Below are 112910 nucleotides of genomic sequence, written 5' to 3'. Positions count from 1 at the left end.
CCAGCGCCGAGGCCCTTGGTCACAGCCGTGCCCAATTGCAGGATGGTCCGCGCGCCGATGCTTTTCAGCGCCTGGGCATCAGTGTTGGCGCAGATGAATTCAACGCCTTCAATGTTGCTCTTGACCATGTGGTTGACAGCGTTGCCGCCGCCACCGCCGACACCGATCACTTTGATGACCGGGCTTGCGGGGATGTTGTCTACGAGTTCGAACATGTTCCCTCTCCTTTCAGTTCTCTAGTTTTTTCGCCTACTGCTTACTGCGGTGTTGCGGTAAATCTTTAAAAATTGCCTTTTACCCAAGCCTGCAAGCGCTCGAACAACGGCGCCTTGGCTTCATCGTCACTGCGATAGCTGTCACGGATGCTCGGGCCCGACAGGGAAATGCCGTCGGTCTGCTTTTGCAGGCCGTACAACAGCAAGCCCACGCCAGTGGAATAAATCGGGTTGCGCACCACGTCGCCCAGGCCCTTCACGCCATGGGGCACGCCCAGGCGCACCGGCATGTGGAAGATTTCCTCGGCCAGTTCGACCGCGCCTTCCATCTTCGAGGTACCGCCGGTCAGCACGATGCCGGCCGGGATCAGATCTTCGTAGCCGCTGCGGCGCAGTTCAGCCTGGATCAGGGTGAACAGCTCGTCGTAGCGTGGCTCGACCACTTCGGCCAGGGCCTGGCGCGACAGTTCGCGCGGTGGACGGTCGCCCACGCTTGGCACCTTGATGGTCTCGCCGGCACCAGCCAGTTTGGCCAGGGCGCAGGCGTAGCGGATCTTGATTTCTTCGGCGTACTGGGTCGGTGTACGCAGCGCCATGGCGATGTCGTTGGTCACCTGATCACCGGCAATCGGGATCACCGCGGTGTGACGGATCGCACCCTCGGTGAAGATCGCGATGTCGGTGGTGCCGCCGCCGATGTCCACCAGGCACACGCCCAGTTCTTTTTCGTCGTCGGTCAGCACGGAGTAGGCCGAAGCCAGTTGCTCCAGAATGATGTCGTCGATTTCCAGGCCACAACGGCGCACGCATTTTTCAATGTTCTGTGCGGCGTTGACGGCGCAGGTCACTACGTGGACCTTGGCTTCCAGGCGCACGCCCGACATGCCCAGGGGCTCACGCACGCCTTCCTGGTTGTCGATCACGTAGTCCTGCGGCAGCGTGTGCAGCACGCGCTGGTCAGCCGGGATCGCCACGGCCTGGGCAGCGTCGAGCACGCGTTCAAGGTCGGCAGAGCTGACTTCACGGTCGCGGATCGCTACGATGCCGTGGGAGTTCAGGCTGCGGATGTGATTTCCAGCCACGCCGACAAACGCCGAGTGGATCCGGCAACCGGCCATCAGCTGCGCTTCTTCGATGGCGCGCTGGATCGATTGCACGGTGGACTCGATGTTCACCACCACGCCCTTCTTCAGGCCCCGGGACGGATGCGTGCCAATACCGACGATCTCGATCACGCCGTCTTCCCCGACCTCGCCCACCAGCGCCACCACCTTGGAGGTGCCGATATCGAGACCGACGATCATTTTGCCGCTTTGCACGTTTGCCATGGGTCCTGCCTCTTCTTAATTCTTCGCGACAGCGGGTTGCGCTGCCGTGGGCGCAGCCGGTTCACGCCAGCCGACGGCAAGGCCGTTGGCGTAACGCAGGTCGACGCTCGCAATGTTCGTAATCTGTTCTTTCAAGGTCTTGTCATAGATGGCAATAAAGCGGCGCATCTTTTCCACCAAGCGGTCGCGTCCCAGCAACAACTGGATGCCCGGGCCGGAACTGCCGGCGCCGGTCGTCAAAAACCAGCTGCCCCGTTCACGCAGTTCCAGGCGTGCAATGGAGAAGCCCAGTGGCCGCAGCATCTGGCTCAAGGCCTGGTACTGCTGCATCACTTGTTGTTGCGCCCGCTGCGGCCCGAACAGCTGCGGCAGGTGCTCATAGTTCGCCAGCTCACGCGGGGTGAACGCCTGGCCCTGGTTGTTCAACAGCGCTTCGTCACCCCAACGGGCCACGGGCAGTTGTTCTTCCAGGCGGATCGTTACCTGGTCCGGCCACACGCGGCGGACTTCGGCGTGGGCGATCCACGGCATCTGCTCCAGCTCCCCACGCATCCCCGCCAGGTCGATGGTGAAGAAGCTCGCCGCCAGGTACGGGCCGATGCGCTGCTGCACCGCTTGCTGGCTGATGTAGCTCAAGTCGCCCTGCACGCTGATCTTGGTGATCGGGCGGTCGGCATACGGCAACAGACGCTGCGCGCCTTCGTAGGTTCCTAAGCCCAGCACCACCAGCAACACCGGCCAGTACAGCGCCTTGAGGAAACCAAAATTGGCTTTCGGCAGGCGCGCCGACATCGGCTCTTTGGCCACCATCCGGCTGGCACCCCGTGGCACCGGCTTGCGGCTCGGTGCTTGTGGGGGCTGATGACGAAGCGATGCGCCTTTCATGTCTTAGCCTCGGGGCTCAACGCTGGCGGCCAGGATCGCCAGCACCAACTGCTGGAAATCCAGGCCCGCTGCGCGAGCGGCCATTGGCACCAGGCTGTGGTCGGTCATGCCGGGTGCGGTGTTGACTTCAAGGAACCAGAAATTCCCTTGGTCATCCTGCATCACGTCTGCCCGCGCCCAACCGGCGATACCCAACGCCTCACAGGCTTTCGCCGTGAGGTCCATCAATTCCTGTTCCTTGGCTGCGTCGAGGCCACACGGGATCCGGTACTGGGTATCGGAGGCCACATACTTGGCGTCGTAGTCGTAAAAAGTGTGGGGCGTGCCCAATGCGATAGGCGGCAATACCTGACCACGCAGGGTGGCGATGGTGTACTCGGGACCCTGGATCCACTGTTCCACCAACACTTGCGAATCGTAGGTACTTGCCGCTTTCCATGCGTCGATCAATTCGGCGGCCGAGTTCACTTTGGCCATGCCGATACTGGAGCCTTCATGGGCAGGTTTGACGATCAAAGGCAGGCCCAGTTCCTTGGCTGCAGAAATACAATCGTCTTCGCTGCACAGAACGCTGTGACGCGGGGTGGGAATCCCCAGGCTGTGCCACACCTGCTTGGTGCGCAACTTGTCCATGGCCAGCGCGGACGCGAGAATGCCACTGCCGGTGTAAGGGATGCCGGCACACTCCAGCAGGCCCTGCATGCTGCCGTCTTCACCGCCACGACCGTGGAGGATGATGAAGGCGCGGTCGATCTTCTCGGCCTGCAAGCGGGCGAAGAAGTCGTCGCCCACGTCGATGCCGAACGCGTTCACGCCAGCGCTTTGCAGGGCTTCGAGCACGGCGTTGCCGGACTTGAGCGACACTTCGCGCTCAGCGCTTTTGCCGCCGAACAATACCGCGACGCGACCGAAGTCGGCCGGGGCGATTGTGGAAAACAGGGCGTCGTAATTCGTGGTCATTTCGACTTCCCCTGTGCAACGGCAAACAGCGGGCTCGCCAGCAGTTTCGGGGCAAGGCCACCAATGTCACCGGCGCCTTGGCAGAGCAAAATGTCGCCAGCACGCAGCAACGGCTTGACGATTGGCGCCAGGTCCACACCACGCTCGATGTAGATCGGGTCCAACTGGCCACGCTGGCGGATGCTGTTGCACAGCTTGCGGCTGTCCGCGCCCGGGATCGGTTCTTCACCGGCCGGGTACACCTCCATCAGCAACAGTACGTTGGCATCGGCCAATACATTGACGAAATCGTCGTAGAGGTCGCGGGTACGGCTGTAACGGTGCGGCTGGTACACCATCACCAGGCGGCGCTCGGGCCAGCCACCGCGTACGGCCTTGATCACGGCTGCGACTTCGGTCGGGTGGTGGCCGTAGTCGTCCACCAGCATTACGTCGCCACCCTCTACCGGCAGTTGGCCGTAGACCTGGAAGCGACGGCCCACGCCGGCAAAACCCGACAGGCCGGCGACGATGGCGTCATCGCTGACGCCCTCGTCACTGGCGATGCAGATGGTCGCCAAGGAGTTCAATACGTTGTGGTTGCCGGGCATGTTCACCGACACGTCCAACGGCTCGCGATCCGGACGCAACACGGTGAAGAAGGTTTGCATGCCTTCCTGGCGCACATTGATCGCACGCACGTCGGCGTCTTCGCTGAAGCCGTAGGTCACGGTCGGACGCTTGACCTGCGGCAGGATCTCACGCACCACCGGATCATCCAGGCACACCACCGCCAAACCGTAGAACGGCAGGTTGTGCAGGAACTCGACGAAGGTTTTCTTCAACTTGTTGAAGTCACCGTCGTAGGTCGCCATGTGGTCGGCGTCGATATTGGTGACCACGGCCACCAGCGGTTGCAGGTGCAAGAAGCTTGCATCGCTTTCATCAGCTTCGGCGATCAGGTAACGGCTGGTGCCCAGTTGTGCATTGGTACCGGCTGCATTCAGGCGGCCACCGATCACGAAGGTCGGGTCCAGGCCACCGGCGGCGAACACCGAGGCGATCAGGCTGGTGGTGGTGGTTTTGCCATGGGTACCGGCGACGGCAATGCCGTGGCGGTAGCGCATCAGCTCGGCCAGCATCTCGGCACGTGGCACCACAGGAATACGGCGCTCAAGGGCAGTGGCCACTTCCGGGTTGGAGGTGTTCACGGCGCTGGATACCACCAGCACATCGGCGTCGGCGGCGTTCTCGGCACGGTGGCCGATAAAGATCTGCGCGCCGAAGCTTTTCAGGCGCTCGGTGACCGGCGACTCTTTCAAGTCCGAGCCGGACACCTGGTAGCCCAGGTTCAGCAACACTTCGGCAATGCCGCACATGCCCACGCCGCCGATACCGACGAAGTGGATGCGACGGATGCGGCGCATCTCGGGTTGTGGCATGGCTTTCTGATTCTCAACCATGGGCCACCTCCAGGCAGATATCGACCACGGTGCGGGTTGCGTCAGGTTTGGCCAGGCGGCTTGCGGTGCTGGCCATGCTGTTGAGTCGTTCCGGTTGCATCAAAACCTCGGTCAGGCGTGAGGCCAAATCGGCGGCGCCAGTCGTTCTTTGCGGCAGCAGGAAGGCAGCGCCCTCCCCGGCCAAATATTCGGCGTTGCGGGTCTGGTGATCGTCGATCGCATGGGGCAAAGGCACCAGCAAGGACGGCAGACCGGCGGCGGCCAGTTCACTGACGGTCAGCGCACCGGAGCGGCAGACCACCAGGTCGGCCCAGCCATAGGCTTGGGCCATGTCTTTGATGAAAGGCTGTACGTTCGCCTCTACACCGGCTTCGCGATAACGCGCAGCAGTGACTTCACCATGGTTCTTGCCAGCCTGATGAAAGACCTCTGGACGCAATTCCAAAGGGAGTTGCGCCAGTGCTTCCGGCAGCAGTTTGTTCAAAGGCTCGGAGCCCAGGCTTCCGCCCATGATCAGCAGGCGCGCCTTGCGCCCCACCAACGCGTCACGGGCGATGTCCATAAACAGCTCGGTGCGTACCGGGTTACCGGTAGTGCGCAGCTTGTCCGATGCACCGAAGGTTTTCGGGAAGGCCTCGCACACCCGCGTAGCCAACGGCACCAACAGGCGGTTGGCCGTACCGGCGACGGCGTTCTGCTCGTGCACGATCACCGGCACACCGGCGAGTTTGGCGGCAACGCCTCCTGGGCCGGTCACGTAACCCCCGAAGCCGAGTACGCACACCGGCTGCACTTCGCGGATCACCTTGCGCGCCTGCCACACCGCCTTGAGCAACACGAACGGCGCCTTGAGCAGGGACAACTTGCTCTTGCCACGCAGGCCGGTGACGTTAATCAGGTGCAGCGGCAAGCCGGCATTCGGCACCAATTCGTTTTCGATACCGCGCGGTGTACCCAGCCAGTGCACGGTGTAGCCACGGTTCTGGAATTCCCGCGCACAGGCCAGGGCCGGGAACACATGGCCCCCGGTGCCGCCCGCCATGATCAGCACGTTAGCGCCCATGGGTCGGCTCCTCGGCAAAGTCGCTTTCGCTGAATTCCATCTCTTCGCTGCCCAAGTGGGTTCGACTCTCCCACTCGATGCGCAGCAACAAGCCCAGGCAAGCGCAGCAAATCACCAACGAACTGCCGCCGTAGCTGAGGAACGGCAAGGTCAGGCCCTTGGTCGGCAGCAGGCCGACGTTCACGCCAATATTGATCAGGAACTGGCCGATCCACAGGAACGACAAGCCGTACGCCACATACGCGGCGAAATACTGTTTGGCCTTCTCGGCCCACAAACCGATGTACATGCCGCGCACACACACGAACACGAACAGTGCGACGGTGCACAGCGAGCCCACTACGCCGAGTTCTTCGGCGAGTACCGAGAACACGAAGTCGGTGTGGGCTTCCGGCAGGTAGAATTGCTTCTGCACGCTGTTGCCCAGGCCCACGCCCAGCCACTCGCCGCGACCAAAGGCGATCAGCGCCTGGGTCAACTGGTAGCCGGAACCGAACTGGTCGGACCACGGGTCGGTAAAGGTAATCAGACGGGCCATCCGGTAGGGTTGCGCCTGCACCAGGACGGTCACGGCCGCGACGGCCAGTACCACCATCAAGGTGAAGCGGAACAGGCCAACACCGCCAAGGAACAGCATTGCCGCCGCTGCCCCCATCATCACGACGGTGGCACCGAAGTCGGGCTCCATCAGCAACAGGCCGGCCATGGGCAGCAGCACGATGAACGGCTTGAAGAAGCCCATCCAGCTTTCGCGCACTTCTTTCTGGCGACGCACCAGGTAGCCGGCCAGGTAGATCACCACGAACACCTTGGCGATTTCCGACGGCTGCACGTTGAACGCACCGAAGCCGATCCAGCGCATCGAACCGTTCACCTCGCGGCCGATGCCGGGCAGGATCACCATGATCAGCAAGCCAAACGCGCCGATCAGCATCAGCCAACCCAGGCGCTGCCAGGTGGCGATGGGAATCATCATGGTGACGATGCAGGCGCCGAGGCCGAGCAGCAGGTACACCAGGTGACGGATCATCATGTACAGGGTGTTACCCGACTGCACGGCGGCCACTTCGGACGATGCCGAGGTAATCATCACCAGGCCCAGGCCCAGCAGTGCGAGGCAACCGGCGAGCATCGGGAAATCAAGGTCGATACCGCGCCCGGTGATGATCGGCGACGGGTACGGCTTGATGATGTTTCTCAGACCGAGGCTCATACCAAAGCCTCCACGGCGCGGGCGAACAACTGGCCGCGCTCTTCATAGTTCTTGAACATGTCGAAGCTGGCACACGCCGGCGACAGCAGCACCGCATCGCCCGGTTGGGCCAGGGCCTTGCACTGGGCAATGGCGTCATCCAGGGACGTGGCGCGCACTTGCGGCACCGCGTCGCCGAGGGCGGCAGCGATCAGGTCGGAATCGCGGCCCATCAGCACTACGGCGCGGCAATGTGCAGCGGCCGGGCCCTTGAGGTCCTTGAAGTCGGCGCCCTTGCCGTCGCCACCGGCAATCAGCACCAGCTTGCCGTCGATATCGGCACCCAGGCCTTCGATGGCAGCCAGGGCCGCACCGACATTGGTGGCTTTGGAGTCGTTGTAATAGTTGACGCCATTGAGCTCGCGTACCCATTGGCAGCGATGCTCAAGGCCGCCGAAGCTGCGCAGGGCCGACAACATGGCGTCGAACGGAAGGCCCACCGCATGCCCCAGCGCCAACGCCGCAAGGGCATTGGATTGGTTATGGGCGCCACGGATTTTCAGCTCGCGCACCGGCATCAGGTTCTGGAATTCGAAGGCCAGGTATTTCTCGCCGTTCTCTTCACGGATGCCGAAGGCCTTGAAGTCGGGTTTGCCCAGGCCGAATGTCCAGCAAGGCATGCCCTCGCCCATCAGCGGACGGCTCAGGGCGTCCTGGCGGTTGACCACAAATTGCTTGGCGCCACGGAAGATCCGGTGCTTGGCCAGGTGATACGCCGGCAGGCCGCTGTAGCGGTCCATATGGTCTTCACTCACGTTCAACACGGTCGCCACTTCGGCGCCGAGGTCGTGGGTGGTTTCCAGCTGGAAGCTCGACAGCTCCATCACGTACAGCTCGACGTCGTCACTGAGCAGGTCCAGCGCCGGCACACCGAGGTTGCCGCCCACCGCCACGCGCTTGCCGGCCGCAGCCGCCATCTCGCCGACCAGGGTGGTCACGGTGCTTTTCGCATTGGAACCGCTGATGGCCACGATCGGTGCCTTTGCGTTACGCGCGAACAGGTCGATGTCACCGGACAGCTTCACGCCGCGGGCCGCAGCGGCTTGCAGGGCGGGTGTCGCCAGGGCCAGGCCGGGGCTCACGTAGAGCTCGTCGGCACGGCACAGAAACTCGACATCCAGCTCGCCACAACGCACTTCCACGTGCGGGTAGTCACGGCGCAGCGTGACCAGCTCCGGTGGATTTTCCCGCGTATCGGCCACGGCAAACGACGTGCCCCGGTTCGCCAGGAAGCGAACCAGGGACATGCCGCTCTTGCCGAGGCCGACAACGATGCGGAAGTGGTCTGAAGCGATCAGGGACACTCGTTTCTACCTCAGTTTCAGGGTGGCAAGGCCGACCAACACGAGAATCACGGTGATGATCCAGAAACGGACGATCACGCGCGGCTCGGGCCAGCCCTTGAGTTCAAAGTGGTGGTGGATCGGCGCCATGCGGAACACGCGGCGCCCGGTCAATTTGAAGGACGCCACCTGGATGACCACCGACAGGGTTTCCATCACGAACACACCGCCCATGATGAACAGGACGATTTCCTGGCGCACGATCACCGCGATGGTGCCCAGGGCCGCGCCCAACGCCAGTGCGCCGACGTCGCCCATGAAGACCTGTGCGGGGTAGGTGTTGAACCACAGGAAGCCCAGGCCGGCACCGATCAGCGCGCCGCAGAACACGATCAGCTCGCCCGCGCCCGGTACATAGGGGATCAACAGGTATTCAGCGAATTTCACGTTACCCGACAGGTAGCAGAAGATGCCAAGCGCGCCGCCCACCATCACCGTCGGCATGATCGCCAGGCCGTCGAGGCCATCGGTGAGGTTCACCGCGTTGCTGGAACCGACGATCACGAAATAGGTCAGCACCACGAAGCCAACGCCCAGTGGAATGCTGGCGTCCTTGAGCATCGGGATGATCAGGGTGGTTTCCACCGCACTTGGCGCGGTCATGAACAGGAAGATCGCTGCGCCCAGGCCGAACACCGACTGCCAGAAATACTTCCAGCGGCTTGGCAGCCCCTTGGAGTTTTTCTCGATCACTTTGCGGTAGTCATCGACCCAGCCAATGGCGCCGAACAACAGGGTCACCAGCAACACCGTCCACACGTAGCGGTTGTGCAGGTCAGCCCAGAGCAAGGTGCTGATGCCGATGGACGACAGGATCAGCGCACCGCCCATGGTCGGGGTGCCGGACTTGGACAGGTGCGACTGCGGGCCGTCATTACGAACCGATTGACCAATTTGCAGGTTCTGCAGGGTGCGGATCATCCACGGCCCCAGGAACAGCGACAGAGACAGCGCGGTCAGCACACCCAGAATCCCGCGCAGGGTCAGGTACTGGAAGACCGCGAAGCCTTTGTGGAACTGTTGCAGATACTCAGCCAGCAGCAGCAGCATTAATGTTTCTCCGTACTTGAGCCACACAAGGCCGCGACGACGTTTTCCATCACCGCGCTGCGCGATCCCTTGATCAAAATAGTGGTTTGTTTGTCTTGTTCAGCCGTAGCCAGCGCCTGGATCAGCTCGGCCTGGGTCGCGAAGTGCCGCGCACCGGGGCCAAAGGCGGCCACGGCGTGGGCCATGTTCGTCCCCACGGCGTACAGCGCATCGACTTTGCCAGCGGCATAGGCACCGACTTCGCGGTGGCCTTGTTCAGCCCAATCGCCCAGCTCGCCAATGTCGCCGAGCACCAGGACCTTGCGCCCGGCAAAGCCCTTCAGCAGGTCGACAGCGGCGTTGATGGAGGACGGGTTGGCGTTGTAGGTGTCATCGATCACGCGCATGCCGTTGGTGGCCAACTGCGCCACGGTGCGGCCCTTGACCGGCTGCACCGCGCCCAGGCCGGTGACGATCCCGAACAGCGACACACCCAGGGCGTGGGCGGCAGCAGCGGCGGCCAAGGCGTTGGCGACGTTGTGGTTGCCCAGCAGATTCAACTGCACCTGCTCGCTGCCTTGTGGCGTGTGCAAGGTGAAGGACGGGCAGCCACGGGCGTCGACGCTGATGTTGGAAGCATGGAAGTCAGCCGCTGCGTTGAGCACGGCAAACGTCAGGACCTTGCGACCGGCGGCGCGTACACGCCAGGTCTCGAAGGCCTTGTCGTCCAGATTCAATACCGCAGTGCCCGCGGCATCGAGGCCTTCAAGGATTTCGCCCTTGGCTTCGACGATTTTTTCCGGGCCGCCGAACTCACCGACGTGAGCGGTGCCGGCGTTGTTGATGATCGCCACGTGGGGCTTGGTCAGCGCCACGGTGTAGGCGATTTCACCGATGCGCGACGCGCCCAGCTCAATCACTGCCGCCGTGTGTTCCGGGGCCAGTTCGAGCAGGGTCAGCGGAGCGCCGAAATCATTGTTCAGGTTGCCACGGGTGGCGAGCACCGGCCCGCGTGTGCGCAGGACACCGGCGAGCAGTTCCTTGACCGTGGTCTTGCCGCTGGAGCCGGTGATGGCCGCAACGGGTTTGTTGAAGGCGGCACGGTTCAGCGCGCCCAACTGGCCGAGGGCCAGACGGGTATCGGCGACCAGCAATTGCGGCAAGGTGGAATCCGCCACTTCGCGCTGCACCAAGGCCCCCACCGCGCCTTTGGCGGCGACGTCATTCAGGTAGTCGTGACCATCGAAACGCGGGCCGGCCAAGGCGACAAACAGCTGTCCCGGCTTGATGTTACGACTGTCGATGCTGACACCGTTGAAGCTGCAATCGCCCGACAGCATACGGGCCGACAGGGCCTGGGTCAGTTCGCTGAATTTCATCGCTTCAAGCATGGGCAACCTCCCAGGCGGTCAAGGCGTGATCGGCCTCGACCAGATCGGAGAAGGCATGGCGTTCGCCGTTGATTTCCTGGTAGTCCTCGTGACCTTTACCGGCCAGCACCACCACGTCGTCAGCGCTGGCGCCGGCGATCAATTGGGCGATGGCGGCGCCGCGGCCGGCAACGAAGGTGACCTTGGACGCGTCTTTGAAACCGACGCGGATGTCATCGAAAATCTGGCTCGGATCTTCGCTGCGTGGGTTGTCGTCAGTGACAAGCACGCCATCGGCCAGACGTTCGACGATCTCGGCCATCAATGGACGTTTGCCGCGATCACGATCGCCACCGCAGCCGAACAGGCACAGCAACTTGCCCTTGGCGTGAGGACGCAGGGCTACCAGGACTTTTTCCAGGGCATCCGGAGTGTGGGCGTAATCAACCACCACCAGCGGCTGCGAACCGCCACCCAAACGCTGCATGCGACCGGCCGGGCCTTCCAGCTTGGGCAGCACCCGTAGGATTTCATCCAGGGCGTAGTCCAGGCCGAGCAAAGCACCGACGGCGGCGAGGACGTTGCTCAGGTTGAAACGACCGAGCAAGGTGCTGCGCAAATGATGCTCGCCCTGGGGCGTGACCAAAGTGGCGCGCACGCCTTCGTCATTGAATTGGGCTTCACGGCAATACAGGTACGCGCTGGAATCTTCCAGGCTGTAGCTGATCAGCCGAGACTCGCGGTCCTCTGCTGCCAGTTGGCGACCGAACGCGTCGTCCAGGTTCACCACCCGGCACTTCAATTCATTCCAGGCAAACAGCTTGGCCTTGGCGGCGGCGTACGCCTCCATGGTGCCGTGGTAATCGAGGTGATCACGGGACAGGTTGGTCATCACCGCCACGTCAAATGCCAGCGCGGTCACGCGGCCCTGGTCCAGGCCGTGGGACGAGACCTCCATGGCAACGGCCTTGGCGCCGGCCTTTTTCAAGTCGGCCAGGGTCGCTTGTACGGCAATCGGGTTCGGCGTGGTATGCAGGCCGCTTTGCAGCGCACCATAAAAACCGGTGCCGAGGGTGCCGACGATGCCACAGTGCTGGCCGAGCAGGTCAAGCGCCTGGGCCACAAGCTGGGTCACGCTGGTCTTGCCGTTGGTGCCGGTGACGCCCACCAGGTTGAGGTGACGGCTCGGCTCGCCATAGAAGCGCCCGGCGATGTCCGACAGCTGTTTGGCCAGGCCCTTGACCGGAATCAACGGCACGTCGGTGATCGGCAGCACAGTGGCGCCTTCCACTTCATAGGCCACGGCCGCCGCACCGCGCTGCAAGGCATCGGCGATGTGCTCGCGACCATCGAACTTGCCGCCCGGCACCGCCAGGAACAGGTCCCCGGCGCGCACATTGCGGCTGTCCAGGCTCAACTCGCGGATCAGCAGATCACGACCGGCGTGGGCAAAAATCTTGTTCAGGCTAAGAGACATCAGCCGCGCCCTCCATTGGCTTTTACAGCAGCGGCCGGTGGTCCGGCGTTCGCTTGTTGGGTCGGCGGCAGGTTGTCCGGGGTGATGTTCATCAGGCGCAGGGTGCCGGACATCACTTTGCTGAACACCGGCGCCGATACCAGGCCACCGAAGTAGCCGGCTTTACTCGGTTCGTCGATCACTACGACGATGGCGTAGCGTGGATCGCTCATCGGGCCGAAGCCGGCGAACAGCGAACGGTAGGAGTTCTCGGCGTAGCCCTTGGTGCCCACCGAGGTTTTACGCGCAGTACCGGACTTGCCGCCCACGTGGTACGCCGGCACCTGGGCACGGAATACGCCGCGCGGTGCTTCGATCACTTGTTGCAGCATGCCCTGCATGGTCTTGGCGACGTTTTCCGGGATAACCTGGGTGGCTTTCGGCGCTTCGTCGACGTGGATCAGGCTCAGTGGAACCATGCGACCATTGTTGGCCAATACCGAGAAGGCGTGGGCCAGCTGGATCGCGGTCACCGACAGGCCGTAGCCGTAGGAGAGCGTTGCTGTCTCGGCTTTCTTCCAGTCGCGATAGTTCGGCAGGTTGCCTACGCGCTCGCCCGGGAAGTCGAGGCCGGTGGGTTGACCCAGGCCGATCTTCTGCGCCAGGTGGTAGATGGTTTCGCCGCCAATATCGAAGGCGACCTTACTCATGCCCACGTTACTGGAGTTGATCAGGATACCTGTCAGATCCAGCACCGGGCCTTCGGTACGGGACACGTCACGGATGGTGTATTTGCCCAACTGCAAGGTGCCCGGATAGACCTCGACCTTGTCGCTGGGCTTCCAGCGTCCGGTTTCGAGGGCGGCACTCATGGAGATGGCTTTCATGGTCGAACCCGGCTCGAACACGTCGATCATGGCGCGGTTGCGCATCATCGCCGGTTGCAGGTTGCGACGGTTGTTCGGGTTGTAGGTCGGCTGGTTGACCATGGCGAGGATCTCGCCGGTCTTCACGTCCATGATCACCAGGCTGCCGGCCTTGGCGCCGTTCTCGATGATCGCGTTACGCAGCTCGCGGTTGGCCAGATACTGCAGACGCAGGTCAATCGACAACGCCAAGGGCTTACCGGCCTTGGCGTTTTTGGTGACCTGGACATCCTTGATCAGTCGGCCGCGCCGATCCTTGATGACTTGTCGTTTGCCGGGAACCCCGGCCAGCCATTCATCGTAGGCCAACTCCACGCCTTCGCGGCCGTGGTCATCGATGTCGGTAAAGCCAACCATGTGGGCGGTGGTTTCACCGGCCGGGTAAAAACGCCGGAACTCCTCGATGCCGTAGACACCGGGAACCTTTAGGTCGAGCACTTGCTGGCCTTGTTCGGGGGTCAGGCCGCGAACAAGGTAGATGAACTCTTTGTTGGCCTGGGCTTCGAGGCGCTCGGAGAGGGCCTTCGGGTCCTGGCCCAAGGCGGCGGCAAGCTGCGGCCACTTTTCCTTGGCGGTTTGCAGTTCCTTGGCGTTGGCCCACAGGGTGGTCACCGGCGTACTGACGGCCAGGGGCTCGCCGTTACGGTCAGTGATCAGGCCGCGGTGCGCAGGGATCGGGATATGCCGCAGGCTGCGGGCATCGCCCTGGCCGATCAGGAAGTCACGATCGATCACTTGCAGGTCGATGATCCGCCAGGCGATCGCGCCCACCATCAATGCCAGCAAGCCGAGCATCAGGCGGAAGCGCCAGGGGTAGAGTGCGCCTTCGAGCTTCATCATGGCGCCACCATGCGGACTTCGGCCGCGCCGGGGATGTGCATTTTCAGCTGTTCAGTGGCCAGCACTTCGATACGGCTGTGGGCCGTCCAGGTGCTTTGCTCCAGGATCAGTCGCCCCCACTCGGCCTGCGCCTTGTCACGCACACTCAACTCCCCGTACAGGGTGTTGAGCAATTGACGGTTGAAGTGGGCACTGTAGGACACCGCAATCGCGGACACCAGCACGCCGACGTACAACAGCATCATGAAGAAGCTGCCGCCCGGGAGGGGCTTGGCGAAAAGCTTGCTCAACGCAGCTTCTCCGCGACACGCATGACGGCGCTGCGCGAACGTGGGTTGGCCTTCAGTTCGGCTTCGGAAGCGAATTGCGCTTTGCCATGGATCTTGATTTTCGGCACGAAGGCTTCGAAACGTACCGGCAGGTTGCGCGGCAGGTTGTCGGACTCACCCTTGACCAGACGGCGCATGAACAATTTGACGATGCGGTCTTCCAGGGAGTGGAAGCTGATCACCACCAGGCGACCGCCCACTTCCAAGGCATCCAGCGCGGCTTCGAGGCCCGCTTCCAGATCGCCCAATTCGTTGTTGACGTGAATGCGCAGGCCCTGGAACGCACGGGTGGCCGGGTTCTTGCCCTTCTCCCACGCCGGGTTGGCGACTTTCAGCACTTCAGCCAGGTCGGCGGTGCGCTCGAACGGCTGGATTTCGCGGCGCTCGACCACGGCACGGGCCATGCGGCCGGCGAAGCGCTCTTCGCCGTATTCCTTGAATACACGGGTGATTTCTTCGTGGGAAGCGGTGGCGATGAACTCGGCCGCACTGATGCCCCGGGTAGGGTCCATGCGCATGTCGAGCGGGCCGTCGTTCATGAAGCTGAAGCCGCGCTCGGGATCATCGAGCTGTGGCGAGGACACGCCCAGGTCGAGCAAAACCCCGGCCACTTTGCCCGCCATGCCGCGCTCGGCGACTTCGGCACCCAGCTCGGCAAAGCTGCGCTGCACAACGACAAAGCGGCCGTCTTCGGCCGCTAGCGCTTGCCCGGTGGCAATCGCTTGGGGGTCCTTGTCGAATCCGAGGAGCTTTCCGTCGGACCCAAGCTGGCTGAGTATCAAGCGGCTATGCCCGCCCCTGCCGAACGTGCCATCCAGATAGCAACCATCCGCGCGCACAGCGAGAGCCTCAACGGCTTCGTCGAGCAATACGGTGATGTGGTTAAAGCCGCTATCAATAGTCACAAGATCAAATCACGCAGTTCATCAGGCATGGCGCCCGGTTGTTGAATAGCAGCCAGGTCAGCTGCAGAAACAGCATCCCAGGCATCTTCGTCCCACAATTGGAACTTGTTCAGTTGGCCGACCAGCATTGCGCGCTTATCCAGCTTGGCGTACTCGCGCAAACGCGGCGGTACCAGGAAGCGACCACTGCCGTCGAGCTCGAGGTCGACGGCATTACCAATCAGCAAACGCTGCAGGCGACGGTTTTCTTCACGCAATGAAGGAAGGGCGCGCAATTTGGTTTCAATCAACTCCCACTCATCGAGGGGGTAAACACATAAACAAGGGTCAACGGCATCGATCGTGATGATCAACTGTCCGGAACTTCGCGAAATGAGCTCGTCACGATACCGGCTCGGCATGGCGAGACGGCCTTTTGCATCGAGACTGATAGCGTTAGCTCCGCGAAACACAGATGCGTTTCTCCAAATTTTAGCGTTTTACGTTCAAAAAACCCACTTTGTGCCACTTTCCGCCACTTGCGCACACTATAGGAATGCGCCCACCACACCGTCAAGGCGCGGATTCAAGGAAAAGCCTTACAGAACGGAGATTTAGGAGCGTAAAAGGAAGAGAAACGAGAGTTTGGCGAAGTTTTTGACCCAGCAAGCACAAACAGCTCAAAGAGCTATCGCTCAAAGTTAAAGTGATTTATTAAGAGTAAGATTTTTTTGGTATTACGAAGATGCATCTGCCAATGATTCGGCAGGGAGGGATTCTTGCGTTACTACCGGTTTTCTGCACGAGATTCGGACAGAAGGAAAAAGGTGGAGAGTCGATCTGTAAGCCGGGTTCTGTCTTGAACAGTCATTCGTCTACGATGGCCATCACTGGACATCTTTAGCAACCTACCCGGTCCCAGCGCGGGCCACGCCTTGGGACCCTATTTGGTCTTGCTCCAAGTGGGGTTTACCTAGCCACGAACTGTTGCCAGTCGTGCGGTGCGCTCTTACCGCACCTTTTCACCCTTACCGGCACCGAAGCGCTTAGGCGGTTATTTTCTGTGGCACTTTCCGTAGGCTCACGCCTCCCAGGCATTACCTGGCACTTCGCCCTATGGAGCCCGGACTTTCCTCCCCCCCCTAATTTTCATAGAGGGCAGCGACTGTCCAATCGACTCTCCGCCGCGCAGGTTAACGGCACGGCGGACTTAGGACAAGTAATAAAAGTTCAGAATTGCCATCACGTTCAGACGGAATACAGCTTTGGCCCCGGAACTATTCGGCTTTCTGTTTATCCAGCGCAACTTGATACAACACATTCTTGCGCACGCCGGTAATTTCCGCCGCCAACGCTGCCGCACGCTTGAGGGGCATTTCCTTGAGCAGTAGGTCGAGAATGCGCATGGCCTCGCTGTTTACCGCATCTTCACTCTCCGGCGCCGTCCAGCCCGCCACGAGCACCACACACTCGCCGCGCTGCTGGTTGCTGTCGCCTTCGACAAATGCGCGCAGCTCTTCCAGCGGCAGGCCCTTGAGGGTTTCGAAGGTCTTGGTCAGCTCGCGGGCCAGCAGTGCCAGGCGCTCGCCGCCGAACACCAATTCCATATCCTGCAAACATTCAAGAATGCGGTGAGGGGCCTCATAGAAGATCAGCGTACGCGGCTCTTCCTTCAACGCTTGCAGGCGCGCACGCCGCCCCACGGCCTTGGCCGGCAGGAAACCTTCAAAAATAAAGCGGTCCGACGGCAGGCCTGCAGCCGACAATGCTGCAATCAGTGCGCAAGCCCCCGGAACAGGCACTACATTGATACCAGCGGCCCTTGCCTGACGCACCAGATGGTAGCCAGGGTCGGAAATCAGCGGCGTGCCCGCGTCGGAGATCAGCGCCACGTCATCACCGGCCAGCAAGCGCACGATAAAGCGGCTGCCTTCTTCCCGCTCGTTGTGTTCGTGACAGGCCGCTAATGGCGTGCTGATACCAAAATGCTGCATCAAGCGCTGGGAGTGCCGCGTATCTTCCGCCGCGATCAATTTAACCTCGCGCAACACTTTCAGCGCCCGAGCGCTGATGTCGTCCAGGTTGCCAATGGGCGTCGCCACCACAAAAAGCGAGCCAGCAGTGGAATTCAAAGGACCTGGAGCAGTCAAAACGCACACCTCGATGGTTGGCAAAAGCCGCATTGTAACGCGTAGACGCCTTGAAAATATGCCATCACGGCCGATGCCTTTTCAGCCAATGATGGCCACCAGCAACATTTGCACGACCTAATTCGACGGTTTCACGCCAGTAACATCGCGCCTGGGCCAGTGCTTGGGTACAATTCCACGCTAATTTGATCGGTATCAGGAACACTTACATGATCGCTTGCCTGCGGCTGCTCTCCGCCCTCTGCCTCGCTGCCCTGTTGGCCGCTTGCGCCAGCTCGCCCTCGTCCAGCCTTGGCGACCTCCCACGGACCCCGGACGCCAGTATCGAGCAACTGCTCGAACAGGCCACCTCCGCCAAGACGCCAGAAAAGGCCGCTTTGCTGCGCCTGAGTGCGGCAGACATGGCTTACCACCAAAACAATCCAGGCCGCTCGTCGCAGATTCTTGCGCAGGTGCCCCTGGACGTCCTGAAACCAGCCGCGCAAGTATTTGCCAGTACCCTGGCTGCCGAACTGGCCATGGCGCGCAACCAGCCCAAGGCGGCGTTGACCGCCCTGAGCCACCCAAGCCTGCAAAACCTGAAGGACCTGCCGCCCGAACAACAGCTGCGCACCGGCAGCGTGCACGCCCGCGCCTATGAAGCCGATGGCCAGACGCTGGCCGCCGCCCGCGAACGCGTGGCCATGGCCCCACTGCTCAGCGGTGATGCAGCCAAAAACAACCACGAAGCCATCTGGACCTTGATTGCTGCAGTGCCTGCCGACCAACTGCAAGCCAGCGGCAACCCAACGCTCGACGGCTGGATCACCCTGGCCCAAGCGGTCAAAGGTGCCGGCACCCTGGAGCAACAACAAGCCGCCATCGACACCTGGCGCGCGCAGAACCCAAGCCACCCGGCAGCCGTACAACTGCCGTTGCCACTGACCAAGCTCAAGGAACTGGCCAGCCAGCCCCTGAACAAGATCGCCCTGTTGCTGCCGCAGGAAGGCCCGCTGGCCTCCGTCGGCAAAGCGCTGCGTGAAGGTTTCATGGCGGCGCACTACCAGGCTCAGCAGGCCGGGCAGAAGCCGCCGGTCATCGAGTTCTTTGACAGCTCGCGCCTGACCTCCATCGACGACTTCTACGCCAAGGCCCAGGCTGCCGGCGTGCAACTGGTGGTCGGCCCGCTGGAAAAACCGCTGGTCAAACAGCTGAGCGCACGCCCGCAACTGCCGATCACCACCCTGGCACTGAACTACAGCGAGGCCGACCAGAACCCGGCGCAATTGTTCCAGTTCGGCCTGGCCGCTGAAGATGAAGCCCGTGAAGTCTCGCGTCGTGCCCGCGCCGACGGTTTGCATCGTGCAGCCGCCATGGTGCCGCGTGGTGAATGGGGTGAACGTGTCTACAAGGCCTTCCGCCAGGATTGGGAAGCCAACGGCGGTACCGTTGTCGGCGTGGAATACGTCGACCAGCCGGTCGCCCTGGCCCAGCAAATCGCCGACCTGTTCCAACTGCGCAAAAGCGAAGGCCGCGCCAAGAGCCTGCAAAACACGGTCGGCACTGACGTAGCAGCGCAACCTTCGCGCCGTCAGGACATCGAGTTCATCTTCCTGGCCGTGACCCCGCAGTTGGCCCAGCAGATCAAGCCGACCCTGAACTTCCAGTACGCCGGTGATGTACCGGTGTATGCGACCTCCCACGTATTCAGTGCCAGCGGTGACAAGAACCAATACCTGGACATGACCAACGTGATGTTCTGCGAAACCCCTTGGTTGCTCAACAGCACCGACCCGCTGCGCAATCAGGTGGCTGCGCAGTGGCCGCAAGCCAATGGTAGCCTTGGCCGCCTGTACGCGATGGGCGTTGACGCCTACCGCCTGGCGCCACGCCTGGGCCAACTCAAGGCACTGCCGGACACTCGTATTGATGGTCTCTCTGGCAACCTGGGCATCAGTGCCAGCCAGCGTGTTGATCGCCAGATGCCATGGGCCAAGTTTGTTGGCGGCGACATACAGCGCCTGCCCGACACCCCGCGCTGATGCCCGAGCGGTCCAGCGCACAAAGCGGCAAGGACGCCGAACTGCAAGCTCTGAAACACTTGCAACAGCAGGGTCTGCGCCTTCTGGCGCAGAACTGGTTGTGTAAACGCGGTGAGCTTGATCTGGTCATGCTTGACGGCGATACAGTAGTATTCGTCGAAGTCCGCTACAGAAAACACGCACAATGGGGTGGCGCGCTCGCCAGTATCGACGGGCGCAAGCGTCAGAAGCTGATACTCGCCGCGCAGTTTTTCCTGCAGAAAGAGCATCGCTGGGCCGACGCCCCCTGCCGTTTCGATGTGGTTGCCATTGAACGCACACCGTCTGGTCAGGCTGATCTGAACTGGCTCAAAGATGCCTTCGACAGCTGATTCGCCGGACATCTTCACCACACACTTTTGCTCTTTGCTTTGCGGGCTGCACATTCCTGTGCCAAACAGCCGCGCTACTTAAGGTCACACAGATGGACATGCAATCCCGAATTCGCCAGCTTTTCCAGGCCAGCATCGACACCAAGCAACAGGCGATGGACGTACTTGCACCGCACATCGAGCAAGCCAGTCAGGTCATGGTCAACGCGTTGCTCAACGAGGGCAAAATGCTTTCGTGCGGCAACGGCGGTTCGGCCGGCGATGCCCAGCATTTCTCGTCCGAACTGCTCAACCGCTTCGAACGCGAGCGTCCGAGCTTGCCGGCCATCGCCCTGACCACCGATTCGTCGACAATCACCTCGATTGCCAACGACTACAGCTACAACGAAATCTTCTCCAAGCAGATCCGCGCCCTGGGCCAACCTGGCGATGTGCTGCTGGCGATTTCCACCAGCGGCAACTCGGCAAACATTATTCAAGCGATCCAGGCCGCACATGATCGCGAAATGATTGTCGTAGCATTGACCGGGCGCGATGGCGGCGGCATGGCTTCGCTATTGTTGCCGGAGGACGTGGAGATCCGCGTTCCAGCCAATGTCACCGCACGTATCCAGGAAGTCCATCTGCTGGCGATCCACTGCCTATGCGATCTGATCGACAGCCAATTGTTTGGGAGTGAAGAATGACCGTTAACCGCCTCAGCCTATTGGCCATCACGCTGTGCATCGCTATCAGCGGCTGCAGCACGGCAATCACTGCAACACGTGACACCCCGATCCAGGATGACAAGGGCACCCGCACCTTCGGTAGCAAGATCGACGACTCGCTGATCGAAACCAAGGTTGAGGTCAACATCGCCAAGGCCGCTACCGACTTGGGCAACGGTGCGTCGCGCATCGTCGTCACCAGCTTCAACGGTGTGGTCCTGCTGGCCGGCCAGACTCCGCGTGCCGACCTCAAGGCCCAGGCTGAACAGGCCGCCTCAGCGGTGCAGCGTGTGAAGAAGGTGCACAACGAACTGCAGGTCATGGACCCGATCACCCTGCTGGCCATCAGCAATGACGCGCTGCTGACCACCAAGATCAAGGCACAGATGCTGACCGATAACGCGATTCCTGGCTCGCGTATCAAAGTCGTCACCGACAACGGCATCGTCTACCTGATGGGCCTGCTGACCCAGGCCGAAGCCACCCGTGCAGCCAACCTGGTGCAGGGTGTGTCCGGTGTGCAGAAGATCGTGAAAGTGTTCGAATACATCGACTGATCCAACCGTCAGCCACAAAAAAGGGCGCCGTGCATTGACTGCACGGCGCCCTTTTTTATGGTCCTGTGTGTTACTGGTACTGCGAGTACGGGTTGCCCTGGAACTGATTGTTCGGTTGTGGCGCTTGTTGCTGGGCGCCCGGCTGGCCATATTGCTGACCTGGGATCGGGCCAAGGTTGACCTCTACTCGACGGTTCTGAGCACGGCCGTTGACGTCGGCGTTGCTGGCAATCGGGTTATCCGGACCGGCGCCACGTACACTCAGGTTGGCCGAACTCACACCCTGGGAAGTCAGGTAGTTGGCCACGCTCTGTGCACGACGCTGGGACAGGTCCATATTCAACTGGCGGCTGCCGGTGCTGTCGGTGTAGCCGACGATCTGGATGGTGTTCTGATTGAACTGCTTGAGGGAGTTGGCCAGGTTGTTCAGCGGCTGGTAGAAGCTGCTGGAGATCGCGTCCGAGTTGGTGGCGAACGTAATGTTGCCCGGCATGATCAGCTTGATCTGGTCACCCTGGCGCTGCACTTCGACCCCGGTATTGGCCATGCTTGCACGCAGCTTCTTCTCTTGCTGGTCGGCGTAGTAGCCATAGCCCGCAGCACCGGCACCGGCAACCACCGCACCGATCAGCGCACCCTTGCCGCGGTTGTTGTGGTCGATGGCCGCACCGGCCAATGCACCGGCCAGGGCACCCAGGCCACCGTACTTGGCGGTCTTGCTCATACCGCCGGAATCATTGCTGGCCTGTCCTTGGCTGCTGCCGTCGTAAGGGTTAGGCGTAGCGCAGCCCGACAACAGGGCTACGACGGTGGCGACAACAAGCAGACGACGCGAAGTGAACATGAAGGAGGCTCCTACTTTTGCATTCTATGGTGCAAAGGACATTGGCAATGGACCTGTGCCGAGTTTGGAACGCGACAAACAGCAAAAATTCCGTGGCCGCGCGCCGACCAGTAACAAAAGATTCGGAACCAAGACTGCTTTAGAAACCGTAGCAGACCTACGCTGAACGCGACCTGAGTTTTTGCTACAACGGTTATCGGTTATAGAACAGCCCCACTCCTCCTAAGCCCGTACAAACGGGTTCTCCCGCATCTCATCCCCCAGCCGGGTATCCGGCCCGTGCCCTGCCACCACCGTTGCGCCCTCATCCAGGGTATACAGGCGCTGCTTGATCGAGCGCACGATGGTCGCCTGGTCCCCGCCCCACAAGTCCGTACGTCCCACGCCACGCCGAAACAGCGTATCGCCGGCAATCAGCAACTTGGCATCGGCAAACCAGAAGCTCATCGAACCCGGCGTGTGCCCTGGCGTATGCAACGCCACACCGCAACCGCAGGCCAACTCTTCGTCATGTTCCAGCCAGCGATCCGGAGCCGGCACTGGAGTGTAGGGCACGCGAAACATCTGACACTGCATCTCAAGGTTGTCCCACAGGAACTGGTCTTCCTTGTGCAGGTGCAAGGTGGCACCGGTCTTCTCCTTCAATTGGCCGGACGCCAGGAAGTGATCAAGGTGAGCATGGGTGTGGATGATGCTCACCACCTTGAGACCCAGCGCATCCAGGCGCGCGAGGATCAACTCATGGTTGCCGCCCGGATCGACCACGATGGCTTTTTTGCTGATGGGATCGCCGATGATGGTGCAGTTGCATTGCAGCGGGCCGACGGGAAAGGTTTCGCGGATGAGTGTCGGCTTGACGGTGTCCATGGGCGGTCCTCTAGTGCAAACGAAATGTCGCTTTCGGGCGAATATCGCCAGAACAATTGCACTATTAAAACAGACTGGCGGTCACTCGCTAACCAATCAATCGCAACTCCTGCGCCCGCGCCACCGCCTGCGTGCGGCGCTCCACCCCCAGCTTGCTGTTGATATGGCTCGCGTGGGTCTTGACCGTGTGCAACGAGATAAACAGCCGATTGCTGATCTCCTGGTTCGAGCAGCCTTCGGCGATCAGTTGCAGCACCGCCAGCTCCCGTGCACTGAGGGTTTCCTGCAGGGGTGCAGCCTCCACCACCACAATCGCCGGCAACAGCGCCAGCAGGCTCTGATTCAGCAAGCCATGGGCGTCCTGGCCCAACTGTTCGCGCATCCAATCGGGGTGGTTTTCCAGTAAGCGCTGGAACGGCTGCAGCGCGCCACCTGCGCCCGCCTCCAGGGCCTGAGCCACAACCACACGGGCCTTGGCTTCGTGACCACCGTCCAGCAGCAATTGCGCCAACTGGGTCAGGGCCATCAGCGCAATCATCTGGCGTCCGCTGTTCCGGGCTTGCTGCGCCAGTTCTTCGAGACGTTGCAGGGCGGCAGCGGGTTGATGACGCGTGGCCTCCAGCGCGGCCTGCTGCAGGCCGATATGTTGTGGCAGGTGTGGATGAAATTCCGGTGCGGCCGCGGCGTGCTCACCATTGTAGGTTTGCCCCAAGCGGTTCAACCACGCATCCGCCAGGTCGGTGCGGCCTTGGGCCAGCCAGAGTTCGCACTTGATCAGGGTGATCATCGCCAAGTAGTAAATCGGCGGCACGTCCCAGATATGCATCAAGCGCTCGGCCTCGGCCAGTTCGGCAAACGCCTTGGAGAAATCATTGCGCCGCCCCTCAAAGCTGGCGATCACGCAGTGCCCGATCAACACGCTTATATCGCGGCAGGCGCGAGCCTCCACCAGCCCTGCGCGCAAACGGGCAATGCCCGCATCGGGCTGGTAGCGCACCAACAACAGGTAGCCTTCATAGAGCGAAAGCCGCGCGCGCACTGCGTACAACCGCTCGGGCGCCAAGCCATGCAAGCGTTGCAGGCCCTGACGCACTTCATCCAACGAACGCAGAATCTCGCCCCGGGCCTGTAGGACGCGTGCGCGGTCATAGTGGGCCAAGGCTTCAAATAGCGGGTTGCCGACACGTTGCGCCAACTCCAGGGATTCACGGTTCAAGCCACGGGCACGCCACAAATCGGCGTCGACGATGGCCAGGTTGGAGAGTGTCGACAGGCACATCAAGCGCTGGCCGTAGCGTCGCTGCGGCAGACTTTCCAACGCTTCACTGCAATAGCGCTGGGTCAATTCACGATTGCCCCGCCCGCGCGCGATAACGCCACTGAGCGCCAACCACTGGGCCAGCATCGACTTTTGCGCGGTGGCGGAAGGCGCCGGCAGAAAGCGGCTGAGGTAGCCGGATAATTCCTCCGCGGCATCCAATTGGCAGGCCAGGCCCAGGGCCCAGCTATACAGCACGATCAGGCGTGGCGTGCTGATCAGCAGGCTATCCGGCAAGTCCATCTTCCAGCGCAGCAACATGCCGACATTTTGCTCGGCCAGCAGTTGCTCCTCCGAAAGGTTCTGCACCAGATTAGCGGCCACATCCAGATGGCCGGCGCGCAACGCCTGCTCCACCGCTTCATCGATCAAACCCTGGGCATTGAACCAGCGGCACGCGCGCAGGTGCAGGCTGGCCGTCGGCAAGACGTTGCTGCTTTCGCGCCGGGACCGCAACAAATCGGAGAACAAATGGTGGTAGCGATACCAGTGGCCCTGATCATCCAGTGGCACCAGGAACACTTGATGGGCTTGCAGGTAACGCAGGTTCTCCGCGCTGTCGTGGGCTTCGCGTACGGCGTCGCACAGCTCGCTGCAAAAACGTTCCATGGGGGCGGTGTCAAACAAGAAGGCCTGCACATCGGCCGGTAGGCAGTCGATCACCTCCTCCAGCAAATAATCGCGGATCAGCCCTTCGCCGCCATGCAGGTTTTGCGGCAACGCGCCTTCATTGCCCGCTTCGGAAGCGGCCAGCAACCAGAAGCGCAGGCCGGCGACCCAACCCTCACTGCGGCGGATCAGGTTGTCGAGAGCTTCACCGCGCAATGAGCTGCTATGGCGATCCAGTACGGCAAGGGACTCGGCATGGGTCAGGCGCAGGTCTTGCTCATGCAGTTCCAGCAGGTGCCGGGACAGGCGCAGACGTGCCAGATGCCAGTCCGGGCGCTGGCGACTGGTGACCAATACCACCAGGCCATCAGGCAAATGGTTGAGGAAAAACTGCAGACAACGGTCGAGCACCGGCCCCTGGGCCAAATGGTAGTCATCCAGTACCAGCAATAGCGGTGCGCGGGTGGATAGATGCACCGTCAGTTCGTCGAGCAAGCCGTCGAGCCATTCTTCAAACGCAAAGGGTTGGTGACGCTGGCGCATTTTCAGCAGCCCCAGGGATTGGGCGCCGAGTTGCGGGAAGTACTGCTGCAAACCGTCGAGCAGGCGCTCGAGGAAACGTCCGGGGTCGCTGTCCCGTGGGCTCAAGCCCAGCCACAGGCTTTGCCAGTGGGCCGGCAGGCTCTGGCAGAACTCCACCGCCAACGAACTCTTGCCAAACCCGGCGGGTGCGCTGACCAGCAACAGTCGCCCGTCCAGCCCGGCGGTCAGCCGTTCGCACAGCCGCGGTCGCAGCACGTAGCCGTCAGGCAGGGGTGGCCTGTAGAAGCGACCTTCCAGGGTCGGGATTACCGCACTGGCAGGCCCTTGGATTCGGGACAGATCAGTCATCGCCGGGCTCTTGTAGAAGGCTGTTGTCGGCATTGCAGATGTCCGCAGACTAGCGGTAAAAGCGGCGGGATTGTAGATCTTTGCAACATATGCCTGAAAAAGAACTGAGACAAAAAATGTGAGAGGGGGCTTGCTCCCGATAGAGGCGGGTCAGTCAACCGATGAATTGACTGGCCTGCCGCCATCGGGGGCAAGCCCCCTCCCACATGGGCAATCGCTAGGGCTTAGCGAACACCGTCCTGACGCAACGCCGCCGGGGTGAAGTCGCTGGTAGTAGCGGTGAAGCCGAAGTTATACGCCTGCTTCTCTTCGTTCTTCATACCCAGCGCCAGGTAGCGACCCGACTGCAGGTCGTAGAGGGTTTCCACGGCATACCACGGCACTTGCTTGTCGTAGTAGTTCTCGGCGTGGGCCTCGGCGACGCGCCACAGTTGGCCGCGACCGTCGTAGTGGTCAATCACCGCCGCTTGCCAGGTATCTTCGTCAATGAAGAAGTCACGCTTGGCGTAGATGTGGCGCTGGCCTTCCTTCAAGGTCGCGACCACGTGCCAGACGCGGCGCAGCTCATAGCGGGCCAAGTCCTGGTTGATGTGGCCAGCCTTGATGATGTCGGCGTACTTGAGCTTCGGATCGTCGAGCTTGTAGCTGTTGGAGGCGATGTAGATTTCCTTCTTGCCCTCCAGCTTCCAGTCGTAGCGGTCCGGTGCACCGTTGTACATGTCGAGGTTGTCTGAGGTACGCAGGCCATCGGCAGCAGTACCCGGGCCGTCATAGGACACCTGCGGCGCCCGGCGCACACGGCGCTGGCCGGCGTTGTAGACCCACGCCGAACGCGGTTCCTTCACCTGGTCCAGGGTTTCATGCACCAGCAGCACACCACCGGCCAGACGTGCCGGGGCAGTCACTTCCTGCTTGAAGTAGAACAGCACGTTGCCCGGGTTTTTCGGGTCGAAGTCCTTCATCTTGTCGCGGAAAACGAACTGGTCCTTGAAGTACACCAGGCTGAACGAACCGTTGGTTTGCGGTGTGGCCTGGGTGACCAGACGCGTCACACTGCCGCCACGATAGCGGGTGATGTGGTTCCAGATCACTTCCACGCCGCTTTTCGGGATCGGGAACGGCACGGCAGTTTCGAAGTTCTCCAGGCCGTTGCCGCCAGACACCAGGTTGGTGGTGGTGGCGTTCTTCTTGATGGAGGCGAACACCTCAGCCGGCACCGTGGCACCGCGGTGGGTCGGGTAGACCGGCATCTTGAAGCTGTCCGGGTAACGCTTGAACATTGCGTATTGGCCCGGTGCCAGCTTGTCTTTGTACTGTTCGACGTTCTGCGCGGTGATGGTGAATTGCGGTTGCTCACTGGCGTAAGGGTTGGCCAGGAAACCACGGGCATCTACAGCGCCGGCGTTGGTCGGCAATGGCGACCACTTGGGAATGGTGCCCGCCGCGTTACCGGCCATTTCGGCGCCCATCGGGGTCAGGCTCGTGCCCAGCTTGGCGGCTTCATCCGCCGAGACTGCCGCCATGACGTTGCTCGCCAGGATCGACAGCCCAAGCACACCCACGTGCAACAGACTTTTAGTTATTTTCATGTTCTGGTTCTTCCTGAAATACGGTCGCTTAGAAGTTCATGCCGAAGCTGAGCGCAACAAAATCCCGGTCGTCCACCGTGGTGTACTTGCCATCAAAGAAGTTGGTGTACGACAGGCCTGCGGTGTAGGTGTTCTGGTATTCCGCGTCCAGGCCAAGGCTGACGGCCTTGCGGCCTTCTTCGAAGTTGCCACCTGGACCAGGGGAATAGCCGCTCACATCATGGGACCACGCGACGCTAGGCTTGAGGTTGATCCCTGCAAAGACGCTGTTGTAATCCCAGATGGCGCGGGCGCGATAACCCCAGGAGTTGGCGGTGGTGAAGCCGTCGTTTTCGCAGTAGCGCGACAGGTTGTTCTGCGCAGCGCCAGTCAGGGTGCCAGCGTTCAAGGTCTGGCACGTACCATTTGGCAGTGGGCCAGGGCCGTAGCTAGGATCGCGGCCGTAACGGGCCTTGGAGGTTTTTTCCAGGCCACCGACGTGAGTGAAGCCAACTTCACCGACAACCGTCAGTCGCTCAGCCCCCATCACCTGATCGAAAAAGTGAGTGAACGTGGTTTGCAGCTGGGTGATTTCCTTACGGCGATAGCCAGGTTGGTCCTGGTCCGCCTTGCCTTGCAGCACCGAGTAGTTGGCCGCTGCCGGGTTGACCGCGGCCAAAGGCGTCAGCCCGGAATACAGAATGTCCGTAGTGTTCAACTGCACCGGTGCATTCGGACGGTAGCTGATTTCACCACTCCACGCGGTGCCGGTAGGCAACGTCGTAGAGAAGCTGAGGCCGTACAGGCGGATGTCCTCAGGGTATTCAACGTAGTAACTCGAGTTGCCGGCAACCACGAACGGCAACAGCGATGGCGCGATCGCGCTGGCTTGTCCCAAGGTCAACCCTTGGCCCATCAATGACCCAACCAGGTTCGCAGGGCTGTACTTGCTCGCCGCCGCCCCTCGTCCGCTGAAGATCGGTGCGCGGCTGTGGTAGTTCATGAAGTAAGCGCCGAACTCGGTATCCAGCGGCTCGAACATGTAGTGGGCGGCAAAACCAAACTGGCCGCTGTCGCGCGCATCACGGTCAGGACCACGGCGAACAATGGCGCCCTCATCCGGCGAGCCGAAGTTCACACCCTGGGCCGCCAGCGCACCGAACGCCGCATTCCGGAACGGCGCCGGCAAGGCGTTGGACAAGCCTTGACGGGTTCGCAGTACCGCAAGGTTATTGTCGCAACCGTCGGCGATCACATCAGGCTGCGAGAAGAATGTCCCACAGTTGTCGACAACGGTCTGGTCCCACTCCAACTGGTAGAAACCGTCTACCGACAGGTTGTCCGTTACGCTTTGCGACAGATAAAACATGTTGACCGGAATCAGGCCTTCCTTGATCTCGGCGCCCGGACGACGGAACGCAGACACGTCGATCGGGTTGATGGAGTTGATGCCACCCCCAATGAAGGTACTTTCACCCCAGCTGACCACCTGCTTGCCGAAACGCACCGAGCCCGGCAAATCGGCAATGTTGTAGTTGTGGTAGATGAAGGCGTCGAGGATCTGCGCGCCGGAGGATTTGGCGCCCTCTTTGCGATTGCTGTCGCTGATGTCCTTGAACGGACGACTTTCATCCTTGAGTTCAAAGTCGTACCAGTACTTGCCACGCACGAACACACCGGTATCGCCGTACTTCAGTTCCAGGTCATGGATGCCCTTGAAGATCTTCGAGAACGTCTCACCACGCTTGAAGTTCAGGTGCCCATCGTCAGAGGTCTGCGAGAGACCGTGCCCACCGTTGTTGGAACCGATCAAGTTCTTGTTGGCCTTTTCCGTCGACCAACTGGCCCCCACGGAAAGAGACGAGTCAAAACTCCCTTCGACTTCACCGATATTGAAACTGACGCCGAATGCGGGCCCGGCGAGCGTAGAGGCGAGACTGACGGCCAGGGGCAGTCTTGCCCGGCGCCAGAACTGGTTTACTGAGGTCATCGACGCTACTCCATGTGCATTATTGTTATGGCAGAGAGTTCATTCTGTGATGCGTGTAACGGCCGGAATACAACGATTCCAATGCCGCTCGGCAACTGAGCCCCCATGGCCCAAAGCGGAACATCCTTGAAAAACTCTGGAAGGGACTATAGCCAGCGGGGGGTAGTGCTTGATCCCTCTAAAGTGTGATTTGCATCACCGACCCGTCTGCCACGACCCTTTCGCCATGTCGGCGAAGGCCGACGCGGCAAGGATGGCTGAAAATCGGCAAATCACAAGTAGAGGCGCAAGATAGAGCATTGCCGTGCCCGGGCGGGCACGGCGAGGGGCGTCAGAGGGTGGACAGGAACGTGCTGTTGTTGGCCTGCCATTCAATGATGTCGATGCGGATACGTTTCTTGTCGAGCTTGCCGACGCTGGTCTTGGGAATTTCCGTAACAACGGCGATCTGACTCGGAATCGCCCACTTGCTCAGGTGGCCCAACTCCACGAACGGCTTGAGGTGCTCCTTGAGCTCACGGGCCCCTATCACATGGCCATCACGCACCACCAGCAAGGCGAACGGACGCTCACCCCACTGCGGATCGGCGATGCCCACCACCGCTACTTCGCGTACCGCCGGGTGACGGCTGACCAGATCTTCGAGGGCCAGGGAGGAGACCCATTCGCCGCCGGTCTTGATCACGTCCTTGATGCGATCACGAATATCGATCACCCCAAACGCATCCAGCGTGGCCACGTCACCGGTGTGCATCCAGCCGCCTTCCCACAGCTCGGCGCCCTTCTGCGGCTCGTTGTAATAGCCTTCGGTCAGCCATGGCGCACGCAGCACCAGCTCGCCTTGGGACTCGCCATCGGCAGGCAGGAAGTTGCCTTCGCTGTCGATGATCGCCGCGTCTACTAACGGCCCGGGCACGCCGGCCTTGATGCGGTAGGTGGTGCGTTCGTCCTCGCTGCCGGCCATCAGTTCTTCGTTGAGGTGGGCACACGATACCAACGGCCCGGTCTCGGACATGCCGTACGCAGCCGTCAGTTGAATCCCACGAGCCTTGGCAGCTTCGTACAGCGTACGGTTGAGCGCGCTACCACCGATGACGATTTTCCAGCCGCCAAAATCCACGCCCTGTGCAGCCTTGGCGTTGAGCAGCATTTGCAGGATGGTTGGCACGCAATGGGAAAAAGTGACTTTCTCCTTGCGCCACAACTCCACCAGAAACTCCGGATCGTAGCGGCCGGGATAGACCTGCTTGAGGCCCAGCATGGTCGCCACATACGGCAGGCCCCACGCATGAACGTGGAACATCGGCGTGATCGGCATGTACACATCGTTGGTGCCCAACAGGCGCACGCTGTCGACGCTGCCCATGATGGTCGCCACACCGATGGTGTGCAGCACCAGTTGGCGATGGGTGAAGTACACGCCCTTGGGGTTGCCGGTGGTGCCGGTGGTGTAGAAGGTGGTCGCGACGGAATTTTCGTCGAAATCCTGGAAGTCGTATTTCGGGCTGGCGGCGGCCAACAGGGTTTCGTACTCGCCCACGAGCTCTGGCAGCTCGGCGGTTTTCGATTCACCGTCGGTGAGCAGCAAGGTCTTGTCGACCGTCGTCAATTGCCCGGCGATGGCTTGGTAAAGCCCCACGAACTCACTGTTGACCAGCACAAAGCGGTCCTCGGCGTGATTCATGGTGTAGAGAATCTGTTCCGGCGACAGACGCACGTTGATGGTGTGGATCACCGCGCCAATCATCGGGATGGCAAACATGCACTCCAGGTAGCGATGGCTGTCCCAGTCCATCACCGCCACGGTGTCACCGGCCTTTACCCCGGCTTCGGTCAACACATTGGCCAGGCGCGCGACGCGCTCGATCAAGGTCGGATAGGTGTAGCGCAACTTGTCACGGTAGACGATTTCCCGGGTTTTCTCGTAACGGGTCCCGGACATCAACAGGCGCTTGATCAACAGCGGATATTGGTAGGCGCCTTCGGCGGGGGGGATAACACGGGTCTGCAACATAGGAATCCCTTTTATGACTGCACGGTCTTGGCTGGAAGTTCTGCACTGTAGAGCGCTTATGTTTCAGCCAAATCAGCCAAAGGAATGATTTGCAGGAACCTATAGGTGCTGGCGCCGAGCCATCAATGCAACTTCACACCGATTCAACGTGGGAGGGGGCTTACCCCCGATTGCGGCGGGTCAGCGACAAATAAGCCGGCTGACCCAATGCTGTCGGGAGCCTGCCCCCTCCCACACTTGAACTGCGTCCGCTCACGTTTTACTTCATGCTGGTGAACGCCAACTTCACCCCAATGGCAATCAACACCGCCCCCATCGTCCGATCAAACCAGTGCCCCATCCGCGCAAACCCTGCACGCACGCGCTGTTGGCTAAACAGCATGGCCACCAGGCAGAACCACACCGCCGTGGCCACTGCCAGGTACAAGCCATAACCCGCCTGGATCGCCAACGGCGTGTGCGGGTTGATCACTACGGTGAACAGTGACAGGAAGAACAACGTCGCCTTGGGGTTCAGGCCATTGGTCACGAAGCCGGCAGTGAACGCCCCGCGCGCGGTGCGTTCGCCGACTTCAGCGTGCAATTCACCCTCGGCCGCAGGCTTGGCCGGCTGTGCGCGCAGGGCCTTGAAGCCGATGTACAGCAGGTAGGCCGCCGCCGCCCACTTCAGGGCGTTGAACAACACGATGGACTGGGACACGATCAAGCCAATGCCGAGTAGCGAGTAGCCCACGTGCAGGAAAATCGCCGAGCCGACGCCCAGCGCAGTCCAGGTCCCGGCGCGGCGGCCGTGGGTAACACTTTCCCGTACCACCACGGCGAAATCCGGGCCGGGGCTGGCCACTGCCAACAAGTGAATCAGTGCCACGGTCAAAAACTCGGCGACGTACATGCTCACTCCAATTCAAGTAACTGATTATTTCATCTGATAGGCTCGGGAGATTACGCCTTCGAACCCTGTCGCAAAAGGTACAGTTGATGACGAACAATCGCCGCGCCGTCTTCCTCGATCATCCCTCACTGGATTTGGGAGACCTCGACCTCAGCGAGCTGCGAAACAGCTTCAGCGAACTGCAGCTGTTCGAGCAGACCACGCCGCAGAACGTGATCGAACGCCTGCAAGGCGCCCAAGTGGCGATCAGTAACAAGATTGCGCTCAACCCCGAAACCCTGGCCGCTTGCCCCGAGCTCAAGTTGATCCTGGTGTCGGCCACCGGCACCAACAACATCGACCTCGAAGCCGCCCGCGCCCATGGCATCACCGTGAGCAATTGCCAGGGCTACGGCACGCCGTCGGTGGCGCAGCACACGATCATGCTGTTGCTCAACCTGGCGACGCGCTTGAACGATTACCAGCGGGATGTCAGCGCCGGCAAATGGCAGCAAGCCAAGCAGTTCTGCCTGCTGGATCACCCGATTGTCGAGCTGGAAGGCAAAACCCTCGGCCTGCTTGGCCACGGTGAATTGGGTAGCGCCGTCGCGCGCCTGGCCGAAGCGTTTGGCATGCGCGTGCTGCTCGGCGCGATTCCCGGGCGCCCTGCCCGCGCCGACCGCGTGCCGCTGGACGAATTGCTGATGCAGGTCGACGCCCTGACCTTGCACTGCCCGCTGAACGAACACACCCGCGACTTTATCGGCGCCCGCGAACTGGCACTGCTCAAGCCCGGCGCCTTTATCGTCAACACTGCGCGCGGTGGCTTGATCAATGAACAGGCCCTGGCCGACGCGCTGCGCAATGGCCATCTGGGCGGCGCGGCGACCGATGTGCTGAGTGTAGAGCCGCCGGTCAACGGCAATCCGCTGCTGGCCGGCGACATCCCTCGACTGATCGTCACGCCCCACAATGCCTGGGGCAGTCGCGAAGCACGCCAGCGCATCGTCGGCCAACTGGCGGAAAACGCCCGGGGCTTTTTCAGCGGTGCCCCGCTGCGGGTTGTGAGTTGATAAACTGCGCCCCTTTTCAAGGAGCAGACCATGGATCCGCGCAGTGAAGTACTGCTTCGTCAGGCCGAACTTTTTCAAGGCAACGTGCTGCTCGTCGGCTTGCCTGCCGATGATCTGCTGGGCCGCCTGCCCAACGCCCACGGCTGGTGCTGGCACGCCGGCGACCAGGCGGCGCTCGATGCACGCTTCCCCGAGCGCAGCCAGTTCGGCGTGAATGTGCCCGAGCGGGCATTTGATGCGGCGGTGATCTTCCTGCCCAAGTCCAAGGATCTCACCGACTATCTGCTCAATGCCGTGGCCGCTCGTCTGCCCGCTGCGGAGCTGTTCCTGGTGGGGGAAAAAAAAGCCGGCATCGAAAGCGCCGCCAAGCAGATGACCCCCTTTGGCAAACCACGCAAGCTGGATAACGCGCGGCACTGCCAGCTGTGGCAAGTCACCGTGACCAACGCACCGCAAGCGATCGAACTGGAAAGCCTGGCTCAGGTTTTCGAAGTGCCACTGGCTGAAGGGCCGCTGAAGGTCGTGAGTTTGCCGGGGGTATTCAGCCATGGTCGCCTGGATCGCGGTACGGAACTGCTGCTGGAGCATCTGGATAAACTGCCGAGCGGTCACCTCCTGGATTTCGGTTGTGGCGCGGGCGTGCTCGGTGCTGCGGTCAAGCGTCGCTACCCGCACAACGCAGTGACGATGCTTGATGTCGATGCGTTCGCCGCGGCCAGCAGTCGCTTGACCCTGGCTGCCAACGGTCTGGAAGCCGAGGTGCTGACGGGCGACGGAATCGACGCTGCGCCGATGGGTTTGAACACGATTCTGAGCAATCCGCCGTTCCATGTCGGTGTACACACCGATTACTTCGCCACGGAAAACCTGCTGCGAAAAGCGGCGAAACATCTGGCAAAAGGCGGCGAACTGCGCTTGGTCGCCAACAGTTTCCTGAAGTACCAACCACTGATCGAAGAGCATCTAGGCGTGTGCGCAATCAAGGCCGAAGGCAATGGCTTCCGCATCTATCGCGCCAAGCGCGGCTGACGGGTGTTTGAAAAAGAAGGCTTGCCGAATGGATTCTGCCTAGGCAGAATCCGCTCCGTCCTAGGGGAGTAGTCTCCCACGAGCGCCATGCTCGTCCGGCATACGTCAACATACTTGGTCAACAGGCCATGGCGTATGCGACCCAGGTGTCCGCACAGACGGACCAGGGTTTGACAAGACCTATGACACGCACACCTTACCCGGGGCGGGAAGGCTGTACGTGTCATAGCCGTGTCGACCCGCCCCTGGAAACCTACCTGATGCTGGATTCATTACTCGTTCCTACCGCAATCGTTGCCTTGGCCGAAATCGGCGACAAGACGCAACTGCTCGCGCTCATCCTTGCCGCACGCTTTCGCAAACCCTGGCCGATCATCGCCGGCATCGTCGCCGCGACCCTGGCCAACCATGCGGCCGCCGGTGCCGTGGGGGCGTGGTTTGGCAGCTTCTTCTCGGATGCGGTGCTGCACTGGATCCTCGCAGCGAGCTTTTGCGCCACCGCGCTGTGGACCTTGGTGCCGGACAAACTCGATGACGACGAAGCCAGCACCACCCGCAAGTTCGGGCCGTTCCTGACCACGCTGATCGCATTCTTCCTCGCCGAAATCGGTGACAAGACCCAGATCGCCACAGTGATGCTGGCGGCACAGTATCCCGAGTTGTGGCTGGTGATTATCGGCACGACGCTGGGCATGCTGATTGCCAACGTGCCGGTGGTTCTGGCGGGAAATTTTGCGGCGGAGAAGCTGCCGCTGACCTTGATTCGGCGATTGGCGGCTACGGCGTTTTTCGTACTGGCGGTGGTTGCGGTGTACAAGGCCATGCAGAGCAGCGGCTGGATCTAAGACTCCAACACCAATCCAATGAGGGAGGGCTTTTGGCTTTCTGCGCAAACTCGTTCAGTTCATAACCTGCAACGGCGCGCTGTGTGCGCCCTGGCCGAAGGGTCAGGGCAGGATTCTCCACGGCGCGTCTTTCGGCAATACACACAGGGGTAAGCCAGTGCGCGAGCCTTTGCGGAATTATCTGAAGGAACACTTCAGATCTGGATACCACAAACGTGTCATAACCCTTTCTACGCAATGAGAGGTACCGATGGACACGTCATATTCAGTTTCTTCGTCCAACGCCGTGCAACGAAAACAATCAAGCGAGGATAATAAAGAGCAAGCCGCCTATAACAATGCGAGCGACCCTGCCTATCAAGCGGCGAACGCTGCGCCTTACATGGCGAATGTGCCATTTACGTACAACAACAACTCTGAACCCTCCACATCGGAGCAGCGCTCGATCAGCGTTAGCTCGATTCCCCAAGGCGACGCGGGCGGTATGTCCCGTCACCCTGATCAAAGGGGCGGCGGTGGTTCCAGCTATCAGCGCGGTCCCACGCCAGAACAAATCCGCTATGAGGCCCAAGGCCGTGAAGGACCGATTCAATACGGCAGCCCTCAATCATCGTCTGCGCCAACCAAGGTTGACCTGAATAACGGACTCAATGATGGGAATGTTCGAATTAAATACTCCGCAGGGCGCCCGAATGGCTCAAATACAACCCACGAAAGGCTGTCGATTGAAACCGGCCAGGGAAATGATGCGGTTTATGTTACCGAGGGGCGAAATGGCGGAGTTCTTGCACAGGTAAACGGGCGGTCTTACGAGATTCCTTTTGAGGCAAACAGGCGTAATCAACAGACCATTGATGTCAAGACTGGCGATGGGAACGATTCCGTCGTTATTGATAACAGACTCGCACATGACGTCAACATCAACCTTGGAAGGGGCGATGATAGCGCGTTCGCCGGATCTGGAAGGACCAAAATCTACGGAGGGTCTGGCCAGGACAATATCAATCTGGGAAGTGGCGAAGGCTACGCTGAAGGCGGTGATGGGGATGACTTCATCACTGGTGGCTCAGGACATGCAACGATTTACGGTGGACCTGGCAGTGATGAGATACGTGCGGGTGGAGGGCCAGATACGAAAATCAACTACGTGGACGGGGGAGACGGCAGGGACCTCATCTATGGCGGGAGGGGTCGTAACGTGTTGTTTGGAGGGAACGGAGATGACTACATCTACGCGGGTGACAGCAGCACTATTGTTCCAGGCAAAGGTAACGACTGGGTGCAGACACGCTCCAGGAATGATCATGTCATTGGGGAAAGAGCAGACGATCTTAGTCACGTCCACCCATCGTCGTCCTTTGAGCACACAATACCCTCCCCTGATGCCGGCGCGCGCGGCATTAACATCCAGGGTAGTCCTTCGTTCACTCAGCGCGTGAAGGATGACCTGGAGGCCCTGAGAAGCACTCGGGCCGGGCAGGAAACCCTGAAAATCATAGATTCGCTTGATGCACCTGTGACCCTGAAAGAAGGCGTATCAGGTAGTTTCTATTATTACGACGACCCGGGCGGGCGTCGCATGCCCCCCCCGGAGCAGGGTTTGGCGCGCACGCCTGGCGTAATAAAAAACGGTGTTGCAGGCACTCCGGCGCAAAACCCAGCGGTTGAGTATGACCGATCATTCATTGCTCCCGGGCACCAGCGGCCTCCACTGGTTATTCTTCAACATGAACTTTCCCATGCGGTCAACGGGGGGCGGGGCACGATTCTGCCGGGGTCATCGCTAGTCTGGAATGGCCGTGGTCTGGAATGGGAGGCGAATTATGAACGCCAGGCGGTAGGACTCCCCACATCGAGCTATTTTGACTTTGACCGCAATCCCCGGACGCCGCCTACCAACACCAATCCCTGGCCTTACAACGAAAACGCGCTCCTCAACGAGCTTGGGTTGCCGCTGCGGCAAAGATACGGAGACTAGCTCATCAAGGCACCATACAAATGGCCTGGCGCAAAAGACGATGGCGCTTTTTCAGAGCCCCCCAATAGCAGTGTGTCAGTACCTTCTTCATTAACTGACACCTTGCTAACGGGGTGCCCCCCACAACATTTGGGGGGCTATAGGAACTGGGAGATCAGGATTTCTTGGCCTGCTGATACAGCGGCATCACTTTTGGAATCGCCGCTTGCAACGAGGCGATTCGGCTGTCCGACGCCGGGTGAGTGCTCATGAACTCCGGTGGTGCACCTTCCGAAGCCTTGGCCATTTTGTTCCACAGCGTGATCGCCGCATTCGGGTTGTAACCGGCGCGAGCCGACAGCTCCAGGCCGATCAAGTCTGCCTCGTTTTCATTGGCTCGGCTGTTGGGCAAAGTCATGCCGTAGTTGGCCACGGTATCGGCCAATGCCAGGCTGTCCTGGCCCAGGCCGAACAACGCGCCCGCGCCCTGCTTCGCCATCTCGATGCCATACGCCTTGGACATGGCTTCGCGACCGTGCTCGCGCAAGGCGTGGGCGATTTCATGCCCCATCACCGCCGCCAGCTCGTCATCGGTCAACTTGAGGTTGTCGATCAAAGCGCTGTACACAAAGATCTTGCCGCCAGGCCCGCAGTTGGCGTTCATTTCGTCGCTCTTGATCAGGTTCACTTCCCACTTCCACTGCGCCGCATCGGGGCGGAAGGTCGGTGCTTGGGCGATCAAGCGGTTGGCGATGGCCTGCACGCGCTTGGCGTTGGTGCTGGTCTTATCCAACTGGCCCTTGCTGCTGGCTTCACCCAAGGTCTGCTGGTAGGACTGGGCATACATCTGGTCGACTTCCTGACTCGACAGCATGCTGAACATGTATTGCTTGCGCTCAACCCCGACGGCGCCGCCGCTGGTGGTGTTGACCGACTGGCAACCGGCCAGCAATAGCGCCGCTGCCAGTACGTTTATTGCCAATGATTTCTTCATGAACACTCTCCCTGAAAACATGGCGCGTATCGTAGGCGGTCATTTGTATTGGCGCCAGATACAACAGACGTGTAGCCGGATAATTTCAGATACATCTCACATGCCGCTCAACCGGGCGTCAAACACTCCGGCCCGTTCAGCTTCGGATCATTGACCATATTGGCCAATACACGCTCACGCAACGCGCCAGGCTCGCTGGCCAGCAACGCCTGAAGCGTGTGCAAGGGCGTCTCCGGATTGAGCCACGCCTCCTGCCCTGCCGCATCCAGAATCAACGGCCGCCGCTGGCTTTGCGCGGCCTGGGTGACCACTGCCGTGCTCAGCCACACTTGCTCCTGCACAGGGTACGCTTCCCAGATCGCCGCAAAAAACAGCGTAGAGCCCTCCCCCGGCGTCAGCCAGTACGGGCGCTTGCGTTGGGTTCCGCGCCATTCGTAGAACCCGTTGGCCGGTAGCAGGCAGCGGCGCTGGCGAAATGCCTCGCGAAACATCGGTTGTTCGGCAAGGGTCTCGGCGCGGGCGTGGGCGGGGGTACGCGAAAGGTCAGTCAGCCACGGCGGCGTCAACCCCCAACGGGCACGGGCCAGGGTGCGCTGGCCGGCGTCGGCGCGCTGGATCAGCACCGAGTCATTCGGAGAAATGTTCCACTGGGCCTGCTGATCGGCCGGAAAACCCGGCAAGGCAGCAAAGGAGGGATTCCAGCGAAACAGGGCATAACGTCCACACATGGGGCAACACGACTCTTGGGTAAACCGACCGACAGCCTAACAGACCAACACGTCGGGGAAGCTGTCGGGTTCATCGCCCGCCACGGGCTGTGCACCGATATAGGCGGTGATCAGCGCGCGGGCATTGGCGGCCTGGTCGTTATCCACTTCCAGGCCCAGCAGGCCGAAGATCGGCAGCTCGCCCGTGCCGCCGAGCAAATGCCGGCCAACCAGATGCGCCTCGATGCCCTCGCTGGCGAGCATCTGTTGCAACAACTCGCCTTCCATCAGGTTTTCCGGCTCGTAGATTCGCTGCATGGACCCACCTGTTATTCGTTTTCACCGCGCACGTTCAGCATCCATTCGCCGCCGTGCACCTGCAGGTCAAAAATGATCGGCCGGCAGCACACCGGGCAGTCTTCTATATATTCCTGATCGCCCCCGGACAGGTCCAGCAGCGCCGTGACCAGCTCCCCACAATAAGGACATTCGTACGACTCTTCTTCCATCGCGGCCTCCAAGGTGACTTGTGCGTATAATCGCCGGTCTATTTACAGGGTTATTTTCGGCCGGGACCATTACCCGGACCGTACCCTGGTATTTCCTCTACTTACCCTAGCCGTTTCTAACAAGAGAGCATGATGGGCCAATTCGATACCATCCGACCTTACAACGACAGCGAAGTCCCGGCAGTGCTGGACCGGCTGTTCAGTGACAAGGCCTTTCTGGACATCCTGACCCACTTCCGTTTCCCGCGCTTCGCCGGCGCCCTGGGCTGGCTGCTCAAGCCGATGATCGCCCGCAAGCTGCGCCGTGAATTTGCCGGCGTCACCACCGTGGCCACGCTGCAAGACAAAGTCGAGTACTACGTCGACCATACCATCGACCGCGCGACCGACGGCGTGACCTACACCGGCGTCGAGCAGCTCAAGTCCGGCACCGCCTACCTGTTCCTCGCCAACCATCGCGACATCGTGATGGACCCGGCCTTCGTCAACTACGCCGTATACCACGCCGGCCTGCCGACGCCACGTATCGCCATCGGCGACAACCTGCTGCAAAAGCCGTTTGTCAGCGACCTGATGCGCCTGAACAAGAGCTTTATCGTGCACCGCTCGATCAGTGGGCGAAAGGAGAAGATGGCGGCGTTCAACCTGCTGTCGGCCTACATCAACCATTCGATCCGCAATGACCGCGAGTCGATCTGGATCGCCCAGGCCGAAGGCCGAGCCAAGGACGGGGATGATCGCACCGAGTCGGCGATCCTCAAGATGTTCCACGTCAGCCGCAAGGATGAGCCGTTTGCCGAGGTGATCCAGTCGCTGAACCTGACGCCGGTGTCCATCAGCTACGAATACGACCCGTGCGATTCAGCCAAGGCCCGCGAGCTGTACATCCGCGCCACCACCGGCACCTACAGCAAGGCACCGGGCGAAGATGACGTGAGCATTGCCCTGGGCATCACCGGCTACAAGGGCCGGGTGCACGTGAACTTCGCGCCGCCGATCACCGAGCGGTTCGAAGACACCAAGGTGCTGGCCATGGAAATGGACCGGCAGATTCTCGGCGGTTATCGGTTGTTCCCGGTGCACTACCTGGCGTACGCGCAGTGGAGCGAGGCTGATCCGCAGTTGCAGGTGCCGACGGCCGCCGAGGTATTCCCGGCCGATGAGCTGGCGAAGGCGAAGGCCGAGTGGGAGCGACGCTTGCACGAATGCCCGGCTGAACATCGGCCGTTCCTGGTGGTGCAGTACGCCACGCCGGTGCGCAACCAATACCGGGTCAAGGCTGGCATCCCGCTGTAGACGAAAATGTGGGAGCGGGCTTGTGTGGGAGCGGGCTTGCTCGCGAATGCGGAGTTTCAGTCACTAGATTTGTTACTGACCCACCGCATTCGCGAGCAAGCCCGCTCCCACATTTGTTTTGTAGTGTGTTTTAGAGGTGGGTGCTGAGCCAGGAAATAGCCAGCGCCAAGCCCAGGCAGGCGAACCCTATGCGGTAAGCCACTCGATGCGCCCGTTCGGTGCGTACATCCAGAAACAACATCGGCTGGTCGATAGCGCGATCTTCGCCTTGTGCGGTCAGGTCGGCCATGGCGCGTTGCTCGCGCAGGCGGGTAATGGCCAGCAGCGCCGAACCCGGGAGCGCCACCGCCAAAGCAACAACATTGATCAATAGAGCGGGCAGCGCCATCGCAAACCTCGGGAAAACAGTGCCTGGGTATCAGTTCGGATACCTATCCGGACGCAGTGGCATCTTGCGCCACTCATGTTTCATTCCCAGCATGGACGGCTAATGTAGCCAGTAATTTACAGCGTCACCTGAACGTCACCTTAACAAGCCACTCTGTTGCCCTTCGAACGTTCGGGAGCTTGTCATGCTGCACGCACACAACCAGGATCGGCTGTATCTGATCACCCAAAGTGATGAACAAGAGGCGCTGATCGGCGGCCTGGCATTCAACGTTCAGGATCGTCATTGGCTGGTGTATTGCGCCCTTGGCGGGCACCAGCACGCGGACTTGCCGGAAGCGGACTTGTTGACCGGCGTGAGCCTGTTGGACTTCTGTATCGACACCGCCGCGTGAAACTCAAGGCGTAAAAAAACCGGGCCCATCACTGGGCCCGGTTTTTTGGATCGGTTATTGCGAACTGAGCAACGAACCGATGCTTGGGTCCTTGAACAGGCGGGTCAAGGCATCGCTCAACACGTCGCTGACCAGCTTGGTGTTGGTTTCCTGGTTCGGCGACATACCGAAACGCTGGTTCAACGATGCGCCGTAGCGGCCGCTGTAGCGACGGGTGCCGGCGGTGACGTCGGACTTGAAGGTGGCGCCGATGGAGGCTTCGGTCACGTACAGGCCTTCCTTGGGCGACTGATATTTCAGCTCGGCCAGGGTGATGGTCAGTTGCGGGGCGCCCGGCGCGTTGGGGCTCGGCGTGAAGCCCAGCAGGCGCACGGCCGCTTCAGCCTGGGCTTGCAGCTTGGGCAGCACGTCCTGGCCGGTGACCGAAATCAGCGCAGTCTCCGGGTACAAGCCACCACGGGAACCCAGGGTTGGCGACGGACGGCCGTCCACCACACGCACCGACACCGGCTGGCCGTGGCCCACTGGCGCCAGCTGCGTGGTGAGCTTCGGTTGCGGGCTGAGTTGTTGCGGGCTGTTGGCGCAGCCAACCAGGGTCAAGCTGGTCACAGTGATCAAACCGAACAACAGGCGTTGCAACATGCGCTTCTCTCCAGAAATCAAGTACCGACAGGCCGGCAGTATAGCGGTGCGCCACTGCCCGGAACTAGCATCAGTTACAACCTGAGACCCGCAAGGGCGGCGGCGGTTCGCTGTCACCGATATGTCACAGCCGATACATCCGCTCGTCATCCCCCGCAGGCAAGCTTGGCCTCAATCTCAGGAGGTTGATCACCATGAATTTTCTCTGGTCATTGTTCGTGCGCAAGCCCGCCCTTCGCCAGTTTGCCCTGCTCGATGCACAAGGCCGCTGCCAGGCATTCAAGGAGTGCGACCAGCCGCCGGTGGGCAATGGCTGGGTGGAAATCGACGAGATCCGCCTGAGCTGGATGCACCGCCCGCTGCCAGCCCGGGCCCGCGTCAGCCCGCGTGCGGCGCAGTCGCCCCGGCACCAGCCGTTGGCCGCCTGACCGAACACCTAATAAAAGTCATAAAACACGCCCATTTCCTTGGCGTTCTTCGCTACAATCTCCCCCCGATTATAAGGACGTCTCCTGATCGGGCCCCGCAACATCGTTAATGCCTCGGTATTAACCCCCCAATCGCCCACAGAGAGCCGCCCACACAGATCGAATAGAGCTGGCGTGCTTGCTGCTTTCGTTGCAAACCACCCCCTCTTTATATCGAATCTGCCAGAGCTGCCATTGCGCTCGGCCACTTGAGTTGTTTGCCCGTTTTTGCCGCCTGTCGGCAAGCAATCCGGGCCAGGTGCCAGGCTGAGGCAGCCCTTTTTTGAGGTTCACGTCTTCAAAAGAGCGTGAAAAAAACGGGTTTTCACAACTTCACAAGAGTGTGGCGAGCAAATGAATAGTTTGGCGTGTGTACAAGCACCATCAGCGTCTTTAACAGCCCAACCACACAGGACCGAGCCCTCCTCAAAAACCGGAGCTTGAGCCTGTCCGCTACGGATTGGTTGCACGAATCACACGCTTTGACCATAAGTCGAATTGCCACAGGCGGCCATGAATGCGTTCATAGGCGGATTGGCCGGGCAGGAAGCGTGTGCTGAAGTTGCAAAGAATTGCGAAACGGACATGGCGATCCTGGCCATGAGTATCCTGGGGCAACACGTGAACCGCCCCGTCACTCCTGGCAGCCATGCCGTCAATTTGGTGCTGCAGATTTTGGAGACGCGTTAAATGGCGCATAACGAAGCAGTCGACGTAGTACTGGTAGGGGCCGGCATCATGAGTGCCACCCTGGCCGTACTGCTTAAAGAGCTCGACCCCGGCCTCAAGCTGGAAGTCGTTGAGCTGATGGATTCGGGTGCCGCGGAAAGTTCCAACCCGTGGAACAACGCCGGCACCGGTCACGCCGGGCTGTGTGAGCTGAACTACACGCCGCAGGCCGCCGATGGCTCCATCGACATCAAGAAAGCCGTGCACATCAACACCCAGTTCGAGGTGTCGAAGCAGTTCTGGGCGTACCTGACCAAAAAGGGCACCTTTGGCTCGTCCAAGTCCTTTATCAGCCCGGTGCCACACCTGAGCTTCGTACAGGGCGAAAAAGGCGTGGAGTTCCTCAAGAAGCGCTTTGATTCCCTCAGCCGCCATCACGCATTTTCGGACATGCACTACACCGAAGACCGCGCCGAGATGGCCGAGTGGATGCCGCTGATGATGCCGGGCCGCCCGCTCGACGAAAAAATCGCCGCCACCCGCGTACTCAACGGCACCGACGTCAACTTCGGCGCCCTGACCAACCAGCTGCTGGGTCACCTGACCAGCTCGCCGGATGCCCAGGTCAAGTACTGCAAGCGCGTCACCGGCCTCAAGCGCAATGGCGCTGGCTGGACCGTGAGCATCAAGGACGTCAACAGCGGCAACAGCCGTGAAGTCGACGCCAAGTTCGTCTTCCTCGGCGCCGGTGGCGCGGCCCTGCCGCTGCTGCAAGCCTCGGGGATCGAAGAAAGCAAAGGCTTTGGCGGTTTCCCGGTCAGCGGCCAGTGGCTGCGTTGCGACAACCCGGAAGTGGTCAAGCACCACCAGGCCAAGGTCTACAGCCAGGCTGCCGTGGGTTCGCCGCCGATGTCCGTGCCACACCTGGACACCCGTGTGGTCGATGGCAAGAAGTCCCTGCTGTTCGGGCCCTACGCCGGCTTCACCACCAAGTTCCTCAAGCACGGTTCGTTCCTCGACCTGCCACTGTCGATCCGCGCTGGCAACATCGGCCCGATGCTGGCCGTGGCCCGCGACAACATGGACCTGACCAAGTACCTGGTCAGCGAAGTGCGCCAGTCCATGGAACAGCGCCTGGAGTCCCTGCGTCGCTTCTACCCTGAAGCGAAAGCCGAAGACTGGCGCCTGGAAGTGGCCGGCCAACGGGTGCAGATCATCAAGAAAGACCCGAAGAAAGGCGGCGTGCTGCAATTCGGCACCGAGCTGGTCGCGGCCAAGGACGGCTCGCTGGCCGCACTGCTGGGCGCATCCCCGGGTGCTTCGGTGACCGTTTCGATCATGCTGGAACTGATCGAAAAATGCTTCCCCGGCAAAGCTGCCGGTGAATGGGCTGCCAAGCTTCAGGAAATATTCCCCGCGCGGGAAAAAGTCCTGGAGACCGATGCCGAGCTGTATCGCAAGATCAACACGCAGAACAACATCAGCCTGGAGCTGGTGGAGCCTGCCGCCGAGACCGAGAGCTACGCTTGAGGCCTTGAAGCCATAAAAAACGCCCCGCCCTCTGCATGAGGACGGGGCGTTTTTGTATGTCTCGGAAAATCAGCCGCGGGCTTTTTCGATCAGTTCGATGTACTCATCGGCGTTGCGCTGATCCTTGACCAGGTCGACAAAGGTCTGGCCATGTTCATCCTTGCCATCGAGGTCCAGGCCGGCTTCCTTGAAGAAACCCAGGAAACGCTCGAAGTCGTCGATGCGCAGGCCACGGTAAGCCTTGATCAGCTTGTGCAGGGACGGGGAAGTCGCGTCGACCGGCTCGAAGTCCAGGAACAACTTGATCTGATCATCACCGATCTCGTCACCAATCACCTGTTTCTTATCTTTACGCATTACCGACTCCAGCCTGCAGACATTTACACGGGACTGGAAGTCTACCTGCGAGACGCCGCCTTCGAAAGCGCTGGAGGTCCAATGTGGGAGCGGGCTTGCTCGCGAAAGCGGTATATCAGTTGAAGCATTTATCGACTGACCCACCGCTTTCGCGAGCAAGCCCGCTCCCACATTTGGATCCTCAGTGTTCTGGCTATTTGGTACGAACGGCACCGGTGTGTAAGTCCGCCCAGATGTGGCCGTTGGCGTAACTGAGGAATTGCACATACAAGGTGTCATTACGCAGCAGGTCGACGATCACGCGGTATTGGGCCACCGGATACGACAAGGTCAACGTCTTGCTCTTGTCGTCATACGCCGGTTTTTTCAGGCTTTTGCTTTCAGCGTCGAAATTGAGCACCACCTGATTGATGGTCGCGCCTTTGTTCAGGGACTTGCCCTTGAGGCGGATCATCAACGGCGAAGTCACCGGGATCGGTTGCTGAGTGGACTGACGCTGGTTACCCACCACCACCGCATACTCGGTGACTTGCAGCAACTGCTGCTGGTCGGGAGTTCCGGCACGCAGGCTCAGGTCATCCGGCGGCAGGAATTGGCTATGCATCGGTGCGGGGGCGGCAGCCAGGGGCAGGCTGAGGGTTAGCGCCAGGACGGCGCAGGTGCGAATCAACAGGCTCATGGAAAGCTCCAGACGCAGGGCCAGGCACTCTAGCATGCCGGCCCTGCACCTGATGAAGCGCGTTTACATGCCTTTGACGGCATAGATGCCATTGGCATTGCGCCAGTAGCCCTTGTAGTCCATGCCGTAACCGAAGATGTAGCGGTCAACGCATGGCAGGCCGACGAAATCGGCTTTCAGTTCTGGGCGGGCCTTGCGGTCGTGATCTTTGTCGATCAGCACGGCGGTATGCACTTTGCGCGCGCCTGCGTGTTTGCAGAAGTCGATGATCGCGCCCAGGGTGTGACCTTCGTCGAGGATGTCGTCGATGATCAGCACGTCACGGTCGATGAACGAGACTTCCGGCTTGGCTTTCCAGAACAGGTCGCCGCCGCTGGTTTCATTGCGATAACGGGTGGCGTGCAGGTAGGACGCTTCCAGCGGGAATTGCAGGTGGGTGAGCAATTTGCCGGCAAAGATCAGGCCGCCGTTCATCACACAGAAAACCACCGGGTTGGTGTCGGCCATTTCGCGGCTGATGTGCGCGCCGACCTTGGCGATCGCCTCTTCGACTTGCGCTTCGGTGTACAGGCAGTCAGCCTCGCGCATGATTTGACGGATATGCTCGAGATCAGCGGACATGGCGCTCTCCAAGGGGGTGCTGTGGCAAGAAAAGCGGGCGAAGGTACGCTTCTCGTGCGCTCCGATCAAGCGCTAATGGACTAACGTACTAGATGTCTATAGGACAACACCCTCGGATAGATTAATCTAGGCCGGTTTTTTTGCCCGCCGCCGGAGCCTTTCCCATGCCCACTCGCGAGATCCGCCACCCGCTGATCCGACACAAACTCGGCCTTATGCGCCGCGCCGACATTAGCACGAAGAATTTCCGTGAGCTTGCTCAGGAAGTCGGAGCGCTGCTCACTTACGAAGCCACCAAGGATTTGCCCCTGGAGAGCTACGAGATTCCTGGTTGGGCCGGTCCCGTCCAGGTCGAGAAAATCGCCGGTAAGAAAATCACCGTCGTCCCGATCCTGCGTGCCGGTATCGGCATGCTCGAAGGTGTGCTCAGCCTGATCCCGGGCGCCAAGGTCAGCGCCGTGGGCGTTGCCCGCAATGAAGAAACGCTGGAGGCGCACACCTACCTGGAAAAACTTGTCCCGGAAATCGACGAGCGCCTGGCAATGATCATCGACCCGATGCTCGCCACCGGCAGCTCCATGGTCGCCACCATCGACCTGCTGAAAAAAGCCGGCTGCAAAGACATCCGCGCCATGGTGCTGGTCGCCGCGCCGGAAGGTATCGCCGCGGTCGAGAAGGCCCACCCGGACGTGCAGATCTACACCGCGTCCATCGACGAGCGCCTGAACGAACACGGCTACATCATCCCGGGCCTGGGCGACGCCGGCGACAAGATCTTCGGCACCAAGCAGAAGGACGCGTGAGCATGCAGGATGAATTCAACGACCCGCTTTGGCGCCAGATCCTGTCTGGCGCACAAATGCTCTTCGTGGCATTTGGCGCGCTGGTGTTGATGCCGCTGATCACAGGTCTTGATCCAAACGTTGCACTGTTTACCGCAGGCCTGGGCACCTTGTTGTTCCAGGTGGTCACAGGGCGGCAGGTGCCGGTCTTCCTGGCGTCGAGCTTTGCGTTTATCACGCCGATCATTCTCGCCAAGGGCCAGTTCGGCCTCGCAGCGACCATGGGCGGCGTGATGGCGGCCGGTTTCGTCTACACCTTCCTTGGCCTGGCCGTGAAGATCAAGGGCACCGGATTTATTGACCGTCTGCTGCCTCCAGTCGTGATCGGGCCGGTGATTATCTCCATCGGCCTGGCCATGGCGCCGATTGCCGCGAACATGGCGATGGGTAAATCCGGCGATGGCGCCGAGTTGATCCACTACCAGACGGCGATGATGATCTCGATGCCGGCACTGCTGACCACGTTGATCGTGGCGGTGTTCGGCAAAGGCATCTTCCGCCTGGTGCCGATCATTTCCGGCGTGCTGGTGGGCTTTGCCATGTCGTTCTACTTTGGCGTGGTCGACACGGCGAAGATCGCCGCGGCCCCCTGGTTCGCCCTGCCCCACTTCACCGCACCGGAGTTCAACTGGCAGGCGATCCTGTTCATCGTCCCGGTGGCCCTGGCCCCGGCGATCGAGCATATCGGCGGCGTGATTGCGGTGGGCAGCGTGACCGGTCGCGACTACCTGAAGAAGCCCGGTCTGCATCGCACCCTGCTGGGTGACGGCATCGCCACCACCGCCGCCGGCCTGTTTGGCGGCCCGCCGAACACCACCTACGCCGAAGTGACTGGCGCGGTGATGCTGACCAAGAACTACAACCCGAAAATCATGACTTGGGCGGCGGTGTTTGCCATCAGCCTGGCGTTTATCGGCAAGTTCGGCGCACTGCTGCAAAGCATCCCGGTGCCGGTAATGGGCGGGATTCTGTGCCTGCTGTTCGGTTCGATTGCAGCGGTGGGGATGAACACGTTGATCCGCCACAAGATCGACCTGGGCGAAGCGCGCAACCTGGTGATCGTCTCGGTGACGTTGGTGTTCGGGATTGGCGGTGTGCTGGTCGGCACCGGCACCGGCCCGGACGATTTCGGCCTGAAGGGCATCGCCCTGTGTGCGGTGGTAGCGATTGGCTTGAACCTGCTGCTACCGGGCAATGATGGCTGGAAGAACAAGAAGCCGGATGAGCCATTGCTTTAACCATACGGTGTCGCTGATGACCTCATCGCGGGCAAGCCCGCTCCCACAGGGAACTACATTCCAATGTGGGAGCGGGCTTGCCCGCGATGGGGCCCGTCAAGCCAACCGAGAATTAAAGCTCGCCTAGCCCATCGATCAACGCCTGGTTCTGCTCCGGCGTACCGATGCTGATCCGCAGGAACTGGGCAATCCGCTCCTGCTTGAAGTGCCGCACGATCACACCCTGCTCACGCAACTTGGCCGCCAGGCCGGCAGCGTCGTGCTTGGGGTGACGGGCAAAGATGAAGTTGGCCGCCGACGGCAATACTTCAAAGCCTTTACCTTCCAACTGCGCGACGACGGTATTGCGGCTGTCGATCACCAACTGGCAGGTCTTCTCGAAGTACTCACGGTCTTCAAACGCCGCCGCTGCGCCGACAATCGCCAGGCGATCCAGGGGGTACGAGTTGAAGCTGTTCTTGACCCGCTCCAGCGCCTCGATCAGGTCCGGGTGGCCCACGGCCAGGCCCACGCGCAAACCGGCCAGTGAGCGCGATTTGGACAGGGTCTGGGTCACCAGCAGGTTCGGATAGCGATCCACCAGGCTGATGGCGCTTTCACCGCCGAAGTCGATGTAGGCCTCATCAACCACCACCACCGAATCCGGGCTGGCTTTGACGATCTGCTCCACCGCATCCAGCGCGAGCACGCAGCCCGTCGGCGCGTTCGGGTTGGGGAAGATGATCCCGCCGTTGGGCCTGGCGTAGTCCGCCACACGGATCTGGAACTGCTCGTCCAGCGGCACCGGTTCGAACGTGATGCCATACAGGCCGCAGTAAACCGGATAGAAGCTGTAGCTGATGTCCGGGAACAGCAGCGGCAAGTCGTGTTGGAGCAGGCCGTGGAAGATGTGCGCGAGGACTTCATCGGAACCGTTGCCGAGGAATACCTTGCCGGCATCCACGCCGTAGTACTTGGCCACCGCCTGCTTGAGCAGGTCGCTGTTGGGGTCCGGGTACAGGCGCAGGTTATCGTTCAACTCGGCCTGCATTGCCGCCAACGCCTTGGGCGATGGCCCGTAGGGGTTTTCGTTGGTGTTGAGCTTGACCAGTTTGGTCAGCTTCGGTTGTTCACCCGGCACGTAAGGCACGAGGTCCTTGACGAAGGGGCTCCAGAATTTGCTCATGCCTCACTCTCCCTTGACGATGCGATATTCGGCGCTACGTGCGTGTGCGCTCAGCGATTCACCACGGGCCAGCACCGAGGCGGTCTTGCCCAGCTCGGACGCGCCTTGTGGCGAGCAGAAAATGATCGACGAACGCTTCTGGAAGTCATAAACCCCCAGCGGCGACGAAAAGCGTGCGGTGCCGGACGTCGGCAACACGTGGTTCGGGCCCGCGCAGTAGTCGCCCAGGGCTTCGCTGGTGTGGCGGCCCATGAAGATCGCACCGGCGTGGCGAATCGATGGCAGCCAGGCCTGTGGGTCGGCCACAGACAGCTCCAGGTGCTCCGGCGCGATACGGTTGGCCACTTCGATGGCCTGCTCCATGTCGCGTACCAGGATCAATGCACCACGGCCATTGATCGACTTCTCGATGATCTCGGCGCGGTCCATGGTCGGCAGCAGCTTGTCGATGCTGGCGGCAACCTTGTCGAGGAACTCGGCATCCGGGCTGACCAGAATCGCCTGGGCGTCTTCGTCGTGCTCGGCCTGGGAGAACAGGTCCATGGCGATCCAGTCCGGGTCGGTCTGGCCGTCACACACCACGAGGATTTCCGACGGGCCTGCAATCATATCGATGCCGACCTGGCCAAACACGTGGCGCTTGGCAGTGGCAACGTAGATGTTGCCGGGGCCGACCACCTTGTCGACTTTCGGCACGCTTTCGGTGCCATAGGCCAGGGCCGCAACAGCCTGGGCGCCACCGATGGTGAACACGCGGTCGACACCGGCGATGCACGCGGCGGCCAGTACCAGTTCGTTGATTTCGCCGCGCGGGGTCGGTACGACCATGACCACTTCGGTCACGCCGGCAACCTTGGCCGGAATCGCATTCATCAACACCGACGACGGGTACGACGCCTTGCCGCCCGGCACGTACAGGCCGGCACGGTCCAGCGGCGTGACCTTCTGGCCCAGCACGGTGCCGTCGGCCTCGGTGTAGCTCCACGAATCCTGCTTCTGCTTTTCGTGGTAGCTGCGCACCCGCGTCGCCGCCACTTCCAGCGCTTCACGCTGCGCGGCGGTGATGCGCGTCAGGGCCAGCTCCAGGCGTTCGCGGGGCAGGATCAGGTCGGACATCGACGCCACATCGAGGCCGTCGAACTGGCGGGTGAAATCCACCAGCGCCGCGTCACCGCGCTCGCGCACGGCCTTGATGATGTCGAGTACTCGCCCGTTGACCGACTCGTCGGACACACTTTCCCAGCTCAGCAGATGATCCAGATGATGGGCGAAATCCGGGTCGGCAGCGTTGAGTCGGGCAATTGCAGTGGACGTGGTCATAGCGAGGGCCTCAATAGAATTGGCAAAAACTCAGGCGCCCTAAACTAGCAGTCGTTTCCGCTTGGGCACCTGAGAATTCTGGCTATGAGGCGGATAGACGGGCGCAGCCTTTCAGCTACGCGGGTAGGTCAACCGCGGTGTCGCGACTCCACTGCCTTGCGCAGGGTGTCGATCAACGCCTGGATACGGGCGTGCTGCATCTTCATCGATGCTTTGTTGACGATCAGGCGAGAGCTGATGTCGGCAATGAATTCTTGTGGTTCAAGACCGTTGGCACGCAGGGTATTACCGGTGTCGACCACATCGATGATCTTGTCGGCCAGGCCAATCAGCGGAGCCAGCTCCATGGAGCCGTAGAGCTTGATGATGTCGACCTGACGGCCTTGCTCGGCGTAGTAGCGCTTGGCGACGTTGACGAACTTGGTCGCCACACGCAGACGGCCTTTGGGCTCGACGTCACCGACACGGCCGGCGGTCATCAGCTTGCACAGGGCGATGCGCAGGTCCAGGGGCTCGTACAGGCCCTGGCCGCCGTATTCCATCAACACGTCCTTACCGGCGACGCCCAGGTCGGCCGCGCCATGTTCAACGTAGGTCGGCACGTCGGTAGCCCGCACGATCAACAGGCGAACGTCGTCCTGGGTCGTGGGGATGATCAGCTTGCGGCTCTTGTCCGGATTCTCGGTCGGCACGATGCCCGCTTCAGCCAGAAGCGGCAAAGTGTCGTCAAGGATGCGGCCCTTGGACAGTGCGATGGTCAACATGGGAAACGTCAGTCCTTCATCAGGCTATTGCGGTCCGGTCGCAAACGGCGCCGGACACAGATCGAGGCCATGACAGCCTCGACTTGAAACAAATTCACAGCAAGCTTCTGTAGTGAGCGGGCCTGCCCCGCGCGGGGTTGCGAAGCAGCCCTAAAAATCTTGGGAGCGCTGCGCACTCCAGCGCGGGGCAAGCCCACTCACTACACTAGCGTTTGGGACTAGCCCGGTACGCGGCGGATTTTCGCGCCGAGCATCTGCAGTTTTTCTTCGATGCACTCGTAGCCACGGTCGATGTGGTAGATGCGGTCGATCAGGGTGTCGCCGTCGGCGCACAGTGCCGAAATCACCAGGCTAGCCGACGCACGCAGGTCGGTGGCCATCACTGGCGCGCCCTTGAGCTTGTCGATACCGGTGACGATGGCTGTGTTGCCTTCAACCTGGATCTTCGCGCCCATGCGGTGCAGTTCGTACACGTGCATGAAGCGGTTTTCGAAGATGGTCTCGATCACGGCACCGGTACCTTCGGCAATCGCGTTCAGGGAAATGAACTGAGCCTGCATGTCGGTCGGGAACGCCGGGTACGGAGCGGTACGCACGTTGACGGCTTTAGGCCGCTTGCCGTGCATGTTCAGCTCGATCCAGTCTTCGCCGGTGGTGATGTCCGCACCCGCTTCGCGCAGTTTTTCGAGGACCGCTTCCAGGATGGTCGGATCGGTGTCCTTGACCTTGACGCGGCCGCCAGTGACGGCAGCGGCAACCAGGTAGGTGCCGGTTTCGATACGGTCGGGCATGACCTTGTAGGTCGCCGTGTGCAGGCGCGCCACACCGTCAATGGTGATGGTGTCGGTGCCAGCACCGGAAACCTTGGCGCCCATGGCGTTCAGGAAGTTGGCCAGGTCGACCACTTCCGGCTCGCGCGCAGCGTTCTGCAGGACGCTGCGGCCGTTGGCCAGGGCAGCGGCCATCATGATGTTCTCGGTACCGGTCACGCTGACGGTATCAAAGAAGAAGCTGGCGCCACGCAGACCGCCTTCCGGCGCCTTGGCCTTGATGTAGCCACCTTCGACGTCGATGGTTGCGCCCATGGCTTCAAGGCCACGGATGTGCAGGTCCACCGGACGCGAGCCGATGGCGCAACCGCCAGGCAGGGCCACTTCGGCCTCGCCGAAACGGGCAACCATCGGGCCCAGCACCAGGATCGATGCACGCATGGTTTTCACCAATTCGTACGGGGCGATCAGGGTCTTGATGGTGCGCGGGTCAATTTCGACCGACAGCTTTTCGTCGATCACAGGCTCGATGCCCATGCGACCGAACAGCTCGATCATGGTGGTGATGTCGTGCAAGTGCGGCAGGTTGGCCACGGTGACCGGGCCATCACACAGCAGGGTCGCTGCCAGGATCGGCAAGGCGGAGTTTTTTGCACCGGAGATGCGAATCTCGCCATCAAGGCGGGCACCGCCGGTAATAATCAATTTATCCATAAGAATCTCGACGCCTTGGGGGCTCAGGTGCGCTCGGCCCAGGCCGCGCGGCTGAAAAATTTCATAGTGACCGCATGGATGCTGCCATCGGTGATCCACGGGTTCAAATGGGCATAGATCTGCTGCTGACGCTTGACCGGGCTCAGTGCCGCCAGTTCATCGCTAATCACGTTCAGCTGGAAGTTGCAGCCTTCGCCTTCAACTTCTACGGTCGTTTCCGGCAGCTTTCCTTCAAGAAAGCTCTTAACTTCTAGGGCCTGCATGCTCAACCTCTATCGGCGCCCAGTGCGCACGGGTCGCACATCATACAAAAAAGCCCCGCGCCTGCGAACCCCGCATAGCAGGACTCTGACGGGGGGCTTCTCTAATAGTGTGTATTAAGGATGTGCCAACAGCTCGGTCAAACCCGAAACCTCGGCAATTTCGCGCATGTCTTCAGGCATGGCGCGGATGCTGACCGTTTTGTTGGCTGCCTCGGCATCGCGCATGAAGCACAGCAGCAAGGACAAACCCACGCTGCTGGACTTGCTCACCTGCGAGCAATCCACCACCAACGCAGGCGCGCTGCTGCTGTTGATCAGTGCCTGGCCCTGCTTGCGCAGGCCCGGCCCGGAGCGATAGTCCAGTACGCCGCTGATGAACAACTCGCCGGCATCGCCGAGACGAACGGCCGATTCGGTCATTGCGCAGGCTTCCCGGCAGCTTGCTTGTCGGTTTCTTCCTTGGCCTTGGCGACTTCACCGGCCCAACCATTGATGGTTTTGTCCAGGTCGTTGCCATTGCGCTGCATGGCATCGGCGAACTGATCACGGAACAGCTTGCCGATGTTGATACCGTTGATGATCACGTTGCGCAGTTTCCACTCGCCGTTGATCTTCTCCAGGGTGTACTGCACCGGGTAGACAGCACCGTTGGAACCCTTGACGGTCATGCCAACGCTGGTGCGGTCACCGGACTCATCCTTGGCGGGATCGACGGTAATGCCCTGGTTGTTGTACTCCAGCAACGCGTTGCCATAGAACTGGAACAGGCCTTTCTTGAAGTTCTCCTGAAACGTCTGCATCTGCGCCGGAGTAGCCTTGCGCGAATACTTGACCGTCATGATGCTGCGGGAAATGCCTTCGGCATCGACCACCGGGCCGACAATGGTGTTCAGCGCGTCATAGAACCTGGTCGGGTCTTGCTTGTACTGCTCTTTGTTCGCCTTCAGGTCGGCCAACATCTTGTTGGTCGTGTCTTGCACCAGTTCGTGGGCAGAACCTGCCGCGTTGGCCATCAACGGCAACGCTGCAAGCAGCACCAGCAGGCCACGTCGCAAGGTAGAGATCATGAACAGATTCCTCATTTGGCGTCTTTATTGACCGTATTGAGCAGGAATTTACCGATCAGGTCCTCAAGTACCAGCGACGACTGCGTGTCGTGGATGGTCGAGCCATCCTTGAGCAGGGCTGTTTCCCCACCCACGCTGATACCGATGTACTTCTCGCCCAGCAGACCCGCAGTGAGGATAGATGCAGTGGAGTCGGTCGGCAGATTATCTACCTTCTTGTCCAACTGCATCGTCACTCGACCGGTGAAGCTGTCGCGATCCAGATCGATTGCCGTGACCTTGCCGATGGTTACACCGGCCATGGTCACTTTAGCTCTGACAGTCAAACCGGCGATATTGTCGAAGTACGCGTAAAGTTTATAAGTATCGGCGGTGGGGCTGGCCGACAGGCCGCTGACTCGCAGCGCCAGCAACAGTAAAGCCAGGATGCCAGCCAGCAAGAAAAGGCCGACACCGATTTCCACAGTGCGGTTTTGCATCAGAAATCTCCAAACATCAAGGCGGTCAAAATGAAGTCAAGGCCCAGTACCGCCAGCGAGGCGTACACAACGGTCTTGGTGGTGGCACGACTGATCCCTTCTGAAGTGGGCTCACAGTCGTAGCCTTGGAATACGGCGATCCAGGTCACTACAAAGGCGAAGACGATGCTCTTTATGATGCCGTTGAGCACGTCACCGCTGAAGGTCACGCTGTTTTGCATGTTGGCCCAGTAGGAGCCGTCGTAGACCCCCAGCCAGTCCACCGCCACCCACGAACCGCCCCAGATACCCACCACGCTGAAGATCATCGCCAGCAGTGGCAGGGAAATGAAGCCGGCCCACAGACGCGGGGCAACAATGTACTTGAGCGGGTCCACGCCGATCATTTCCAGGCTGGACAACTGCTCGGTGGACTTCATGTTGCCAATCTCGGCAGTCAGCGCAGAACCTGCGCGCCCGGCGAACAACAACGCAGTGACCACCGGCCCCAGTTCACGCAACAGTGTCAGGGCAACCATCTGCCCTACGGCCTGCTCCGAACCGTAGCTGGAGAGAATATTGAAGCCTTGCAGCGCCAGTACCATGCCGATGAACACGCCGGAGACCACGATGATCACCAGCGACATCACGCCCACCGCATGCAACTGCTTGATCAACAGACCAAAACCGCCGCCAATGCCGCCGCGCCCCAACAGGGCATGGAACAGGAAAATCGTCGAACGGCCGAGCACTTCGATGATGTCGATGCCCGAGCGACCGAAAAGGCGAACCTTCTCGATAAGTGAAGTCTTGCGCATCAACGCTTCCCCAGAAGATCAGAGCGGTAGTCCGCTGCCGGAAAATGAAATGGCACCGGGCCGTCGGGATCGCCGGTCATGAATTGGCGAATGCGCGGGTTGTCGGCGTTCATCAACTCTTCAGGCGTACCCTGCCCCAACACTTGGCCATCGCCGACGACATAGAGGTAATCGGCGATGCTCGCGGTTTCTGCAAGGTCATGGGAAACCACGATGCTGGTAATGCCCAGCGCGTCGTTGAGCAGGCGGATCAACCGCACCAGCACGCCCATGGCGATAGGGTCCTGGCCGACAAAAGGTTCGTCGTACATGAGGATCTGCGGATCGAGGGCGATAGCCCGCGCCAGGGCGACACGACGTTTCATGCCACCCGACAGCTCGTCGGGCATCAGGTCGATGGCACCGCGCAGCCCTACGGCCTGCAGTTTCAGCAACACGATGTCGCGAATCATCTCGTCGGACAGTTGGGTATGGACCCGCAGCGGGAAGGCGACGTTCTCGAAAACGTCAAGATCGGTAAACAGTGCGCCGCTCTGGAACAACACGCCCATGTGCTTGCGCGCGTCGAACAGGTCGCTGCGCGACAACGTCGGCAGGTTCTGGCCGTTGACCCACACTTCGCCGGCAGTCGGGCGCAATTGCATGCCCATCAGGCGCAACAGGGTGGTCTTGCCGCAACCGGAAGGCCCCATGATGCCCGTGACCTTGCCGCGTGGAATGCGAATATCGACGTTATTGAAGATGCTGCGCGTCCCGCGCTTGAAGGTAAGACCCTTCAGCTCGACCGCGTAGGCGTTATCGGCACTCATCTAAACTCCTTGGGATGCAGCCTTTCACTCAGACACCATGTTTGCGCCAAACGTTTGCAACGCTCGTGCAATAGTTAGCCACATGGGCTGGGCGGACCGAACTGGCGGCGAACTATATCACTGCTGGTACAACGCGCCCAAGGCCGGAACTGTGCTTGTTCAGACTGAAGACAGGGAAAAACCGTTGCTTAAGATGAATCTCACGCGCATCACGAACAAACCCTGACGAACTTGCGTGAGGGAATTGCTCATTACCGCTATAATCGCCGACTTTTCGTCAGGCTATACGATTTCAGACATGAGCCAATCCAGCGACCTTATTCAATCCGCACAACGCACCATCCGCCTCGAGCTTGAAGCCGTAGAAGGCTTGTTGGCGCATATCGACGCAGATTTCGTACGCGCATGCGAGATGATTCTGGCCAGCAAGGGCCGCGTTGTTGTCGTCGGCATGGGCAAATCCGGCCACGTCGGCAACAAGATTGCCGCCACTCTGGCCAGCACCGGGACCACCGCATTTTTTGTGCACCCGGCCGAAGCCAGCCACGGCGACATGGGCATGATCACCAAGGATGACATCATCCTGGCACTGTCCAACTCCGGCACCACCAACGAAATCGTGACGCTGCTGCCGCTGATCAAGCGCCTGGGCATCAAGATGATCAGCATCACCGGCAACCCCGAATCGACGTTGGCCAAGGCCGCCGAAGTGAACCTCAACGTGCATGTGGCCCATGAGGCCTGCCCGCTGAACCTGGCACCGACCTCCTCCACGACCGCCGCCCTGGTCATGGGTGATGCGCTGGCCGTGGCGTTGCTGGAAGCGCGCGGGTTTACCGCCGAAGACTTCGCGTTCTCCCACCCAGGGGGCGCCCTGGGCCGTCGCCTGCTGTTGAAAGTGGAAAACGTCATGCACTCGGGCGATGAATTGCCCCACGTCCAGCGCGGCACGCTGCTGAAGGACGCGCTGATGGAAATGACCCGCAAGGGCCTGGGCATGACGGTGATCCTGGAAGCCGACGGCAAACTGGCCGGGGTATTCACCGACGGCGACTTGCGTCGCACCCTGGACCGCACCATCGACATCCATACCGCGACCATAGATGCTGTGATGACGCCCCACGGCAAGACCGCCCGCCCCGAGATGCTGGCAGCTGAAGCCTTGAAAATCATGGAAGACCACAAGATCGGCGCGCTGGTGGTGGTCGATCATCAAGACCACCCGATTGGCGCCCTGAACATGCACGACTTGCTGCGTGCGGGAGTGATGTAAATGACAGGCGACCTGTTGCAACGCGGCAAGAACATCAAACTGGCGATTTTCGACGTAGACGGCGTGCTGACCGATGGCCGCCTCTATTTCCTCGAAGACGGCAGCGAATTCAAGACCTTCAACACCCTCGACGGCCAAGGCATCAAGATGCTGATGGCAGCGGGCGTGCAAACGGCGATCATCAGCGGCAGAAAAACCCCGGTTGTGGAACGCCGCGCACAAAACCTGGGGATTCCTCACCTGTATCAGGGCCGCGAGGATAAACTGGTGGTCTTGGACGAGCTTCTTGGCCAACTCAACCTAAGCTATGAGCAGGTCGCCTATTTGGGCGATGACCTGCCTGACTTGCCGGTGATCCGTCGAGTCGGCCTGGGCATGGCCGTCGCCAATGCGGCAGCCTTTGTTCGCGAACACGCCCATGGCATCACCACCGCCCGCGGCGGCGAAGGTGCCGCCCGCGAGTTCTGCGAGCTGATCCTGCGCGCCCAAGGCAGCCTTGAAGCGGCCCACGCCGCCTACCTATAGAGCGTTTTATGCTGAGCAAAAAGATTCGCAACTTCCTGTTATTCGGGGTCATCGCCGCGCTCTTCCTGGCGGTGGGCTACTGGAATATCAGCCCGGAGCGCTTTCTCGACCAGCCTGTTGCGCAGGTTGACGAAGGGGCTATCGACTATTACGCCACCAATGCCTACAGCATCCAGTTCCTGCCCGACGGCAAGGTGCAGTATGAGATGACGTCGGACAAGGTCGAGCACTTGAAGGCCACCGAAGTCACCCTGCTGACCAACCCGGACATGAACATCTACCGTGGCACCGAGTTTCCGTGGCATGTCACCAGCAAGCGTGGCGAGGTCAACCCGGACGGCACCGAAGTGGAACTGATCGACTCGGTGCGCGTCGCGCGTACCGACGATAAAAACCGTGACACCGTGATTACCAGCAGTCGTATGACCGTATTCCCGCAGAAGCAATATGCGCAGACCGAGCAAGACGTTAGAATCGACGGCGCTGGCGGGGTATCGACTGGCAAGGGAATGAAAGCGTATTTGAAAGAAAGCAGGATACACCTGCTATCGAACGTAAGAGGACAGTATGAGGCTCGTTAAAACTCTCCCTATTTTGCTCAGTCTGGGCGCAGCACTGGGAAGCGTGAGCGCCTGGGCTCTGCCGAACGATAGCCAGCAACCGATCCACATTTCGGCTGACGATGCGCAACTGGACGACAAGCAAGGCGTCGCCACCTACACCGGCGGCGTGATCATCACCCAGGGCTCGATGAAGATCACCGGCAACACGGTGACCTTGACGCGTACCGCCAATGGCGACATTGACGTGGTGACTTCGGTGGGCAACCTGGCTTACTTCGAGCAGAAGCAGTCGCCGACCGACAGCGGCCCGATGAAGGGCTACGGCAAGACCATCCAGTATCACGCCCAGCAGAACCGTATTGTCCTGATCGACCAGGCCAAGGTCCTCAGCCCGGACGGCAACTCCACGGAAGGTGAGAAAATCACCTATGACACCGTGAAACAGATCGCCAACGCCGGCCGCGCCAATGGTGCCAAGGTGACTGCGCCACGTCCGCGAATCGACATGGTTATCCAGCCGAAGAAGAAGGCCGAGTAATGGCAACCCTGAAAGCCCAGCATCTGGCCAAGGCCTATAAAAGCCGCCAGGTCGTGCGCGACGTCAGCCTGTCGATCGACAGCGGCCAGATCGTCGGCCTGCTCGGCCCCAACGGCGCCGGCAAGACCACCTGCTTCTACATGATCGTCGGCCTGGTCCAGGCGGATCAGGGTCGCGTCCTGATCGACGACCTGGATGTCAGCCACCAGCCAATGCACGGTCGTGCACGGGCCGGTATCGGCTATCTTCCGCAAGAAGCGTCGATCTTCCGCAAACTGTCGGTGGCCGACAACATCATGGCGATCCTCGAGACCCGCAAGGAACTCGACCGTGATGGCCGTCGCAAGGAGCTGGAAAGCCTGCTGCAGGAATTCCACATCAACCACATTCGCGACAACCTCGGCATGAGCCTGTCCGGCGGCGAGCGTCGTCGTGTGGAAATCGCCCGCGCCCTGGCCACTGCGCCGAAATTCATCCTGCTGGACGAACCGTTTGCCGGCGTCGACCCGATCTCGGTCGGCGACATCAAACAAATCATCCACCACCTGAAAGCCAAGGGCATCGGTGTATTGATCACCGACCACAACGTGCGTGAAACCCTCGACATCTGCGAAACCGCATATATCGTCAACGATGGCCAGCTGATTGCCGAAGGCGACGCCGCCACGATCCTGGCCAACGAATTGGTGAAGGAAGTCTACCTGGGTCACGAGTTCCGCCTGTAAACACCGTGGTGTCACGGCCGCTGCCAAGATGCGCGGGAGTCAATGAAAACCTCCGGATTTTTATTGTTACCGTGCTCTAGGCAAAGCCCCCGACATCAGGCATATAATTTGCTTATGTTTGGCGCTCACGCGCCCTGTCGTGGATGGCGCATTGCGCCGGCGAATAAGGTGTTAAGCCCCTGCCATGAAACCATCGCTAGTCCTGAGAATGGGCCAGCAGCTGACGATGACACCGCAGCTGCAACAGGCCATCCGCCTGCTCCAATTGTCGACCCTGGACCTGCAACAGGAAATCCAGGAGGCCCTGGAGTCCAACCCGATGCTCGAACGCCAGGAAGAAGGCGACGACTTCGATAACGCAGACCCGCTGGCCGACAACATCGAGCAAAAACCCAATTCCGACGTGCAGGAACCTTCCTATCAGGAAACCGCCCCAACGGTGGATAACCTGGAAGAAGGTGAATGGAACGAACGCATTCCTAACGAACTTCCCGTGGATACCGCCTGGGAAGACGTCTACCAGACCAGCGCCAGCAGCCTGCCCAGCAACGATGATGATGAGTGGGACTTCACCACCCGCACGTCCGCCGGTGAAAGCCTGCAGAGCCATCTGTTGTGGCAATTGAACCTCGCGCCGATGTCGGACACCGATCGCCTGATCGCTGTGACCCTGATCGACTGCATCAACAACCAGGGCTACCTGGACGAGACGCTTGAGGAGATCCTCGAAGCGTTCGACCCGGAACTGGACATCGAACTGGACGAGATCGAAGCCGTCCTGCACCGCATCCAACAGTTCGAACCCGCCGGCATCGGCGCCCGCACCCTCAGCGAATGCCTGTTGCTGCAATTGCGCCAACTGCCTGCCAAGACGCCTTGGCTCGTTGAAGCCCAGCGCTTGGTGACCGACTACATCGACTTGCTGGGTAGCCGCGACTACAGCCAGTTGATGCGCCGCATGAAACTCAAGGAAGACGACCTGCGCCAGGTGATCGAGCTGGTACAGAGCCTCAATCCGCGCCCGGGCTCGCAGATCGAGTCCAGCGAAGCCGAATACGTGGTGCCTGACGTCATCGTGCGCAAGGACAACGAACGCTGGCTGGTGGAGTTGAACCAGGAGTCGGTGCCACGCCTGCGGGTCAACCCGCAATACGCCGGCTTTGTACGCCGCGCCGATACCAGCGCCGACAACACCTTCATGCGCAACCAGTTGCAGGAGGCCCGCTGGTTCATCAAGAGCCTGCAAAGCCGCAACGAAACCCTGATGAAAGTCGCCACCCAGATCGTCGAGCACCAGCGCGGCTTCCTGGAATACGGCGACGAAGCGATGAAACCGTTGGTGCTGCATGACATCGCCGAAGCAGTCGGCATGCACGAATCGACGATTTCACGGGTGACCACGCAGAAATTCATGCATACCCCACGGGGTATTTATGAGCTGAAATACTTTTTCTCCAGCCACGTCAGCACCTCCGAAGGCGGCGAATGCTCGTCCACGGCGATCCGCGCGATCATCAAAAAACTGGTTGCCGCGGAAAATCAGAAAAAGCCATTGAGTGACAGTAAGATCGCTGGTTTACTGGAGGCACAAGGCATTCAGGTCGCCCGTCGAACCGTCGCCAAGTACCGCGAGTCCCTCGGGATCGCGCCTTCCAGCGAGCGTAAGCGTTTGATGTGACGGGCGGGCCATAGCGTTCCAGTGGTGGGTATTCCTGCCCACCGCTTTATGCACTGGCAACGAAGGAGAAGCTGTATGCAAGTCAACATCAGTGGACACCAACTGGAAGTGACCGAACCGCTGCGCGCCTATATCGGCGAAAAACTCAAAAGAATTGAGGGGCATTTCGACAAGATCACCAACGTGCAAGTCATCATGACTGTCGAAAAGCTGAAGCAGAAAATCGAAGCCACCTTGCGTATACCCGGCGGGGAAGTAGTCGCTAATGCCGAGCATTCAGATATGTATGCCGCCATTGACGACCTGACCGACAAGCTGGATCGCCAAATCAAAAAGCATAAGGAAAAGCAGCAGAGCCTCCTCCAGGGCACAGGCCGCTAACACTCCCCACCCATGATTCGACTTGAAACCATCCTGACCCCCGGCCGTTCCCTCGTGAACGCGCCGGGTGGCAGTAAAAAGAAAGCCCTTGAGCAAATTGCCAACCTGATCAGCCGCGAAGTGCCTGACCTGGAGATGCAAGATGTCTACGAGGCTCTGATTGCCCGTGAAAAACTCGGCTCCACCGGTTTTGGCAACGGCATCGCCATTCCCCACTGCCGCCTCAAAAGTTGTGAGGCACCTGTCAGCGCCCTGCTGCACCTGGACGCTCCCATCGATTTCGACGCCATCGACGGCGCCCCGGTCGACCTGCTGTTTGTTCTGCTGGTCCCGCAAGCCGCCACCGATGCGCACCTGGAACTGCTCCGGCAGATCGCCAGCATGCTCGACCGCAAGGAAGTACGCGACAAACTGCGCAGTGCCAGTAGCAATGAGGCGCTGTATCAGGTAGTCCTGGATGAACAGAACGGGCAGTAATCATGCGTTTGATCATCGTCAGCGGCCGTTCCGGCTCGGGTAAAAGCACCGCCCTCAACGTACTTGAGGACAGTGGCTTCTACTGCATCGACAACCTGCCCGCCGGCCTGCTGCCAGAGCTCGCGGAACGCGCGTTGATCCACACCGAGCTGGCGCAACCGCTGGTGGCCGTATCGATCGATGCCCGCAACCTGCCCAGCCACCTTGAGCGGTTCCCGCAACTGCTCGAGGAAGTTCGCGCCAAGCACATTCATTGCGATGTGCTGTACCTGGACGCCGACGAAGAGACCCTGCTAAAGCGCTTCTCTGAAACCCGTCGACGCCACCCCCTCAGCAGCCCCCATCGCTCCCTGGCAGAAGCCATCGAGGACGAAACCAAGTTGCTGGGGCCGATCATTGACCTCGCCGACCTCAAGATCAACACCACCGGGCTCAACCTGTACCAGTTGCGTGATGCCATCAAGCTGCGTCTGCTGAACCAGCCCGAGCCGGGTACGGCATTCCTCGTCGAGTCGTTTGGCTTCAAGCGCGGCATGCCGGTGGACGCCGACCTGGTGTTCGATGTGCGCTGCCTGCCCAACCCTTATTGGAAACCGGAACTGCGTGATCAGTCCGGGCTGGACCAACCTGTGGCTGAATACCTGGCGGCGCAACCGGATGTCGAGGAGATGTTCCAGGACATTTCCAGCTACCTGCTCAAATGGCTGCCGCGCTTCGCTGCAAGCAATCGGGCGTATGTCACCATTGCCATTGGCTGCACCGGCGGCCACCACCGCTCGGTCTACCTGACCGAACGCCTGGGCCAACTGCTGCAACAAACCCTCAAGAACGTCCAGGTTCGCCACCGCGACCTTAGCTGAAAGGAACACCCCCGCGATGCCTGCTCTGGAAATTGAAATCATCAACAAGCTGGGGCTGCATGCCCGGGCTTCCGCGAAGTTCGTCGGCGTTGCCGGGCAGTTCCCCTGCCAGATCCGCGCGGGGCGTACGCCAGAGTCCATGGTCGATGGCAAAAGCATTATGGCCATGATGATGTTGGCCGCCGGCAAGGGCACCCGGATTCACTTGAAGACGGAAGGCGAGCAAGAGCAGGAAGCCATGGACGCCCTGGTGGCGCTGATCAACAACTTCTTTGATGAGGGTGAGTGACACCCTTGAAGACGGGCGTGAAGTCGCAACGACTTCAGCCCAATGCGGTATCCATCACCATCATCAAACAAAACCCGATGCACAACCCCAGGCTGGCGAGCATCTCGTGACCGTTGCGCCGCGACTCGGGGATGACCTCGTGAGTCACCACCAACAACATGGCCCCCGCGGCGAGCGCCAGCCCAAGCGGCAACAGCACTTCAGCCAGGCTTACCAACCAGGCGCAGAGCACCGCGAACACCGGCTCGACCAACCCTGAAGCAGCTCCGATCAAGAACGCCTTGATCCGCGACATCCCTGCCCCGGCCAACACCAAAGCAATCACCAAGCCTTCGGGCACATCCTGCAAGGCAATGCCCATGGCCAGGCTGTCGGCATCGGGCATTGCGCCGCCCGCCGAAACCCCCACGGCCATGCCTTCGGGGATGTTGTGGGCAATGATGGCAAACACGAATAACCAGATACGCGGCGGGATCACCGGGTGATCGGGCGTGCCTACCAGCATTTCCGGGCTGGCACCGGAGACCTTGCGATCAACCAGATACAACCCGAATGCCCCCAGCATGATGCCAACGCTGATCAGGCCACTGGCCCCCCAAGGCGAAAGCCCCAGGCCTTCGGCGGCGGCGATGCCCGGCACGATCAGCGAAAATGCCGTCGCCGCGAGCATGACCCCGGCACCAAAACCCAGCAAGGTGTCACTGAGCGCCACCGGCATGCGCCGAATCACCAGCACCGGCACCGCACCGAGTGCCGTGCCCAGTGCGCAGATTGCGCCGCCTTGCAGCGCGCGCAGGATTCGCGGCTCCAGGTTCAGCCAGTCCAGCCCATGGGCCACCAGCAATGCAGTCCCTGCCAATAGCAGCAGCGAGCCAAACGCATAACGAAACATCCGCCCGCTGCTGACCGCCAGTGTTTCAGTGCCCATAGTCGGCCTTAGATCTTGTTATGGAGGTGAATGTCAGGCCAAGGCGGCCTGATAGCGTGCGGCAACTTCCGGCCAATTGATCACGCTATAGAACGCGTTGATATATTCCGGACGCCGGTTCTGATAACGCAGGTAGTAGGCATGCTCCCACACGTCCAGGCCGAGGATTGGCGTGTTGCCATTCATCAGGGGGCTGTCCTGATTACCGCTGCTTTCGACGACCAGGGTCTTTTGTGGAGTAACGCTCAGCCAGGCCCAGCCGCTGCCGAAACGGGTCAGTGCGGCTTTGGTGAAGGCTTCCTTGAAGCTCTCGAAACCGCCCACTTGCTCGTCGATAGCCTTGCCCAGCGCGCCCTCAGGCTTGCCTCCGCCTTGTGGCGACATCACTGCCCAGAACAACGAGTGGTTGGCATGGCCGCCACCTTGGTTGATCACCGCAGCGCGCAGTGTTTCCGGCAATTGCTGCACACTGGACACCAGTTTCTCTACCGGCCAGCCCGCGAACTCAGTGCCTTCGACGGCAGCGTTGAGGTTATTGATGTAGGTCTGATGGTGCTTGGTGTAGTGAATCTCCATGGTTTGCGCATCGATATGCGGCTCCAGGGCGTCGTAGGCGTAAGGCAAGGCAGGCAAGGTGTAGGACATCTCAATGTGCTCCGTAATAAGGACTGTTGCGAGTCGACGCATCCTGTTGCGCCGCGGTGCTGCCCAGCAGGCGATGGGTACGCGGGTACTCACCGTGATCGCTGATGAAATTCAACAGTTCAATGTAGGTCTTGCTGCTTTGGCGTAGCGCCGCCTCGCGTAACTGCGGGGTCAGGCGCGGGTCCTGCATCGCATGCAACAAGCGCTGGTGAATGGCGCAGAGGTACTCCGCGCTTTCTTCCGGCTGGTTCAGACGCAGATGCAGGTCCGCCAGGTTGTGATGGGAAATGACAAAAGCCGCCACCGCTTCGTCGGCATCCGCCCAGCGTTCGAACAACACTTGGGCCAGGGCCAGGGCTTGCAAATAGGCCTCGCGAGCGTCAACCAACTCGCCTTGCATAAAGCAGCGATTGGCCCGTTCGATCGTGCGTTTCCAGTGCTCCATGGTGAGCCTCCAAAGCAGTGTCGGTGATTACACGCCGCCGGCCGTGAGCTTTTCCGGGTCCAGCAGGACTTCCAGTTGGCTGCGGGGCAAGTCGGTGTGCTCCAGGGCGACATCAATCACCGGACGGCCCTGCTGATAAGCCTTCTTGGCGATTTCAGCAGCCTTCTGGTAACCGATGATCGGGTTGAGTGCAGTGACCAGGATCGGGTTACGCGACAACGCCTCCTTGAGCTTGGCTTCGTTGACCTTGAAGCTGCCAATCGCCTTGTCCGCCAGCAGACGGCTGGAGTTGGCCAGCAATTCGAGGCTGCTGAGCAGGTTCTGGGCGATGATCGGCAGCATTACGTTCAGCTCGAAGTTGCCGGACTGGCCTGCGACGGTGATCACCGTGTCATTGCCGATCACTTGGGCCGCGACCATGGCAGTGGCTTCCGGAATCACCGGATTGACCTTGCCCGGCATGATCGAGGAGCCCGGCTGCAGGCCCTCAAGCTCGATTTCACCGAGACCGGCGAGCGGCCCGGAGTTCATCCAGCGCAGATCATTGGCGATCTTCATCAGCGATACCGCGGTGGCTTTCAACTGACCGGAAACGGCGACAGCGGTGTCCTGGGAGCCGATCAGCGCGAACAGGTTCTTGCCCGGCGTGAATGTGACGTCGGTCAGCCTGCTCAGTTGCTGGCTGAAACGTGCGGCGAATTCCGGATGCGCGTTGATCCCGGTGCCGACCGCAGTGCCGCCCTGGGCCAGGGCCTGCAGGCTTGGCAGCAGGTCCTGCAGATGGCCGATATTGGCCTTGAGTTGCTGCGCCCAGCCATTGAGTACCTGGCTCATGCGCACCGGCATGGCGTCCATCAGGTGGGTGCGGCCGGTCTTGATGAACGGGTGGACTTCTTCGGCCTTGCGTTCGATCACCTGTACCAGATGCAGCAGGGCCGGCAGGGTTTGCTCATGCAAGACCAACGCGGCGCTGACGTGGATGGTGGTCGGAATGATGTCATTGCTGCTTTGGCCGCAGTTCACGTGGTCATTGGGGTTGACCGCCTCGCCCAGCAAGCGTGTGGCGAGGGTCGCAATCACTTCGTTGGCGTTCATATTGGAGCTGGTGCCGGAACCGGTCTGAAAAACATCCACCGGGAAGTGCTGCATGAAATCGCCTTCGAGCAAGCCTTGGGCCGCATCGACAATGGCCTTGCCCTGCCCTTCGCTGATTTGCTTGAGGTCGACGTTGACCTTGGCGGCGGCAGCCTTGGCCAGGATCAGCGCGCGAATGAATTGCGCGGGCATACGTTGACGGCTGATCGGGAAGTTGTTCACCGCGCGCTGGGTTTGTGCGCCATACAAGGCCTCGGCCGGCACTTGCAGTTCGCCCATGCTGTCGCGTTCGATACGGGTGTTACTCATCGGAGGATCCTTGCACAAGGTCAGACACAGAAAGGGAAGGCAGCAACTCGCAGGTCGCCAATTGCCAGGCAAAGGTCTGCCAGCGCTTGAGGCGGCAGGCGCAGTGGGAAAGTTTTTCCAGGTCGCGCAGGGGGCGCCAGGCCTGGTCCAGGCATGTCGTGCGCCAATGCCAGGGCAGCGCAATATCGCCGGCGGTGTCGAGCAACAGATGGAATGAGGTTTCAGCGATCGTCCATGGATGGGTCGCAGTGCAGCACGCCAGGTATCGACCCTCGTTGAGGTAATGTTCGATCAGGCGCGGCTCGTCGGGATTGAGGCCGCAGCGAATCTGACGACTCATCCAGCGCCAGCTCTCCAGGTAAGGATCCTCATGCAGGACAGAACTCATGATCCACACTCATTCGGTAATGATATTTATTATTAAATGATATTGAGAATCAAAACAAGAGCAGCAAATCAATCCACCTGTCACGCAAGCACAAAAAAGGCGCGCCATCAGTGATGATGGCGCGCCTTTTCTGTTGAAGCGTCGGGAGGGTCAGCTGCCAGCGACAGTCATCCGCTCAATCAATACCGAACCTGTGTGAATGTTGCTACGCCGTTCCAGGTCGTTACCCACCGCGACGATTTGCTTGAACATGTCGCGCATGTTGCCGGCGATGGTCACTTCCTGGACCGCGAACTGAATCTCGCCGTTTTCCACCCAGAAACCCGCCGCACCACGGGAGTAATCACCGGTCACCATGTTCAGGCCATGCCCCATCAACTCAGTCACCAGCAGGCCACGTCCCATGCGACGCAGCAACGCCGCCTGGTCTTCATCGCCATGGGTAACGAACAGGTTGTGCACGCCACCGGCGTTGGCCGTGCTTGGCAGGCCGAGCTTGCGGCCGGAGTATGTCCCCAGCACATAGGACACCAACTCGCCGTTTTCGACGAACGGTTTGGCATAGGTCGCCAGGCCATCGCCGTCGAACGCCGAGCTCCCCATGGCACGCATTAGGTGCGGGCGCTCATCAAGGGTCAACCACTCCGGGAACAGCTTTTGCCCGATAGCGCCCTCAAGGAACGACGACTTGCGGTACAGGTTGCCGCCGGAAATCGCGCCTAGGAAACTGCTGAACAAACCACCGGCCAACTCCGCCGAAAACAACACCGGCACTTCGCAAGTTGGCACCGGACGCGCGCCCAAGCGGCTGGCGGCACGTTGTGCGGCGCGCTGGCCAATGCTGACCGGGTCCGCCAGCAACTCGCCCTGGCGGCTTACGTCGTACCAGTAATCACGCTGCATCTGGCCGTTGGCTTCAGCAATCATCACGCAGCTCAGGCTATGGCGAGTGGAGGCATACCCCCCTACAAAACCATGGCTGTTGCCGTAGACACGACAGCCCTGATGCGTGCTCAACGTGGTGCCATCGGCGTTCTTGATGCGGGCATCTGCATCGAACGCAGCGGCTTCGCAGGTCAATGCCAGTTCAATGGCCTGCTCCGGGGTAATGTCCCAGGCGTGGAACAGATCGAAGTCTTTCAAGTCCTTGGCCATCAGCGCTTTGTCGGCCAGGCCCGAGCTTTCATCCTCGGAGGTGTGCTTGGCAATCGCCAACGCGGCGGCGACGGTTTCGCGGATCGCCTCCGGGCCGCTCGCCGACGTACTGGCCGAACCTTTGCGCTGCCCTACGTACAAGGTGATGCCAAAACCCTGGTCGCGGTTGAACTCAACGGTTTCCACTTCCCGCTGGCGTACCGATGTCGACAGCCCCTGCTCCAGCGACACCGCCACCTCACAGGCACTGGCCCCCTGGCGCTTGGCCTCGGCAAGGATCTGCTCGACTTGTTCCTGCAGTGCCGGTAACGCTTGCGGGCCGACGCTTTGGGCTGCACTCATGGTTTTCTCCACTCAAATTCTGCTTTCGGTTAAGGCCATCGAGCGACCGGGCCGGACAAGCGGCCCCCGACTGGTTATCATGGCGGCGTTTCTTTGCGGACTGCCACCATGGTTGATTCTTACGACGACTCCCTCGATGGGGAGAAAAGCAAAACCCAGGTCAAACGTGAGCTGCATGCTCTGGTTGATCTGGGCGAGCGCCTTACAACGCTCAAGAAAGACTTGATTGCAAAACTGCCATTGACCGACGAAATGCGCCGGGCTCTTGCAGACGCACCCAAGCACACCGCGAATATCGCGCGTAAACGCCACATCATGTTTATCGGCAAGCTGATGCGCGATCAGGACACTGACGCCATTCTGGCCTTGCTCGATCAAACCGATGCCTCCACTCGCCAGTACAACGAACGTTTCCATAACCTGGAACGTTGGCGTGACCGCCTGATCTCGGGCGACGACGCCGTGCTGGAGAAATTCGTGCTGGACTACCCGGACGCGGACCGCCAGCAATTGCGCTCCCTGATCCGCCAGGCCCAACACGAACTGGCGCATAACAAGGCGCCGGCCACCAGCCGTAAAATCTTCAAGTACATCCGTGAGCTGGACGAGACTCAACGCGGTCTGCGCTGATCCTCTTCCCCGGGTGGCGATCTTCGCCACCCGAAGCTCCACCCTTCCTACGAGCCCGTGCCTCCCACGGTGATCGCATCAATTTTCAGCGTTGGCTGGCCGACACCCACCGGCACCGACTGCCCATCCTTGCCGCATGTGCCCACGCCGCTGTCCAGCGACAGGTCGTTACCGACCATCGACACCTTGCTCATGGCTTCCGGCCCGTTGCCAATCAACGTTGCGCCTTTGACCGGCGCGGTGATCTTGCCGTCTTCGATCAGGTACGCCTCGCTGGTGGAGAACACGAACTTGCCACTGGTGATGTCCACCTGGCCGCCACCCAGGTTGGCGCAGTAGATTCCGCGTTTTACCGAGGCGATGATTTCCGCCGGGTCGCTTTCGCCACCGAGCATGTAGGTGTTGGTCATGCGTGGCATCGGCAGGTGCGCATAGGACTCGCGACGACCGTTGCCGGTACGTGCCACGCCCATCAGACGAGCGTTGAGTTTGTCTTGCATATAGCCCTTGAGCACGCCGTTTTCGATCAGCGTGGTGCATTCGGTTGGAGTGCCTTCGTCGTCGACACTCAACGAGCCACGGCGCCCGGCCAAGGTGCCGTCATCGACAATGGTGCACAGCTTGGACGCAACCATCTCGCCCATGCGCCCGCTGTAGGCCGAGCTGCCCTTGCGGTTGAAGTCACCTTCCAGACCATGGCCCACGGCCTCGTGCAGCAATACGCCGGACCAACCCGAGCCCAACACCACCGGCAAGGTACCGGCCGGGGCCGGAATGGCCTCCAGGTTCACCAGCGCCTGACGCAGCGCTTCACGGGCATACCCCATGGCGCGGTCATCAGTGAGGAAATAACGGTAGTCGGTACGCCCGCCGCCGCCGTGCCCGCCGCGCTCCCGGCGGCCATTCTGCTCGACGATCACACTGACGTTGAAGCGCACCAGCGGCCGTACATCCGCCGCCAGGCCGCCATCGGTGGAGGCCACCAGGATGCGCTCCCACACACCGGCCATGCTCACGGTGACCTGCTGGATACGTGGGTCAAGAGCGCGGGTAGCCGCGTCGACACGCTTGAGCAGCTCGACCTTCTCCGCACGGCTGATCACTTCCAGGGGGTTATCGGGGGCATACAATTGCGCCACGTCCTGGGTACTGAACGCCTGCACCGTACCGTTTTGCCCGGCACGGGAGATCGAACGCGCCGCACGCGCCGCCAGGCCCAAGGCTTCCAGGGTGATCGCGTTGCTGTAGGCAAAACCGGTTTTTTCTCCGGATTGCGCACGCACGCCTACACCTTGGTCAAGGTTGAAACTGCCTTCCTTGACGATGCCGTCTTCAAGGGCCCAGGACTCGGAGATCTGCCCCTGGAAATACAGGTCAGCCGCGTCGATACCCGGCCCGGCCAGATCGCCCAGCACGGTTTGCAAGCTTTCGATGGTCACGCCACCAGGTGCCAGGAGGTGTTCACTGACTGAGGACAACAACTCGCTCATAGGTTTGGCCTTAAATTCATCGTTCCGAAGCAGGCCGCTGTGCGCCCTGCGAGAAAAAACGCCGGTGGCTGACCACCGGCATACGCGCCCGTATCGACGCTTGTTCACTGCTATCGCGCTCGGCCAACAACACCGCTTCGCCTTGATCCTGTTGCGCCAGCACCCGTCCCCACGGGTCGACGATCGCCGCGTGACCATAGGTTTCCCGCGGCCCCGGATGCACGCCGCCCTGGGCGGCCGCCAGCAGGTAACACTGGGTTTCGATGGCGCGTGCGCGAATCAGCACGTCCCAGTGCGCCGCGCCGGTCACCGCGGTAAACGCCGAAGGCGCGGTAATCAATTCAGCCCCTGCTGCACGCAACTCGCTGTACAGCTCGGGGAAGCGCAGGTCGTAACACACCGTCAGGCCCAATCGCCCCACCGGCGTGTCCGCCACCACCACGTTGCTGCCGAAAGCATAGTCGTCGGATTCACGATAACGACCGCGCGCGTCGGCAACGTCCACATCGAACAGGTGCAACTTGTCGTATCGGGCAACGATTTCGCCCTGGTCATCGACCAGCAGCGAACAGGCGTTGGACTTGGCGTACGGCTGATCCCTGGGCGGCAACGGCAAGGTGCCAGCCACTATCCATAAGGTGAGGTCGCGGGCGGTCTGTTTCAACCACGGCAGGATCGGTCCTTCGCCCAATGCCTCGGTCCGGCCGATATCGGCCACATCACGCCGGCCCATGGCGGCAAAGTTTTCCGGCAGCACCGCCAGCTTCGCCCCCCCTGCCGCCGCTTGCTCCAGCAGGCGCCGGGCCTGGGCAAGATTGGCCAGCACATCGCTCTGGCTGACCATTTGAATTACCGCAAAGGACATGGGCCGACTCTCCGTAATGGGCGTGCGACCATGCTACTCCACAGGCTCTCAGTTTGGCTTTTCAAATGGCTTGTCGAAGGTGATTTTCGGATCCTTCCACGGCCCCTCGACTTTGTATTGCACGCTGGCGAAGCGCGAAACGCGGTCACCGATCAGCTTGTCGATCAGGAACAACGCCCCACCAATCGCCGGAGCCCCCACGATCAACGCGGCAATCGGCAGGTTGTTGGTGACCGGCAATGTCACCAGCAACTTGGCGTCGACACGGTCGGCCACCAGATCCAGGGTGCCGTTAAGCTCAAGGTTGGTCGACGGCCCGGTCATGGTGATCGGCTCGCGGGTAACGAACACGCCGTTACTGGCAGCCAACAGGCCTTTGACCCGGTCATAACTCAAGCCCTTGCCGAGCAAGTCGGAAAAGTCCAGGCGCAACCGGCGCCCAATGGAGTTGAAATTGAGCAGGCCAAACACACGCAGGGCTTGGGCGCCGCCTTCCACTTCCACGAACTGACCGCTGCGAAAGGATGCGTCCAGGCTGCCGGAGAAACGTTTCGGCCCCACATAGGCCGGCGAGCCCGGCCAGCGCCCGTCCACGTCCAGATGGAAGTCCTTGCTGGTGACGGTCGGCGCATAACCCCAGCCCTTGAGTACATCGCCGATATTCTTACCGTCCAGGCGCCCCTTGTACCAGCTGCCGCTGCTTCCCGGCGTGCCTTCCCAGCCGCCATCACCCTTGAGCTGCATGCCCTTGAGGCCAAGGTCCAGATTGGTGAAGGCCAAACCCTTGGTTGTCGGGCGGATCTTCAACGACCACGCGCCGATCAAGTCCGGCCCCTGGAACAGCTGGTCGATGGCAATGTCGAGCGCGGGAATATCCTTGGGGTCGATGTCGGCCAAAGGGTCCGGGGCGTTTTCATCGGCCTGTACGCTCGGGTCCACGGCCGGCAATTTCACATACTGCAGGTTGATCGCAATCGGCGCGCCCTTGGCGTCCGGCAGGTTCACCGTGCCCTTGGCCTGCTGGCTGTCGAGCTGCAGGCCCCACGCCGCGGGTTTGCGGTCCAACTGCAATTTGACCTGATCGAACTGGGTGCCAAAGCCGGTCAGCTTGCCGACCTTGAAGTCGGCCCCACTGAGCAATTGCTTGGCGCTGCCGCCCGGGTCGTTGCCCGCATAACGGTCCACGAGCTTCTTCCACGGGTCCAGATCCAGTTCCGACAAGACTCCGCGAATGCGCAGGCCTTTGACTGTCGGCAACAGCGCATCGCCATCACCGAGGAACAACTCGCCCCGGCCGTCATTGAACTTGTCCGGCGGCGCCGCGAAGGTGAAATTCGCCAACTCGCCATAATCGAACCAGTAGCGGCGCTCGTTACCCTGCAAGGTCATGCGGAACACACTGTCACGCCCCTGGCTGGCCGGCATGCCAAAGGGCGCCGGCAAATCCACTGCCACGCCCTTGAGGTTGGAGCTGACCATCAGTTGACTGTCGGCACCGTCAAGGTTCAGTTGCAGCTGGTATGGAATATCGCCGGAAACCGGCAACGGCTGGCTGATTTTCAACCAGTCCGTCAGCCGCTTGACCGTGACCTGCCCTTTGGCCGTCACGCGCGTACTGATATTGCCCGGCTTGCCGCCGGCAACAATCTGCGCGCTGATCGGCCGGTCGAACGCCTGGGCCGTGATGTTCTGGCCACTGAGGCCCTTGGCGCTGTCGAAGCGGAAATCCCCCTTGAGTTGGGTCAGGTCCAAGGTGGGCTCGGCCAATTGCAGCCGGGACTTGTCGGTCTTGAAGTCCACCACGATTTTCGGTTCGGCGCCCTTGGCCAGCGGTATGTCCAGATCCAGGCTGCCTTGCAGGTCGCCCTCGCCCTTCCAGCCGGCAAACGTCGAAGCCGTGCCGATCGGCGCTTCCTGAAGGATCTTCAGACCATCTCCCAGGCCGCCGGCAAAACCGCCGGTGAGCAGCAGGTGGCTGTCCTTGTCCGCCGGCGCATGGGGAATATTGACGTAGATGTCGTTGACCTTGGTGTCGAGCAATTGCCCCTTGCTGGCCAGGATGCGCACACCGCTCTCTTCGACGAACACCTCACCCGTGACCTTGCTCACATGCGGCCAGCCTGGCTGGAACGCCAGTTCGGCGTCATGCACCTTGAAGAACAGGCTGATATTGCGCGAGGCGGGCAACGCATCGTGGTTGAGCGAGCCCTGGTATTGGAAGAACCCCTCGTCGACCGCACCTTTGAGAATCGCCGTGCGCAGCCATTCATCCAGTGCCGGGCTCAACACCGCCGGCAGGTATTTGGAGGTGAAGCGCCCGTCGCCATCGACCATGCCCACCCGCAGGTCCATGTAGTCTTCGCGGCTTTGGTCAAAACTCAGGCGAATCAAGAAATCGGCAGCCACTTTGCCCTCTTCGCCCAGCACCTTGATATACGGCGCGATCAGGGTGAAGCCATCTTTATCCAGCTTCCACGTCAGGCGCGCATTGGCCTGGATGTACTGCCAGGGTTTGGCAAAGATGGGATCCAGGTGCAGGGAAAAGTCCTTGCTGTCCATGCGCAGTTCGCCATGGCCAAGGTCACCGCTGATACTGCCGGAAATGTTACGGGCAGCCGGGGCACCGAAGTAGGCGTCAAACCCCACACGTTCGAGATTGGCGGCGAAACTGAGTTTTTGATCCGTGGTGTCCTGAGGACGGAAATCCACCAGCACATTGCGCAGCAGGCCAATCGCCTTCAGGTGCTCGATGGTCGTGGCGAAACCTTCGGGCAACGGCGCCAGGGCATTGAGCAACGGTGTGATGGGGGTCAGGTCCAGGCGGTCCGCCTGAAGCTTCCACACCTCTTGGTCCTTGTCGGTGGCCAGGCTTTGCTGCAATTGCACGCGCGATTCCCAGCGGGTCTCGCCCAGGTTCATCGCCAGCGAGTCGAACAGCACCGTAAGACCGCTATCACTGCGTTGCAGGTAGGCGTTGAGGGCCAGGTTTTCAATGTGCACCGGCTTGCGCTCGGCGTAGCTGCCCTTGATCTGTGGCGAGTTGAGGCGCACCACCGCGCTTTGCACGGTGCCCTTTGCCCAGGTCAGCCAGAATTCGCCGCCGGCCTTGAATTGGGTGAGTTTCCATTGCTGCGTCAGCTTGGCCGGAATCCACTTGGCCCAGTCGCTCTGGGGCAGGCTCAGGTAGGCCTGTGCTTCAGCGTCTTGCCATTGGCTCGCACGAATCCGCGTGCGCAAGCTCAGTGCCAGGGGCTGGCCGTCAGGCAGGGTCAGGCGCGCGTCCAGGCGCTGGCGGGTGATGCCGGTGTGCAAGCTCAGGCCGACATATGTCAGGGTCAGCGGGGGCTGGTCGAAGGGTTGCAAGGTCACCTGGCTGTCGAGCAGCGACACGCGCTTGACCATCTGCATACGCTGTAGCAATTGCTGTGGGTCCAGCGGCTGGTCATCCTGCGCCGGCAGGCCTTGCAGCGCCCAGTGGCCGTCCTTGTCCTCCTTGACGCTGAGTTGCAGGCCACTGACTTCCAGATGTGCGATGCGCACTTCACGCGCCATCAGGCTGGCCCAGATGTCCGGCACCACTTCGACCTGATCCAGGCGCAAGGCGCTGCTGCCCTCGCCCAGCATCACGTCGTGGGCCAGCAGCATCGGCGCAAAGCCGCTCCAACGGCCTTCAAGGCTGCCAATGTGCAGCGGCATATCTACCGCCGCCTGGGCCCTGGCCTCGACTTCGGCGCGATATTCGGCCACAAGCGGGGTCAATTCGCGCCCCAGGCTCACGTACACCGCCGCCAGTACCAGCAGCAACGCGCAAAGGCCCAGGCCCCAACGGGTCAAAGCGGCAAAAAAGCGTGTCAGACGCTCCATGTCAGGCGACCCTCAAGACAGTCAAAAGTAAGCGAATGGGGATCAGAGCAGCACCACGTCGTATTGTTCCTGGGAATACATGGTTTCAACCTGGAAACGAATTGTGCGCCCGATAAACCCCTCCAATTCGGCGACGTTGCCCGACTCTTCGTCCAACAGGCGGTCGACCACTTTCTGGTTGGCGAGCACTCTATAACCTTCGGCCTGGTAAGCTCGCGCCTCTCGTAGGATTTCCCGGAAAATCTCGTAGCAAACGGTTTCCGGAGTCTTCAATTTACCGCGCCCCTGGCAACTGCTGCACGGCTCGCACAGCACTTGCTCAAGGCTTTCGCGGGTGCGCTTGCGGGTCATCTGTACCAGGCCCAGCTCGGTGATGCCGATAATGTTCGTCTTGGCGTGGTCGCGCTCCAGTTGCTTCTCGAGGGTGCGCAGCACCTGGCGCTGGTGCTCTTCATCTTCCATGTCGATGAAGTCGATGATGATGATCCCGCCCAGGTTGCGCAGGCGCAGTTGACGGGCAATCGCAGTGGCCGCTTCGAGGTTGGTCTTGAAGATGGTTTCTTCGAGATTGCGATGCCCCACGAACGCGCCAGTGTTGACGTCGATGGTGGTCATGGCCTCCGCAGGGTCCACCACCAGATAGCCACCGGACTTCAGTGGCACTTTGCGTTCCAGGGCTTTCTGGATTTCATCTTCAACGCCATACAGGTCAAAGATCGGCCGCTCGCCAGGATAGTGCTCCAGGCGATCGGCAATTTCCGGCATCAGCTCGGCAACAAATTGCGTGGTGCGCTGGAAGGTTTCCCGCGAGTCGATGCGAATTTTCTCAATCTTGGGGCTGACCAGATCACGCAGGGTACGCAGGGCCAGGCCCAGGTCTTCGTAGATGACACTGGGTGCGCCGATGGTCTTGATCTGTGCGCCGATCTGGTCCCACAGGCGCCGCAGGTAACGGATATCCATGAGGATTTCATCGGCACCGGCACCCTCGGCGGCAGTGCGCAGGATGAAACCACCGGCCTCCTTGATGCCTTCGGCCGCCACACAGTCGCTGACCACCTTCTTCAGGCGCTCACGCTCGGCTTCATCTTCGATCTTCAGGGAAATGCCGACGTGGGCGGTACGCGGCATGTACACCAGATAGCGCGACGGAATCGACAGCTGCGTGGTCAGGCGCGCGCCTTTGGAGCCGATGGGGTCCTTGGTGACTTGCACCACCAGGCTCTGCCCTTCGTGCACCAGCGCGCTGATGCTCTCTACCGCCGGGCCTTCGCGCAGGGAGATTTCCGATGCGTGGATAAACGCTGCACGGTCCAGGCCGATGTCGACGAATGCCGCCTGCATGCCCGGCAATACACGCACCACCTTGCCTTTATAGATATTGCCAACGATCCCGCGCTTTTGGGTGCGCTCGACGTGCACTTCTTGCAGAACACCGTTCTCTACCACCGCCACGCGTGATTCCATCGGCGTGATATTGATCAGAATCTCTTCACTCATGGCTGGGTCTCGTTCAGGCGTTTTCACAATAGTGACCGATCGCTTAGGGCTGGGCGCTGGGGTTAGGCGTTCAGCGCGCGGTAAGGTGTTGCCAACAGGGTATGCCGAATTGACCGAGCAGTTGCGCGGTTTCGCACACCGGCAGGCCTACCACGGCGGAATAACTGCCATTGAGCCCGGCGACAAACACCGATCCAAGCCCTTGAATAGCATAGCCGCCCGCCTTGTCCTGGGGTTCGCCACTGTGCCAGTAGGTTGTAGCTTCCTCGACAGAAATACTGCGAAAACGTACACGACTGCTTACACAAACAGTTTCGCAGCGCTGGCCATCGGTAACGGCAATGGCTGTGAGCACGTCATGTTCACGCCCCGCCAGGGCCATCAACATGGCCAGGGCATCGGCTTGATCCACGGGTTTGCCGAGGATCTGGCCGTCGACAATGACGGCGGTGTCGGCCCCCAGCACACAGGCACCCGAGGCGTGTTCAAGCGCAGCCAAACCCGCCGCAGCCTTGCCGCGCGCCAGACGCTCGACGTAGGAAACGGCGGATTCGTGGGTAAGAGGAGTTTCATCAATCGCGGCGCTGACCACGGTGAAGGGCACACCGATCTGGGTCAGCAACTCACGTCGCCTCGGGGAGCCCGAGGCCAGATAAAGCGAATTCATGCAGACTCTCCCTGTAGGACTCGATAACCAGGCAGAGCCTCGCAATCCATTCAATTGATTTTATAGCGACGACGTAACCCACGCAGGCCAAAGCTGATCCAGGGCCACAGCAGCGCACTGACCAGCGCCGGCAATACCAACGCGAGCGTCGGCTGGCGGTTGCCCGTCAGGGCACTGAGCCATAGCTGCACCAACTGCGCCAGGCCGAAGATCACCAGGATCACCAGGCACTGCTGCCACATCGGAAACATGCGCAAACGCTGCTGCAACGACAGCACCAGGAACGTGATCAGCGTCAGGATCAGCGCGTTCTGGCCCAGCAAGGTGCCATACAGCACGTCTTCCGCCAAGCCCAGGAACAGCGCGGTGACCATGCCGATCTTGTGCGGCAGGTTCAGCGACCAGAAGGCCAGCAGCAATGCCAGCCAGAGCGGACGCAGGATTTCCATGAATTGCGGCAACGGAGAAACGCTGAGCAGCAAGCCGACCGCGAAGGTCAACCAGACGATCCAGCCATTGCGCGAATGAGTACCGGCCATTATTCCTCCCTCTGCCGCGTGGTTGCCGGGGCCGTTGCCGCTGGACGGGCAGCCGGCGTTGCAGCAGGCGGTTTGGTCGCAGGCGTGGCAGTCGCGGGCGCCGAAGCAGGTGGTTTGGTGGCCGCCGGCTTGACCGCGTGCGCGTTGTGCGCAGCTGGCTTGACCGGCGTTGCGACCGGCGCCGCGGCAGCGGGAGCGGCCGCAGGTGTGGCCGATGGCGCAGCGGCAGGCTTGGGCACCGTCGCAGGGACGATCGGCGTGGTGCCGTTCTGCTTGTCTTCGGCTTCCTGGGCTTGGGCGGCATCGTTGGCGCGCTCTTCCGGGGTGCGGTTGTCGCTGAACACCAGCAGCAGATAGCGGCTGCGGTTCAAGGCGGCAGTCGGCACGGCACGGACGATGGCGAATGGCTGGCCGGAGTCGTGGATCACTTCCTTGACCGTCGCCACCGGATAACCCGCCGGGAACCGTTGACCCAGGCCGGAGCTGACCAACAGGTCGCCTTCCTTGATGTCGGCGGTATCGGCCACATGACGCAATTCCAGGCGTTCCGGGTTGCCGGTGCCGCTGGCAATCGCACGCAGGCCGTTGCGGTTGACCTGCACCGGAATGCTATGGGTCGTGTCCGTCAGCAACAGTACGCGCGAGGTGTAGGGCATCAACTCGACCACCTGGCCCATCAAGCCACGGGCATCGAGCACCGGTTGGCCGAGGACCACACCGTCGCGCTCACCTTTGTTGATGATGATGCGATGGGTGAAGGGGTTGGGGTCCATGCCGATCAACTCGGCGACTTCGACCTTCTCGTTGACCAGCGCGGAAGAGTTGAGCAACTCGCGCAGCCGAACGTTCTGCTCGGTGAGGGCCGCCAGCTTTTGCATGCGCCCCTGCAGCAGCAGGTTTTCAGTCTTGAGTTTTTCGTTCTCGGCGACCAGCTCGGTGCGGCTGCCGAATTGGCTGGCCACGCCCTGGAACAGCCGTTGCGGTAGGTCGGTGATCCAGTAAGTCTGCATCAACACCAGCGACATCTGGCTGCGCACGGGCTTGAGCAGTGCGAAACGGGCATCGACCACCATCAGCGCGACCGAAAGCACGACCAGCACCAACAAGCGCACGCCCAATGAGGGGCCTTTGGCGAAAAGCGGTTTAATAGGCCGCTCCTCCCAGGCAAATGTTCTCTTTACTCATACGGCATCTAACCGGCCTGGATGCAGGTTGAAGAAGATAAACGCCAACAGGCAGCACTGCAAAGTGCTGCCTGTTGGCGACGCATGAACCGACCAACGAAGCTTATTCGCTGGAGAGCAGGTCCATGGTGTGTTTATCCATCATTTCCAGTGCACGACCACCGCCACGGGCAACGCAGGTCAGCGGGTCTTCGGCAACGATCACCGGCAGGCCGGTTTCCTGGGCCAGCAACTTGTCCAGGTCGCGCAGCAAGGCGCCACCGCCGGTCAGCACCAGGCCACGCTCGGCGATGTCGGAAGCCAGTTCCGGCGGCGATTGCTCCAGGGCGCTCTTCACAGCCTGAACGATGGTGGCCAGGGACTCTTGCAGAGCTTCCAGCACTTCATTGGAGTTCAGGGTGAAGGCACGTGGAACACCTTCGGCCAGGTTGCGACCGCGAACATCGACTTCGCGCACTTCGCCGCCCGGGTAGGCGGTGCCGATTTCCTGCTTGATGCGCTCTGCGGTGGATTCACCGATCAGGCTGCCGTAGTTACGGCGCACATAGGTGATGATCGCTTCATCGAAGCGGTCGCCGCCGACGCGGACGGATTCGGCATACACCACACCGTTCAGGGAGATCAGGGCGATTTCGGTAGTACCACCACCGATATCCACCACCATCGAACCGCGGGCTTCTTCAACCGGCAGGCCGGCACCGATCGCAGCGGCCATTGGCTCTTCGATCAGGAAGACTTCGCGAGCACCAGCACCAAGGGCCGATTCACGGATGGCACGACGCTCCACCTGGGTGGACTTGCACGGAACGCAGATCAGCACACGCGGGCTGGGCTGCAGGAAACTGTTTTCGTGAACCTTGTTGATGAAGTACTGCAGCATCTTCTCGCAGACGCTGAAGTCGGCGATCACGCCGTCTTTCATCGGACGGATGGCGGCAATATTGCCTGGTGTACGGCCGAGCATGCGCTTGGCCTCGGTGCCGACGGCAACGACACTTTTCTGATTACCATGGGTCCGAATGGCCACAACCGATGGCTCATTCAGAACGATACCGCGCTCGCGCACGTAAATAAGGGTGTTGGCAGTGCCCAGGTCAATGGAAAGATCGCTGGAAAACATGCCACGCAGTTTCTTGAACATGGGGAAAGGACCCTAGGCAACGCGTGGGTAAAAAAGTGCGGCAAACTCTAACAACGACAGGGATTTTGGGCAAGGCGCCAATGTGCTAAATTGGCCGACTTTCTACGCACCAACCCCCACAATCGCGGCCATATGACCGTAGAAATGCGGTAGTGTTCCGACAATCTAACACACGGACGCCTTTCCACTGGAGAATCCCATGGCGCTTGAACGCTCCGACGTGGAAAAAATCGCTCACCTGGCCCACCTGGACCTGGTTGAAAGCGAAATTCCACAAACCACCGCAGCCCTGAACAGCATTCTCGGGCTGGTTGACCAAATGCAGGCCGTGAATACCGACGGCATCGAGCCCCTGGCTCACCCACTGGAAGCCAGCCAGCGCCTGCGCGCAGACGTCGTGACCGAACGCAATAATCGCGAGGCCTACCAGTCCATCGCACCAGCGGTCGAAAACGGCCTGTATCTGGTTCCGAAAGTCATCGACTAAAGGGAAAGAGCCTTTCATGCATCACATGACTCTGGCCGAGATCGCCCGCGGTCTCGCCGACAAAAAGTTTTCTTCCGAAGAGCTGACCAGGACCCTGCTGGCGCGTATCGCCGCACTGGACCCGCAGGTCAACAGCTTCATCAGCCTCACCGAAGAGCTGGCCCTGAGCCAGGCCAAGGCCGCCGACGCACGTCGCGCCAACGGTGAGAATGGCGCACTGCTGGGCGCTCCAATCGCCCACAAGGACTTGTTCTGCACCCAGGGTATTCGCACCAGCTGCGGCTCGAAGATGCTCGACAACTTCAAAGCGCCCTATGACGCCACCGTGGTGTCCAAGCTGGCTGCCGCCGGGGCCGTGACCCTGGGCAAGACCAACATGGATGAATTCGCCATGGGTTCGGCCAACGAATCGAGCTACTACGGCGCGGTGAAAAACCCGTGGAACCTGGAGCACGTGCCCGGCGGCTCGTCCGGCGGTTCGGCTGCAGCCGTTGCCGCGCGCTTCCTGCCGGCGGCCACCGCCACCGACACCGGCGGTTCGATCCGCCAGCCAGCGGCGTTCACCAACCTCACCGGCCTGAAGCCGACCTACGGTCGCGTTTCCCGCTGGGGCATGATCGCCTACGCCTCCAGCCTCGATCAGGGCGGCCCGTTGGCACGCACTGCCGAAGACTGCGCGATTTTGTTACAAGGCATGGCCGGGTTCGATCAACAGGACTCCACCAGCATCGATGAGCCAGTGCCGGACTACAGCGCCAGCCTCAACACGTCGATCAAGGGCCTGCGCATCGGCGTGCCGAAGGAGTACTTCAGCGCCGGTCTCGACCCACGCATCGCCGAACTGGTGCACAACAGCGTCAAGGAGCTGGAAAAGCTCGGTGCGGTGATCAAGGAAATCAGCCTGCCGAACAATCAGCACGCGATCCCTGCCTACTATGTGATCGCCCCGGCTGAAGCCTCTTCCAACCTGTCGCGTTTCGACGGCGTGCGCTTCGGCTATCGCTGCGAAAACCCGAAAGACCTGACCGACCTGTACAAACGCTCCCGTGGCGAAGGCTTCGGTGCCGAAGTACAACGCCGCATCATGGTCGGTGCCTACGCCCTGTCGGCCGGCTACTACGACGCGTACTACCTCAAGGCGCAAAAGATCCGTCGCCTGGTGAAGAACGACTTCATGGCTGCCTTTAATGAAGTCGACGTGATCCTCGGCCCCACCACGCCGAACCCGGCCTGGAAGCTCGGCGCCAAAAATGGCGACCCGGTGGCTGCGTACCTCGAAGACTTGTACACCATCACCGCCAACCTCGCGGGCCTGCCGGGCTTGTCCATGCCTGCCGGTTTCGTCGATGGCCTGCCGGTGGGCGTGCAATTGCTCGCCCCGTATTTCCAGGAAGGCCGCCTGCTCAATGTGGCGCACCAGTACCAGTTGCACACCGACTGGCACACCCGCACCCCTACCGGCTTCTGAGGAGAACACTATGCAATGGGAAGTCGTGATCGGGCTGGAGATTCATACCCAGCTCGCCACCCAATCGAAGATTTTCTCCGGTAGCGCCACCACGTTCGGCTCCGAGCCCAACACCCAGGCCAGCCTGGTCGACCTGGGCATGCCCGGTGTCTTGCCGGTGCTGAACCAGGAAGCGGTGCGCATGGCGGTGATGTTCGGCCTGGCGATTGACGCCGAGATCGGCCAGCACAACGTGTTCGCGCGCAAGAACTACTTCTACCCGGACCTGCCCAAGGGCTACCAGATCAGCCAGATGGAACTGCCGATTGTCGGCAAGGGCCACCTGGACATCCCTCTGGAAGACGGCACCATCAAGCGCGTCGGCGTGACCCGTGCGCACCTGGAAGAAGATGCCGGCAAGAGCCTGCACGAAGAATTCCCGGGCGCCACCGGCATCGACCTGAACCGTGCCGGTACGCCGCTGCTGGAGATCGTTTCCGAACCGGACATGCGCAGCGCCAAGGAAGCCGTGGCCTACGTCAAGACCATCCACGCACTGGTGCGCTACCTGGGCATCTGCGACGGCAACATGGCAGAAGGTTCGCTGCGTTGCGACTGCAACGTGTCGATCCGTCCAAAGGGCCAGGTCGAGTTCGGCACCCGCTGCGAGATCAAGAACGTCAACTCGTTCCGCTTCATCGAGAAAGCGATCAACAGTGAAGTGCGTCGCCAGATCGAGCTGATCGAAGACGGCGGCAAGGTCATCCAGCAGACCCGCCTGTACGACCCGAACAAAGACGAAACCCGCGCCATGCGCAGCAAGGAGGAAGCCAACGACTACCGTTACTTCCCCGATCCGGACCTGTTGCCGGTGGTCATCGAGGACGCGTTCCTCAATGACGTACGCGCCACCCTGCCGGAATTGCCGCAGCAGAAACGCGAGCGCTTCCAGGCGCAGTTCGGCCTGTCGGTCTACGATGCCAGCGTGCTGGCCTCCAGCCGTGAGCAAGCCAACTACTTCGAAAAAGTCGTGAGCATTGCCGGTGACGCCAAGCTGGCGGCCAACTGGGTGATGGTCGAGCTGGGCAGCCTGTTGAACAAGCAGGGCCTGGAAATCGACGAAGCCCCGGTCACTGCCGAGCAGTTGGGCGGCATGCTGCTGCGCATCAAGGACAACACCATCTCCGGCAAGATCGCCAAGACCGTGTTCGAAGCCATGGCCAGCGGTGAAGGCAGCGCCGACGAGATCATCGAGAACCGCGGCCTCAAGCAAGTCACCGACAGCGGCGCGATCTCGGCCGTGCTGGACGAAATGCTCGCGGCCAACGCCGAGCAGGTCGAACAGTACCGTGCGGCAGACGAAGCCAAGCGCGGCAAGATGTTCGGCTTCTTTGTGGGCCAGGCAATGAAAGCCTCCAAAGGCAAGGCCAACCCGCAACAGGTGAACGAATTGCTCAAAAGCAAGCTCGAAGGCTGATAGCGACGAATGGTCCGAGCGAGATCCCATGCTCAACTCGGACCCTTTGTGGGAGCGGGCTTGCTCGCGAAGGTGGTTGATCAGTGAAGGAATACTTGGCTGACACACCGCCTTCGCGAGCAAGCCCGCTCCCACATTTGATAAGGGGGTATCCTTGAAAATGCAGCGTCTATTTGCCCTTCTGGCCCTGTTCTCGCTGTTGGCCGGCTGCGCCAGCGGCGTCATCAACCCCAACGGCTACGACGAAACCGGCACCGCCTCCTATTACGGCGCCAAGCACCACGGCAAAAAGACCGCCAGCGGTGAACCCTTCAACCAGAACGCCCTGACCGCCGCCCACCGGCAACTGCCGTTCGGCACCCAGGTCAAGGTCACCAACTTGAACAACGACAAATCCGTGGTGGTGCGCATCAATGATCGCGGCCCGCATACCCGTGGGCGCTTGATCGATCTTTCACGCAAGGCCGCCGAGCAGTTGGGCATGATCAGCAGCGGGACCGCACGCGTGCGGGTACAAGCCCTTGGCAACTGAGGAGCCCTGGCCATTTTCGGATTACTGACAGCCCTCTCCCCCTGGAGCCTGCTCGAACTAGTCGGCGGCCTGCTGCTGCTGATCACCGGCGCCGAAATCCTGGTGCGCGCGGCGGTGCGCCTGGCTGCCAGCCTCAAGGTGCGGCCACTGATCATCGGCCTGACGATCGTCGCCTTCGGCAGCAGCGCGCCGCAGATGAGCGTCAGCCTGCAAGCCACCCTGGCAGGCAACACCGACATCGCGGTGGGCAGCGTGATCGGCAGCAGCATCTTCAATATCCTCGTCACCCTGGGCCTGTCGGCGCTGATCATCCCGCTGCGGGTCTCGCGCCAGCTGGTACGCCTGGACATCCCGGTGATGATTCTCGCCGCGCTGCTGGTGTTCACGCTGGCGGCCAATGAAGCACTCACACCGGCCGATGGCCTGTTGTTGCTGAGCGCGCTGATCGCCTACCTCGGCGTGCTGCACTACCAGACCCGCCACTCTCGCCGCCCACGCACCCTGGACACCGTGGCCCGCGCGCCCTGGCTGAGCAGCGTGCTGTTGATAGTCGGTGGGCTGCTGATCCTGCTGCTTGCCGGCCACCTGCTGCTCGCTGGGGCGGTGGATGTAGCGGCGGACCTGGGCTTGTCGGAGCGCATCATCGGCCTGACGCTGATCGGCGTCGGCACCTCCCTGCCGTGCCTGGCGACCTCGCTGATCGCCGCCCTGCGCGGCCAGCGGGAAATCGCCGTGGGCAACGTGATCGGCAGCAACCTGTTCAACCTGCTGGGTGTGCTGGGGTTCACCGCCCTGGTGGCGCCCACGCCGCTGTCGGTATCGCCCAATGCCTTGGATTTCGACCTGCCGGTGATGCTCGCCGCCGCGGCGCTGTGCCTGCCGGTGTTCTACAGCGGCTACCGCGTAACCCGCGCCGAAGGCCTGGTGCTGCTGGGCCTGTACCTGGCGTATGGGCTGCATGTGATGTCGTTCACCACTGGCATGCCGCTGGCCACCAAGCTTGAACACCTGATGCTGTATTACGTCCTGCCAGTGCTGGTGGCATTCCTGTTGTTCAGCACGCTGCGAGCCTGGCGCCGTCAACACAAGAGGGAATCGCAATGACCGATCAGAAGAAGTCCGGGGTTGAAATGCGTCGCCAGGTCATGGGCGACGTGTTCGTCGACCGCGCCTTGGGCAACGCCACCGAATTCACACAACCGTTGCAGGATTTCGTCAATGAACATGCATGGGGCGGTGTGTGGAATCGCGAAGGCTTGCCGCTGAAGACCCGCAGCCTGATCACTCTCGCCGCCCTCACCGCGCTCAAGTGCCCGCAGGAACTCAAGGGGCACGTACGGGGTGCGTTGAACAATGGCTGTACGGTGGAAGAGATTCGCGAGGCACTGCTGCATTGCGCGGTGTATGCGGGTGTACCGGCGGCGATCGATGCGTTCAGGGCGGCGCAGGAAGTGATTGAGGCGTATCAGGCCGATCAGCAGTGACGGCTAGCTAGCATTCGCGGGCAAGCCCGCTCCCCCAGTTGGCCAAGCTTCAACCTGAGAACGCGGCCGGATGTGGGAGCGGGCTTGCTCGCGAATGGCCCCCACAAAATTCAGATCCACCCACCCGCCTGCAACACGAAAATCCCGATATTCGTGGTCACCGCCGCCATCAGCGTGGTGATCACGATAATCGCCGCCGCCAGCTCGTGATTGCCCTCCGCTGCCCTGGCCATCACAAAACTGGCCGCGGCCGTCGGCGCGCCGAAATACAGGAACAGAATCCCCAACTCCGGACCCCGGAAACCCAACAGCCAGGCGCCCAGCGTGGCCACCAGCGGCAACCCGATCATCTTCACCAGGCTCGCGCTCAAGGCCATGCTCCCGCTTTTACGCAGCGCCGCCAGCGACAGGGTGCCACCGATGCAGATCAGTGCCAGCGGCAAGGTCATGTCTGCCAGATAGCGGCCGGAAGACTCCAACCAACCCGGCAGGCCAATCTGGAACACCGCGAACGGCGTGGCCACGATCACGCTGATGATCAACGGGTTGGCCACCACACTCTTGCAGATGCTCCATGGGTCGGACTTGATCACCGGGCTGTACACCGCCAGCACAATGGTCGACAGCGTGTTGTAGAACAGGATCACCAGCGCGGCGAGGATCGCGCCGAGGGAGATACCGTAATCGCCGTACATGCTGGCCGCCAACGCCAGGCCAATCACCCCGTTGTTGCCGCGAAAGGCGCCCTGGGTATAGATGCCGCGGTCTTCACGCGGGCAGCGAAACAGCGCCCAGCCCCAGGCCAGGGCAAAGCTGAGCAGCGTGGCGACGGCGAAATAGATCAGCAAACCCGGCTTGAGTGCCGAGTGCAGGTCGGCATGCAGGATGCCAAGAAACAGCAGCGCCGGCATGGTGACGTTGAACACCAGGGACGACGCCGTGTGGATAAAGTTGTCGTTGATCCAGTCGATGCGCTTGAGCAGCACACCGAGAAACAGCATGGCAAACACCGGCGCGGTGATGGACAGGGTGGTGAGGAAAATTGCCAGCATGCCGGGGAGAACCTTGGTGAGCGTCGTTAGGTGGCTAATGATAAGCCATGCAGCCCACTTCGTCCCGGCAACGCTGATCATATGTGGGAGCTGGCTTGCCGGCTCCCACAAGGTCCGCGGCGGTCTCAGGTAATGGGTGCTGGGTTGAACAAGGTGATGTCGTTATGCAGCTTGTGATGCTCAGCCCACGTTTGCTTCTTGCCGCTGGCCACGTCCAGATAGAAGTGAAACAACTCCCAACCCAGCTCCTCGATGCTCGCCCGCCCAGTTGCAATACGCCCAGCGTCGATATCGATCAGGTCCGGCCAGCGCTGCGCCAACTCCGTGCGCGTCGACACCTTCACCACCGGCGCCATCGCCAGCCCGTAAGGCGTGCCACGCCCTGTGGTGAACACATGCAGGTTCATCCCCGCCGCCAACTGCAAGGTGCCGCAAACAAAGTCACTGGCCGGCGTCGCGCAAAAAATCAGGCCCTTGCCCTTGAAGCGCTCGCCCGGACCCAGCACGCCATTGATCGCGCTACTGCCGGATTTGACGATCGAACCCAGGGACTTTTCGACAATATTCGACAACCCGCCCTTCTTGTTGCCCGGCGTGGTATTGGCACTGCGATCGGCCTCGCCCTTGGCCAGGTAGCGGTCGTACCAGTCCATTTCCCGGACCAGTTCCTCGGCGACTTCCTTGCTCTCGGCGCGCGAAGTCAGCAGGTAGATGGCATCGCGGACTTCAGTCACTTCGGAAAACATCACCGTCGCCCCGGCCCGCAGCAACAAATCCGAGGCATAACCCAGCGCCGGGTTGGCGGTGATCCCGGAAAACGCATCGCTGCCCCCGCACTGCATGCCCAGGATCAGTTCCGAGGCTGGCACGGTTTCGCGGCGGCGTTGATCGAGTTTCTTCAAGCGCGTCTCAGCCAGGGCCATGATCTGCTCGATCATCTCGGTAAAGCCATGGCTGGAATCCTGGAGCCGATACAACCACGGCTCGCTCAAATCGACCGAGCTGTCGTTGTCGTGCATCACCTGCCCGGCCTGCAATTTCTCACAGCCCAGGCTGATCACCAGGGCTTCACCCCCCAGGTTCGGGTTGCGGGCCAGGTTACGCACGGTGCGGATCGGGATGTAGGCATCCGTCGCGGTAATGGCCACGCCACACCCGTAACTGTGGGTCAGCGCCACCACGTCATCGACATGGGGGTACTTGGGCAGCAACTCGTCCTTGATGCGCTTGACCGCATGGTCCAGCACCCCGGTAACGCACTGCACCGTGGTGGTGATACCGAGGATATTGCGCGTACCGACGGTGCCGTCGGCGTTGCGATACCCTTCGAAGGTGAAACCCTCCAACGGTGCCTGAGTTTCAGGCACCTCGGTGGCCAGTGGCAGGCTGTCCAACGGTGGCGCGGTGGGCATGCGCAGTTGATCTTCCTGGACCCAACTGCCACGGGGAATCGGCGCCAAGGCGTAACCGATGGTCTGGCCGTAGCGAATAATCTGACCGCCCTCGGGAATATCTTCCAGGGTCACCTTGTGGCTCTGGGGGATGAAATCCACGGTCACCAGGCCGTCCGGGAACTCGGTCCCGGCCGGTACGCCCTGGTCATTGACCACGATCACCACGTTGTCGCGCTCGTGCAAACGGATGGAGCGCGGCGAGTCGGCATGTTCAATCAACTGCATTACATCGCCCCTCAGGAATGCGCTTGGGAAAGATTGGTCAGCTCAGGGCCCTTGCTCGGCGGCTCCTTGAGCACTACGCGCTTGATCGGGCCGACGATGACCAGGTAACTGAACACCGCCACCAGCGCGTTGGCGCCGACAAACACCAGGGCCCATTTGAACGATCCAGTGGTGCTGATGATGTAGCCGATGACAATCGGCGTGGTGATCGACGCGAGGTTACCGAAGGTGTTGAACAAGCCGCCACTAAGGCCGGCGATCTGTTTCGGCGAGGTGTCGGACACCACCGCCCAACCCAGTGCGCCAACGCCTTTGCCAAAGAAGGCCAACGCCATGAAGCCCACCACCATCCATTCAATATCCACGTAGTTGCACGCCACGATGCTGCTGGAGATCAGCAGGCCACCAATGATCGGCGCCTTGCGGGCGAAGGTCAGGGAATGGCCCTTGCGCAGCAGGTAGTCGGAAATCACCCCACCCAGCACACCACCGATAAACCCGCAGATCGCCGGCAACGAGGCGATGAAACCGGCCTTGAGGATAGTCATGCCACGGTCCTGCACCAGGTACACCGGGAACCAGGTCAGGAAGAAATACGTGATGCCGTTGATGCAGTACTGGCCCAGGTACACACCGAGCATCATGCGATTGGTCAGCAACTGACGGATGTAATCCCACTTCGGCCCGTCGGTTTTCTTACCTTTGCCCTTGTCCTGGTCCATATCGACCATCGCGCCATTGGCGGCGATGTGATTGAACTCGGCTTCGTTGATCAGCGGATGCTGGCGCGGGCTGTGGATAACTTTCAGCCAGATCAGCGAGAACAGGATGCCAATCACCCCCATCACGATAAACACGTGCTGCCAACCGAAGCTGTAGACGATCCAGCCCATCAACGGCGCGAACAACACCGTGGCGAAGTACTGCGCCGAGTTGAAAATCGCCGAGGCCGTGCCGCGCTCCGCCGTAGGAAACCACGCCGCCACAATACGGGCATTTCCGGGGAACGACGGCGCTTCGGCCAGGCCCACCATAAAGCGCAGCATAAACAGCGCGACCACGGCGGTGGAGACACCGAACTCACCCACATAGCCTTGCAGCACAGTGAACAGTGACCAGGTGAAGATGCTCAGGGCATAGACTTTTTTCGAGCCGAACCGGTCCAGCAGCCAGCCGCCAGGAATTTGCCCGGCCACGTAGGCCCAACCGAATGCAGAGAAGATGTAACCGAGGGTGACCGCGTCGATGCCGAGGTCTTTTTGCAGGCTGGAGCCCGCGATAGCGATGGTGGCCCGGTCGGCGTAGTTGATCGTGGTCACCAGAAAAAGCATGAGCAATATCAAATAGCGGACGTGGGTCGGCTTGGTCGCTTGCATGTAGAAGTACTCCCACTAATTATTTTTTTTGCGGGTAATGGTCTGGTTGTCTCTGAGGACCGCTTTTATGTGGGAGCCGGGCTTGCCCGCGATACAGGCACCTCGGTGTGTCAGGCACACACCGGTGATGCTATCGCAGGCAAGCCAGCTCCCACAGGAACCGGTGCCAACAGGTAGTGCGTGTTACGAACCGATGTAGCTGGTTTTTACGACGGTGTAGAACTCTTGCGCATAGCGACCTTGCTCACGCGAACCATAGGATGAGCCCTTACGGCCACCGAATGGAACGTGATAGTCCACACCGGCAGTCGGCAGGTTGACCATCACCATCCCGGCCTGGGAATGACGCTTGAAGTGGTTGGCGTACTTGAGCGAGGTGGTGGCGATACCCGCCGACAGGCCGAACTCGGTGTCGTTGGCCATGGCCAGCGCCGCCTCGTAATCGGCTACGCGCACCACGTTGGCCACCGGGCCGAAAATCTCTTCACGGCTGATGCGCATCGCGGCTTCGCTGTCGGCAAACAGCGTCGGCGCGAGGAAGTAACCCTCGGTGTCGCACGTCACCAGGCCGCCACCGCTGACCAGCCGCGCGCCTTCGCTTTGGCCGATGTCGATGTACTCCAAGTCCTGGTCCAACTGGGCCTGGGAAACCACCGGGCCGATGTCGGTCCCGCTTTTGAGGGCGTGGCCGACTTTGATCGACTTCATGCGTTCAGCCATGGCCGCGACGAATTGGTCGTGGATACCGGCGGTGACGATCAGGCGACTGGAGGCCGTGCAGCGTTGGCCGGTGGAGTAGAACGCGCTTTGCACCGCCAACTCGACGGCCTGCTTGAGGTCGGCGTCGTCGAGAATGATCTGCGGATTCTTGCCGCCCATTTCCAACTGCACCTTGGCCTGGCGCGACACACAACTGACCGCGATCTGGCGCCCGACACCCACGGAGCCGGTAAAGCTGATGCCATCGACTTTCGGGCTGTTGACCAATACGTCGCCGACCACACGGCCGCTGCCCATCACCAGGTTGAACACGCCGGCGGGGAAACCGGCGCGGGAGATGATGTCCGCCAGGGCCCAGGCACAGCCCGGCACCAATTCAGCGGGCTTGATCACTACGCAGTTGCCGTAGGCCAGGGCCGGGGCGATCTTCCACGCAGGGATGGCGATCGGGAAGTTCCACGGGGTGATCAGGCCGACTACGCCGAGGGCTTCGCGGGTCACTTCAACATTGACGCCCGGGCGCACCGACGGCACGTAGTCACCGGACAAACGCAGGCATTCACCGGCGAAGAATTTGAAGATGTTGCCGGCACGGGTCACCTCGCCAATGGCTTCGGGCAGGGTCTTGCCCTCTTCTCGGGCCAGCAGCGTGCCGAGCTCTTCGCGGCGGGCGAGGATTTCACTGCCGACTTTATCCAGGGCATCGTGGCGCGCCTGAATCCCCGAGGTGGACCACGCCGGAAAGGCGGCGCGTGCCGCATCGATGGCGGCGTTGACTTGGCTGACATCGGCCTTGGCGTATTCGCCAATCACATCGGACAAGTCCGACGGGTTGAGGTTGACGCAATAGTCGGCACCGGCCACCCATTGGCCGTTGATGTAGTTTTCAAAACGCTGGGCTTGGGACACGAATCTTCTCCTGACGCAAAAGGCCGCTGATCTCTCAGCGGCCTTGTAGATAAGTTATTGCGCGCCTTGCTTGTCGATCAGCGCGGCCAGGGCTTCATATTCTTCCGGCAACAGGTCGGTCAGCGGGGTGCGCACCGGGCCTGCGTCGTAGCCGGCGATCCTGGCGCCAGCCTTGACGATGCTCACGGCATACCCGGCCTTGCGGTTACGGATGTCCAGGTAAGGCAGGAAGAAGTCGTCGATGATCTTGGAGACCGTGGCGTGATCGTCCTTGGCAATCGCGTGGTAGAAGTCCATCGCGGTTTTCGGGATGAAGTTGAACACCGCCGAGGAGTACACCGGCACGCCCAGGGCCTTGTAGGCAGCGGCGTAAACCTCTGCAGTCGGCAAGCCGCCGAGGTAGCTGAAACGATCACCGAGGCGACGGCGGATCGAGACCATCAACTCAATGTCGCCCAGGCCGTCTTTGTAGCCGATCAGGTTCGGGCAGCGTTCGGCCAGGCGTTCCAGCAGTGGTGCGGTCAGGCGGCAGACGTTGCGGTTGTACACCACCACACCGATTTTTACCGATTTGCACACGGCTTCAACGTGGGCGGCAACCCCGTCCTGGCTGGCTTCGGTGAGGTAGTGCGGCAGCAGCAACAGGCCTTTGGCGCCGAGACGTTCGGCTTCCTGGGCGTACTCGATGGCCTGGCGGGTCGAACCACCGACACCGGCAAGAATCGGCACGCTGGTGGCGCAGGTATCAACCGCGGTCTTCACCACTTGGGAATATTCGCTGGCGGCGAGGGAAAAAAACTCACCGGTGCCGCCGGCAGCGAAAAGCGCCGTGGCGCCGTAAGGGGCCAGCCACTCCAGACGTTTGATGTAACCCGCCTGGTGGAAATCACCCTGGGCGTTGAAATCGGTCACGGGAAAAGACAGCAGGCCGTGGGAGAGGATGGACTTCAGTTCTTGTGGATTCATTATTCGAACACCCTGGGCAAAGACTTTCTGGCGAAAGGTTGTTGTTGGTTTTGATGATGTCGTACGTCATCGTACAACTATAAAAAGATTCGTCAACTGCAATTCGTCGACGTTGATCCACGAGTGGGTGTTCTGCATCTGCGCTTGACGTAGGAAAGTATTCCTCTATGCTTGCGATAACTGTATATACATACAGTTATTAAGGAAGATTCCTACGACATAGCAAGGAGCTAACATGTCAGGTCTTGAACTCGCAGCACCCGTAAAAAACCCTCCTGTCCTGCGCTTCGAAGGCGGCGAACACACTGCCATCGGCGACGATACCCTGTTGCGTTTCGCCAAGGACGCTGCGGCCATCCCAGCCCGACAAGTGCAGTTGCACCTGCCCAACGGGCTGGCACTGACCTACGGCCAGATGATTGCGTTGGGCGGTGATTTCTATGGCATCCCGGGCCAGCCCATCAGCGATGGCGCCTCCCCTGCCGAACGCGTGCAACGCTTCACGGCCGCGTTCAACTCGCTGGCGGTGTTGCCGGCCTCGCGAGAGGAAGCAGGCAAGATCCTCGCGGTGATGCAAAAGGAGATCAATGCGGTCAACCAGGCGATCAGGGACGGCAAGCAAGCCCATGAAGCCTACGACGCACTCGGTGATACGTTGTCCGAAGAGTGGAACCGCATCACCGGCGGCGGCAGCGTGGTTTCGGCCCTGGTGCCATTGGGGCGTTATTTGAAGTTGGCGGCCGACAATGCCGACCACTTCGGCGAGTGGGCGTTGTCGGCGTATCTGGCAGGGCACACGGCGGCCTTGCAGCAGGCGGTGGTGGCGCATCAGACCGGCACCGACCAGGCACTGGAACTGGCCTACGCCATGAACAGTTTTGCCGATCACTTTTTGACCGACCTGTTTTCCGCCGGGCACTTGCGCGTTCCACGCAAACAGCTGGCCGCCGTGGTCACGCCGGGTGAGCTGGGTTCGCTGATCAGCCGCTTTATGCACGACGAAGACAGCAAGTTCGGGCTCAAGGTGCGCAATGCGCTGGGGGATCAATGGCACGCGTATGGGGACAAACGCTACTTCGACGCCATCGATGCGGACAATCGGACGCAAGTCAAACGTGCGGTGCAGGCCTCAGCCGATGAAGTCTTCGAAACGTTTATCAGCGGCGTGGCGCCCTCCCCGGCCAATTTCAAGGCGCCGTTGTATGTGCCCGACTTGAACGCCGTACAGAACCCGGCGAACAACTTTTCGCCACTGTTCAAGATGGAGGGTAACAAGGTGCTGCGCCGCAAGGACGTGAATGACCTGAACGACAAGCACTGGACGGATGATTGGTGGGGGTGGAGTACGTATCTGTTGCTCAAGGACTACAAGCCCAACCAACCGGCCAGTTAAGTAAACACGCCATCCGAGACACTGGAGATCAAAATGTGGGAGCGGGCTTGCTCGCGAAGGCGGTGTGTCAGTCTGCACATGCATTAACTTAAAGGACGCATTCGCGAGCAAGCCCGCCCCCACACTTGGATTGCTTTACACCCGGCACAACTCGGTTGCCTGCTTTAACCGCGCTGCGCTTCTGCCTCTTCGTGGGCATGGCGCAGTCGCTCACGGCTGTTGGTCAGGTGCAAGCGCATCGCCGCACGTGCCGCATCCGAATCCTTACGGGCAATCGCCTCGTAGATCTCTTCGTGCTCACGACTCAGGCGCCCCATGTAGTGCTGCTGGTCATCATGGGCCAGGCGTGCCGAATTCAGCCGCGTGCGCGGAATAATGCTGGTGCCCAGATGGGTCATGATGTCGGTGAAGTAGCGGTTGCCGGTGGACAGGGCAATTTCCAGGTGGAAAGCGAAGTCGGAGGCCACCGCGTCGCCGGCGTGGGCCGCGCTTTCATTCAGGGCATCGAGGGCTGCGCGCATGGTCGCCAGTTGCGCGTCGGTGCGGCGCAGGGCGGCCAGGCCGGCAGACTCGACTTCCAGGCTGATCCGCAGCTCGAGGATCGCCAGCACATCACGCAGGGTCACGACGGTGGCCGGGTCGATACGGAAACCGCTAGGGCTTGGGGTATCCAGCACAAAGGTGCCGATCCCGTGGCGGGTTTCGACTTGTCCGGCGGCCTGCAAGCGCGAGATCGCTTCACGTACCACGGTGCGACTGACGCCATGGGCTTCCATGATCGCCGACTCGGTGGGCAGCTTGTCGCCACGCTTGAGTTCGCCGTCGCGGATCTGCTCGGACAACACCGTGACCAATTCCTGGGCAAGGCTGCGGCGCTTGCGGGGGAGACGCGGGGCGGTGTTGGCGTTTTCCATGATGAATCATCTTTCTCGGTGAGCTTGAGGGAGCATCATAGCCCATGGCGGTTGTACGATCACCGTCCAGGCACGACTTTCATCTATATCCCGAGCGCAAAAAAAATGCCCCGGCACAAGCCGAGGCATCTTTCATGGCTGGCCCGAAGGCGGCAGCCGTTTACTTCACCACTTTCAAACTCGGCCGGCCGCTTGGGCGCGGTGGCTCGGTATCCGGTGGCAGATCATCGCCGTCTTCGCTGTCGATCGATTCGTCATCCTCGAAAGGCGACTCCAGATCAAACACCATGCCTTGGCCATTTTCCCGGGCATAGATGCCGAGGATGGCGCCAATCGGCACGAACAGCGTATGCGGCACACCGCCGAAACGCCCTTCGAAGCTCACCGCCTCGTTGTCCATGTGCAGGTGGCGCACGGCACTGGGCGATACGTTCAACACAATCTGTCCGTCACTGGCAAAACCCTGCGGAACCTGAACCGCAGGAAATTCGGAATTGACCAGCATGTGCGGGGTGCAATCGTTGTCCACAATCCACTCATAGAGCGCGCGGACCAAGTAGGGTCGACTGGAGTTCATCAGCGGCTCCTTAAGCCTTAGCGCATATCGCGTTCGACACCAGACAGACTCGCCTGGAAAGCCTCACGCGCAAACTGGCGCTCCATATAATCAAGCAGCGGCTTGGCCGGCCGCGGCAGTTCAATACCAAGAATCGGCAAACGCCAGAGTATCGGTAATAGGCAGCAATCGACCAAACTTTGTTCCTCACTGAGGAAAAAAGGTTTATCGGCGAACAACGGCGAAACGCCGGTCAGGCTTTCGCGCAATTCCTTACGCGCTTGCGTGCGAACAGCTTCTTTTGTGCGCGAATCCAGAATCACGTCCACCAGCCCGCACCAGTCACGCTGGATCCGATGGATCAGCAGGCGGCTGTTGGCACGTGCCACCGGGTACACCGGCAGTAAAGGCGGATGCGGGTAACGCTCATCCAGGTATTCCATCACTACGGTCGACTCCCACAACGCCAGGTCACGATCGACCAGGGTGGGCAAGCTGCCGTACGGGTTCACTTCGATCAGTTTCGGCGGATGACGGCCCGCCTCCACACTGATGATCTCGGCGCTGACACCCTTCTCGGCGAGCACGATACGCACTCGGTGGGAATAGTGGTCGGCGGGGTCGGAGTAACAGGCCAACCGATTGGTCACGCCCATGGCGGTCCTCCTCGCTTGTTGAAATTATCGAAAGCTCAAAAACGAGCGCGCCCAGAGAGCATCTCTGTAACAACCTGTTGAACCGGGTCGCTACGTATTCAGAGATGCCGCTGGGCGCGCAAGATTAACAGCAATTGCTTACGGTTGGATCAATGCACATCCTTCCAGTATTCGCGTTTGAGCAGATAGGCGAATACGAAGAAGAAGGCCAGGTACAGCAACACATACGTACCGATGCGCTGGTGCTGCAGTTTGACCGGGTTGGCCGAGTAGGCCAGGAAGGTCACGAGGTTTTTTACTTTCTCGTCGAACTGCTCTTCATTCAGCGCTCCGGTCTTGGGCACGATGGTCAGTTGATCGCACGCTTCGTGAGTCAAAGGCGTGCCAGTCAACGGGTCATATTGCTTCTTACCGTTTTCAACGACCTGAACCTGCTTGCATCCTACCACTTGGCGACCCTGCAGGCCGACCAGAACGTTCGGCATGCCGACGTTCGGGAAGACTTTGTTGTTCACGCCGTATGGGCGCGACGGGTCTTCATAGAACGACTTGAGGTAGCCGTAGAGCCAATCGGTGCCACGTACACGGGCGACCAGGGTCAGGTCGGGCGGTGCCGCACCGAACCAGGTCTTGGCGTCAGCCGGCTGCATGCCGATGCTCATGTGGTCGCCGATCTTGGCGCCGCTGAACACCGCGTGACTGAGCATCACGTCATGGGGGATACCCAAGTCATCGGCGACACGCTCGTAACGCTGGAACTTGGCGCTGTGGCAGCCCATGCAGTAGTTGGTAAAGGTGCGCAGACCATCCTGCATGGCGGCCTTGTCGGACACGTCGATGTCGACCTTTTCCAGCTCAGGGCCACCGTGCTCGGCAGCGAAGGACAGCAGCGGCAGGGCCGCAAGCATCAATGCAACGAATAATTTTTTCATCAGCCAGTCACCCTTTCCGGAACCGGTTTGGTCTTCTCTAGCCGGGTATAGAACGGCATCAGAATGAAGTAGGCGAAATACAGGAAGGTGCAGACCTGCGACAGCAACGTACGCTCAGGGGTTGGCGCCAACACGCCGAGGACACCCAGGATCACGAAGGCAATGCAGAACACCCACAGCCAGATTTTGCTCAGCCAACCCTTGTAGCGCATGGACTTGACCGGGCTGCGGTCGAGCCAAGGCAATACGAACAGCACCGCGATGGCCGCTCCCATGGCGATCACGCCCATGAGTTTGTCGGGGATCGCACGCAAAATTGCGTAGAACGGCGTGAAGTACCAGACCGGGGCAATGTGCTCAGGGGTCTTGAAGGCGTTGGCCTGTTCGAAGTTAGGCTTCTCGAGGAAATAGCCGCCCATCTCCGGGAAGAAGAACACGATCGAGCAGAACACGAACAAGAACACCACTACGCCGACAATGTCTTTCACGGTGTAGTAAGGGTGGAACGGAATGCCATCCAGCGGGATGCCGTTCTCGTCCTTGTGCTTCTTGATGTCCACACCGTCCGGGTTGTTCGAACCCACTTCGTGCAGTGCCAGGATGTGCAACACCACCAGGCCCAGGATCACGATCGGCAAGGCCACCACGTGCAAGGCGAAGAAGCGGTTCAGGGTGATCCCCGAGATCAGGTAGTCACCACGGATCCACTGGGTCAGGTCGTTGCCGATCACCGGGATCGCACCAAACAACGAGATGATCACCTGGGCGCCCCAGTACGACATCTGGCCCCAAGGCAGCAGGTAGCCCATGAAGGCTTCCGCCATCAGCGCCAGGTAGATCAGCATGCCGAACACCCATACCAGTTCGCGAGGCTTCTGGTACGAGCCGTAGAGCAAGCCGCGGAACATGTGCAGGTAGACGACGATAAAGAACGCCGACGCGCCAGTGGAGTGCAGCAGGCGCAGGATCGAGCCGTACTCGACGTCACGCATGATGTATTCGACGGAGGCGAACGCTTCTTCAGCCGACGGCGTGTAGCTCATCGTCAGCCAGACCCCGGTGACGATCTGGTTGACCAACACCAGCAGCGCCAGGGAACCGAAGAAGTAGAAGAAGTTGAAGTTCTTTGGTGCGTAATATTTGCTGAGATGGTCTTCCCACATTTTAGTGGCGGGGAAGCGCGCATCCACCCAATCCATGAACTTGCTCATCACGCGTTCTCCTTATCGAGGCCAATGACAATGAGGTCGTCAGTTTCGTAAGTATGCGGAGGCACGGGCAGGTTCAAAGGCGCGGGCTGAGACTTGTAGACGCGACCGGCGAGGTCGTAGTGCGAGCCGTGGCAGGGGCAGAAATAACCGCCAACCCAGTCTTTGCCCAGGTCGACCGGGGCGACTTCCGGGCGGAACGTCGGCGAGCATCCAAGGTGAGTACAAAGACCGACCAACAGCAGAATCTCTGGCTTGATCGAACGCGCTTCGTTTTTGGCGTAGGCGGGTTGGTCGGACTTCTCGGATTTCGGGTCAGACAACTGGCCTTCGATCTTCTTGAGATTGCCCAGGATTTCCTCAGTACGACGAACAATGAAGACCGGCTGGCCGCGCCACTCAGCAATCATCTGCTGACCTGGTTCGATCTTGCTGATATTCACCTTCACCGGTGCACCTGCGGCTTTCGCCTTGGCACTGGGAAACCATGACCCCACGAACGGGACCGCAGCCCCCACCGCTCCTGCAGCACCCACCACGGATGTGGCTGCTACCAAGAAGCGACGCCGGCCTGCATTCACGCCGTCATTGCTCATTCAGTCCTCTCCCATCAGCTTTTTGGCCTGTTAAATCAGGCGTCTACTAAGTGTTGAATCTTTGCTTATAAAAATTTTGCCGAATGGTAATGAAAAGCCCCACGTATGACAAGGGAATTGCCCGGGGCTCAGCCTCCAGGCCCTGTAGTATAGGGGGTCTACGGATGTGGCAAGTTGTCACGCACAAATTTGTGCATAAATCGCAGGCAATAAAAAACGCCCAGCTCCGTAAGGAGGCTGGGCGCTTTTGTGGAACGTAAAGCGAATTAACGCTTCGAGTACTGCGGACGCTTACGCGCTTTACGCAGACCGACTTTCTTACGTTCAACTTCACGAGCATCGCGAGTCACGAAGCCAGCTTTGCGCAGAGCGCCACGCAAGGTTTCGTCGTACTGCATCAGAGCGCGAGTGATACCGTGGCGGATTGCGCCAGCTTGACCACTTACACCGCCACCGATAACGGTGACGTAGATGTCGAACTTTTCAACGGTCTCGGTCAGTTCCAGCGGCTGACGAACTACCATGCGGGCAGTTTCGCGGCCGAAGAAGTTGTCCAGGGAGCGGTTGTTGATCGAGATGTTACCAGTGCCCGGACGCAGGAAAACGCGTGCGGTTGCGGTTTTGCGACGGCCAGTGCCGTAATTTTGAGTCGCCGACATAATGAACTATTCCGTTAAAACTTCAGTTCTTGGGGCTGCTGAGCAGCATGAGGGTGTACAGCGCCCGCATAGACTTTCAGCTTGCGAAACATATCGCGACCCAGTGGGCCCTTAGGCAGCATACCTTTGACCGCGATTTCGATCGGGGCTTCAGGCTTCTTGGAGATCAGGCCTTCGAAGTTCGAAGACTTGATGCCACCTGGGAAACCGGAGTGACGGTAGTACATTTTGTCTTGAGCTTTGTTGCCGGTAACACGTACCTGCTCAGCGTTGATGATCACGATGTAGTCACCGGTATCAACGTGAGGGGTGTATTCAGGCTTGTGCTTGCCACGCAGACGGCTAGCGACTTCAGTGGCCAGACGACCCAGAGTCTGACCAGCGGCGTCGACGACAAACCAGTCGCGCTGAACTGTTTCCGGTTTTGCAGTATAAGTAGACATTCTTTAATAGCCTCAGGGGCCGCCCTGTAAATTAGACGGCGGATCTTACTGAATAGTGCGTACTTTGACAAGTCAAAGGCAGCCGGATACAGACGCTATCGGGGGCTCGGGTCGGCGCGTCCGTTCAACGGCAAGATTCTTCGGCAGGCGGCGCATCACTTCCACTGCAGAAAGAGGTGGGCAATTATGCAGATTGCGAAAAAAAATTCAACCTGCTTTTATGATTGTTTTCCCTGAAGGAGTACCCGATGGATTATCGACAGCTGGGCCGTACGGATCTGAACGTGAGCGCGATAGCCTTGGGCACCATGACCTGGGGCGAGCAGAACAGCGAAGCAGAGGCCTTCGCCCAGATCGAACGGGCCAAGGCCGCGGGGATCAACTTCCTCGACACAGCGGAAATGTACCCGGTGCCGCCCAAGGCCGACACCTATGCCACCACCGAGCGCTACATCGGTAATTACTTCAAAAGCCGTGGCGATCGTGCCGACTGGATCCTCGCCAGCAAGATCGCCGGCCCCGGCAACACCATCGACTACATCCGCGACGGCCACCTGCGCCACAACCGCAAGCACATCGCCGCCGCCCTGGACGCCAGCCTCAAGCGCTTGCAGACCGACTGGATCGACCTCTACCAACTGCACTGGCCGGAACGCAGCACCAACTTCTTCGGCCAACTGAGCTACAAGCACAAGGACGAAGACGACCTCACCCCGCTGGAGGAAACCCTCGAAGCGCTGGACGAACAGGTCAAGGCCGGCAAGATCCGCCACATCGGCCTGTCCAACGAAACCCCGTGGGGCACCATGAAATTCCTCGCCCTGGCCGAAGCCCGTGGCTGGAGCCGCGCGGTATCGATCCAGAACCCCTACAACCTGCTCAACCGCAGCTTTGAAGTGGGCCTGGCGGAAGTCGCGATTCGCGAGCAATGCGGCCTGCTGGCCTACTCGCCCCTGGCGTTCGGCATGCTCAGTGGCAAATACGAAAATGGCGCACGCCCGGCCAAGGCGCGGCTGACCGAATACAGCCGCTTCAGCCGCTACTTCAACCCGCAGTCGGAAGCGGCGTGCAGCCGTTATGTAGCGCTGGCCCGAGAACATGGTCTGGACCCGGCGCAGATGGCGTTGGCATTTGTGACCCAGCAGCCGTTTGTGACCAGCAACATCATTGGCGCCACGTCGCTTCAGCAACTGGATAGCAACATTGCCAGTGCCGATCTGAAACTGTCCAAAGAGGTGTTGGAGGGGATTGAGGCGATTCAGAAGGATCATCCGAACCCTGCGCCTTGATTGATCTGTAGACCGCCATCACAGGCAAGCTCCTACATTTTGACGGGTGAACACCGTCAAATGTGGGAGCTGGCTTGCCTGCGATGAGGCCCTCAAACACACCGCATCACTCAAAGCGCCCGCGCAATGATCTCCTTCATGATCTCATTGGTCCCCGCATAAATCCGCTGCACCCGCGCATCCGCCCAGGCCCGCGCAATCGGGTATTCCCACATAAAGCCGTAGCCACCGTGCAACTGCACGCACTCATCGAGCACCTTGCATTGCAGGTCCGTGGCCCAATACTTGGCCATTGCGGCAGTCGGCACGTCCAGCTTGCCCTCCAGATGCAACGCTATGCACTTGTCGACAAACACGCGGCCGATCTGAATCTCGGTGGCCATTTCCGCCAGCTTGAAGCGAGTGTTCTGAAAATCCGCAATCGCCTTGCCAAACGCCTTGCGCTCGCGGGTGTATTCCAGGGTCCATTGCAGTGCCGCCTCGGCCGATGACACGGCGCCGATTGCCACCGTCAAACGCTCCTGAGGCAACTCCTGCATCAGATACGCGAACCCCGCACCGGCCTGGCCCAGCAGGTTCTCCTTGGGCACGCGCACGTCCTGGAAGAACAGCTCCGAGGTGTCCTGGGCCTTCATGCCGACCTTCTCCAGGCGCTTGCCCTTGGCGAAGCCCGGTGTGTCGGCCTCCACCAGAAACAGGCTGGTGCCCTTGGCGCCCGCCTTGGGATCGGTCTTGGCCACCACGATCACCAACTCAGCCAGATAGCCGTTGGTGATAAAGGTCTTCGAACCGTTGATCACATATTCATCGCCATCCAGCACGGCGGTGGTCTTGACCCCTTGCAGGTCGGAACCGGCACCTGGCTCGGTCATGGCAATCGCCGTGACCATCTCACCGGAGATCAGTTTGGGCAGGTATTTGTGCTTCAACGCCTCGCTGCCGTAATGCAGGATGTACGGCGCGACAATGTCCGAATGCAGGGAAAAACCGATCCCGGTCAGCCCCAGCCGGGCAACCTCCTCGATCACCACCGCGCTGTACAGAAAGTCCGCACCCAACCCGCCGTATGCCTCCGGCAGGTGGGAACACAACATCCCCGCCTCCCCCGCCTTGCTCCACAAGGCTCGGTCGATATAGCCCTGCTTCTCCCATTGCCCATGGAACGGCACCGCGTCTTTTTCGAGGAAGGTGCGCACGCTCTCGCGAAAGAGTTCGTGCTCCGGGCTGTACAAGGTTCTGGGAATCATGGGTCACCTGCGAGGATTGTCGGACAAAGACGAGCCCACAGAGACTATGCCGCGAAGGCAGCACGGGACACTGGACACATGCGACAAAAAATAAGACGATCCAGCCGTCTGGTGACCACTTTCCCCTATAAGAATAAATGAAATTATGTCTAACCAAATCTCCACGCCCTTGCGGCGCGTCAGCATTTTGGCCATTGATCGGGTATTCGCTTCAACCCTCATGCAAGCCAAGGATTTCTTCCACCTCGCCAGCCTGCGTTACGGCAAGCAACAAGGTCTGGGCCTGATCCCGGCGTTCGAAACGCGCCTGGTCAGCCCCGACGGGCAGTCGGTACGCAGCTTCAGTGATGTGATCATGCCGGTGGATGGCGGCCTGGAAGACGCCGACATCATCGTGCTCCCGGCCTTCTGGGACGACTTCGACGCCCTCTGCAGCCGCTACCCGCAAGTGCTGCCGTGGCTGCGCGCGCAACACGCACGCGGCGCCGTGCTCTGCGGCGAAGCCACCGGGGTGTTCTGGCTGGCCGAAGCCGGCTTGCTCGATGGCAAGGAGGCGACCACCTATTGGCGCTTTTTCAACGCCTTCAGCGAACGCTTCCCAAGGGTACAACTCAACCAGGACAAGCACCTCACCGACGCCGACAACCTGTACTGCGCCGGCGGCACCACCTCGGCGTGCGACCTCTACATCTACCTGATCGAACGCTTCTGCGGCGCCAACATCGCCCAGGCCGTAGCCCGCGACATTCTCTACGAAGTGCAACGCAACTATTCGCCGGGACGTATCGGTTTCGGTGGGCAGAAGCTGCACCAGGACGTGATCATCCTGCAGATCCAGCACTGGCTCGAAGAGCACTTCGCCGACAAGTTCCGCTTCGAAGACGTCGCCCGGGAACACGGCATGAGCATCCGCAACTTCATGCGCCGCTTCCAGACGGCGACGGGCGACAAGCCATTGCACTATCTGCAACGCCTGCGCATCGAGACGGCCAAGGGACTGCTGTCAGGCAGTCGCAAGAGCATCAAGACCATCAGTTATGAGGTGGGTTACGACGATGCGAGCTTCTTTGCGCGGTTGTTCAGGCAGCACACGGAACTGTCGCCGAACCAATACCGCCAGCAGTTCCAGCAGGCGGCATAGGCAAGGCTGAACGCGGTAAAAAATGTGGGAGCGGGCTTGCTCGCGAATGCGGTGGGTCAGTCAACATCATCCGTGACTGACAGTCCGCATTCGCGAGCAAGCCCGCTCCCACATTTGATCTATAGCGTTCTCAGGGCTTATGGCCGCGCGCGAGGAACTCGTGGGATTGCATTTCCAGCAAGCGACTCAGGGTCCGCTGGAATTCAAAGGTCAATCGACCGCCGGTGTACAGATCCTTCAACTCGACTTCCGCCGAGATGATCAGCTTCACGTTACGGTCGTAGAACTCATCGACCATGTTGATAAACCGCCGCGCGATGTCGTCGGTGGTCACGCTCATCTGCTCCACACCGCTCAAGATCACCGCATGGAAAATCTTGCCCAGCTCGATGTAGTCGTTCTGGCTGCGCGGGCCGTCGCACAGGGCGCGGAAGTCGAACCACGCCACGTCATCGCAAGTACGCAACGCGATGATTTCGCGGTTTTCGATGATCAACTTGTCGTTTTCCACCGCCTGGGTGCATTCCGGCGTCAGGGCGCGAAAGCTCTTTTTCAGGCTTTCGTGCGCCGCTTCGTTGAGCGGGAAGTGGAACAGTTCCGCTTGCTCAAGGTGACGCAGGCGGTAGTCGACGCCACTGTCGACGTTGACGATTTCGGTGTTCTGCTTGATCAGCGCGATGGCCGGCAGGAAGCGCGCGCGTTGCAGGCCGTCCTTGTACAGGCCGTCGGGCACGATGTTCGAGGTGGCGACCAGGGTCACGCCGTTCTTGAACAACTCTTCCATCAGGGTGCCAAGGATCATGGCATCGGTGATGTCGGAGACGAAGAACTCATCGAAGCAGATCACCCGCGCTTCGTCGGAGAAGCGCTTGGCAATGATGGTCAGCGGGTTTTTCTCGCCCGGCAGGGTCTTCATTTCTTCGTGCACGCGCTTCATGAAGCGGTGGAAGTGCGTCCGGACCTTTTCCTTGAACGGCAGCGCTTCGAAGAAGGTGTCCACCAGATAGGTCTTGCCGCGGCCGACGCCGCCCCAGAAATACAGGCCTTTGACTGGCGTGCGGTCTTTCTTGCCGAACAGCTTGCCGAGCATCCCTGGCTTGCTTTGCGAGGCCGCGACGAGATCGTCGTACAGGCGCTGCAAATGACGCACCGCCGTTTCCTGGGCTGCGTCATGGAAGAATTCAGGGCGTTTCAGATCAGCTTGGTATCGTTCTAGGGGCGTCATAATTTCGTTAGCAAGGCAACAAAAACGGGCCGTCACTGTAACGACGGCCCTGATTAATGGCAATCAACCCTTGGTCGGGTCAATCCTCGATGGGGGTCAACGCAACGCGCAAGGCGGCGATGGCGGCGTCACGGGAGGCGTCGTCAGCGAACTGCGCGCTGTCGGCCACGACCGCGCCGTCCAGCCATACGCTGAAGCCCAGGGCTTCGGTGCGTACGTCCAGTGCGTCGCCGTTTTGCAGCGCCTTGGTGACGGCGCCAGCGGCTTTACCGTCGGCAAAGTTGCGCGACAGCAACAATTGTTCGCCATCGGCGGCCAGCAGGCGGAAGCGGAAGCTGCCGTCATCCTCGCGGAAGCTCACGAAACGCGCCGCTTTCGCCGCTTTCTTCTTGGTCGCGACCGGTGCCGCGGCCTGCTCGACGAACGAACGCAGGCCCACTGCCTCACGCAACTCGGCGAGGAACGGTGCCGCCACGGCGCGGGCTTTCTTGGCGCCGACCAACAACAGGTCTTCCATGTCCGACGGGCGCGACATCAGTTGGTGATAACGCTCGCGGGCTTCGCCCAGTTGACCGTCCAGCAGTTGGAACAGACGGGCCTTGGCCTCGCCCCAACCCAGACCTTGCAGCAGCTCAGCGCGGAATTCTTCTTCCTGGGGCTTGCTGGCAAACGCCTGGTACAGGGTGAACAGGTGGGAGTTGTCCGGGTCCTTGGCTTCGCCCGGCGCACGGGAGTCCGTGACGATCCGCGAGATCGCGTCCTTCATGTCCTTGGCGCTGGTGAACAACGGGATGGTGTTGTCGTAGCTCTTGGACATCTTGCGGCCATCCAGGCCCGGCAAGGTGGCGACGCTTTCTTCGATCAGCGCCTCGGGCATGGTGAAGAACTCCTTGCCCTTGCCGAACAGGTGGTTGAAGCGCTGGCCGATGTCACGGGCCATTTCCACGTGCTGGATCTGGTCGCGGCCGACCGGCACCTTGTGCGCGTTGAACATCAGGATGTCCGCCGCCATCAGCACCGGGTAGCTGTACAGGCCCATGGTGATGCCCGCATCCGGGTCTTCGCCGGCTTCCACGTTCTTGTCCACCGAGGCCTTGTACGCGTGGGCGCGGTTGAGCAGGCCCTTGGCGGCAACGCAGGTGAGCAGCCAGGTCAGCTCGGGGATTTCCGGGATGTCGGACTGGCGGTAGAAGGTCACCCGGTTCACATCCAGGCCACCGGCCAGCCAGGTCGCGGCGATTTCCATGCGCGAGCGCTGGATGCGCTGCGGGTCATCGCATTTGATCAGGGCGTGGTAGTCGGCCAGGAAGTAGAAGGAGTCGGCATTGGCATCCTGGCTGGCGAGGATCGCCGGGCGGATCGCACCGGCGTAGTTGCCCAGGTGCGGCGTGCCGGTGGTGGTGATGCCGGTGAGGATACGGGTACGAGTCGTCATGGGTAATCGCTTATCAGACTGCTATCAATTCGAGAGGCGCGGCAGCACCAGATCCTTGAGATCGGTGAGCTTGCCATGAAAAAAGTGCCCGCATTCTGCCACTTTCAGCAGCTCATGGGGGCGATTCAAGGCGGCGGACCAGTCGTAGACAGTCTGCGGATCGACCACTTCGTCGGTTTCCGGCTGGATCAGGGTCAGTGGGCAGCCCTGTGGCAACACATCGGTATCACGCAGGCGCATCACTGCCGCGGCGACCATGAACAGGTGCGCGAGTTTTTCGCCCTTGGCTTCCAGACGCCCGCCAAGGCTGGCGGCGACATAACCGCCAAAGGAAAAACCGAGCAGGGTCAGCGGCAAACCGGGGTGCTTTTCCCGCAGCCAGGTGGCGGCCGCTTCGGCATCGTCCACTTCGCCAGTGCTCATGTCGTGACTGCCGGCGCTCGCGCCGACGCCACGATAGTTGAAACGCAAAGTGATCAAACCGGCATCGCGGGCGGTGCGTTGCAGGGTCGATACGACTTTATTGAGCATGGTCCCGCCCTGCACCGGGTTAGGATGGCAGATCAGCGCCAGGCCACGTGGCTCGGGGTGATCCAGGTACAAGGCTTCCAATTGGCCTACCGGGCCATCGATCAAAACAGGGGTTTCACGCATGAGCAAGAGATGAACTCCGTGACCTCTCAAAGGGTCGACTCGTCTAGCTAAAAGTCTGTGCATGGCATCATTGCGAGGTTAATCGCGGTATACAGCGCAGGTTTGAGCCGTTAACGTAAAGCAAAGCCGTTTATAGAGGAAGGACTCGTGGAACACTCGCTCTTAGTTTGGTTGTTGCCGACTCTTGCCCTGGTTGCCGGTGTCGCCATTGGATTCCTGGTCGCTCGCCTGCTGCCGAATGCCGCGCCTAACCGCACGCAGCGTCAGCTGGATGACATTCAGGAACGTTTTGACAGTTATCAGAACGAGGTGGTTACCCACTTCAACAGCACCGCAAATCTGGTCAAGAAACTCACCCAGAGCTATCAGGAAGTACAGGATCACCTCGCGGACGGCGCCAACCGCCTCGCCCTCGACGACATCACCCGCCAGCGTCTGCTGGCCGCGCTGCATTCCGATGCCCAAACCCCACGGGAGCGCCTGACCCCGCCACGGGAAAACCAGGAGCCACCACGGGACTACGCGCCAAAAACGCCGAACGCCCCAGGCATGCTGGATGAGCATTACGGCTTGAAGAAGTAAGTTTTCTTCAAGCACTAAAAAGCCCGGCTGATCGATGATCAGCCGGGCTTTTTGTTGGCTTCATTTTACAGAACAGTGGAGATCCAATGTGGGACCGGGTGCAGCCTCAAGCCGGTTGTTGTTCCTGCAACAACCCACCCTCAATCCGCACATGCCGCCCATGGAAGCGCTTGAGGCTGCTGCGATGGCCCACGCTGACGATGCTCAACCCCGGCAATTCATCGATCAACGCCTGGTACAGCGTCGCCTCATCCTCTTCATCCATGGCCGAGGTCGCTTCGTCCATGTACAGCCACTGCGGCGCAAACAACAGCGCGCGGGCAAACGCCAAACGCTGCTGCTCACCCGGCGAAAGCATGCGCTGCCAGTGGTTGGCTTCGTCCAGGCGCGCCACCAGATGGGGCAAGCGGCAGGTCTGCAGCACCTGTGCATAACGTTGCGCCGGGTAGGCGCTGTCGTCCTGTGGATAACTCAGTACGGCTTTCAAGGTGCCAATCGGCAGATAAGGCTTTTGCGGCAGGAACAGATAACGCGCCGCCGGCAGGCGAATGCTGCCGTGCCCCGCCGGCCACAAATGCCCCATCGCACGCAGCAAGGTACTTTTGCCGCTGCCGGAACGCCCGCTGAGCATCACACGCTGGCCGGGCTCGACACTCATGTCGGCATCGCTCAGCAGGTGGCGGCCATCGGCCAGGTCCATCCGCAGCCCTTGCACCACCAGGCGCTCGCCTTCCGAACGCACATCGATCGCCGGCGGGCGCTGCTCGTTGTCACTCATGGCCTGTTGAAAGCTCAGCAGACGATCACTGGTGGCACGCCACGACGCCAGGTCCGAGTACGCGTTGATAAACCAGCTGAAGTTCTCTTGCACGTTGCCGAACGCCGAGTTGATTTGCATCAGCTCGCCCAACTCGATCTTGCCGGCGAAGTAACGCGGCGCGGCGACGATAAACGGGAAGATGATCGCGATCTGGCTGTAGCCGGCAGTGAAAAACGTCAGGCGCTTGGAAACTTTCATGATGTCCCAGAAGTTGTGCCAGACCTTGCTGAAACGTGCGCTCAAGCGCTGTTTTTCATTCGGTTCGCCGTTATACAGCGCGATGCTCTCAGCGTTCTCACGCACCCGCACCATGGAGAAACGCAAGTCCGCTTCAAAGCGTTGTTGTTGGTTGTTCAAGCCGATCAAGCGACGGCCGATCAGGTGGGTCAGCCAACTGCCCACGGCGGCGTACAGCAACGCGCACCAGAACATGTAGCCGGGGATGGTGATGCCAAACACGTCGATACTGCCCGACACGCCCCACAGGATGATCGAGAACGACACCAGGCTGACCACATTGCGCAACAACCCCAGGCCCAGGCTCAAGGAACTGGAGGTGAAGTTGTTGAGGTCTTCGGAAATCCGCTGGTCCGGGTTATCGGTGTAACCGCCCTGCTCCAGCTGGTAATAGTTTTTGTCGGCGAGCCAGCGGGCGAAGTGTTTTTCGGTAAGCCAGGCCCGCCAGCGGATGGTCAGCATCTGGGTCAGGTACAGGCGGTACACCGCCCCCAGAATCGCCACGGCGGCAATCGCGCAGAAATAGCCGATCAACTGCCAGAACGCGGCGGTGTCCTTGTGTTCAAGGGCGTTGTAGAAATCCTTGTACCAGTGGTTGATCCACACCGAAATCGCCACGCTGAACAGCGACAAGCCAATCACCGCCGCCAGCAGCAGCCACGCCTTGCCCTTCTCTTCACTGCGCCAATACGGCGTGATCATCGCCCAGGTTCGGCGCAGGAATTGCCCACGCACCGCGTCATTGACCGCGCAATACTCAGCGTTCTGATTCATCGTTCAGGCTCTGTAAGGAAATGTAACAGACGTTTGAACCGATCATAGACGATCGGTTCAGGGCTCCGTGCGGCCTGAAGCGGGTTGTTCAGACTTCGTTCAGCGGCGTACCGGACGCTTTTGCAGTTTGCGCTGCAAGGTACGACGGTGCATGCCCAGGGCGCGGGCAGTGGCGGAGATGTTGCCTTCGTGCTCGGTCAACACCCGCTGGATGTGTTCCCACTGCAAGCGGTCCACCGACATCGGGTTTTCCGGCACCAGGGTGTCGAGGTCGGCATGCTCGGAAAGCAAGGCGGCCAGCACGTCGTCGGCGTCCGCCGGTTTGCACAGGTAGTTGCACGCGCCGCGCTTGATCGCCTCGACGGCGGTGGCAATGCTGGAGTAGCCGGTGAGGATCACCACGCGCATTTCCGGGTCGAGCTCCAGCAGCTTGGGCAACAGCACCAGGCCGGAATCGCCGTCCATTTTCAGGTCGAGCGCGGCGTAGTCCGGCAGGTCGGCCTGGGCGATGGTCAGGCCTTCTTCGGCGGAACCGGCGGTGCTCACGCGGAAACCGCGACGGCTCATGGCGCGTGCCATCACGCGGGTAAAGGTGGCGTCGTCATCTACCAGCAACAGGTGCGGCAGTTCTTCGCCTTCGACTTGGATCTCGTCACTCATCGATATCTCCTCGTGCGACACGGGGCAGGCGCAGCTCGGTGAGCGTGCCACCTTCCTCATGACTATAGAGCTTCACTGAGCCGCCCGCGCGGGTCACGCTGGCCTTGCTCAAAAACAGGCCGAGGCCGAAGCCTTTGCCCTTGGTGGTAAAGAACGGTTTGCCGATCTGCTCGGCAATGGCCAACGGCACGCCCGCGCCGTGGTCACGAATATTGATGGTCACGTGTTCCGCATCCCAGTCCAGCTGCACGCCCAGGCCTTCGGGGCAGGCGTCAGCGGCATTGTTCAACAGGTTGAGCAACGCCTGGGTCAGGTCGGGCGGCGGCGCCATGCGCGGGACGGTGCCTTGCCCAAGCAGGTGGAAGCGGTAACTGGCTTCGGGGCGCATCAGGTGCCAGCGGTTCAAGGCTTCGTCGAGCCACTGGGTCACGTCCTGCATCTCCACCGCCAGGCGGCGATTGGCTTCGGCGGCGCGCACCAGTTGCTGCAAGGTCTGCTTGCATTGCTTGACCTGCTCCTGCAACACCCCGAGGTCTTCCTGCAGGGCAGGGTCGTGGTGGTCTTGAATGATTTCCTTGAGCAGTACGCTCATGGTCGCCAGCGGCGTACCCAACTCATGCGCCGCACCGGCGGCCTGGGTGGCCACGGCCAGCAGTTGCTGATCGCGCAGGCCTTCTTCCCGCCGAATGGCGCGCAGCTGTTCCTGGCGGCGCAACTCTTCGGCCATGCGCGCAGCGAAAAAGGTGATGACCGCGGCGGACAGGGCAAAACTCAACCACATCCCGTAGATCTGCAGGTTTTCCCGGGCAATGGGAAAGGTCTGCAGCGGATAGAAGCGCGCCAGCAACAAGGTGTAGAGGGTCAGGGCGATACCCGACAGCACCACCGAATAGCGCCACGGCAACGTCACGGCGGCGATGGTCAACGGCACCAGATAATACGAAACGAACGGATTGGTGGAACCGCCGGAGAAATACAGCAACACACTGTGGATAAACAGGTCGCAGGCCAATTGCAGCGCATATTCCAACTCGGTCACCGGCCACGTGGTGCGCAGGCGGATCGCGGTAAACACGCACAGCACGGTGGAAAAACCCAGGGTCACACCCAGTTGCAGCCACGGCAGTGGCAACAGGTCGAACCAATAGGCAAGCCCAACGGAGCCGGCCTGTGCGGCCAGGACCAGCGTGCGGATGAACGTCAGGCGCCAGAGGTTCTGGCGAGTGGCGGAAGTCAGTTTTACGGCGGCGAGCATGAGCTCTCCCGGTGAGCGCTGCAGGCGGATCGGCAGGAGTATAAACGATGCCGGCCGGCTGGCACGGCGCGTGTGGCTCTTTGCCGCAGGGCCGGCGAATGACCGTTCGTCGGCCCCACACAACTTGTAGCGAATGTGTAAACCCGAAGAACCCGATGCCACCGTCTACAGTCTTATCGAACACGACTATCCCAAGGAGCTCTCATGTCTCGTTTCACTCGCAGCGCAGCCGTCATCACCCTCAGCGTCGGCACCCTGGTCAGCGTGCCTGCATTGGCCGCCGACGCACTGAACTACAACCAGATTTCCCTGCGCGCCGAGGTCAGCCAGGAAGTTGCCCGCGACAAGATGATCGTGACCCTCTACACCGAATCCCAGAACAGCGACCCGGCCAAGCTCGCCGCTGAAATCACCACCACCATGAACAAGGCCCTGGGCCAGGCGCGCGAAGTCAAAGGCGTGACCCTGCGCCAGGGCAGTCGCAACAGCTACCCGATCTACGACAACAAGAACCAGAAGATCACCGGCTGGCGCGAGCGTGCCGAACTGCGCCTGGAAAGCGCGGACTTCCCGGCACTGTCCAAGCTCACCGGCGAACTGCTCAACACGCTGAAAATGGACAGCATGGATTTCGCCATCGCCGATGCCACGCGCAAGGCCAGCGAAGATTCATTGCTCAAGGACGCCGTCGCCGCCTTCAAGGCCCGTGCGCAACTGGCCACCGACGCGTTGGGCGGCAAGGGCTACAAGATCGTCAACCTGAACTTCAACACCAACGGCTATCCGCAACCCTACGCACGCGGTGGAATGATGATGAAAGCCGCCGCGATGGACTCGGCGCCGACACCGGACGTGGAGGCTGGCACCAGCCAAGTCAACATGAGTGCCGACGGGGTGATTGAAGTCTTGCAATAACTTCACGAACAGGCGGTAACAACGGCGCATTCCTCGCAGGTTTGCGCCTTTTTCTTGGGCGTCGTCATATGCCGCAGCATGTTCTCTGGAATCCCCGGCAGGATTTTCCCGACACAGAGAGTGCCGCAGCGACAGGGAGTGCTGCGTAGGCATATTGTCTACCTCACGAGAACCCAGCTCATGTCTATCTCTGCAATTTACACCGCGCC

114 protein-coding genes, 1 other RNA gene and 1 riboswitch (2 of these 116 cut by a window edge) are annotated in these 112910 nt (G+C 60.6%); of the genes, 38 read left to right on the top strand and 77 right to left on the bottom strand.

Annotated elements, in window-relative coordinates:
• The 17 genes from ftsZ to rsmI all read right to left on the bottom strand — a co-directional run.
• Positions 1-215 carry the 5' end (the start) of a cell division protein FtsZ gene (gene ftsZ / locus PSH81_RS04825; RefSeq protein WP_017738690.1) on the bottom strand. Its footprint begins 982 nt before the window's first position, so the window shows 215 of its 1197 coding nt (coding positions 1-215); its start codon is at positions 213-215; the stop codon falls past the left edge of the window.
• Between the two features lie 65 nt (positions 216-280).
• Positions 281-1543 carry a cell division protein FtsA gene (ftsA, locus tag PSH81_RS04820; RefSeq protein ID WP_110623104.1) on the bottom strand — a complete coding sequence of 421 codons (1263 nt, stop codon included), beginning with the start codon at positions 1541-1543 and terminating at the stop codon, positions 281-283.
• Positions 1544-1558: 15 nt separating this feature from the next.
• On the bottom strand, positions 1559-2428 hold the full coding sequence (locus tag PSH81_RS04815) for a cell division protein FtsQ/DivIB (protein ID WP_305392085.1): 870 nt from the start codon (positions 2426-2428) through the stop codon (positions 1559-1561).
• 3 nt (positions 2429-2431) lie between these two features.
• On the bottom strand, positions 2432-3388 hold the full coding sequence (locus tag PSH81_RS04810; protein WP_192297614.1) for a D-alanine--D-alanine ligase: 957 nt from the start codon (positions 3386-3388) through the stop codon (positions 2432-2434).
• Positions 3385-4830, bottom strand: a complete 1446-nt coding sequence (gene murC, locus PSH81_RS04805) for a UDP-N-acetylmuramate--L-alanine ligase (RefSeq protein WP_305392084.1) — start codon at positions 4828-4830, stop codon at positions 3385-3387. The genes PSH81_RS04810 and murC overlap by 4 nt, the downstream gene beginning before the upstream one ends.
• On the bottom strand, positions 4823-5893 hold the full coding sequence (murG, locus tag PSH81_RS04800) for an undecaprenyldiphospho-muramoylpentapeptide beta-N-acetylglucosaminyltransferase (protein WP_305392083.1): 1071 nt from the start codon (positions 5891-5893) through the stop codon (positions 4823-4825). Before murG ends, murC begins: the two co-directional genes overlap by 8 nt.
• Positions 5883-7106 (bottom strand): putative lipid II flippase FtsW, encoded by a 1224-nt coding sequence (gene ftsW / locus PSH81_RS04795; RefSeq protein WP_370694885.1) that lies wholly within the window; start codon positions 7104-7106, stop codon positions 5883-5885. The genes murG and ftsW overlap by 11 nt, the downstream gene beginning before the upstream one ends.
• Positions 7103-8449 carry a UDP-N-acetylmuramoyl-L-alanine--D-glutamate ligase gene (murD, locus tag PSH81_RS04790; RefSeq protein WP_226457719.1) on the bottom strand — a complete coding sequence of 449 codons (1347 nt, stop codon included), beginning with the start codon at positions 8447-8449 and terminating at the stop codon, positions 7103-7105. Before murD ends, ftsW begins: the two co-directional genes overlap by 4 nt.
• Before the next feature lie 6 nt (positions 8450-8455).
• Positions 8456-9538, bottom strand: coding sequence for a phospho-N-acetylmuramoyl-pentapeptide-transferase (gene mraY, locus PSH81_RS04785; protein WP_017738698.1), 1083 nt, complete (start codon positions 9536-9538; stop codon positions 8456-8458).
• A complete protein-coding gene (murF, locus tag PSH81_RS04780) occupies positions 9538-10908 on the bottom strand; it encodes a UDP-N-acetylmuramoyl-tripeptide--D-alanyl-D-alanine ligase (protein ID WP_226457718.1) in 1371 nt (456 codons plus the stop codon). The genes mraY and murF overlap by 1 nt, the downstream gene beginning before the upstream one ends.
• Entirely contained in the window at positions 10901-12364 is a 1464-nt protein-coding gene (locus tag PSH81_RS04775; RefSeq protein ID WP_192297624.1) for a UDP-N-acetylmuramoyl-L-alanyl-D-glutamate--2,6-diaminopimelate ligase, read from the bottom strand. The genes murF and PSH81_RS04775 overlap by 8 nt, the downstream gene beginning before the upstream one ends.
• Positions 12364-14106 carry a penicillin-binding protein 2 gene (locus PSH81_RS04770; protein WP_192297833.1) on the bottom strand — a complete coding sequence of 581 codons (1743 nt, stop codon included), beginning with the start codon at positions 14104-14106 and terminating at the stop codon, positions 12364-12366. The genes PSH81_RS04775 and PSH81_RS04770 overlap by 1 nt, the downstream gene beginning before the upstream one ends.
• Positions 14106-14399, bottom strand: a complete 294-nt coding sequence (ftsL, locus tag PSH81_RS04765; protein ID WP_105520838.1) for a cell division protein FtsL — start codon at positions 14397-14399, stop codon at positions 14106-14108. The genes PSH81_RS04770 and ftsL overlap by 1 nt, the downstream gene beginning before the upstream one ends.
• Positions 14396-15343 carry a 16S rRNA (cytosine(1402)-N(4))-methyltransferase RsmH gene (gene rsmH, locus PSH81_RS04760; protein ID WP_370694884.1) on the bottom strand — a complete coding sequence of 316 codons (948 nt, stop codon included), beginning with the start codon at positions 15341-15343 and terminating at the stop codon, positions 14396-14398. The genes ftsL and rsmH overlap by 4 nt, the downstream gene beginning before the upstream one ends.
• Positions 15340-15795 (bottom strand): division/cell wall cluster transcriptional repressor MraZ, encoded by a 456-nt coding sequence (gene mraZ, locus PSH81_RS04755; protein ID WP_003171868.1) that lies wholly within the window; start codon positions 15793-15795, stop codon positions 15340-15342. Before mraZ ends, rsmH begins: the two co-directional genes overlap by 4 nt.
• Before the next feature lie 354 nt (positions 15796-16149).
• Positions 16150-16503: RNase P RNA component class A (gene rnpB / locus PSH81_RS04750), an RNA gene on the bottom strand.
• A gap of 96 nt (positions 16504-16599) precedes the next feature.
• Positions 16600-17505, bottom strand: a complete 906-nt coding sequence (gene rsmI / locus PSH81_RS04745) for a 16S rRNA (cytidine(1402)-2'-O)-methyltransferase (RefSeq protein WP_192297626.1) — start codon at positions 17503-17505, stop codon at positions 16600-16602.
• Positions 17506-17681: 176 nt separating this feature from the next.
• Here rsmI and PSH81_RS04740 point away from each other — a divergent pair, with 176 nt between their 5' ends.
• The 4 genes from PSH81_RS04740 to PSH81_RS04725 all read left to right on the top strand — a co-directional run bounded on the left by PSH81_RS04740 (position 17682) and on the right by PSH81_RS04725 (position 21128).
• Positions 17682-19493: a penicillin-binding protein activator gene (locus PSH81_RS04740; RefSeq protein WP_226457717.1), complete on the top strand. Its 1812-nt coding sequence runs from the start codon at positions 17682-17684 to the stop codon at positions 19491-19493.
• The gene (locus tag PSH81_RS04735; protein ID WP_226457716.1) at positions 19493-19864 is read left to right on the top strand and encodes a YraN family protein; all 372 of its coding nucleotides are present in this window, start codon (positions 19493-19495) and stop codon (positions 19862-19864) included. Before PSH81_RS04740 ends, PSH81_RS04735 begins: the two co-directional genes overlap by 1 nt.
• A 92-nt stretch (positions 19865-19956) precedes the next feature.
• Positions 19957-20550, top strand: coding sequence for a phosphoheptose isomerase (locus PSH81_RS04730; protein ID WP_007904374.1), 594 nt, complete (start codon positions 19957-19959; stop codon positions 20548-20550).
• Positions 20547-21128: a BON domain-containing protein gene (locus tag PSH81_RS04725; RefSeq protein ID WP_226457715.1), complete on the top strand. Its 582-nt coding sequence runs from the start codon at positions 20547-20549 to the stop codon at positions 21126-21128. The genes PSH81_RS04730 and PSH81_RS04725 overlap by 4 nt, the downstream gene beginning before the upstream one ends.
• 70 nt (positions 21129-21198) lie before the next feature.
• On the opposite strand, the gene PSH81_RS04720 is transcribed toward PSH81_RS04725, so the two are convergent.
• From PSH81_RS04720 to PSH81_RS04690, 7 genes are all read right to left on the bottom strand, one after another.
• Positions 21199-21972 carry an OmpA family protein gene (locus tag PSH81_RS04720; protein WP_305392082.1) on the bottom strand — a complete coding sequence of 258 codons (774 nt, stop codon included), beginning with the start codon at positions 21970-21972 and terminating at the stop codon, positions 21199-21201.
• A 222-nt stretch (positions 21973-22194) separates the two neighbouring features.
• Positions 22195-22839 (bottom strand): MBL fold metallo-hydrolase, encoded by a 645-nt coding sequence (locus PSH81_RS04715; protein ID WP_226457713.1) that lies wholly within the window; start codon positions 22837-22839, stop codon positions 22195-22197.
• An 88-nt stretch (positions 22840-22927) separates the two neighbouring features.
• The gene (locus PSH81_RS04710; protein ID WP_305392081.1) at positions 22928-25657 is read right to left on the bottom strand and encodes a LuxR C-terminal-related transcriptional regulator; all 2730 of its coding nucleotides are present in this window, start codon (positions 25655-25657) and stop codon (positions 22928-22930) included.
• Positions 25658-25881: 224 nt separating this feature from the next.
• Positions 25882-27246: a DUF1329 domain-containing protein gene (locus tag PSH81_RS04705; RefSeq protein WP_226457711.1), complete on the bottom strand. Its 1365-nt coding sequence runs from the start codon at positions 27244-27246 to the stop codon at positions 25882-25884.
• A gap of 28 nt (positions 27247-27274) precedes the next feature.
• Entirely contained in the window at positions 27275-29215 is a 1941-nt protein-coding gene (locus PSH81_RS04700) for a DUF1302 domain-containing protein (RefSeq protein WP_305392080.1), read from the bottom strand.
• Between the two features lie 331 nt (positions 29216-29546).
• Positions 29547-31229: a fatty acid--CoA ligase gene (locus PSH81_RS04695; RefSeq protein WP_305392079.1), complete on the bottom strand. Its 1683-nt coding sequence runs from the start codon at positions 31227-31229 to the stop codon at positions 29547-29549.
• Positions 31230-31488: 259 nt separating this feature from the next.
• Positions 31489-32121, bottom strand: coding sequence for a LysE family translocator (locus PSH81_RS04690; protein ID WP_192297644.1), 633 nt, complete (start codon positions 32119-32121; stop codon positions 31489-31491).
• A gap of 86 nt (positions 32122-32207) precedes the next feature.
• Here PSH81_RS04690 and PSH81_RS04685 point away from each other — a divergent pair, with 86 nt between their 5' ends.
• The 4 genes from PSH81_RS04685 to PSH81_RS04670 all read left to right on the top strand — a co-directional run bounded on the left by PSH81_RS04685 (position 32208) and on the right by PSH81_RS04670 (position 37025).
• Positions 32208-33173 carry a 2-hydroxyacid dehydrogenase gene (locus PSH81_RS04685; RefSeq protein ID WP_305392078.1) on the top strand — a complete coding sequence of 322 codons (966 nt, stop codon included), beginning with the start codon at positions 32208-32210 and terminating at the stop codon, positions 33171-33173.
• A gap of 30 nt (positions 33174-33203) precedes the next feature.
• The gene (locus tag PSH81_RS04680; protein WP_226456462.1) at positions 33204-34202 is read left to right on the top strand and encodes a class I SAM-dependent methyltransferase; all 999 of its coding nucleotides are present in this window, start codon (positions 33204-33206) and stop codon (positions 34200-34202) included.
• A 51-nt stretch (positions 34203-34253) separates the two neighbouring features.
• Positions 34254-34373, top strand: a riboswitch (yybP-ykoY riboswitch).
• A gap of 89 nt (positions 34374-34462) precedes the next feature.
• Complete coding sequence (locus PSH81_RS04675) at positions 34463-35047, top strand: TMEM165/GDT1 family protein (RefSeq protein WP_016974259.1); 585 nt, start codon at positions 34463-34465, stop codon at positions 35045-35047.
• A gap of 250 nt (positions 35048-35297) precedes the next feature.
• Positions 35298-37025, top strand: coding sequence for a M91 family zinc metallopeptidase (locus tag PSH81_RS04670; RefSeq protein WP_305392077.1), 1728 nt, complete (start codon positions 35298-35300; stop codon positions 37023-37025).
• Positions 37026-37179: 154 nt separating this feature from the next.
• On the opposite strand, the gene PSH81_RS04665 is transcribed toward PSH81_RS04670, so the two are convergent.
• From PSH81_RS04665 to PSH81_RS04650, 4 genes are all read right to left on the bottom strand, one after another.
• Complete coding sequence (locus PSH81_RS04665) at positions 37180-37998, bottom strand: M48 family metallopeptidase (RefSeq protein ID WP_192297650.1); 819 nt, start codon at positions 37996-37998, stop codon at positions 37180-37182.
• 107 nt (positions 37999-38105) lie between these two features.
• Positions 38106-38726, bottom strand: a complete 621-nt coding sequence (locus PSH81_RS04660; RefSeq protein ID WP_192297651.1) for an SOS response-associated peptidase — start codon at positions 38724-38726, stop codon at positions 38106-38108.
• Positions 38727-38762: 36 nt separating this feature from the next.
• On the bottom strand, positions 38763-39023 hold the full coding sequence (locus PSH81_RS04655) for a putative signal transducing protein (protein ID WP_192297652.1): 261 nt from the start codon (positions 39021-39023) through the stop codon (positions 38763-38765).
• Positions 39024-39034: 11 nt separating this feature from the next.
• Positions 39035-39214 (bottom strand): CPXCG motif-containing cysteine-rich protein, encoded by a 180-nt coding sequence (locus PSH81_RS04650; protein ID WP_192297653.1) that lies wholly within the window; start codon positions 39212-39214, stop codon positions 39035-39037.
• 132 nt (positions 39215-39346) lie between these two features.
• Between PSH81_RS04650 and PSH81_RS04645 the strand changes: the two genes are divergently transcribed.
• On the top strand, positions 39347-40510 hold the full coding sequence (locus PSH81_RS04645) for a 1-acyl-sn-glycerol-3-phosphate acyltransferase (protein ID WP_226456464.1): 1164 nt from the start codon (positions 39347-39349) through the stop codon (positions 40508-40510).
• A gap of 130 nt (positions 40511-40640) precedes the next feature.
• On the opposite strand, the gene PSH81_RS04640 is transcribed toward PSH81_RS04645, so the two are convergent.
• Positions 40641-40898: a hypothetical protein gene (locus PSH81_RS04640; RefSeq protein WP_226456465.1), complete on the bottom strand. Its 258-nt coding sequence runs from the start codon at positions 40896-40898 to the stop codon at positions 40641-40643.
• Positions 40899-41082: 184 nt separating this feature from the next.
• Between PSH81_RS04640 and PSH81_RS04635 the strand changes: the two genes are divergently transcribed.
• Entirely contained in the window at positions 41083-41292 is a 210-nt protein-coding gene (locus PSH81_RS04635; RefSeq protein WP_226456466.1) for a hypothetical protein, read from the top strand.
• 54 nt (positions 41293-41346) lie between these two features.
• Here the strand turns inward: PSH81_RS04635 and PSH81_RS04630 are convergent, their stop codons facing one another.
• Complete coding sequence (locus PSH81_RS04630) at positions 41347-41934, bottom strand: YajG family lipoprotein (RefSeq protein WP_192297657.1); 588 nt, start codon at positions 41932-41934, stop codon at positions 41347-41349.
• A gap of 194 nt (positions 41935-42128) precedes the next feature.
• Between PSH81_RS04630 and PSH81_RS04625 the strand changes: the two genes are divergently transcribed.
• The 3 genes from PSH81_RS04625 (at position 42129) to mqo (ending at position 44600) form a co-directional block, all read left to right on the top strand.
• Entirely contained in the window at positions 42129-42362 is a 234-nt protein-coding gene (locus tag PSH81_RS04625) for a hypothetical protein (protein ID WP_192297658.1), read from the top strand.
• A gap of 552 nt (positions 42363-42914) precedes the next feature.
• Positions 42915-43091, top strand: coding sequence for a hypothetical protein (locus PSH81_RS04620; RefSeq protein WP_226456595.1), 177 nt, complete (start codon positions 42915-42917; stop codon positions 43089-43091).
• Positions 43092-44600 (top strand): malate dehydrogenase (quinone), encoded by a 1509-nt coding sequence (gene mqo, locus PSH81_RS04615; RefSeq protein ID WP_192297659.1) that lies wholly within the window; start codon positions 43092-43094, stop codon positions 44598-44600.
• Positions 44601-44669: 69 nt separating this feature from the next.
• Here the strand turns inward: mqo and PSH81_RS04610 are convergent, their stop codons facing one another.
• The 3 genes from PSH81_RS04610 to PSH81_RS04600 all read right to left on the bottom strand — a co-directional run bounded on the left by PSH81_RS04610 (position 44670) and on the right by PSH81_RS04600 (position 46257).
• Positions 44670-44957, bottom strand: a complete 288-nt coding sequence (locus tag PSH81_RS04610; RefSeq protein WP_192297660.1) for a PA4642 family protein — start codon at positions 44955-44957, stop codon at positions 44670-44672.
• Between the two features lie 193 nt (positions 44958-45150).
• Complete coding sequence (locus PSH81_RS04605) at positions 45151-45636, bottom strand: hypothetical protein (RefSeq protein ID WP_192297661.1); 486 nt, start codon at positions 45634-45636, stop codon at positions 45151-45153.
• 63 nt (positions 45637-45699) lie between these two features.
• The gene (locus tag PSH81_RS04600; RefSeq protein WP_017738742.1) at positions 45700-46257 is read right to left on the bottom strand and encodes a hypoxanthine-guanine phosphoribosyltransferase; all 558 of its coding nucleotides are present in this window, start codon (positions 46255-46257) and stop codon (positions 45700-45702) included.
• 164 nt (positions 46258-46421) lie between these two features.
• On the opposite strand from PSH81_RS04600, the gene upp reads away from it, so the two are divergent.
• Positions 46422-47060 (top strand): uracil phosphoribosyltransferase, encoded by a 639-nt coding sequence (upp, locus tag PSH81_RS04595; protein ID WP_192297662.1) that lies wholly within the window; start codon positions 46422-46424, stop codon positions 47058-47060.
• A 2-nt stretch (positions 47061-47062) separates the two neighbouring features.
• Complete coding sequence (locus PSH81_RS04590; protein ID WP_192297663.1) at positions 47063-48337, top strand: uracil-xanthine permease family protein; 1275 nt, start codon at positions 47063-47065, stop codon at positions 48335-48337.
• Between the two features lie 112 nt (positions 48338-48449).
• Here PSH81_RS04590 and hisC read toward each other — a convergent pair whose 3' ends face one another.
• From hisC to PSH81_RS04540, 10 genes are all read right to left on the bottom strand, one after another.
• Complete coding sequence (gene hisC / locus PSH81_RS04585) at positions 48450-49502, bottom strand: histidinol-phosphate transaminase (protein ID WP_305392076.1); 1053 nt, start codon at positions 49500-49502, stop codon at positions 48450-48452.
• Between the two features lie 3 nt (positions 49503-49505).
• Entirely contained in the window at positions 49506-50822 is a 1317-nt protein-coding gene (hisD, locus tag PSH81_RS04580; protein ID WP_192297665.1) for a histidinol dehydrogenase, read from the bottom strand.
• A gap of 128 nt (positions 50823-50950) precedes the next feature.
• Positions 50951-51586, bottom strand: a complete 636-nt coding sequence (hisG, locus tag PSH81_RS04575; RefSeq protein ID WP_010213102.1) for an ATP phosphoribosyltransferase — start codon at positions 51584-51586, stop codon at positions 50951-50953.
• Positions 51587-51804: 218 nt separating this feature from the next.
• Positions 51805-53070, bottom strand: coding sequence for a UDP-N-acetylglucosamine 1-carboxyvinyltransferase (murA, locus tag PSH81_RS04570; RefSeq protein ID WP_192297666.1), 1266 nt, complete (start codon positions 53068-53070; stop codon positions 51805-51807).
• A 23-nt stretch (positions 53071-53093) separates the two neighbouring features.
• Entirely contained in the window at positions 53094-53333 is a 240-nt protein-coding gene (locus tag PSH81_RS04565) for a BolA family protein (RefSeq protein WP_003188597.1), read from the bottom strand.
• 114 nt (positions 53334-53447) lie between these two features.
• A complete protein-coding gene (locus tag PSH81_RS04560) occupies positions 53448-53753 on the bottom strand; it encodes a lipid asymmetry maintenance protein MlaB (RefSeq protein WP_226456467.1) in 306 nt (101 codons plus the stop codon).
• Positions 53750-54400: a phospholipid-binding protein MlaC gene (locus PSH81_RS04555; RefSeq protein WP_226456468.1), complete on the bottom strand. Its 651-nt coding sequence runs from the start codon at positions 54398-54400 to the stop codon at positions 53750-53752. The genes PSH81_RS04560 and PSH81_RS04555 overlap by 4 nt, the downstream gene beginning before the upstream one ends.
• 11 nt (positions 54401-54411) lie before the next feature.
• A complete protein-coding gene (gene mlaD / locus PSH81_RS04550; RefSeq protein WP_017845975.1) occupies positions 54412-54879 on the bottom strand; it encodes an outer membrane lipid asymmetry maintenance protein MlaD in 468 nt (155 codons plus the stop codon).
• Positions 54879-55676, bottom strand: coding sequence for a lipid asymmetry maintenance ABC transporter permease subunit MlaE (gene mlaE, locus PSH81_RS04545; protein ID WP_017738750.1), 798 nt, complete (start codon positions 55674-55676; stop codon positions 54879-54881). The genes mlaD and mlaE overlap by 1 nt, the downstream gene beginning before the upstream one ends.
• Entirely contained in the window at positions 55676-56485 is an 810-nt protein-coding gene (locus tag PSH81_RS04540) for an ATP-binding cassette domain-containing protein (RefSeq protein ID WP_017738751.1), read from the bottom strand. The genes mlaE and PSH81_RS04540 overlap by 1 nt, the downstream gene beginning before the upstream one ends.
• A 298-nt stretch (positions 56486-56783) precedes the next feature.
• On the opposite strand from PSH81_RS04540, the gene PSH81_RS04535 reads away from it, so the two are divergent.
• The 10 genes from PSH81_RS04535 to PSH81_RS04490 all read left to right on the top strand — a co-directional run bounded on the left by PSH81_RS04535 (position 56784) and on the right by PSH81_RS04490 (position 63794).
• The gene (locus tag PSH81_RS04535; protein WP_192297669.1) at positions 56784-57758 is read left to right on the top strand and encodes a KpsF/GutQ family sugar-phosphate isomerase; all 975 of its coding nucleotides are present in this window, start codon (positions 56784-56786) and stop codon (positions 57756-57758) included.
• Positions 57759-58283, top strand: a complete 525-nt coding sequence (locus PSH81_RS04530) for an HAD family hydrolase (protein WP_178922703.1) — start codon at positions 57759-57761, stop codon at positions 58281-58283.
• An 8-nt stretch (positions 58284-58291) separates the two neighbouring features.
• The gene (gene lptC / locus PSH81_RS04525) at positions 58292-58864 is read left to right on the top strand and encodes an LPS export ABC transporter periplasmic protein LptC (RefSeq protein ID WP_192297670.1); all 573 of its coding nucleotides are present in this window, start codon (positions 58292-58294) and stop codon (positions 58862-58864) included.
• Positions 58851-59384 (top strand): lipopolysaccharide transport periplasmic protein LptA, encoded by a 534-nt coding sequence (gene lptA, locus PSH81_RS04520; RefSeq protein ID WP_192297671.1) that lies wholly within the window; start codon positions 58851-58853, stop codon positions 59382-59384. The genes lptC and lptA overlap by 14 nt, the downstream gene beginning before the upstream one ends.
• Complete coding sequence (gene lptB / locus PSH81_RS04515; RefSeq protein WP_192297672.1) at positions 59384-60109, top strand: LPS export ABC transporter ATP-binding protein; 726 nt, start codon at positions 59384-59386, stop codon at positions 60107-60109. Before lptA ends, lptB begins: the two co-directional genes overlap by 1 nt.
• Before the next feature lie 184 nt (positions 60110-60293).
• Positions 60294-61787 (top strand): RNA polymerase factor sigma-54, encoded by a 1494-nt coding sequence (locus PSH81_RS04510; RefSeq protein WP_226456469.1) that lies wholly within the window; start codon positions 60294-60296, stop codon positions 61785-61787.
• A 75-nt stretch (positions 61788-61862) separates the two neighbouring features.
• On the top strand, positions 61863-62168 hold the full coding sequence (hpf, locus tag PSH81_RS04505) for a ribosome hibernation-promoting factor, HPF/YfiA family (protein WP_010170586.1): 306 nt from the start codon (positions 61863-61865) through the stop codon (positions 62166-62168).
• A 12-nt stretch (positions 62169-62180) separates the two neighbouring features.
• Positions 62181-62645, top strand: coding sequence for a PTS IIA-like nitrogen regulatory protein PtsN (gene ptsN / locus PSH81_RS04500; RefSeq protein ID WP_017738757.1), 465 nt, complete (start codon positions 62181-62183; stop codon positions 62643-62645).
• A 2-nt stretch (positions 62646-62647) separates the two neighbouring features.
• A complete protein-coding gene (gene rapZ, locus PSH81_RS04495; protein ID WP_226456470.1) occupies positions 62648-63505 on the top strand; it encodes an RNase adapter RapZ in 858 nt (285 codons plus the stop codon).
• 16 nt (positions 63506-63521) lie between these two features.
• Positions 63522-63794 (top strand): HPr family phosphocarrier protein, encoded by a 273-nt coding sequence (locus PSH81_RS04490; protein ID WP_017738759.1) that lies wholly within the window; start codon positions 63522-63524, stop codon positions 63792-63794.
• Positions 63795-63828: 34 nt separating this feature from the next.
• Here PSH81_RS04490 and PSH81_RS04485 read toward each other — a convergent pair whose 3' ends face one another.
• The 6 genes from PSH81_RS04485 to pmbA all read right to left on the bottom strand — a co-directional run bounded on the left by PSH81_RS04485 (position 63829) and on the right by pmbA (position 69101).
• The gene (locus tag PSH81_RS04485) at positions 63829-64722 is read right to left on the bottom strand and encodes a ZIP family metal transporter (protein WP_305392075.1); all 894 of its coding nucleotides are present in this window, start codon (positions 64720-64722) and stop codon (positions 63829-63831) included.
• Between the two features lie 33 nt (positions 64723-64755).
• Entirely contained in the window at positions 64756-65367 is a 612-nt protein-coding gene (locus PSH81_RS04480; RefSeq protein ID WP_192297677.1) for a superoxide dismutase, read from the bottom strand.
• A gap of 1 nt (position 65368) precedes the next feature.
• Positions 65369-65812 carry a hypothetical protein gene (locus tag PSH81_RS04475; protein WP_192297678.1) on the bottom strand — a complete coding sequence of 148 codons (444 nt, stop codon included), beginning with the start codon at positions 65810-65812 and terminating at the stop codon, positions 65369-65371.
• A gap of 27 nt (positions 65813-65839) precedes the next feature.
• The gene (locus tag PSH81_RS04470) at positions 65840-67216 is read right to left on the bottom strand and encodes a lyase family protein (protein ID WP_192297679.1); all 1377 of its coding nucleotides are present in this window, start codon (positions 67214-67216) and stop codon (positions 65840-65842) included.
• Entirely contained in the window at positions 67209-67604 is a 396-nt protein-coding gene (locus tag PSH81_RS04465; protein ID WP_192297680.1) for a FagA protein, read from the bottom strand. The genes PSH81_RS04470 and PSH81_RS04465 overlap by 8 nt, the downstream gene beginning before the upstream one ends.
• A 150-nt stretch (positions 67605-67754) precedes the next feature.
• The gene (gene pmbA, locus PSH81_RS04460) at positions 67755-69101 is read right to left on the bottom strand and encodes a metalloprotease PmbA (RefSeq protein WP_192297681.1); all 1347 of its coding nucleotides are present in this window, start codon (positions 69099-69101) and stop codon (positions 67755-67757) included.
• A gap of 108 nt (positions 69102-69209) precedes the next feature.
• Here pmbA and yjgA point away from each other — a divergent pair, with 108 nt between their 5' ends.
• Entirely contained in the window at positions 69210-69731 is a 522-nt protein-coding gene (yjgA, locus tag PSH81_RS04455; RefSeq protein ID WP_025856302.1) for a ribosome biogenesis factor YjgA, read from the top strand.
• Between the two features lie 47 nt (positions 69732-69778).
• Here yjgA and tldD read toward each other — a convergent pair whose 3' ends face one another.
• From tldD to mreB, 8 genes are all read right to left on the bottom strand, one after another.
• Positions 69779-71221: a metalloprotease TldD gene (tldD, locus tag PSH81_RS04450; RefSeq protein WP_053131569.1), complete on the bottom strand. Its 1443-nt coding sequence runs from the start codon at positions 71219-71221 to the stop codon at positions 69779-69781.
• 16 nt (positions 71222-71237) lie between these two features.
• A complete protein-coding gene (locus PSH81_RS04445) occupies positions 71238-72086 on the bottom strand; it encodes a carbon-nitrogen hydrolase family protein (RefSeq protein ID WP_192297682.1) in 849 nt (282 codons plus the stop codon).
• Between the two features lie 48 nt (positions 72087-72134).
• A complete protein-coding gene (locus tag PSH81_RS04440) occupies positions 72135-75950 on the bottom strand; it encodes a YhdP family protein (RefSeq protein ID WP_305392074.1) in 3816 nt (1271 codons plus the stop codon).
• A gap of 42 nt (positions 75951-75992) precedes the next feature.
• Positions 75993-77450, bottom strand: coding sequence for a ribonuclease G (gene rng, locus PSH81_RS04435; protein WP_010213134.1), 1458 nt, complete (start codon positions 77448-77450; stop codon positions 75993-75995).
• A 70-nt stretch (positions 77451-77520) separates the two neighbouring features.
• A complete protein-coding gene (locus PSH81_RS04430; protein ID WP_192297684.1) occupies positions 77521-78117 on the bottom strand; it encodes a nucleoside triphosphate pyrophosphatase in 597 nt (198 codons plus the stop codon).
• Positions 78118-78167: 50 nt separating this feature from the next.
• Entirely contained in the window at positions 78168-78656 is a 489-nt protein-coding gene (mreD, locus tag PSH81_RS04425) for a rod shape-determining protein MreD (RefSeq protein ID WP_192297685.1), read from the bottom strand.
• Positions 78656-79774: a rod shape-determining protein MreC gene (mreC, locus tag PSH81_RS04420; RefSeq protein ID WP_225595289.1), complete on the bottom strand. Its 1119-nt coding sequence runs from the start codon at positions 79772-79774 to the stop codon at positions 78656-78658. The genes mreD and mreC overlap by 1 nt, the downstream gene beginning before the upstream one ends.
• 169 nt (positions 79775-79943) lie before the next feature.
• Positions 79944-80981 (bottom strand): rod shape-determining protein MreB, encoded by a 1038-nt coding sequence (gene mreB / locus PSH81_RS04415; protein WP_002555108.1) that lies wholly within the window; start codon positions 80979-80981, stop codon positions 79944-79946.
• Positions 80982-81180: 199 nt separating this feature from the next.
• Between mreB and gatC the strand changes: the two genes are divergently transcribed.
• From gatC to PSH81_RS04385, 6 genes are all read left to right on the top strand, one after another.
• On the top strand, positions 81181-81468 hold the full coding sequence (gatC, locus tag PSH81_RS04410; RefSeq protein WP_192297686.1) for an Asp-tRNA(Asn)/Glu-tRNA(Gln) amidotransferase subunit GatC: 288 nt from the start codon (positions 81181-81183) through the stop codon (positions 81466-81468).
• 16 nt (positions 81469-81484) lie between these two features.
• The gene (gene gatA / locus PSH81_RS04405; RefSeq protein WP_192297687.1) at positions 81485-82936 is read left to right on the top strand and encodes an Asp-tRNA(Asn)/Glu-tRNA(Gln) amidotransferase subunit GatA; all 1452 of its coding nucleotides are present in this window, start codon (positions 81485-81487) and stop codon (positions 82934-82936) included.
• 10 nt (positions 82937-82946) lie between these two features.
• The gene (gene gatB / locus PSH81_RS04400) at positions 82947-84392 is read left to right on the top strand and encodes an Asp-tRNA(Asn)/Glu-tRNA(Gln) amidotransferase subunit GatB (protein WP_226456475.1); all 1446 of its coding nucleotides are present in this window, start codon (positions 82947-82949) and stop codon (positions 84390-84392) included.
• Between the two features lie 160 nt (positions 84393-84552).
• On the top strand, positions 84553-84924 hold the full coding sequence (locus PSH81_RS04395; protein ID WP_192297689.1) for a septal ring lytic transglycosylase RlpA family protein: 372 nt from the start codon (positions 84553-84555) through the stop codon (positions 84922-84924).
• Positions 84925-84948: 24 nt separating this feature from the next.
• Positions 84949-86028 (top strand): calcium/sodium antiporter, encoded by a 1080-nt coding sequence (locus PSH81_RS04390; RefSeq protein WP_192297836.1) that lies wholly within the window; start codon positions 84949-84951, stop codon positions 86026-86028.
• Positions 86025-86408: a carboxymuconolactone decarboxylase family protein gene (locus tag PSH81_RS04385; protein ID WP_124527480.1), complete on the top strand. Its 384-nt coding sequence runs from the start codon at positions 86025-86027 to the stop codon at positions 86406-86408. Before PSH81_RS04390 ends, PSH81_RS04385 begins: the two co-directional genes overlap by 4 nt.
• A gap of 110 nt (positions 86409-86518) precedes the next feature.
• Here PSH81_RS04385 and PSH81_RS04380 read toward each other — a convergent pair whose 3' ends face one another.
• The 5 genes from PSH81_RS04380 to kdgD form a co-directional block, all read right to left on the bottom strand.
• Complete coding sequence (locus tag PSH81_RS04380) at positions 86519-87460, bottom strand: AEC family transporter (RefSeq protein ID WP_192297690.1); 942 nt, start codon at positions 87458-87460, stop codon at positions 86519-86521.
• Positions 87461-87585: 125 nt separating this feature from the next.
• On the bottom strand, positions 87586-89139 hold the full coding sequence (gene garD / locus PSH81_RS04375; RefSeq protein ID WP_305392073.1) for a galactarate dehydratase: 1554 nt from the start codon (positions 89137-89139) through the stop codon (positions 87586-87588).
• Between the two features lie 11 nt (positions 89140-89150).
• On the bottom strand, positions 89151-90515 hold the full coding sequence (locus PSH81_RS04370; protein WP_192297692.1) for an MFS transporter: 1365 nt from the start codon (positions 90513-90515) through the stop codon (positions 89151-89153).
• 183 nt (positions 90516-90698) lie between these two features.
• On the bottom strand, positions 90699-92144 hold the full coding sequence (locus PSH81_RS04365; protein WP_305392072.1) for an aldehyde dehydrogenase family protein: 1446 nt from the start codon (positions 92142-92144) through the stop codon (positions 90699-90701).
• Between the two features lie 54 nt (positions 92145-92198).
• Entirely contained in the window at positions 92199-93110 is a 912-nt protein-coding gene (gene kdgD, locus PSH81_RS04360; protein ID WP_192297694.1) for a 5-dehydro-4-deoxyglucarate dehydratase, read from the bottom strand.
• A 235-nt stretch (positions 93111-93345) separates the two neighbouring features.
• On the opposite strand from kdgD, the gene PSH81_RS04355 reads away from it, so the two are divergent.
• On the top strand, positions 93346-94503 hold the full coding sequence (locus PSH81_RS04355; RefSeq protein ID WP_305392071.1) for a phospholipase: 1158 nt from the start codon (positions 93346-93348) through the stop codon (positions 94501-94503).
• A gap of 164 nt (positions 94504-94667) precedes the next feature.
• On the opposite strand, the gene PSH81_RS04350 is transcribed toward PSH81_RS04355, so the two are convergent.
• The 8 genes from PSH81_RS04350 to rplM all read right to left on the bottom strand — a co-directional run bounded on the left by PSH81_RS04350 (position 94668) and on the right by rplM (position 100467).
• Positions 94668-95417 (bottom strand): FadR/GntR family transcriptional regulator, encoded by a 750-nt coding sequence (locus tag PSH81_RS04350; RefSeq protein ID WP_226456478.1) that lies wholly within the window; start codon positions 95415-95417, stop codon positions 94668-94670.
• 160 nt (positions 95418-95577) lie between these two features.
• Positions 95578-95994 carry a ClpXP protease specificity-enhancing factor gene (locus PSH81_RS04345; protein ID WP_192297697.1) on the bottom strand — a complete coding sequence of 139 codons (417 nt, stop codon included), beginning with the start codon at positions 95992-95994 and terminating at the stop codon, positions 95578-95580.
• A gap of 17 nt (positions 95995-96011) precedes the next feature.
• Positions 96012-96629 (bottom strand): glutathione S-transferase N-terminal domain-containing protein, encoded by a 618-nt coding sequence (locus tag PSH81_RS04340; protein WP_192297698.1) that lies wholly within the window; start codon positions 96627-96629, stop codon positions 96012-96014.
• Positions 96630-96778: 149 nt separating this feature from the next.
• The gene (locus tag PSH81_RS04335) at positions 96779-97561 is read right to left on the bottom strand and encodes a cytochrome c1 (RefSeq protein ID WP_192297699.1); all 783 of its coding nucleotides are present in this window, start codon (positions 97559-97561) and stop codon (positions 96779-96781) included.
• Complete coding sequence (locus tag PSH81_RS04330; RefSeq protein ID WP_003171746.1) at positions 97561-98772, bottom strand: cytochrome bc complex cytochrome b subunit; 1212 nt, start codon at positions 98770-98772, stop codon at positions 97561-97563. Before PSH81_RS04330 ends, PSH81_RS04335 begins: the two co-directional genes overlap by 1 nt.
• Positions 98772-99365 carry a ubiquinol-cytochrome c reductase iron-sulfur subunit gene (gene petA, locus PSH81_RS04325; protein ID WP_027604843.1) on the bottom strand — a complete coding sequence of 198 codons (594 nt, stop codon included), beginning with the start codon at positions 99363-99365 and terminating at the stop codon, positions 98772-98774. The genes PSH81_RS04330 and petA overlap by 1 nt, the downstream gene beginning before the upstream one ends.
• Before the next feature lie 266 nt (positions 99366-99631).
• On the bottom strand, positions 99632-100024 hold the full coding sequence (gene rpsI, locus PSH81_RS04320) for a 30S ribosomal protein S9 (RefSeq protein WP_002555064.1): 393 nt from the start codon (positions 100022-100024) through the stop codon (positions 99632-99634).
• Between the two features lie 14 nt (positions 100025-100038).
• Positions 100039-100467: a 50S ribosomal protein L13 gene (gene rplM / locus PSH81_RS04315; protein WP_226456479.1), complete on the bottom strand. Its 429-nt coding sequence runs from the start codon at positions 100465-100467 to the stop codon at positions 100039-100041.
• Positions 100468-100715: 248 nt separating this feature from the next.
• Between rplM and PSH81_RS04310 the strand changes: the two genes are divergently transcribed.
• The gene (locus tag PSH81_RS04310) at positions 100716-101756 is read left to right on the top strand and encodes an NADP(H)-dependent aldo-keto reductase (RefSeq protein WP_192297701.1); all 1041 of its coding nucleotides are present in this window, start codon (positions 100716-100718) and stop codon (positions 101754-101756) included.
• Positions 101757-101866: 110 nt separating this feature from the next.
• On the opposite strand, the gene PSH81_RS04305 is transcribed toward PSH81_RS04310, so the two are convergent.
• Entirely contained in the window at positions 101867-103003 is a 1137-nt protein-coding gene (locus PSH81_RS04305; protein WP_226456480.1) for an acyl-CoA dehydrogenase family protein, read from the bottom strand.
• Between the two features lie 220 nt (positions 103004-103223).
• On the opposite strand from PSH81_RS04305, the gene PSH81_RS04300 reads away from it, so the two are divergent.
• Positions 103224-104144: a GlxA family transcriptional regulator gene (locus PSH81_RS04300; protein WP_192297837.1), complete on the top strand. Its 921-nt coding sequence runs from the start codon at positions 103224-103226 to the stop codon at positions 104142-104144.
• 130 nt (positions 104145-104274) lie between these two features.
• On the opposite strand, the gene zapE is transcribed toward PSH81_RS04300, so the two are convergent.
• The 3 genes from zapE to PSH81_RS04285 all read right to left on the bottom strand — a co-directional run bounded on the left by zapE (position 104275) and on the right by PSH81_RS04285 (position 107458).
• A complete protein-coding gene (gene zapE / locus PSH81_RS04295) occupies positions 104275-105369 on the bottom strand; it encodes a cell division protein ZapE (protein WP_192297703.1) in 1095 nt (364 codons plus the stop codon).
• A gap of 79 nt (positions 105370-105448) precedes the next feature.
• The gene (locus PSH81_RS04290) at positions 105449-106804 is read right to left on the bottom strand and encodes a tryptophan--tRNA ligase (protein ID WP_305392070.1); all 1356 of its coding nucleotides are present in this window, start codon (positions 106802-106804) and stop codon (positions 105449-105451) included.
• A gap of 24 nt (positions 106805-106828) precedes the next feature.
• Positions 106829-107458, bottom strand: coding sequence for an alpha/beta hydrolase (locus PSH81_RS04285; RefSeq protein ID WP_192297705.1), 630 nt, complete (start codon positions 107456-107458; stop codon positions 106829-106831).
• A 147-nt stretch (positions 107459-107605) separates the two neighbouring features.
• Between PSH81_RS04285 and PSH81_RS04280 the strand changes: the two genes are divergently transcribed.
• Positions 107606-108040 (top strand): YhcB family protein, encoded by a 435-nt coding sequence (locus tag PSH81_RS04280; RefSeq protein WP_226456482.1) that lies wholly within the window; start codon positions 107606-107608, stop codon positions 108038-108040.
• Between the two features lie 106 nt (positions 108041-108146).
• Here the strand turns inward: PSH81_RS04280 and PSH81_RS04275 are convergent, their stop codons facing one another.
• From PSH81_RS04275 to PSH81_RS04265, 3 genes are all read right to left on the bottom strand, one after another.
• Entirely contained in the window at positions 108147-109871 is a 1725-nt protein-coding gene (locus tag PSH81_RS04275) for an ABC transporter ATP-binding protein/permease (RefSeq protein WP_226456483.1), read from the bottom strand.
• 99 nt (positions 109872-109970) lie between these two features.
• Positions 109971-110531: a response regulator transcription factor gene (locus PSH81_RS04270; protein WP_003171731.1), complete on the bottom strand. Its 561-nt coding sequence runs from the start codon at positions 110529-110531 to the stop codon at positions 109971-109973.
• On the bottom strand, positions 110524-111786 hold the full coding sequence (locus tag PSH81_RS04265; protein ID WP_192297707.1) for an ATP-binding protein: 1263 nt from the start codon (positions 111784-111786) through the stop codon (positions 110524-110526). Before PSH81_RS04265 ends, PSH81_RS04270 begins: the two co-directional genes overlap by 8 nt.
• 204 nt (positions 111787-111990) lie before the next feature.
• Here PSH81_RS04265 and PSH81_RS04260 point away from each other — a divergent pair, with 204 nt between their 5' ends.
• A complete protein-coding gene (locus PSH81_RS04260) occupies positions 111991-112701 on the top strand; it encodes an SIMPL domain-containing protein (protein WP_226456484.1) in 711 nt (236 codons plus the stop codon).
• A gap of 180 nt (positions 112702-112881) precedes the next feature.
• A protein-coding gene (locus tag PSH81_RS04255; protein ID WP_305392069.1) for a dermonecrotic toxin domain-containing protein crosses the window boundary here: on the top strand, positions 112882-112910 show its beginning. The gene runs 3328 nt beyond the window's last position; 29 of the gene's 3357 nt are visible here — the first part of the coding sequence; its start codon is at positions 112882-112884; the stop codon falls past the right edge of the window.

It is taken from the genome of Pseudomonas sp. FP2335 (genome assembly GCF_030687535.1).
Classification (GTDB): domain Bacteria; phylum Pseudomonadota; class Gammaproteobacteria; order Pseudomonadales; family Pseudomonadaceae; genus Aquipseudomonas.
The sequence above is the reverse complement of the archived record's forward strand: the minus strand, read 5'-3'. Positions and strand labels throughout refer to the sequence as shown.

Coding starts and splice junctions, on each gene's coding strand:
- ftsA (WP_110623104.1), bottom strand. CDS start 1,543: ATGGCAAACGTGCAAAGCGGCAAAATGATCGTCGGTCTCGATATCGGC.
- PSH81_RS04815 (WP_305392085.1), bottom strand. CDS start 2,428: ATGAAAGGCGCATCGCTTCGTCATCAGCCCCCACAAGCACCGAGCCGC.
- PSH81_RS04810 (WP_192297614.1), bottom strand. CDS start 3,388: ATGACCACGAATTACGACGCCCTGTTTTCCACAATCGCCCCGGCCGAC.
- murC (WP_305392084.1), bottom strand. CDS start 4,830: ATGGTTGAGAATCAGAAAGCCATGCCACAACCCGAGATGCGCCGCATC.
- murG (WP_305392083.1), bottom strand. CDS start 5,893: ATGGGCGCTAACGTGCTGATCATGGCGGGCGGCACCGGGGGCCATGTG.
- ftsW (WP_370694885.1), bottom strand. CDS start 7,106: ATGAGCCTCGGTCTGAGAAACATCATCAAGCCGTACCCGTCGCCGATC.
- mraY (WP_017738698.1), bottom strand. CDS start 9,538: ATGCTGCTGCTGCTGGCTGAGTATCTGCAACAGTTCCACAAAGGCTTC.
- murF (WP_226457718.1), bottom strand. CDS start 10,908: ATGCTTGAAGCGATGAAATTCAGCGAACTGACCCAGGCCCTGTCGGCC.
- PSH81_RS04775 (WP_192297624.1), bottom strand. CDS start 12,364: ATGTCTCTTAGCCTGAACAAGATTTTTGCCCACGCCGGTCGTGATCTG.
- PSH81_RS04770 (WP_192297833.1), bottom strand. CDS start 14,106: ATGAAGCTCGAAGGCGCACTCTACCCCTGGCGCTTCCGCCTGATGCTC.
- rsmI (WP_192297626.1), bottom strand. CDS start 17,505: ATGCGGCTTTTGCCAACCATCGAGGTGTGCGTTTTGACTGCTCCAGGT.
- PSH81_RS04740 (WP_226457717.1), top strand. CDS start 17,682: ATGATCGCTTGCCTGCGGCTGCTCTCCGCCCTCTGCCTCGCTGCCCTG.
- PSH81_RS04735 (WP_226457716.1), top strand. CDS start 19,493: ATGCCCGAGCGGTCCAGCGCACAAAGCGGCAAGGACGCCGAACTGCAA.
- PSH81_RS04730 (WP_007904374.1), top strand. CDS start 19,957: ATGGACATGCAATCCCGAATTCGCCAGCTTTTCCAGGCCAGCATCGAC.
- PSH81_RS04725 (WP_226457715.1), top strand. CDS start 20,547: ATGACCGTTAACCGCCTCAGCCTATTGGCCATCACGCTGTGCATCGCT.
- PSH81_RS04720 (WP_305392082.1), bottom strand. CDS start 21,972: ATGTTCACTTCGCGTCGTCTGCTTGTTGTCGCCACCGTCGTAGCCCTG.
- PSH81_RS04715 (WP_226457713.1), bottom strand. CDS start 22,839: ATGGACACCGTCAAGCCGACACTCATCCGCGAAACCTTTCCCGTCGGC.
- PSH81_RS04710 (WP_305392081.1), bottom strand. CDS start 25,657: ATGACTGATCTGTCCCGAATCCAAGGGCCTGCCAGTGCGGTAATCCCG.
- PSH81_RS04705 (WP_226457711.1), bottom strand. CDS start 27,246: ATGAAAATAACTAAAAGTCTGTTGCACGTGGGTGTGCTTGGGCTGTCG.
- PSH81_RS04700 (WP_305392080.1), bottom strand. CDS start 29,215: ATGACCTCAGTAAACCAGTTCTGGCGCCGGGCAAGACTGCCCCTGGCC.
- PSH81_RS04695 (WP_305392079.1), bottom strand. CDS start 31,229: ATGTTGCAGACCCGTGTTATCCCCCCCGCCGAAGGCGCCTACCAATAT.
- PSH81_RS04690 (WP_192297644.1), bottom strand. CDS start 32,121: ATGTACGTCGCCGAGTTTTTGACCGTGGCACTGATTCACTTGTTGGCA.
- PSH81_RS04685 (WP_305392078.1), top strand. CDS start 32,208: ATGACGAACAATCGCCGCGCCGTCTTCCTCGATCATCCCTCACTGGAT.
- PSH81_RS04680 (WP_226456462.1), top strand. CDS start 33,204: ATGGATCCGCGCAGTGAAGTACTGCTTCGTCAGGCCGAACTTTTTCAA.
- PSH81_RS04675 (WP_016974259.1), top strand. CDS start 34,463: ATGCTGGATTCATTACTCGTTCCTACCGCAATCGTTGCCTTGGCCGAA.
- PSH81_RS04670 (WP_305392077.1), top strand. CDS start 35,298: ATGGACACGTCATATTCAGTTTCTTCGTCCAACGCCGTGCAACGAAAA.
- PSH81_RS04665 (WP_192297650.1), bottom strand. CDS start 37,998: ATGAAGAAATCATTGGCAATAAACGTACTGGCAGCGGCGCTATTGCTG.
- PSH81_RS04660 (WP_192297651.1), bottom strand. CDS start 38,726: ATGTGTGGACGTTATGCCCTGTTTCGCTGGAATCCCTCCTTTGCTGCC.
- PSH81_RS04655 (WP_192297652.1), bottom strand. CDS start 39,023: ATGCAGCGAATCTACGAGCCGGAAAACCTGATGGAAGGCGAGTTGTTG.
- PSH81_RS04650 (WP_192297653.1), bottom strand. CDS start 39,214: ATGGAAGAAGAGTCGTACGAATGTCCTTATTGTGGGGAGCTGGTCACG.
- PSH81_RS04645 (WP_226456464.1), top strand. CDS start 39,347: ATGGGCCAATTCGATACCATCCGACCTTACAACGACAGCGAAGTCCCG.
- PSH81_RS04640 (WP_226456465.1), bottom strand. CDS start 40,898: ATGGCGCTGCCCGCTCTATTGATCAATGTTGTTGCTTTGGCGGTGGCG.
- PSH81_RS04635 (WP_226456466.1), top strand. CDS start 41,083: ATGCTGCACGCACACAACCAGGATCGGCTGTATCTGATCACCCAAAGT.
- PSH81_RS04630 (WP_192297657.1), bottom strand. CDS start 41,934: ATGTTGCAACGCCTGTTGTTCGGTTTGATCACTGTGACCAGCTTGACC.
- PSH81_RS04625 (WP_192297658.1), top strand. CDS start 42,129: ATGAATTTTCTCTGGTCATTGTTCGTGCGCAAGCCCGCCCTTCGCCAG.
- PSH81_RS04620 (WP_226456595.1), top strand. CDS start 42,915: ATGAATGCGTTCATAGGCGGATTGGCCGGGCAGGAAGCGTGTGCTGAA.
- mqo (WP_192297659.1), top strand. CDS start 43,092: ATGGCGCATAACGAAGCAGTCGACGTAGTACTGGTAGGGGCCGGCATC.
- PSH81_RS04610 (WP_192297660.1), bottom strand. CDS start 44,957: ATGCGTAAAGATAAGAAACAGGTGATTGGTGACGAGATCGGTGATGAT.
- PSH81_RS04605 (WP_192297661.1), bottom strand. CDS start 45,636: ATGAGCCTGTTGATTCGCACCTGCGCCGTCCTGGCGCTAACCCTCAGC.
- PSH81_RS04600 (WP_017738742.1), bottom strand. CDS start 46,257: ATGTCCGCTGATCTCGAGCATATCCGTCAAATCATGCGCGAGGCTGAC.
- upp (WP_192297662.1), top strand. CDS start 46,422: ATGCCCACTCGCGAGATCCGCCACCCGCTGATCCGACACAAACTCGGC.
- PSH81_RS04590 (WP_192297663.1), top strand. CDS start 47,063: ATGCAGGATGAATTCAACGACCCGCTTTGGCGCCAGATCCTGTCTGGC.
- hisC (WP_305392076.1), bottom strand. CDS start 49,502: ATGAGCAAATTCTGGAGCCCCTTCGTCAAGGACCTCGTGCCTTACGTG.
- hisD (WP_192297665.1), bottom strand. CDS start 50,822: ATGACCACGTCCACTGCAATTGCCCGACTCAACGCTGCCGACCCGGAT.
- hisG (WP_010213102.1), bottom strand. CDS start 51,586: ATGTTGACCATCGCACTGTCCAAGGGCCGCATCCTTGACGACACTTTG.
- murA (WP_192297666.1), bottom strand. CDS start 53,070: ATGGATAAATTGATTATTACCGGCGGTGCCCGCCTTGATGGCGAGATT.
- PSH81_RS04565 (WP_003188597.1), bottom strand. CDS start 53,333: ATGCAGGCCCTAGAAGTTAAGAGCTTTCTTGAAGGAAAGCTGCCGGAA.
- PSH81_RS04560 (WP_226456467.1), bottom strand. CDS start 53,753: ATGACCGAATCGGCCGTTCGTCTCGGCGATGCCGGCGAGTTGTTCATC.
- PSH81_RS04555 (WP_226456468.1), bottom strand. CDS start 54,400: ATGATCTCTACCTTGCGACGTGGCCTGCTGGTGCTGCTTGCAGCGTTG.
- mlaD (WP_017845975.1), bottom strand. CDS start 54,879: ATGCAAAACCGCACTGTGGAAATCGGTGTCGGCCTTTTCTTGCTGGCT.
- mlaE (WP_017738750.1), bottom strand. CDS start 55,676: ATGCGCAAGACTTCACTTATCGAGAAGGTTCGCCTTTTCGGTCGCTCG.
- PSH81_RS04540 (WP_017738751.1), bottom strand. CDS start 56,485: ATGAGTGCCGATAACGCCTACGCGGTCGAGCTGAAGGGTCTTACCTTC.
- PSH81_RS04535 (WP_192297669.1), top strand. CDS start 56,784: ATGAGCCAATCCAGCGACCTTATTCAATCCGCACAACGCACCATCCGC.
- PSH81_RS04530 (WP_178922703.1), top strand. CDS start 57,759: ATGACAGGCGACCTGTTGCAACGCGGCAAGAACATCAAACTGGCGATT.
- lptC (WP_192297670.1), top strand. CDS start 58,292: ATGCTGAGCAAAAAGATTCGCAACTTCCTGTTATTCGGGGTCATCGCC.
- lptA (WP_192297671.1), top strand. CDS start 58,851: ATGAGGCTCGTTAAAACTCTCCCTATTTTGCTCAGTCTGGGCGCAGCA.
- lptB (WP_192297672.1), top strand. CDS start 59,384: ATGGCAACCCTGAAAGCCCAGCATCTGGCCAAGGCCTATAAAAGCCGC.
- PSH81_RS04510 (WP_226456469.1), top strand. CDS start 60,294: ATGAAACCATCGCTAGTCCTGAGAATGGGCCAGCAGCTGACGATGACA.
- hpf (WP_010170586.1), top strand. CDS start 61,863: ATGCAAGTCAACATCAGTGGACACCAACTGGAAGTGACCGAACCGCTG.
- ptsN (WP_017738757.1), top strand. CDS start 62,181: ATGATTCGACTTGAAACCATCCTGACCCCCGGCCGTTCCCTCGTGAAC.
- rapZ (WP_226456470.1), top strand. CDS start 62,648: ATGCGTTTGATCATCGTCAGCGGCCGTTCCGGCTCGGGTAAAAGCACC.
- PSH81_RS04490 (WP_017738759.1), top strand. CDS start 63,522: ATGCCTGCTCTGGAAATTGAAATCATCAACAAGCTGGGGCTGCATGCC.
- PSH81_RS04485 (WP_305392075.1), bottom strand. CDS start 64,722: ATGGGCACTGAAACACTGGCGGTCAGCAGCGGGCGGATGTTTCGTTAT.
- PSH81_RS04480 (WP_192297677.1), bottom strand. CDS start 65,367: ATGTCCTACACCTTGCCTGCCTTGCCTTACGCCTACGACGCCCTGGAG.
- PSH81_RS04475 (WP_192297678.1), bottom strand. CDS start 65,812: ATGGAGCACTGGAAACGCACGATCGAACGGGCCAATCGCTGCTTTATG.
- PSH81_RS04470 (WP_192297679.1), bottom strand. CDS start 67,216: ATGAGTAACACCCGTATCGAACGCGACAGCATGGGCGAACTGCAAGTG.
- PSH81_RS04465 (WP_192297680.1), bottom strand. CDS start 67,604: ATGAGTTCTGTCCTGCATGAGGATCCTTACCTGGAGAGCTGGCGCTGG.
- pmbA (WP_192297681.1), bottom strand. CDS start 69,101: ATGAGTGCAGCCCAAAGCGTCGGCCCGCAAGCGTTACCGGCACTGCAG.
- yjgA (WP_025856302.1), top strand. CDS start 69,210: ATGGTTGATTCTTACGACGACTCCCTCGATGGGGAGAAAAGCAAAACC.
- tldD (WP_053131569.1), bottom strand. CDS start 71,221: ATGAGCGAGTTGTTGTCCTCAGTCAGTGAACACCTCCTGGCACCTGGT.
- PSH81_RS04445 (WP_192297682.1), bottom strand. CDS start 72,086: ATGTCCTTTGCGGTAATTCAAATGGTCAGCCAGAGCGATGTGCTGGCC.
- PSH81_RS04440 (WP_305392074.1), bottom strand. CDS start 75,950: ATGGAGCGTCTGACACGCTTTTTTGCCGCTTTGACCCGTTGGGGCCTG.
- rng (WP_010213134.1), bottom strand. CDS start 77,450: ATGAGTGAAGAGATTCTGATCAATATCACGCCGATGGAATCACGCGTG.
- PSH81_RS04430 (WP_192297684.1), bottom strand. CDS start 78,117: ATGAATTCGCTTTATCTGGCCTCGGGCTCCCCGAGGCGACGTGAGTTG.
- mreD (WP_192297685.1), bottom strand. CDS start 78,656: ATGGCCGGTACTCATTCGCGCAATGGCTGGATCGTCTGGTTGACCTTC.
- mreB (WP_002555108.1), bottom strand. CDS start 80,981: ATGTTCAAGAAACTGCGTGGCATGTTTTCCAGCGATCTTTCCATTGAC.
- gatC (WP_192297686.1), top strand. CDS start 81,181: ATGGCGCTTGAACGCTCCGACGTGGAAAAAATCGCTCACCTGGCCCAC.
- gatA (WP_192297687.1), top strand. CDS start 81,485: ATGCATCACATGACTCTGGCCGAGATCGCCCGCGGTCTCGCCGACAAA.
- gatB (WP_226456475.1), top strand. CDS start 82,947: ATGCAATGGGAAGTCGTGATCGGGCTGGAGATTCATACCCAGCTCGCC.
- PSH81_RS04395 (WP_192297689.1), top strand. CDS start 84,553: ATGCAGCGTCTATTTGCCCTTCTGGCCCTGTTCTCGCTGTTGGCCGGC.
- PSH81_RS04385 (WP_124527480.1), top strand. CDS start 86,025: ATGACCGATCAGAAGAAGTCCGGGGTTGAAATGCGTCGCCAGGTCATG.
- PSH81_RS04380 (WP_192297690.1), bottom strand. CDS start 87,460: ATGCTGGCAATTTTCCTCACCACCCTGTCCATCACCGCGCCGGTGTTT.
- garD (WP_305392073.1), bottom strand. CDS start 89,139: ATGCAGTTGATTGAACATGCCGACTCGCCGCGCTCCATCCGTTTGCAC.
- PSH81_RS04370 (WP_192297692.1), bottom strand. CDS start 90,515: ATGCAAGCGACCAAGCCGACCCACGTCCGCTATTTGATATTGCTCATG.
- kdgD (WP_192297694.1), bottom strand. CDS start 93,110: ATGAATCCACAAGAACTGAAGTCCATCCTCTCCCACGGCCTGCTGTCT.
- PSH81_RS04355 (WP_305392071.1), top strand. CDS start 93,346: ATGTCAGGTCTTGAACTCGCAGCACCCGTAAAAAACCCTCCTGTCCTG.
- PSH81_RS04350 (WP_226456478.1), bottom strand. CDS start 95,417: ATGGAAAACGCCAACACCGCCCCGCGTCTCCCCCGCAAGCGCCGCAGC.
- PSH81_RS04345 (WP_192297697.1), bottom strand. CDS start 95,994: ATGAACTCCAGTCGACCCTACTTGGTCCGCGCGCTCTATGAGTGGATT.
- PSH81_RS04340 (WP_192297698.1), bottom strand. CDS start 96,629: ATGGGCGTGACCAATCGGTTGGCCTGTTACTCCGACCCCGCCGACCAC.
- PSH81_RS04335 (WP_192297699.1), bottom strand. CDS start 97,561: ATGAAAAAATTATTCGTTGCATTGATGCTTGCGGCCCTGCCGCTGCTG.
- PSH81_RS04330 (WP_003171746.1), bottom strand. CDS start 98,772: ATGAGCAAGTTCATGGATTGGGTGGATGCGCGCTTCCCCGCCACTAAA.
- petA (WP_027604843.1), bottom strand. CDS start 99,365: ATGAGCAATGACGGCGTGAATGCAGGCCGGCGTCGCTTCTTGGTAGCA.
- rpsI (WP_002555064.1), bottom strand. CDS start 100,024: ATGTCGGCGACTCAAAATTACGGCACTGGCCGTCGCAAAACCGCAACC.
- rplM (WP_226456479.1), bottom strand. CDS start 100,467: ATGTCTACTTATACTGCAAAACCGGAAACAGTTCAGCGCGACTGGTTT.
- PSH81_RS04310 (WP_192297701.1), top strand. CDS start 100,716: ATGGATTATCGACAGCTGGGCCGTACGGATCTGAACGTGAGCGCGATA.
- PSH81_RS04305 (WP_226456480.1), bottom strand. CDS start 103,003: ATGATTCCCAGAACCTTGTACAGCCCGGAGCACGAACTCTTTCGCGAG.
- PSH81_RS04300 (WP_192297837.1), top strand. CDS start 103,224: ATGCAAGCCAAGGATTTCTTCCACCTCGCCAGCCTGCGTTACGGCAAG.
- zapE (WP_192297703.1), bottom strand. CDS start 105,369: ATGACGCCCCTAGAACGATACCAAGCTGATCTGAAACGCCCTGAATTC.
- PSH81_RS04290 (WP_305392070.1), bottom strand. CDS start 106,804: ATGACGACTCGTACCCGTATCCTCACCGGCATCACCACCACCGGCACG.
- PSH81_RS04285 (WP_192297705.1), bottom strand. CDS start 107,458: ATGCGTGAAACCCCTGTTTTGATCGATGGCCCGGTAGGCCAATTGGAA.
- PSH81_RS04275 (WP_226456483.1), bottom strand. CDS start 109,871: ATGAATCAGAACGCTGAGTATTGCGCGGTCAATGACGCGGTGCGTGGG.
- PSH81_RS04270 (WP_003171731.1), bottom strand. CDS start 110,531: ATGAGTGACGAGATCCAAGTCGAAGGCGAAGAACTGCCGCACCTGTTG.
- PSH81_RS04265 (WP_192297707.1), bottom strand. CDS start 111,786: ATGCTCGCCGCCGTAAAACTGACTTCCGCCACTCGCCAGAACCTCTGG.
- PSH81_RS04260 (WP_226456484.1), top strand. CDS start 111,991: ATGTCTCGTTTCACTCGCAGCGCAGCCGTCATCACCCTCAGCGTCGGC.